This is a genomic window from Halomonas sp. 328, from assembly GCF_015645095.1.
GTDB lineage: Bacteria > Pseudomonadota > Gammaproteobacteria > Pseudomonadales > Halomonadaceae > Bisbaumannia.
Genome location: NZ_JADOTW010000006.1, coordinates 1 through 109991, shown reverse-complemented (window position 1 = coordinate 109991; position 109991 = coordinate 1). Strand labels below are relative to the sequence as shown.

General features: G+C 67.4%; 104 protein-coding genes and 6 tRNA genes (1 of these 110 running past the window's edge). 59 read left to right on the top strand and 51 right to left on the bottom strand.

What is annotated here, in order from left to right:
* On the top strand, nt 1-1404 hold the 3' portion of the coding sequence (pdxR, locus tag IHD13_RS04395; protein ID WP_195859817.1) for a MocR-like pyridoxine biosynthesis transcription factor PdxR. Its footprint begins 129 nt before the window's first position; the window shows 1404 of its 1533 coding nt (coding positions 130-1533); the start codon falls outside the window, past its left edge; it ends in the stop codon at nt 1402-1404.
* A gap of 25 nt (nt 1405-1429) precedes the next feature.
* Here the strand turns inward: pdxR and IHD13_RS04390 are convergent, their stop codons facing one another.
* The 6 genes from IHD13_RS04390 to IHD13_RS04365 form a co-directional block, all read right to left on the bottom strand.
* Nucleotides 1430-1966, bottom strand: a complete 537-nt coding sequence (locus IHD13_RS04390; RefSeq protein ID WP_195859816.1) for a GrpB family protein — start codon at nt 1964-1966, stop codon at nt 1430-1432.
* 32 nt (nt 1967-1998) lie between these two features.
* Complete coding sequence (locus IHD13_RS04385) at nt 1999-2856, bottom strand: formate/nitrite transporter family protein (protein ID WP_195859815.1); 858 nt, start codon at nt 2854-2856, stop codon at nt 1999-2001.
* Nucleotides 2850-3281, bottom strand: coding sequence for a VOC family protein (locus IHD13_RS04380; protein ID WP_195859814.1), 432 nt, complete (start codon nt 3279-3281; stop codon nt 2850-2852). Before IHD13_RS04380 ends, IHD13_RS04385 begins: the two co-directional genes overlap by 7 nt.
* Before the next feature lie 96 nt (nt 3282-3377).
* Nucleotides 3378-4079 (bottom strand): DUF899 domain-containing protein, encoded by a 702-nt coding sequence (locus tag IHD13_RS04375; protein WP_195859813.1) that lies wholly within the window; start codon nt 4077-4079, stop codon nt 3378-3380.
* A complete protein-coding gene (locus IHD13_RS04370; RefSeq protein ID WP_195859812.1) occupies nt 4076-4489 on the bottom strand; it encodes a VOC family protein in 414 nt (137 codons plus the stop codon). Before IHD13_RS04370 ends, IHD13_RS04375 begins: the two co-directional genes overlap by 4 nt.
* 33 nt (nt 4490-4522) lie before the next feature.
* Nucleotides 4523-5482: a DMT family transporter gene (locus IHD13_RS04365; RefSeq protein WP_195859811.1), complete on the bottom strand. Its 960-nt coding sequence runs from the start codon at nt 5480-5482 to the stop codon at nt 4523-4525.
* A gap of 106 nt (nt 5483-5588) precedes the next feature.
* Here IHD13_RS04365 and IHD13_RS04360 point away from each other — a divergent pair, with 106 nt between their 5' ends.
* Nucleotides 5589-6077 carry a MarR family winged helix-turn-helix transcriptional regulator gene (locus IHD13_RS04360; RefSeq protein WP_195859810.1) on the top strand — a complete coding sequence of 163 codons (489 nt, stop codon included), beginning with the start codon at nt 5589-5591 and terminating at the stop codon, nt 6075-6077.
* A 39-nt stretch (nt 6078-6116) separates the two neighbouring features.
* A complete protein-coding gene (locus IHD13_RS18430) occupies nt 6117-7088 on the top strand; it encodes a GNAT family acetyltransferase (protein ID WP_268246212.1) in 972 nt (323 codons plus the stop codon).
* 31 nt (nt 7089-7119) lie between these two features.
* Here the strand turns inward: IHD13_RS18430 and IHD13_RS04345 are convergent, their stop codons facing one another.
* Together IHD13_RS04345 and IHD13_RS04340 are read right to left on the bottom strand one after the other, a co-directional pair.
* A complete protein-coding gene (locus IHD13_RS04345; RefSeq protein ID WP_195859809.1) occupies nt 7120-7989 on the bottom strand; it encodes a hypothetical protein in 870 nt (289 codons plus the stop codon).
* A 34-nt stretch (nt 7990-8023) separates the two neighbouring features.
* Nucleotides 8024-8515, bottom strand: coding sequence for a hypothetical protein (locus tag IHD13_RS04340; protein WP_195859808.1), 492 nt, complete (start codon nt 8513-8515; stop codon nt 8024-8026).
* A gap of 245 nt (nt 8516-8760) precedes the next feature.
* Between IHD13_RS04340 and IHD13_RS04335 the strand changes: the two genes are divergently transcribed.
* Nucleotides 8761-9660, top strand: coding sequence for an arylamine N-acetyltransferase family protein (locus IHD13_RS04335; protein ID WP_195859807.1), 900 nt, complete (start codon nt 8761-8763; stop codon nt 9658-9660).
* Between the two features lie 7 nt (nt 9661-9667).
* On the opposite strand, the gene IHD13_RS04330 is transcribed toward IHD13_RS04335, so the two are convergent.
* A complete protein-coding gene (locus tag IHD13_RS04330; RefSeq protein WP_195859806.1) occupies nt 9668-10129 on the bottom strand; it encodes a carboxymuconolactone decarboxylase family protein in 462 nt (153 codons plus the stop codon).
* Between the two features lie 66 nt (nt 10130-10195).
* Here IHD13_RS04330 and IHD13_RS04325 point away from each other — a divergent pair, with 66 nt between their 5' ends.
* The gene (locus tag IHD13_RS04325) at nt 10196-11062 is read left to right on the top strand and encodes a helix-turn-helix transcriptional regulator (protein ID WP_195859805.1); all 867 of its coding nucleotides are present in this window, start codon (nt 10196-10198) and stop codon (nt 11060-11062) included.
* Here the strand turns inward: IHD13_RS04325 and IHD13_RS04320 are convergent.
* The 3 genes from IHD13_RS04320 to IHD13_RS04310 all read right to left on the bottom strand — a co-directional run bounded on the left by IHD13_RS04320 (nt 11053) and on the right by IHD13_RS04310 (nt 13303).
* Nucleotides 11053-11778 carry a DUF899 domain-containing protein gene (locus IHD13_RS04320; protein WP_195859804.1) on the bottom strand — a complete coding sequence of 242 codons (726 nt, stop codon included), beginning with the start codon at nt 11776-11778 and terminating at the stop codon, nt 11053-11055. The two genes, IHD13_RS04325 and IHD13_RS04320, sit on opposite strands and share 10 nt — an antisense overlap.
* The gene (locus tag IHD13_RS04315) at nt 11775-12203 is read right to left on the bottom strand and encodes a VOC family protein (protein ID WP_195859803.1); all 429 of its coding nucleotides are present in this window, start codon (nt 12201-12203) and stop codon (nt 11775-11777) included. Before IHD13_RS04315 ends, IHD13_RS04320 begins: the two co-directional genes overlap by 4 nt.
* 146 nt (nt 12204-12349) lie before the next feature.
* The gene (locus IHD13_RS04310; protein ID WP_195859802.1) at nt 12350-13303 is read right to left on the bottom strand and encodes a helix-turn-helix transcriptional regulator; all 954 of its coding nucleotides are present in this window, start codon (nt 13301-13303) and stop codon (nt 12350-12352) included.
* 107 nt (nt 13304-13410) lie between these two features.
* Here IHD13_RS04310 and IHD13_RS04305 point away from each other — a divergent pair, with 107 nt between their 5' ends.
* Complete coding sequence (locus IHD13_RS04305) at nt 13411-14118, top strand: glutathione S-transferase family protein (RefSeq protein ID WP_195859801.1); 708 nt, start codon at nt 13411-13413, stop codon at nt 14116-14118.
* A 43-nt stretch (nt 14119-14161) separates the two neighbouring features.
* Here the strand turns inward: IHD13_RS04305 and IHD13_RS04300 are convergent, their stop codons facing one another.
* Nucleotides 14162-14800 carry an NAD(P)-dependent oxidoreductase gene (locus IHD13_RS04300; RefSeq protein ID WP_195859800.1) on the bottom strand — a complete coding sequence of 213 codons (639 nt, stop codon included), beginning with the start codon at nt 14798-14800 and terminating at the stop codon, nt 14162-14164.
* Nucleotides 14801-14912: 112 nt separating this feature from the next.
* On the opposite strand from IHD13_RS04300, the gene IHD13_RS04295 reads away from it, so the two are divergent.
* From IHD13_RS04295 to IHD13_RS04285, 3 genes are all read left to right on the top strand, one after another.
* Nucleotides 14913-15833 carry a LysR family transcriptional regulator gene (locus IHD13_RS04295; protein WP_195859799.1) on the top strand — a complete coding sequence of 307 codons (921 nt, stop codon included), beginning with the start codon at nt 14913-14915 and terminating at the stop codon, nt 15831-15833.
* Nucleotides 15834-16123: 290 nt separating this feature from the next.
* On the top strand, nt 16124-17437 hold the full coding sequence (locus IHD13_RS04290) for a sulfite oxidase (RefSeq protein ID WP_195859798.1): 1314 nt from the start codon (nt 16124-16126) through the stop codon (nt 17435-17437).
* Nucleotides 17438-17450: 13 nt separating this feature from the next.
* A complete protein-coding gene (locus IHD13_RS04285; protein ID WP_195859797.1) occupies nt 17451-17735 on the top strand; it encodes an aldehyde dehydrogenase in 285 nt (94 codons plus the stop codon).
* Between the two features lie 117 nt (nt 17736-17852).
* Here the strand turns inward: IHD13_RS04285 and IHD13_RS04280 are convergent, their stop codons facing one another.
* Both IHD13_RS04280 and IHD13_RS04275 read right to left on the bottom strand, forming a co-directional pair.
* Nucleotides 17853-18401, bottom strand: a complete 549-nt coding sequence (locus tag IHD13_RS04280; protein ID WP_195859796.1) for an AAA family ATPase — start codon at nt 18399-18401, stop codon at nt 17853-17855.
* A gap of 246 nt (nt 18402-18647) precedes the next feature.
* On the bottom strand, nt 18648-19442 hold the full coding sequence (locus IHD13_RS04275) for a helix-turn-helix transcriptional regulator (protein WP_195859795.1): 795 nt from the start codon (nt 19440-19442) through the stop codon (nt 18648-18650).
* Nucleotides 19443-19550: 108 nt separating this feature from the next.
* On the opposite strand from IHD13_RS04275, the gene IHD13_RS04270 reads away from it, so the two are divergent.
* The gene (locus IHD13_RS04270) at nt 19551-21128 is read left to right on the top strand and encodes an MFS transporter (protein ID WP_195859794.1); all 1578 of its coding nucleotides are present in this window, start codon (nt 19551-19553) and stop codon (nt 21126-21128) included.
* Between the two features lie 25 nt (nt 21129-21153).
* Here the strand turns inward: IHD13_RS04270 and IHD13_RS04265 are convergent, their stop codons facing one another.
* Nucleotides 21154-21843 carry an FMN-dependent NADH-azoreductase gene (locus IHD13_RS04265; protein WP_195859793.1) on the bottom strand — a complete coding sequence of 230 codons (690 nt, stop codon included), beginning with the start codon at nt 21841-21843 and terminating at the stop codon, nt 21154-21156.
* A 130-nt stretch (nt 21844-21973) separates the two neighbouring features.
* Between IHD13_RS04265 and IHD13_RS04260 the strand changes: the two genes are divergently transcribed.
* Nucleotides 21974-22891, top strand: a complete 918-nt coding sequence (locus IHD13_RS04260) for a LysR substrate-binding domain-containing protein (RefSeq protein ID WP_195859792.1) — start codon at nt 21974-21976, stop codon at nt 22889-22891.
* A gap of 188 nt (nt 22892-23079) precedes the next feature.
* Here the strand turns inward: IHD13_RS04260 and IHD13_RS04255 are convergent, their stop codons facing one another.
* A complete protein-coding gene (locus IHD13_RS04255) occupies nt 23080-23427 on the bottom strand; it encodes an antibiotic biosynthesis monooxygenase family protein (RefSeq protein ID WP_195859791.1) in 348 nt (115 codons plus the stop codon).
* 97 nt (nt 23428-23524) lie between these two features.
* Here IHD13_RS04255 and IHD13_RS04250 point away from each other — a divergent pair, with 97 nt between their 5' ends.
* Complete coding sequence (locus tag IHD13_RS04250; protein ID WP_195859790.1) at nt 23525-24229, top strand: ArsR/SmtB family transcription factor; 705 nt, start codon at nt 23525-23527, stop codon at nt 24227-24229.
* A gap of 52 nt (nt 24230-24281) precedes the next feature.
* Here the strand turns inward: IHD13_RS04250 and IHD13_RS04245 are convergent, their stop codons facing one another.
* The gene (locus tag IHD13_RS04245; protein ID WP_195859789.1) at nt 24282-25160 is read right to left on the bottom strand and encodes a helix-turn-helix domain-containing protein; all 879 of its coding nucleotides are present in this window, start codon (nt 25158-25160) and stop codon (nt 24282-24284) included.
* Nucleotides 25161-25333: 173 nt separating this feature from the next.
* Here IHD13_RS04245 and IHD13_RS04240 point away from each other — a divergent pair, with 173 nt between their 5' ends.
* Nucleotides 25334-26251 carry a DMT family transporter gene (locus IHD13_RS04240; protein ID WP_195859788.1) on the top strand — a complete coding sequence of 306 codons (918 nt, stop codon included), beginning with the start codon at nt 25334-25336 and terminating at the stop codon, nt 26249-26251.
* A gap of 3 nt (nt 26252-26254) precedes the next feature.
* Here the strand turns inward: IHD13_RS04240 and IHD13_RS04235 are convergent, their stop codons facing one another.
* On the bottom strand, nt 26255-26593 hold the full coding sequence (locus IHD13_RS04235) for an MmcQ/YjbR family DNA-binding protein (protein WP_195859787.1): 339 nt from the start codon (nt 26591-26593) through the stop codon (nt 26255-26257).
* A 35-nt stretch (nt 26594-26628) separates the two neighbouring features.
* A complete protein-coding gene (locus tag IHD13_RS04230; protein WP_195859786.1) occupies nt 26629-27528 on the bottom strand; it encodes a LysR family transcriptional regulator in 900 nt (299 codons plus the stop codon).
* Nucleotides 27529-27632: 104 nt separating this feature from the next.
* Here IHD13_RS04230 and IHD13_RS04225 point away from each other — a divergent pair, with 104 nt between their 5' ends.
* The 3 genes from IHD13_RS04225 to IHD13_RS04215 all read left to right on the top strand — a co-directional run bounded on the left by IHD13_RS04225 (nt 27633) and on the right by IHD13_RS04215 (nt 30062).
* Nucleotides 27633-28382, top strand: coding sequence for an NAD(P)H-dependent oxidoreductase (locus IHD13_RS04225; protein ID WP_195859785.1), 750 nt, complete (start codon nt 27633-27635; stop codon nt 28380-28382).
* A gap of 103 nt (nt 28383-28485) precedes the next feature.
* Complete coding sequence (locus IHD13_RS04220) at nt 28486-28845, top strand: YciI family protein (protein WP_195859784.1); 360 nt, start codon at nt 28486-28488, stop codon at nt 28843-28845.
* Between the two features lie 11 nt (nt 28846-28856).
* Entirely contained in the window at nt 28857-30062 is a 1206-nt protein-coding gene (locus tag IHD13_RS04215; RefSeq protein WP_195859783.1) for an RNA polymerase sigma factor, read from the top strand.
* On the opposite strand, the gene IHD13_RS04210 is transcribed toward IHD13_RS04215, so the two are convergent.
* Nucleotides 30059-30208, bottom strand: a complete 150-nt coding sequence (locus tag IHD13_RS04210) for a hypothetical protein (protein WP_195859782.1) — start codon at nt 30206-30208, stop codon at nt 30059-30061. The two genes, IHD13_RS04215 and IHD13_RS04210, sit on opposite strands and share 4 nt — an antisense overlap.
* A 220-nt stretch (nt 30209-30428) precedes the next feature.
* On the opposite strand from IHD13_RS04210, the gene IHD13_RS04205 reads away from it, so the two are divergent.
* The 3 genes from IHD13_RS04205 to fnr (IHD13_RS04195) all read left to right on the top strand — a co-directional run bounded on the left by IHD13_RS04205 (nt 30429) and on the right by fnr (IHD13_RS04195) (nt 33292).
* Nucleotides 30429-30869 carry a LexA family protein gene (locus IHD13_RS04205; RefSeq protein ID WP_195859781.1) on the top strand — a complete coding sequence of 147 codons (441 nt, stop codon included), beginning with the start codon at nt 30429-30431 and terminating at the stop codon, nt 30867-30869.
* Nucleotides 30835-32184, top strand: a complete 1350-nt coding sequence (locus IHD13_RS04200; RefSeq protein ID WP_326838311.1) for a Y-family DNA polymerase — start codon at nt 30835-30837, stop codon at nt 32182-32184. Before IHD13_RS04205 ends, IHD13_RS04200 begins: the two co-directional genes overlap by 35 nt.
* 328 nt (nt 32185-32512) lie before the next feature.
* Complete coding sequence (fnr, locus tag IHD13_RS04195; protein ID WP_195859780.1) at nt 32513-33292, top strand: fumarate/nitrate reduction transcriptional regulator Fnr; 780 nt, start codon at nt 32513-32515, stop codon at nt 33290-33292.
* 149 nt (nt 33293-33441) lie between these two features.
* Here fnr (IHD13_RS04195) and IHD13_RS04190 read toward each other — a convergent pair whose 3' ends face one another.
* Both IHD13_RS04190 and IHD13_RS04185 read right to left on the bottom strand, forming a co-directional pair.
* On the bottom strand, nt 33442-33924 hold the full coding sequence (locus IHD13_RS04190) for a hypothetical protein (RefSeq protein WP_195859779.1): 483 nt from the start codon (nt 33922-33924) through the stop codon (nt 33442-33444).
* Between the two features lie 147 nt (nt 33925-34071).
* Nucleotides 34072-34884 carry a PAS domain S-box protein gene (locus IHD13_RS04185; RefSeq protein WP_195859778.1) on the bottom strand — a complete coding sequence of 271 codons (813 nt, stop codon included), beginning with the start codon at nt 34882-34884 and terminating at the stop codon, nt 34072-34074.
* Nucleotides 34885-35454: 570 nt separating this feature from the next.
* Between IHD13_RS04185 and IHD13_RS18535 the strand changes: the two genes are divergently transcribed.
* Nucleotides 35455-36096, top strand: coding sequence for a DUF1722 domain-containing protein (locus tag IHD13_RS18535; protein WP_195859777.1), 642 nt, complete (start codon nt 35455-35457; stop codon nt 36094-36096).
* A 228-nt stretch (nt 36097-36324) separates the two neighbouring features.
* Here the strand turns inward: IHD13_RS18535 and IHD13_RS04175 are convergent, their stop codons facing one another.
* Nucleotides 36325-37152 (bottom strand): acyl-CoA thioesterase, encoded by an 828-nt coding sequence (locus IHD13_RS04175; protein ID WP_195859776.1) that lies wholly within the window; start codon nt 37150-37152, stop codon nt 36325-36327.
* A 74-nt stretch (nt 37153-37226) separates the two neighbouring features.
* Here IHD13_RS04175 and tadA point away from each other — a divergent pair, with 74 nt between their 5' ends.
* A complete protein-coding gene (gene tadA / locus IHD13_RS04170) occupies nt 37227-37682 on the top strand; it encodes a tRNA adenosine(34) deaminase TadA (protein ID WP_195859848.1) in 456 nt (151 codons plus the stop codon).
* A 6-nt stretch (nt 37683-37688) separates the two neighbouring features.
* On the opposite strand, the gene mltF is transcribed toward tadA, so the two are convergent.
* The gene (gene mltF / locus IHD13_RS04165; protein ID WP_195859775.1) at nt 37689-39158 is read right to left on the bottom strand and encodes a membrane-bound lytic murein transglycosylase MltF; all 1470 of its coding nucleotides are present in this window, start codon (nt 39156-39158) and stop codon (nt 37689-37691) included.
* A 169-nt stretch (nt 39159-39327) separates the two neighbouring features.
* Here mltF and purL point away from each other — a divergent pair, with 169 nt between their 5' ends.
* A complete protein-coding gene (gene purL, locus IHD13_RS04160; RefSeq protein WP_195859774.1) occupies nt 39328-43245 on the top strand; it encodes a phosphoribosylformylglycinamidine synthase in 3918 nt (1305 codons plus the stop codon).
* Nucleotides 43246-43408: 163 nt separating this feature from the next.
* Here the strand turns inward: purL and IHD13_RS04155 are convergent, their stop codons facing one another.
* The gene (locus IHD13_RS04155; RefSeq protein ID WP_195859773.1) at nt 43409-43618 is read right to left on the bottom strand and encodes a hypothetical protein; all 210 of its coding nucleotides are present in this window, start codon (nt 43616-43618) and stop codon (nt 43409-43411) included.
* Nucleotides 43619-43887: 269 nt separating this feature from the next.
* Here IHD13_RS04155 and IHD13_RS04150 point away from each other — a divergent pair, with 269 nt between their 5' ends.
* From IHD13_RS04150 to IHD13_RS04110, 9 genes are all read left to right on the top strand, one after another.
* Nucleotides 43888-44406: an AmiS/UreI family transporter gene (locus IHD13_RS04150; protein WP_195859772.1), complete on the top strand. Its 519-nt coding sequence runs from the start codon at nt 43888-43890 to the stop codon at nt 44404-44406.
* Between the two features lie 67 nt (nt 44407-44473).
* Nucleotides 44474-45292, top strand: coding sequence for an enoyl-CoA hydratase-related protein (locus IHD13_RS04145; protein WP_195859771.1), 819 nt, complete (start codon nt 44474-44476; stop codon nt 45290-45292).
* A 223-nt stretch (nt 45293-45515) separates the two neighbouring features.
* Nucleotides 45516-47321 (top strand): DEAD/DEAH box helicase, encoded by a 1806-nt coding sequence (locus IHD13_RS04140; RefSeq protein WP_195859770.1) that lies wholly within the window; start codon nt 45516-45518, stop codon nt 47319-47321.
* Nucleotides 47322-47406: 85 nt separating this feature from the next.
* A complete protein-coding gene (locus IHD13_RS04135; RefSeq protein WP_195859769.1) occupies nt 47407-48339 on the top strand; it encodes a segregation and condensation protein A in 933 nt (310 codons plus the stop codon).
* Nucleotides 48336-49193, top strand: a complete 858-nt coding sequence (gene scpB, locus IHD13_RS04130; RefSeq protein ID WP_195859768.1) for an SMC-Scp complex subunit ScpB — start codon at nt 48336-48338, stop codon at nt 49191-49193. Before IHD13_RS04135 ends, scpB begins: the two co-directional genes overlap by 4 nt.
* Nucleotides 49190-50041: a 23S rRNA pseudouridine(2605) synthase RluB gene (gene rluB / locus IHD13_RS04125; protein ID WP_195859767.1), complete on the top strand. Its 852-nt coding sequence runs from the start codon at nt 49190-49192 to the stop codon at nt 50039-50041. The genes scpB and rluB overlap by 4 nt, the downstream gene beginning before the upstream one ends.
* Before the next feature lie 62 nt (nt 50042-50103).
* Nucleotides 50104-50179, top strand: a tRNA-Lys gene (locus IHD13_RS04120).
* 42 nt (nt 50180-50221) lie between these two features.
* Nucleotides 50222-50297 (top strand) — tRNA-Lys (locus tag IHD13_RS04115).
* 34 nt (nt 50298-50331) lie between these two features.
* A tRNA-Lys gene (locus tag IHD13_RS04110) sits at nt 50332-50407 on the top strand.
* A gap of 69 nt (nt 50408-50476) precedes the next feature.
* On the opposite strand, the gene IHD13_RS04105 is transcribed toward IHD13_RS04110, so the two are convergent.
* Nucleotides 50477-51808: a peptidoglycan-binding protein gene (locus IHD13_RS04105; protein ID WP_195859766.1), complete on the bottom strand. Its 1332-nt coding sequence runs from the start codon at nt 51806-51808 to the stop codon at nt 50477-50479.
* Nucleotides 51809-52477: 669 nt separating this feature from the next.
* Between IHD13_RS04105 and IHD13_RS04100 the strand changes: the two genes are divergently transcribed.
* Together IHD13_RS04100 and IHD13_RS04095 are read left to right on the top strand one after the other, a co-directional pair.
* Complete coding sequence (locus IHD13_RS04100) at nt 52478-53197, top strand: Crp/Fnr family transcriptional regulator (RefSeq protein ID WP_195859765.1); 720 nt, start codon at nt 52478-52480, stop codon at nt 53195-53197.
* 216 nt (nt 53198-53413) lie between these two features.
* Nucleotides 53414-54136 (top strand): Crp/Fnr family transcriptional regulator, encoded by a 723-nt coding sequence (locus tag IHD13_RS04095; protein ID WP_195859764.1) that lies wholly within the window; start codon nt 53414-53416, stop codon nt 54134-54136.
* 3 nt (nt 54137-54139) lie between these two features.
* Here IHD13_RS04095 and IHD13_RS04090 read toward each other — a convergent pair whose 3' ends face one another.
* Nucleotides 54140-56044 carry an OmpA family protein gene (locus IHD13_RS04090; RefSeq protein ID WP_195859763.1) on the bottom strand — a complete coding sequence of 635 codons (1905 nt, stop codon included), beginning with the start codon at nt 56042-56044 and terminating at the stop codon, nt 54140-54142.
* A 597-nt stretch (nt 56045-56641) separates the two neighbouring features.
* On the opposite strand from IHD13_RS04090, the gene IHD13_RS04085 reads away from it, so the two are divergent.
* Nucleotides 56642-56854: a hypothetical protein gene (locus IHD13_RS04085; protein ID WP_195859762.1), complete on the top strand. Its 213-nt coding sequence runs from the start codon at nt 56642-56644 to the stop codon at nt 56852-56854.
* Here IHD13_RS04085 and IHD13_RS04080 read toward each other — a convergent pair.
* Both IHD13_RS04080 and IHD13_RS04075 read right to left on the bottom strand, forming a co-directional pair.
* The gene (locus IHD13_RS04080; RefSeq protein WP_195859761.1) at nt 56845-58008 is read right to left on the bottom strand and encodes an AI-2E family transporter; all 1164 of its coding nucleotides are present in this window, start codon (nt 58006-58008) and stop codon (nt 56845-56847) included. The two genes, IHD13_RS04085 and IHD13_RS04080, sit on opposite strands and share 10 nt — an antisense overlap.
* A gap of 143 nt (nt 58009-58151) precedes the next feature.
* Nucleotides 58152-58598: a PRC-barrel domain-containing protein gene (locus IHD13_RS04075; protein WP_195859760.1), complete on the bottom strand. Its 447-nt coding sequence runs from the start codon at nt 58596-58598 to the stop codon at nt 58152-58154.
* 365 nt (nt 58599-58963) lie between these two features.
* Here IHD13_RS04075 and IHD13_RS04070 point away from each other — a divergent pair, with 365 nt between their 5' ends.
* Nucleotides 58964-59191, top strand: coding sequence for a CsbD family protein (locus IHD13_RS04070; RefSeq protein WP_195859759.1), 228 nt, complete (start codon nt 58964-58966; stop codon nt 59189-59191).
* A gap of 552 nt (nt 59192-59743) precedes the next feature.
* Nucleotides 59744-60772 carry a quinolinate synthase NadA gene (gene nadA / locus IHD13_RS04065; protein ID WP_195859758.1) on the top strand — a complete coding sequence of 343 codons (1029 nt, stop codon included), beginning with the start codon at nt 59744-59746 and terminating at the stop codon, nt 60770-60772.
* Between the two features lie 107 nt (nt 60773-60879).
* On the opposite strand, the gene IHD13_RS04060 is transcribed toward nadA, so the two are convergent.
* A complete protein-coding gene (locus IHD13_RS04060; protein WP_195859757.1) occupies nt 60880-62325 on the bottom strand; it encodes a M48 family metalloprotease in 1446 nt (481 codons plus the stop codon).
* 126 nt (nt 62326-62451) lie between these two features.
* On the opposite strand from IHD13_RS04060, the gene IHD13_RS04055 reads away from it, so the two are divergent.
* A complete protein-coding gene (locus IHD13_RS04055; RefSeq protein WP_195859756.1) occupies nt 62452-62703 on the top strand; it encodes a sulfurtransferase TusA family protein in 252 nt (83 codons plus the stop codon).
* Complete coding sequence (locus tag IHD13_RS04050; RefSeq protein WP_195859755.1) at nt 62700-63803, top strand: AI-2E family transporter; 1104 nt, start codon at nt 62700-62702, stop codon at nt 63801-63803. The genes IHD13_RS04055 and IHD13_RS04050 overlap by 4 nt, the downstream gene beginning before the upstream one ends.
* A gap of 36 nt (nt 63804-63839) precedes the next feature.
* On the opposite strand, the gene IHD13_RS04045 is transcribed toward IHD13_RS04050, so the two are convergent.
* A complete protein-coding gene (locus tag IHD13_RS04045) occupies nt 63840-64316 on the bottom strand; it encodes a peroxiredoxin (protein ID WP_195859754.1) in 477 nt (158 codons plus the stop codon).
* 224 nt (nt 64317-64540) lie between these two features.
* On the opposite strand from IHD13_RS04045, the gene dapA reads away from it, so the two are divergent.
* The 4 genes from dapA (at nt 64541) to purC (ending at nt 67983) form a co-directional block, all read left to right on the top strand.
* A complete protein-coding gene (dapA, locus tag IHD13_RS04040) occupies nt 64541-65425 on the top strand; it encodes a 4-hydroxy-tetrahydrodipicolinate synthase (protein ID WP_195859753.1) in 885 nt (294 codons plus the stop codon).
* A 38-nt stretch (nt 65426-65463) separates the two neighbouring features.
* The gene (locus IHD13_RS04035) at nt 65464-66414 is read left to right on the top strand and encodes a lipoprotein, NlpB (protein ID WP_195859752.1); all 951 of its coding nucleotides are present in this window, start codon (nt 65464-65466) and stop codon (nt 66412-66414) included.
* The gene (locus IHD13_RS04030) at nt 66414-67208 is read left to right on the top strand and encodes an MBL fold metallo-hydrolase (RefSeq protein ID WP_195859751.1); all 795 of its coding nucleotides are present in this window, start codon (nt 66414-66416) and stop codon (nt 67206-67208) included. The genes IHD13_RS04035 and IHD13_RS04030 overlap by 1 nt, the downstream gene beginning before the upstream one ends.
* Nucleotides 67209-67269: 61 nt before the next feature.
* A complete protein-coding gene (gene purC, locus IHD13_RS04025; protein WP_195859750.1) occupies nt 67270-67983 on the top strand; it encodes a phosphoribosylaminoimidazolesuccinocarboxamide synthase in 714 nt (237 codons plus the stop codon).
* A 237-nt stretch (nt 67984-68220) separates the two neighbouring features.
* Here the strand turns inward: purC and tsaA are convergent, their stop codons facing one another.
* Both tsaA and nadC read right to left on the bottom strand, forming a co-directional pair.
* Nucleotides 68221-68937, bottom strand: a complete 717-nt coding sequence (gene tsaA / locus IHD13_RS04020; RefSeq protein ID WP_195859749.1) for a tRNA (N6-threonylcarbamoyladenosine(37)-N6)-methyltransferase TrmO — start codon at nt 68935-68937, stop codon at nt 68221-68223.
* 3 nt (nt 68938-68940) lie between these two features.
* A complete protein-coding gene (nadC, locus tag IHD13_RS04015) occupies nt 68941-69798 on the bottom strand; it encodes a carboxylating nicotinate-nucleotide diphosphorylase (RefSeq protein ID WP_195859748.1) in 858 nt (285 codons plus the stop codon).
* Nucleotides 69799-69875: 77 nt separating this feature from the next.
* On the opposite strand from nadC, the gene ampD reads away from it, so the two are divergent.
* The 6 genes from ampD (at nt 69876) to IHD13_RS03985 (ending at nt 78023) form a co-directional block, all read left to right on the top strand.
* Entirely contained in the window at nt 69876-70436 is a 561-nt protein-coding gene (ampD, locus tag IHD13_RS04010; protein ID WP_195859747.1) for a 1,6-anhydro-N-acetylmuramyl-L-alanine amidase AmpD, read from the top strand.
* A 306-nt stretch (nt 70437-70742) separates the two neighbouring features.
* Nucleotides 70743-73415 (top strand): pyruvate dehydrogenase (acetyl-transferring), homodimeric type, encoded by a 2673-nt coding sequence (gene aceE / locus IHD13_RS04005; RefSeq protein WP_195859746.1) that lies wholly within the window; start codon nt 70743-70745, stop codon nt 73413-73415.
* Between the two features lie 100 nt (nt 73416-73515).
* Nucleotides 73516-75504 (top strand): dihydrolipoyllysine-residue acetyltransferase, encoded by a 1989-nt coding sequence (aceF, locus tag IHD13_RS04000; protein ID WP_195859745.1) that lies wholly within the window; start codon nt 73516-73518, stop codon nt 75502-75504.
* Nucleotides 75505-75764: 260 nt separating this feature from the next.
* Complete coding sequence (adk, locus tag IHD13_RS03995; RefSeq protein ID WP_195859744.1) at nt 75765-76421, top strand: adenylate kinase; 657 nt, start codon at nt 75765-75767, stop codon at nt 76419-76421.
* Between the two features lie 154 nt (nt 76422-76575).
* Nucleotides 76576-77265 carry a tRNA (adenosine(37)-N6)-threonylcarbamoyltransferase complex dimerization subunit type 1 TsaB gene (gene tsaB, locus IHD13_RS03990; protein WP_195859743.1) on the top strand — a complete coding sequence of 230 codons (690 nt, stop codon included), beginning with the start codon at nt 76576-76578 and terminating at the stop codon, nt 77263-77265.
* The gene (locus IHD13_RS03985; protein ID WP_195859742.1) at nt 77262-78023 is read left to right on the top strand and encodes a class I SAM-dependent methyltransferase; all 762 of its coding nucleotides are present in this window, start codon (nt 77262-77264) and stop codon (nt 78021-78023) included. Before tsaB ends, IHD13_RS03985 begins: the two co-directional genes overlap by 4 nt.
* A 181-nt stretch (nt 78024-78204) precedes the next feature.
* On the opposite strand, the gene plsB is transcribed toward IHD13_RS03985, so the two are convergent.
* On the bottom strand, nt 78205-80628 hold the full coding sequence (gene plsB / locus IHD13_RS03980) for a glycerol-3-phosphate 1-O-acyltransferase PlsB (protein ID WP_195859741.1): 2424 nt from the start codon (nt 80626-80628) through the stop codon (nt 78205-78207).
* Nucleotides 80629-80695: 67 nt separating this feature from the next.
* Here plsB and IHD13_RS03975 point away from each other — a divergent pair, with 67 nt between their 5' ends.
* Nucleotides 80696-81820 (top strand): phospholipase D-like domain-containing protein, encoded by a 1125-nt coding sequence (locus IHD13_RS03975; protein ID WP_195859740.1) that lies wholly within the window; start codon nt 80696-80698, stop codon nt 81818-81820.
* Nucleotides 81821-82090: 270 nt separating this feature from the next.
* Here the strand turns inward: IHD13_RS03975 and IHD13_RS03970 are convergent, their stop codons facing one another.
* Nucleotides 82091-82762: a YecA/YgfB family protein gene (locus IHD13_RS03970; protein WP_195859739.1), complete on the bottom strand. Its 672-nt coding sequence runs from the start codon at nt 82760-82762 to the stop codon at nt 82091-82093.
* A 94-nt stretch (nt 82763-82856) separates the two neighbouring features.
* Here IHD13_RS03970 and IHD13_RS03965 point away from each other — a divergent pair, with 94 nt between their 5' ends.
* From IHD13_RS03965 to IHD13_RS03955, 3 genes are all read left to right on the top strand, one after another.
* Entirely contained in the window at nt 82857-83411 is a 555-nt protein-coding gene (locus IHD13_RS03965) for a SprT family zinc-dependent metalloprotease (protein ID WP_195859738.1), read from the top strand.
* Between the two features lie 165 nt (nt 83412-83576).
* A complete protein-coding gene (gene acs, locus IHD13_RS03960) occupies nt 83577-85523 on the top strand; it encodes an acetate--CoA ligase (protein ID WP_195859737.1) in 1947 nt (648 codons plus the stop codon).
* Nucleotides 85524-85720: 197 nt separating this feature from the next.
* A complete protein-coding gene (locus tag IHD13_RS03955; protein WP_195859736.1) occupies nt 85721-86383 on the top strand; it encodes a response regulator in 663 nt (220 codons plus the stop codon).
* Between the two features lie 154 nt (nt 86384-86537).
* Here IHD13_RS03955 and IHD13_RS03950 read toward each other — a convergent pair whose 3' ends face one another.
* The 4 genes from IHD13_RS03950 to IHD13_RS03935 form a co-directional block, all read right to left on the bottom strand.
* On the bottom strand, nt 86538-90482 hold the full coding sequence (locus tag IHD13_RS03950; protein ID WP_195859735.1) for a hybrid sensor histidine kinase/response regulator: 3945 nt from the start codon (nt 90480-90482) through the stop codon (nt 86538-86540).
* Nucleotides 90483-90520: 38 nt separating this feature from the next.
* A complete protein-coding gene (locus tag IHD13_RS03945) occupies nt 90521-91024 on the bottom strand; it encodes a hypothetical protein (RefSeq protein ID WP_195859734.1) in 504 nt (167 codons plus the stop codon).
* 95 nt (nt 91025-91119) lie between these two features.
* A complete protein-coding gene (locus IHD13_RS03940; RefSeq protein WP_195859733.1) occupies nt 91120-92916 on the bottom strand; it encodes a sodium:solute symporter family protein in 1797 nt (598 codons plus the stop codon).
* Between the two features lie 6 nt (nt 92917-92922).
* Complete coding sequence (locus IHD13_RS03935) at nt 92923-93183, bottom strand: DUF4212 domain-containing protein (RefSeq protein ID WP_195859732.1); 261 nt, start codon at nt 93181-93183, stop codon at nt 92923-92925.
* 523 nt (nt 93184-93706) lie between these two features.
* Between IHD13_RS03935 and IHD13_RS03930 the strand changes: the two genes are divergently transcribed.
* From IHD13_RS03930 to ttcA, 3 genes are all read left to right on the top strand, one after another.
* Entirely contained in the window at nt 93707-95527 is a 1821-nt protein-coding gene (locus IHD13_RS03930; RefSeq protein WP_195859731.1) for a putative nucleotidyltransferase substrate binding domain-containing protein, read from the top strand.
* 25 nt (nt 95528-95552) lie between these two features.
* Nucleotides 95553-96164, top strand: coding sequence for a 3'-5' exonuclease (locus IHD13_RS03925; RefSeq protein ID WP_195859730.1), 612 nt, complete (start codon nt 95553-95555; stop codon nt 96162-96164).
* 250 nt (nt 96165-96414) lie between these two features.
* On the top strand, nt 96415-97305 hold the full coding sequence (gene ttcA / locus IHD13_RS03920) for a tRNA 2-thiocytidine(32) synthetase TtcA (protein WP_230086131.1): 891 nt from the start codon (nt 96415-96417) through the stop codon (nt 97303-97305).
* A gap of 115 nt (nt 97306-97420) precedes the next feature.
* Here the strand turns inward: ttcA and fnr (IHD13_RS03915) are convergent, their stop codons facing one another.
* From fnr (IHD13_RS03915) to ccoN, 11 genes are all read right to left on the bottom strand, one after another.
* Entirely contained in the window at nt 97421-98161 is a 741-nt protein-coding gene (gene fnr, locus IHD13_RS03915) for a fumarate/nitrate reduction transcriptional regulator Fnr (RefSeq protein WP_195859729.1), read from the bottom strand.
* A 199-nt stretch (nt 98162-98360) separates the two neighbouring features.
* The gene (hemN, locus tag IHD13_RS03910) at nt 98361-99764 is read right to left on the bottom strand and encodes an oxygen-independent coproporphyrinogen III oxidase (protein ID WP_195859728.1); all 1404 of its coding nucleotides are present in this window, start codon (nt 99762-99764) and stop codon (nt 98361-98363) included.
* Nucleotides 99765-99848: 84 nt separating this feature from the next.
* Nucleotides 99849-100613 carry a sulfite exporter TauE/SafE family protein gene (locus tag IHD13_RS03905; protein WP_195859727.1) on the bottom strand — a complete coding sequence of 255 codons (765 nt, stop codon included), beginning with the start codon at nt 100611-100613 and terminating at the stop codon, nt 99849-99851.
* Nucleotides 100613-100864 (bottom strand): cbb3-type cytochrome oxidase assembly protein CcoS, encoded by a 252-nt coding sequence (ccoS, locus tag IHD13_RS03900; protein ID WP_195859726.1) that lies wholly within the window; start codon nt 100862-100864, stop codon nt 100613-100615. The genes IHD13_RS03905 and ccoS overlap by 1 nt, the downstream gene beginning before the upstream one ends.
* A complete protein-coding gene (locus IHD13_RS03895) occupies nt 100861-103329 on the bottom strand; it encodes a heavy metal translocating P-type ATPase (protein ID WP_195859725.1) in 2469 nt (822 codons plus the stop codon). Before IHD13_RS03895 ends, ccoS begins: the two co-directional genes overlap by 4 nt.
* A 4-nt stretch (nt 103330-103333) precedes the next feature.
* Nucleotides 103334-103846 (bottom strand): FixH family protein, encoded by a 513-nt coding sequence (locus IHD13_RS03890; RefSeq protein ID WP_195859724.1) that lies wholly within the window; start codon nt 103844-103846, stop codon nt 103334-103336.
* Nucleotides 103847-103848: 2 nt separating this feature from the next.
* Nucleotides 103849-105291, bottom strand: coding sequence for a cytochrome c oxidase accessory protein CcoG (gene ccoG, locus IHD13_RS03885; protein WP_230086130.1), 1443 nt, complete (start codon nt 105289-105291; stop codon nt 103849-103851).
* Between the two features lie 118 nt (nt 105292-105409).
* Nucleotides 105410-106333 (bottom strand): cytochrome-c oxidase, cbb3-type subunit III, encoded by a 924-nt coding sequence (ccoP, locus tag IHD13_RS03880; RefSeq protein ID WP_195859723.1) that lies wholly within the window; start codon nt 106331-106333, stop codon nt 105410-105412.
* Nucleotides 106330-106542 carry a cbb3-type cytochrome oxidase subunit 3 gene (locus IHD13_RS03875; RefSeq protein WP_195859722.1) on the bottom strand — a complete coding sequence of 71 codons (213 nt, stop codon included), beginning with the start codon at nt 106540-106542 and terminating at the stop codon, nt 106330-106332. The genes ccoP and IHD13_RS03875 overlap by 4 nt, the downstream gene beginning before the upstream one ends.
* A gap of 2 nt (nt 106543-106544) precedes the next feature.
* A complete protein-coding gene (gene ccoO, locus IHD13_RS03870) occupies nt 106545-107153 on the bottom strand; it encodes a cytochrome-c oxidase, cbb3-type subunit II (RefSeq protein WP_195859721.1) in 609 nt (202 codons plus the stop codon).
* A 22-nt stretch (nt 107154-107175) separates the two neighbouring features.
* Nucleotides 107176-108600, bottom strand: coding sequence for a cytochrome-c oxidase, cbb3-type subunit I (gene ccoN / locus IHD13_RS03865; RefSeq protein WP_195859720.1), 1425 nt, complete (start codon nt 108598-108600; stop codon nt 107176-107178).
* 178 nt (nt 108601-108778) lie between these two features.
* Here ccoN and IHD13_RS03860 point away from each other — a divergent pair, with 178 nt between their 5' ends.
* The 4 genes from IHD13_RS03860 to IHD13_RS03845 all read left to right on the top strand — a co-directional run bounded on the left by IHD13_RS03860 (nt 108779) and on the right by IHD13_RS03845 (nt 109991).
* Nucleotides 108779-109516: an alpha/beta family hydrolase gene (locus IHD13_RS03860; protein WP_326838310.1), complete on the top strand. Its 738-nt coding sequence runs from the start codon at nt 108779-108781 to the stop codon at nt 109514-109516.
* Between the two features lie 148 nt (nt 109517-109664).
* Nucleotides 109665-109740 (top strand) — tRNA-Val (locus tag IHD13_RS03855).
* Nucleotides 109741-109784: 44 nt separating this feature from the next.
* A tRNA-Asp gene (locus IHD13_RS03850) sits at nt 109785-109861 on the top strand.
* Between the two features lie 53 nt (nt 109862-109914).
* A tRNA-Asp gene (locus IHD13_RS03845) sits at nt 109915-109991 on the top strand.

Below are 109991 nucleotides of genomic sequence, written 5' to 3'. Positions count from 1 at the left end.
TCGGGGCGCCTGGCCAGCGGCAGTCGGTTGCCGTCGTCGCGGCGCCTGGCCCGTGACCTGGGGGTGGGGCGCAACACCCTGCTGGAGGCCATCGAGCAGCTGGTCGCCGAGGGCTTCCTCGAGACTCGCCCCGGCGCCGGCACCTTCGTCGCCGACCTGCCGTTCGGCACTGGCGAGGCACCATTCGAGCCATCCGGAACGCCCCCGGTCGAGGCGCCGGAGGCGGCGTTGTCGCGGCGTGGCGAGCGGGTGCTGAGCTTCTGTGGCCCGTCGGAGGCGTCGCATGGCGCCTTCACCCCGGGGGTGCCGGCCCTCGATCGCTTTCCCCGCGAGCTCTGGCAGCGGCTGCTCAAGCACCACCAGCGGGATGCCCCCGAGGCGTGGCTGGCTTACCGCACCCAGGGTGGGGTGCCGGCGCTGCGCGAGGCACTGTGCGACTACCTGCGGCTGTCGCGCTCGGTGCGCTGTCGCCCGGAGCAGGTGCTGGTGGTGCAGGGGGCCCAGCAGGGCTTCGAGCTGATCGCGCGGATGCTGAGCGACCCGGGCGATACCGTCTGGCTGGAGGAGCCGGGCTATGGCGGGGCCCAGGCCTGCTTCGCCGCCGCCGGCCTGGCGTCGGTACCGGTGCCGGTGGATGGCGAGGGGCTGGACCTCGCGCGAGTGCCGCCCGGGCAGGCCGCGCCCCGGCTGATCTATGTGACGCCCTCTCACCAGTACCCCAGCGGCGTGACCATGAGCCTGCCCCGACGCCTGGCGCTGCTCGAGGCGGCCGAGGCCCACGGCGCCTGGATCGTCGAGGACGACTACGACAGCGAGTTCCGCTATGGCCAGCGCCCCATCGCCGCCCTCCAGGGCCTCACCGAGGCGGCCCGGGTGATCTATGTCGGCACCCTCAGCAAGGTGCTCTACCCGGGGCTGCGGCTCGGTTACCTGGTGCTCCCCGAGGCGCTGGTGGCGCCCTTCCGGCGCGCCAATGCCCGCCTGCATCGGGAGGGGCAGTACGCGGTGCAGGCGGCGCTGGCCGAGTTCATTACCGCGGGGCACTTCTCGCGGCATGTGCGGCGCATGCGTGACTGCTACCGGGCGCGCCAGGCGCTGTTGCGCCGGGCCCTGGCGCCGGCGGTGGCCCGGGGCCTCGTCCTGTCGGAGGGGCAAGCCGGCATGCACCTGGTGGCCTGGCTCGACGACCGGGACATCGAACGAGCGCTGGTGGTCCGGGCGACCGAGCAGGGCATCAGCCTGTCGCCGCTATCGGGCTATTACCTGCGCCAGCCGGGCCGTCCGGGGCTGGTGCTGGGCTATGCCGGGGCCCGCGATGAGGAGATCGTCCGGGCCGGGGAGTGGCTGGCGCGGGAATGGCTGGCGCGGGTCGAGGAGGGGGCGGCGATGGCCGCCGATCGATAGCGCCACTCCCTTGGGTGGGGCCGGCTCAGGTTCGCGCCAGCACCGCCTGCACGAACTCGCCCTTGGCCCGGGTATAGGCCTCCCGGTCGTCGGGGTGGCGGGCGGCCAGCTCGGCCTTGAGCAGGGCGTAGCGCTCGGCCAGGGCCGGGTCGCCGCGCAGGGCGTCGCGGAAGGCCAGGCGCTCCCGCCACAGGCGCCCGTCGTGAACCACCAGATGCAGGTGGTGGGTGCGTCGCCCCGCGGCATGGCGCATCAGCCAGCGGCGGTCGGTGAGGGCGGCGTTGAACTCGGCAGAGGTGACGTAGCCGGCCGCGAGCAGCGGCGCCATCAGCGCATCGGCCACCGCCAGGGACTCGACCCCGGCCATGACGTCGATGATCGGCTTGGCCGGCAGGCCCGGCACCGCGGTGCTGCCGATATGCTCCACCCCGCATAGGGCGTCGGCAAACTGGTCTAGCAGGCGCCTTCGCTCGGTGGCGAAGCGGCTCGGCCAGGCCGGGTCGTAGGGTTCCAGCATCACCCGCTCGTGGATGGCCCGCTCGAGGGACTCGGCTTCGGTCATCGGGACTCCTTGGGTGAGGGAGCGTCCGGCGCTCATGTCGGGTCATCTCCTGTCGGACGGTTCGGGGGGCGCAGGTAGGCGAGCCAGTAGACACCGGCGACCAGCAGGGTGCCGCCGACGACATTGCCGGCGCTGACCACCGCCAGGTTGTGCAGGGCGGCGCCAAGCGTCGGGCCTTCCGGCCCACCCAGGGCGAGGCCCAGTGGCAGGAAGAACCAGTTGGCGATCGAATGCTCGAAGCCAAGCGTGACGAAGGCGCTGATCGGCAGGACGATGGCCAGGATTCGGTCGGTGACGCTGTGCCCTCCCATGGCCAGCCAGATCGCCAGGCAGACCAAGACGTTGCACAGGATGCCCCGAGCGAAGGCCTCGAGCGGTGCGAGCTCGGCCTTGGCCTGGGCGATCCGTAGCGCCGTGATGCCCACGCTGCCATCCCCCAGGTTGCCGACATTGGCCAGCATGACCAGCAGGACCGTGCCGAGGCAGCCGATGATGTTGCCAAGGTAGACCAGCCCCCAGTTGCGTAGCACTTCGCGGGTGGTGACCAGGCGACTCGCCCAGGCCATGGCCAGGAGGTTGTTGCCGGTGAACAGCTCGGCGCCGCCGACCACCACCAGGATCAGGCCCAGGCAGAACCCCAGGCCACCGAGCAGTCGGGTCACGCCGAAGCCGAGACTCGAGTCGGTGATGATAACGGTGAACAGCAGGGCCCCCAGGGAAATGAAGGCGCCGGCGAGGATGGCCAGTACCAGCAGGGTCGGGCCATCGGCCCGAGCCTTGGCCACTCCCATGTTCGCCACGCGTTGTGCGATCTGTTGCGGCTGATAGGCGTCACCGAACAGGGAGCCTGGGTCCCGGACTGGCGTTGAGGGTCGCGGTTTCGTCACCATTCCTCGAGCTCCCAGGCCGGGTTCCAGGCCACTTCCCAGAGGTGGCCGTCGGGGTCCTGGAAGTAGCCGGCATAGCCGCCCCAGAAGGTCTCGTGGGCGACCTTGGCGATCGTGGCGCCGGCACGTTCCGCCTGGGCCATCACCGCATCGACCTCCTCCCGGGAGGCGACGTTATGGGCGAGGCTGAACTCGGTGGCGCTCGGCGGCCCCACCGACAGGTTGGCGTCATTGGCGAGGCAGCGCCGCGGCCAGAGGCCCAACTTCAGCCCGCCCTGCAATTCGAAGAAGGCCACGGCGCCGTCCCCCTCCTCGAACTCCTCGCCGACGATGCCGGGCGTCGCCAGCCCGAGGCCATCGCGATAGAAGTGCAACGCCCGCTCCAGGTCGTCGACGCCCAAGGTGATCAGGGTGAGATGCGGTTGCATGGGTAGCTACCCCCCGTTCGTGGCAACTCATGACCGGGGAAATCCGGCCAGGGTGCCGTTCAGGGTAGACCAGGTCGACCTGTCCGGGAGACTCGCTCACGTCTCGTACTCGTCGTGACGGCGGTTCCAGACGTAGGGCGGCGTCTGGGGCCAGCCCTCCGGGGAGTCCTCCCAGCTCTCCTGGCGGCCGTAGGGCGTCAGGTCCAGGTAGCTCCACAGGCTGCCCAGGTACTCGACGCCGCGCTTGCCGGTGAAATAGCTGCGAAAGACCCGCTGGCCGTCGCGCAGGAAGACGCTGACCCCGTGGCGCTCGCCGCGATCGGTGTCCGGGGCGCAGCACTCCTCGCTGGTCACGCCCATATCGACGTTGAAGTCGCTGCCCAGGGAGGAGACCCAGGGCGGGTGCTGCCATCCCATGCGGGCCCGGTAGCGCTCGAGCTTCTCCAGGGGCGCCCGGGAGACCAGTACCAGGCTGGTGTCCCGGGCGTGCAGGTGGGCGGGGTGGGTCATGGCATCCACCACCCAGGAGCAGCCATCGCAGCCCGCCTCCCAGTCGGGGCCGAACATGAAGTGGTAGACGATCAGCTGACGGCGTCCTTCGAAGAGGTCGAGCAGGGTCAGGGAGCCATCGGGGCCCTCGAAGACGTAGTCGCCGCGTACCTCGACCATCGGCAGGCGACGGCGGGCGGCATTGAGCCGATCGCGCTCCCGGGTATGGGCCTTCTCCTTGGCGATCTGGGCGTCGAGGGCGATTTGCCACTCCGCCATGGAGACGCTGGGGGGCAGGGGGGAAGTCATGGGGTCTCCTCCTCATGGGCCAGGTTGAGCTGCCAGGAGACGCCGAAACGGTCGTTGAGCCAGGCGAAGCGGGCGCCGAAGCCGTAGTCGTCGGGGGGCATCAGCGTCTCGCCGCCCTCGGCGAGGGCGGCGTGGAGCCGCTCGAACTCCGCCGGGCTCTCGCACTCGACGCATAGCGAGAGCGAGGGCGTAAAGGTGAAGGCGTGGGCCACCGGGCTATCGATGCACTGGTAGCGGCGCCCGGCCAGGGTGAATTCGGCGTATCGGACGCTGCCCTCCGCCCCGGCCTCGCCGGGGCCGTAGCGCTCCAGGCGAGTGATCTCGGCATCCTCGAAGAGCGCCACATAGCAGCGCATGGCCGCCTCGGCGTCGCCCTCGAACATCAGGTGCGGGGTGATGTGATGGGCCATGGGGCCTCCCAGGCCGGTGTATGGGGTTCTCTTCTAGGTAGACGCTGGATGAGCGTTTGTCGACCGCACGTCGTGAGTCGCGGCCCGGCCGCCCCGCTGGAACAGCAGGCTGCCGGCGATCACCAGCAGGGCGGCCAGGCCCAGGTTGGGGGGCGGGGCCTCGCCGAGTGCCAGCACCGCGATCAGGGTGCCCACTACCGCCGCCACCGCACCGATCTGGCTCAGGTAGACGGGGCCGGCGAGCTTCTGGAGCACGAAATAGAAGAGGTAGAGCACCGTGAAGACCGTGATCTCCACCGCCAGCAGCCGCAGCACGGCCTCGCGGCTGAACAGCTCTGGCAGCTGGCCGGGCTCGAGGGCCAGCGACAGGGGCAGCAGGGTGACGGCGCCGCCGAGCAGCATCAGCGCCGCCAGGAAGAGCGGCGAGCCGCCCTCGGGCCAGCGCAGGGTGCGGTAGATATTGCCGAGGGCGATCACCAGTGGCATGGCCATCACCAGCAGGGCCCAGCCCGGGGCGGCCTGCATTCCACCGAACTTGGCGGCGGCCAGCACCAGGCCGCCGCCGAGCCCCAGGATCACTCCCGTGAGGCGCAGCGGCCGCAGGCGCTCGAGCTTCAGGCCGACGGCCAGCACCCAGGTGATCAGGATCGGGAAGGCGAAGCTCAGCGAGATAAAGCCCGCGCCCACATGGCGGATGGCCACGAAGGCCAAGGCATTGGGCAGGGCCAGCAGGGCGCCGGCCACCAGGGCATACTCCAGGGTGCGGCGGTTGAAGGCCAGGGGCCGCTGGCGTAGCGCGGCGAGGCCCATCAGCACCAGGCCGGCGCCGGCCATGGCGACCATCAGGAAGCTGACCCGCGGGGCGCCGGCATCGTCGGCCAGCTTGGCGACCGTCAGCGACAGGGCGAGGAAGCTGCCCACCAGCAGCAGGCAGCCGAGCGCCCGGAGGCCGGGGCGGGGGGATCCCTTGCGCGGGGCGGTAACCTTGGTCATCATTCGGCTCCTATAGCTCATGATAAAGTATCTCGATATCGAGTGACTTTGTTAAAAGTATCTTAGTGTAGAGATTAATAGTTGGCAATGGTGGCGAGGCCGATCGATGAACCGAGTGAAACAGGCGGTGAGCCAGTGGCAGCGGGAGCTGCCCGAGCTGGACCTCTTGCCCATGGAGGTGGTGGGCTATCTGAAGACCAGCCAGTTGATCACCCAGGGGCGGCTGAACGCCTTCTTCAAGGCGCATGACCTGCAGGCGGGGGAGTTCGATGTGCTGGCCTCGCTGCGCCGCGCCGGGGCTCCCTATGCGCTGACGCCCACCCAGCTGTTCGAGGCGCTGATGATCTCCTCGGGGGGCATGACCAATCGCCTGGACCGCCTGGAGCGGGCGGGCTGGATTCGGCGCTCGCCCAACCCCGAGGACCGGCGCGGCGTACTGGTCTCGCTGACGGAGGAGGGGCTCGCGCTGATGAATCGGCTGATTCCCCGGCATGTGGAGAACGAGGCGCATCTGCTCGCTGCCCTGAGCCGCGAGGAGCAGGAGACCCTGAGCCGGTTGCTCGGCAAGCTGCTCGACGGCCTGGAAGCGGAGTAACCGGGTCGGGGATTCCCCCACCGACGCAAGGAGAGCGTGATGGAGATAGCACAGACACCGCGGCTACGGCTGCGCGAGCTCGATAACGGCGATGTACCGGCCCTGGCGGCGATCCTCGCCGACCCCGAGGTGATGCGCTATTCGCTGGGGGGCGTCCATGACGAGGCGCAGACGCGGCGTTTTATCGCCTGGTGCCGGGCCTCCTATGCCGAGCACGGCCTGGGCCCCTGGGCGCTGGTCGACAAGGCCAGCGGGGAACTGGCGGGCTTCTGTGGCCTGAGCCATGACACCATCGATGGCCGTCGGGAGGTGCAGCTCGGCTACCGCCTGGCGACCCGTTTCTGGGGGCACGGCCTGGCCACGGAGGCGGCGCGGCAGGCGGTGGCGCTGGGTTTTACCGCGCATCGACTGGCCTCGTTGGTGGCCATTGTCGAGCCGGCGCACGGGGCCTCGCGGCGGGTCGTCGAGAAGGCCGGTTTCCGGGACTGCGTAGCGACCTCTTTTCATGATCGAGAAGTACGGCTCTATCGTCTGACGGCGGCGGCCTGGTGCGGGACGGCAAGCCCCTCGGGGGCAGGAGGCAGGCGCATGACGATTCGCGGCTATCGTCCCGAGGACGAGGCGGCGGTGATCCGCCTCTGGGAAGCCTGTGGCCTGATCCGGCCCTGGAACGATCCGCGCCGGGATATCGCTCGCAAGCTGGCGGAACAGCCGGAACTGTTCCTGGTGGGCGAGTGCGATGGGGCGGTGATGGCCAGCGTCATGGCGGGCTACGACGGCCACCGGGGCTGGGTCTACTACCTGGCGGTGGCGCCCGAACATCGTGGTGCCGGCCATGGCCGGCGGCTGATGGCGGAGGTCGAGGCCCGCCTGGCGGCGCGGGGCTGCGCCAAGCTGAACCTCCAGGTGCGTGCCGGCAACGCCGAGGTATTGGCCTTCTACCGGGCCCTGGGCTATGTCCAGGACGAGGTGGTCAGCCTGGGGCGGCGCCTGATCCCGGATCGGGAGTGAGCCGTCCCATGCCCAGCTCGCGAGTGCATGGCTAGGAATGGTTTGTCGTCGCTTTGGCCCGGATCAGCTCGCGTACCCAGGGCCAGGCCTGCGGGTACTCGTTTCCATCGAGCACGAATTCCTGACCGCGGGCCGCCGCCTTCAGCTCGACATGGTCGGCGTGTTTTCGCCAGCGCTGTCGGTTGGCGTGGTAGCTCAGCGGCGTGCGGTTGCCTTGCGGATAGCACCAGGCGGGCAGTCGCCATTGGGATACCTTGTCCGCCTCCGGGGCGCTCAACTGCCGCTCCGGTGCGAAGCGCGGAAAGATCCCGGCGCCGGGGAGCTCTGCGTCGAGCCCTGGTAGGGCGAGGCGCTGGCGGGCCAGGTAGAGCACATTGTTGGGCTCGCCTTGCCGCTGGAAGTGGGGGTGATAATGGGCCCAGGCGTACTCCGGAGAGCGTGCTTCGTCGACCGGCAGGATCGAGTCGACCTGCAACCAGCCCCAGATGATATGGCGGGGGCGGGCGTCGGGTGCCCAGCGCCAGGTGCCGGCATGGCGCTCGACGCGCCTGAAGAGCCCGAAGAACAGGAACAGATCCCCCGGCCCGACGCCCTGGTTGCGCAGATGACCCTGGGCCGGGCCGGCCTGCCCGAAGATCGGTCGCCAGCCCGGGCGGCGGGGCAGCATTTTGTCGATCAGGTCGGGATCGAGATGGGCGCCATCGTCTTGAGTGATTTTGCCCCGGGTGAGGGGCGCGACCAGGTCGACGAGGGAGCCCCCGTCATAGGCGATATCCCGGTAGCGAATGCGCGACCGGCCATCCGGAATGGGCAGGGCGAGCAGCCGGCCATCGGGGAAGAGGGGATTGGGCACGCCCCCGGCGGAGGAGTCGAAGCCCTTGCGGCTGAGGATCAGCTTCATGCCATTCTCTCCGGTGATAAGGGACAGCGAGTCGCTAGATGGGAGGCGTCCCGAGTGACACCGAAGCACTCCTTATGGCGCGAATATCCTCGAGATCCACCGGCCTGGAGAGCGCGGACTTGTAGCGAATCAAGTCTTCATCGAGCATCAGGGGAAGCTCCATCCCCAGCAGCCTGACCGTCCGATAGCGAGAGAAATCGATCTCGAGCGCGACCCACTCCTGCCGGTGAGTATCGAAGATGCGTGGGTCATGGGCACTGCCGACCTCGATCTTGATTCCCGAATGCTTGAACTGAACGTAGGTCAGATCCCAGCCCGCTTCCCGATAATGCCTGGCCGGCTTGGAGATGAATGCCTGACCGGCCTCGACCACGGCATCGAAGTGTTCTCCCGGTACGAAAAGGTCGATATCGTTCAGGGCGCGAGTGGCACCATACCCCCTCGCCGCGAGTCCCCCACAGACCAGAAAGGGGATCTGCCTTTTCTTCAATAGGCTGACGATCCATTGAGTCGCTTCTCGGTGCACCTGCTCTCCTCTCGCGCATGATGCACGCACGGAATGGCCCGTGTCGTGATGCCAGTGTCGATCACTCAATATGTCACCACCGACGATTACGTCGCAAGGAGACATCGGCGGTGGCTATGGGGTCGATAGGGGAGTTCCTTCTTTACCTGAAGTTGGCTTGAGCTATTAGCCTGCGCTGCAAGGTTGCCCTCGGAGGGCATCACGCACACCGCGGCCAGGGGCCGCTCGGCCAAGGAGTCCAGCCCATGAACGTCACCCTATCCTCGCATCCCCCCCATGAGTCGACTTCCTGGGAAGCGTCGCCTCTCGATCTCGCGGCCTATCTGGCACGCATCGACTACCAAGGGCCACTGACGCCCAGCCTGGAGACGCTGCGCGCCCTGCAGCGGGCGCATCTCGCGGCGGTGCCCTTCGAGAACCTGGAGATCGTCACCGGTGGCGAGATCCGGCTCGACATCGACAGCCTGCAGGACAAGCTGGTGCGGCGCCGGCGTGGCGGCTACTGCCACGAGCAGAACACCCTGTTCGCCACGGTACTGGATCGGCTCGGCTTCCGGGTCGAGGGGCGCAGCGCGTGGATGCTGATGGGCGATGACGAGCGCAAGATGACCGCCGTCGGCCATACCATGCTGGTGGTGAGCCTGGCGGGACGCGACTGGCTGGTCGATGTCGGGGTCGGCAATGTCGGGCCGCGCGAGCCGGTGCCGCTGGCGGCGGGTAGCGAGGTGCGCCATGGCCCCTGGCAGTACCGGATGGAGCGCTCGCCGCTGGGGCTCTGGCTGCTGCGCTACAAGCGCCACGATGGTTGGTTCAACCTCTACCAGTTCAGTGACGAGCCCTATTACCGGGTCGATTACGCGGATCACAACTATCATGTCTCCCATCATCCGGCCTCGCCCTTCGTTCGGCGTATCGTGGCCCAGTACAACGGGCCGGAGGAGCGCCTGGCGCTCACCGACCTGGAACTGAAGACCTTCCGCCCCGGCGAGGCGCCGGAAGTGCGTCGGATCGAGGCCGCCGAACTGCCCGGCGTGCTGCGCGAGCGCTTCGGGCTGGTGTTGGCACCGGAGCAGGAGGTCGTCCTGCGTCGGCGCGCCGAGTCGCTCGCCGGGACCTCGTCGGAAGGCGAGCAACTCGGTACCTGAGAGGCGATCAGTCGGGCCGGTAGCTGCCGACCTCGGCCGCGAAGCCGATCGCTAGGCGGTTCCAGGCGTTGATGGCGCAGATCGCCAGTGTCAGGTCGACCAGCGCCGCCTCCGAGAAGTGGGTGCGGGTGGCGTCGAACAGGGCATCGTCGATACCGCGTCCGGCGATCAGGGTATGGGCCTCGGCCCAGGTCAGGGCGGCGCGTTCCCGGGGCGTGAAGAAGGGCGTCTCGCGCCAGGCGCTTAGGGCATAGAGGCGCTGTTCGCTTTCGCCGGCGCGTCGGGCATCCTGGGTGTGCCTGTCGATGCAGTAGGCGCAGCCGTTGATCTGGGAGACGCGGGTCTTGACCAGCTCCAGCAGGCCGCCGCCGAGCTCGTCGCGGCGCCGGGCCGCCCGGGCGAGATGGGTCTCGATAGCGATCAGGGGCTGGAGGGCGTCCGGGTTGGCGGCGAAGTAGTCCATTCTCATGATGAGGCTCCGGTAATGAGTGACAGGCCTTACCCTAGCCCGCCGCCGGTGGGCGATATTGTAGTTTTGCGACGCCCGGCCACCGGGCTGACGCTGCATCAGGTCAGGCCGCGGGGGCCCTTGCGGGTGGTCGTGCAGAGCTTCTGGTGGGCGAGGGGCGAGGCCGCCGGGCGAGGGGAGCCCCTGGAGCTGCTGCATCCCGACGGTGGCCTGGGGATGGTCTTCGACTTCGCTACGCCGCCGCGGCGGGAGGCTCGGCACGGGGCTGGCCCGGCCTGGGTCGACGGCCCCTCGCTGCGTACCGCCGGGCTTGCGGTCACCGCCGACCTGGCCCTGCTGGGTGTGCGTTTCCTGCCGGGCCGGGGGGCTGCCCTGCTGGGCGAAGCGCCGGAGCGCCTGGCCGAGGCCGGGCTGCTTCCGGCGGCAGCGCTGCGGCGGCGTGCCCTGGCCACCCTGCATGAACGCTTGCGAGAGATCGATGACGGCATGGCCCGGGTTGCCCTGCTGGAGCGCGAGCTGCTCGGCTGGCTGCGACAGAGCGAGGCGCCATCGCCGTTACTGGGCGCGGCGCTCGAGTGGCAGCGACGGCGCCGGGGACAGGGGAGTGTCGCCGAGCTGGCGGAGGCGCTGTCGGTGAGCCAGCGTCAGTTGCAACGGCAGTTCCGGCGTCACCTGGGGCTGTCGCCCAAGCAGTATGCCCGGACGCTGCGTGTCGCCCACGGGCGAGAGTTGATCAAGCGGACGGCGGGGCCCGGGGCGCTCGCCGAGGTGGCCTATGACGCGGGCTATTTCGATCAGGCACATTTCGTCCACGACTTCACGGCGGTGACCGGCCTCACGCCGGGCGAATATCGCCGCCATGTACGGTGGCGCGAAGACGAGCGGGGCCCTGTGGCTCCGCTCCCTCGTGTTCTGTTATCCCATCAGCCATAGGTTGGCCGTTGCGGCCAGCCCGGTGGCGAGTCCTCGAAGTCCTCCTGACGCCCGTAGGGCGTGGTATCGAGCAGCGCATAGGCATCGGTGAGGCGCTCGCAGCCGCGGGCGTAGGCGGAGTAGGTATGGAAGATCGCTTCGCCGAGGCGGAAGAAGACGCTCAGGCCGTGGCACTCGCCGCTCTGGAAATGGGGCTCGTCGCCGCGTGCCTCGAGCTCGGCCTGGCGGCGGTAGTTGTACTCGGGCGGGGCGATCGCGGCGTCCAGGGTGACATGGAAGTCGTAGTTGAAGTCGCTGCCATGGGACGAGACCCAGGGCCAGTGCCAGCCGCGTTCGGCCCGGTAGGCCTGGAGCCTGGCCAGCGGCGCCCGGGAGACCAGCACGAAGCGGGTATCGCGCTCGCCGAGCAGGGAGAGATCGCCCAGCGCATCGACGAAGCCGGTGCAGCCCGGACAGCCCCGCTCCCAGGCCGGATCGAACATGAAGTGGTAGACGATCAGTTGGCGCCGCCCGTCGAAGAGATCGAGCAGGCTCGTCTCGCCGTCCGGCCCCTCGAAGGCGTAGGCCTTGTCGAGCCTGACCATCGGCAGCCGGCGGCGCTCGGCATTCACCCCGTCGTACTGACGGGTCAGGGCCTTCTCGTGTTCGAGCAGCGCCAGGCGCTCGGCGAGCCACGCCTCGCGCTCGACGATGGGGGGATGGGGCACGTCGTTCATGATGGTGGCGCCTCCTTCTCGCAGTTGATCATCCAGGCCACGCCGAAGCGGTCGACCAGCATGCCGAAGCGCCTGGCCCAGAAGGTCTCCTCCAGGGGCATCTGGACCGTGCCGTCGTCGGCCAGGGCCGCGAAGAGCCGCTCGGCCTCCTCGGGGGTGTCGACGCCGAGGGTCAGGGAGATCCCCTTGATGCCCTCGTAGGGGGCGGGGCAGTCGGGCATGGTGTCGGAGCCCATCAGCACCTGGCCGTCCACCACCAGGCGGGCGTGCATGATCTTGTCGTGGGCCGTGGCGGGCATCGCCATCTCCGCCGGGGCCTCGCCGTAGGTGTGCATGGCGACGATCTCTCCGCCGAGGCAGCGCTGGTAGCACTCGAAGGCGGCGCGGCAGTCGCCGTCGAAGGTCAGATAGGCATTGAGCAACATGAGAGGGCCCTCTTCATGGTGATAGTGAAGGTGATTGGGATGGGGACAGGGAGGAGTCGAACGGGGCCGGGGAGTTTCGACAGCCTAGTTCCTGTGCAGCGTGAGCGCGATCCGTGACAGGCCCCGGGGGAGGAGCCCGGGGCCTGTCACTCCGCCCTGGCCAGGCGTTGCAGGCGGGCCGCCTGGCGACTCAGCTCGTCGCGCAGGGCGGTGGGCTCGACGACCCGGAAGTCGAAGGGCAGGCGGATCAACTGGCGGGCGAACCAGGCCAGGCTATCGGTGCGGCCGTGCAGTACCACGCCGCGTTCCGCGGGGGTCAGCAGGCCGATATGGGGGCCGAGCTCGGCGACGGCGCGCTCCAGGTCGGTATCGAGCCATAGCTCCACGGCGATGGCGCGGGGCAGGGTGGCGAGGCTGCGGGCCAGGTGGGCGGCGGCGTCGAACTCCCGTGGTCGGTCGAAGCCGGCCGCGAGCGGGGTGGCCTCGCCGATGCGGTCGAGACGGAAGCTGCGCAGGTCGCGGCGCAGGTGACACCAGCCGCTGACGTACCAGTGGCCGCCGTGGAAGACCAGGCCATAGGGGTTGAGCACCCGCCGGCTGGCCTGGCCTCGGTCGTCTTCATAGTCGAGCCGCACCCGTCGACGCGCCTGGGTGGCCGTGGCGAACAGCCCCAGCAGGCGCTCGTCGCCCGGGGTGCGCGCCGCCGGCAACGTCAGCCGCGCGTTCTCGCTCAGGGCTTGCGCCTGCTGCCTCAGATCGGCGGGCAAGACCCGCTCGAGCTTGGCCCGGGCGGTGTCCAGGGCGGGAGTCGTTTCAGCCATGCCCAAGGCCTCGGCGGCAAGCAGCCCCAGTGAAACGGCCAGCGCCTCCTCGCTGCTGAGCATCAAGGGGGGCAGCTTGAAGCCGGGCATCAACCGATAGCCGCCATGGCGGCCCCGCTCGGTGGTCACCGGGATGCCGAGCTCCTCCAGGGTGCGGATATAGCGCCGCAGGGTACGACGGTCCACGCCGAGCCGCTCCGCCAGCTCGCCGCCACTGAGGTGGCGGTGGGTCTGCAGCAGCTCCAGCAGGGCCAGCACGCGGGCGGTGGGGTTGAGCATTTTTCCGCTTTTAATAGGACGGGTTCTGCCCTATTTAGCCACTACCTTGCCTGCATGGCCAGACGCATGGGGCGTCGGCCGTTATCGACCCACGCAAGGAGTGAAAGATGGAACCCGTCCTCTTCTATGGCGTTCCCCAAGGCTGCTCATTCGGCTCGATCGTGGCCCTGGAGTGGCTGGGCCAGCCCTACCGGCTGTGTCGTATCGAGATGCTGGAACACCCCTGGGATCCCCTCTATGCCAAGATCAACCCGCGGCTAAAGACGCCGGCGCTGCTGCTGGAGGAGGGCGAGCCCCTGACCGAGAGCCAGGCGATCCTGCAGCACCTGGCGGCCCGTGGCCGGGAGGCCGGATTGGGCTTTGCCCAGGGCAGTCGCGAGTTTGATCGGCTGAGCGAGATGCTCGCTTACCTGAACACCGACTTCTTCGGCGCCTTCGGCCCCCTGTGGACGCTATATGACAGCCAAGGAATGAGCGGCGTGGAGCAGGAATTGCTGCGTCGGTTGGGACGTCAGCAGGTCGCAGAGTGTTGTGCTCATCTCGATGCTCTGCTGGCCGAGCGAACGTGGCTGCTGGGCGAGCGCCGCAGCCTGGCGGATGCCTATTTCGTCGGTATCGCCCGCTGGGCCGAGTACCATCGGCTGTTCGATCTCGAGCATGACTACCCGCACCTGGCCCGACACCTGGCGACACTCAAGGCCGATGCGGCCGTGCGCTTCGCCGAGGCCATCGAGCGTGGCGAGAGTCCCGACGGCGCCGGTGGCTTCCGGGGCCACGTCACCCTGGAAACGCTGCGTCCGCGGCTGGCGGCCTGAAGGTCGTGCCCCGGCCCGCCGATGGCGGGCCGGGGCTCCGGGCTCAGTAGGCGACGCTGAAGCGCCGGTTGGGGTGGCGGGGCGTCTCCAGCTCGTCGAGCATGGCCACGGCGTAGTCCTGCACCGAGATACGGCTCTGGCCCTCGGCGTCGCCGAGCAGGCCGTCGCCGCCCAGGCGGAATGTCCCGGTGCGCTCGCCGGGGAAGATCTCGGCGGCCGGCGAGAGCATCGTCCAGGCCTGGGCCTGCTGGGCACGCAACCGCTCCAGGGCGGTCTTGGCACCCTCGGCGGTGGCGCGATAGGCGTCGGGGAAGCCCGGGGCGTCGAGCAGCAACTGACCCGGGGCCACCTCCAGGGAGGCGGCGCCGCCGACCACCATCAGGCGCGGCACGCCGGCGGCCTGGGTGGCGGCGAGGATGGCGTCGAAGCCCTTCACGTAGTAGCCGTAGACGTCCTCCTGGGCGTGGCCGCTGAAGGCGCTGAGCACCACCTCGGCACCGCGCAGCTGCTCGGTGAGGGCGGCGCTGTCCAGGACATCGCTCTTCTCGACGCCGAGGTCGTCGCGGGTGGCGAGGCGTTCCGGGCGGGTGACCAGGGCCTTGACCTCGTGGCCGCGGGCGAGTGCCTCGTCGAGCAGGGCCGAGCCGATAAAACCGCTGGCGCCGATCAATGCAATCTTCATCTTGTGTCTCCTGTTTCAGGGGGAAGATGAGCGCATTGTGGGCGGGTTGATTGATTTGAAAAATAGCCGCTCTGATATTTTACTGTTATCTATTTGATAACAGTGAGGCCCCATGTCCCGTCCCGACGAACTCGACCTCAATGGCCTGCCGCTCTTCCTGGCGCTGGTGGAGGCGGGCAGCTTCACCGCCGCGGCGGAGCGGCTGGGCTGCACCAAGACCAAGGTCAGCCTGCAGATCTGCCAGCTGGAGGAACGCCTGGGGGTGACGCTGTTCCAGCGCACCACCCGACGAGTCCAGCCGACCCAGGCCGGCGAGACCCTCTATCGCGAGTGCCGGCCGTTGCTGGCGGGGTTGCAGGAGGCCCTGGCCGCCGCCGAGGGCGATGACCAGCGGTTGCGTGGCGCGCTGCGCCTGACCGCCCCGGAAGACTACGCGACCCGGGTACTGGGGCCGGCGGTGGTCGAGTTCGGGCGGCGGCATCCGGAGCTGCGCATCGAGCTGCGCAGTGGCGACCGGATCAGCGACATGCTGGAAGAGGGCATCGACCTGGCCTTTCGCCTGGGTTGGCTGAAGGATTCCACGCTGCGGTCGCGATCCCTGGGGGCGTTCCAGCAGTACCTGGTGGCCTCACCCGATTACCTGGCGCGGCATGGCACGCCGGACGATCCCGAGGCACTGGCCGAGCATGCCTGGGTGGCCTTCACGCCGCTGGCCTCGCCCCTGACCTGGACCTTCCGGCGCGGCGAGGAGAGCCGCCGGGTGCAGATGAAGGCGCGGCTCGCCGCCAACTCCACCGCGGCGCTGAGCGCCCTGCTGGTGGCGGGGGGCGGCATTTCGGTGATGGCCGATATCTCGGCCGAGGCGGAGCTGCGTGCCGGGCGGCTGGTGCGGGTGTTGCCGGCGTGGTCGCTGCCCAGTGGCGGCGTGCATGCCGTCTATCCGCCAGGACGCCACCTGCCGGCACGGGTGCGGGCCTTTATGACGTTCTTCCAGGTGTGGCTGGCGGACGAGACTGGGGAAGCTTCGTCGTAGGTGGGCATGACGACGACTTGCCGCCGAGGCAGCGTCGGTAGCTCTCGAAGGCGGTATGGCAGTCACCGTGAGGTCAGGCAGGCATCGTGCAACACGGGAGCAGCCGCCTCGGGGTGGTGGGGACGTCCTGGGGGCGAGCGGGCCGATGGCCGGCCCTGGCGTATCCGGTGGAAATGCGGCGGCTGGGCTAATCTGAGATGGCGACATGGCAAGGCAGGATTAGCCAAGCCGACGAGCACACAGGGATGTCTTATCCACCGATATGGCAACGACCGGGTCGGGAGGCTGAGATGTCAGACAAGAATGAGCGGGGCCTGCGTGAGCTCTATGATCAGGACCCCGAGCGCGCCGACTGGCTGGTGTTCGGGCGTATTACCGACACCAACCGGCGCGGTTTCCTCAAGGGCGCGGGATTGGCCGCCATGACCGCGGCGGTGGGTGCCGCCTCCATCCCCTTCGCCCGGCACATGCCCGGTGGGCTGATTCCGGCGGCCCTGGCCGAGGAGGTGGGCGATTTCGAGATCCTCGGCAAGGAGGGCATCATCATCCGCAACGACCGGCCGATCAATCTCGAGACGCCGGTGCATCTGCTCGATGATGAGGTCACCCCCATACGCCACTTCTTCGTGCGTAACAACGGGGGCCTGCCCGAGGCGAGCGAGGATCCCGACGGCTGGAGGCTGACGATCGACGGTGAGGTCGAAAGCCCCCTGGAGTTTAGCCTGGGCGAGCTCAAGACCCGCTTCGAGACGATCACCCGTCAGGCGCAACTGGAGTGTGGCGGCAATGGTCGGGCCGGTTTCAACCCCTCGCCACGGGGCAACCAGTGGGTCATCGGGGCCGTCGGCAACGGCGAATGGACCGGGTGCCGGCTCAAGGACGTGCTGGAAGCCGCCGGTGTCGGGGCCTCGGCCGTCTACACCGCGCATTACGGTGCCGATCCACACCTCTCCGGCGACCCGGGGCGCGATGCGCTCAGCCGTGGGGTACCGATCGACAAGGCGCTGGAAGAACAGAACATGCTGGTCTGGGGGATGAACGGGGAGCCGTTGCCGCTGGCCCATGGCGGGCCGCTGCGACTCTTGATTCCCGGCTGGGCCGGCTCCTGCTCCCAGAAGTGGGTGACACGGATCTGGCTGCGCGATCAGGAGCATGACGGTCAGGGCATGACCGGCCTCTCCTATCGCGTGCCCCGCTACCCGGTGGAGCCTGGTGCCGAGGTGCCCGACGAGGACATGGTGGTCATGGCATCGATGCCGGTGAAGTCGGTGATCACCTATCCGCAGAGCCCCGTGGCGGTGTCCCGGGACGAGCCCCTGAGGGTGCGGGGACACGCCTGGGCGGGCGATCACCGGGTGGCCGCCATGCATGTTTCCATCGATTTCGGTGCGACCTGGCAAGAGGCGGCACTGGACGAGCCGGTCAACCCCTATGCCTGGCAGCACTGGCGGGCCGAGATCGAGCTACCCTCGCCGGGCTACTTCGAGGTCTGGGCGCGGGCCACCGACGACCAGGGCGTGATGCAGCCGGCGGTGGTCCCCGGGTGGAACCCGCGCGGCTACCTCAACAACTCGCAGCACCGCATCGCGGTCCGCGCCGTCTGAGTCGGAGGTGAACATGGCACGCGGGTTGTGCGTGGTATGGCTCGGGCTGGCCTGCGGCCTGCCGCTGCAGGCCAGCGACGACTTCGGTGGCCTGCCCGAGGGTGACGGCCGGCTGGAAACCTACCAGAACTGCCTGGCCTGCCACTCCTCGGCGATCATCCGCCAGCAGCGCCTGTCGCGGGAGACCTGGGACGAGGTGCTCGACTGGATGGTCGAGCAGCATGGCATGTGGCAGATGGCCCCGGAGGTACGCGGGCAGGTGCTGGATTACCTGGCCGAACAATTCGGCCGTGATTAGGTGGAGCCCTCCACAACCACGAGGGACCCAGCCTCTGACGTGCGAGGACGAACGGCGAGAAGGCGCCTGGCGGCGATGCCGTGGCGGGCGCCTTGCTCGGCCTGATCGTCACGGCTATCACCCTGGTTGGGACAGGCGGGCCAGCACCACCTCACAGAGGGTCTCTACCGGTTGCTGCGAGTCGAGCCGCATGACGGGGCACGCGAGTCGACGTAGCCAGCGCTCGTGAAGGTCGCGGCTGCGCAGTGGTGCCTTGCCGGTGTCGTAGCGCCTGGCCCACTCCATGAACTCCCGATGGGCATCATGCCTATCACCGCCCGGCTCGATGTGATCCCCGTAGCGTGACCGCTCGCGGTCGAGCAGTCGCCGCATGCGCAGCTCATGGGGAAGCGAGAGAAAGATCGCCAGGGTGAAATGGGGGAGCAAGGGATCGCCCCAGCTGCATAAGGAGCCGGCCAGAACCCAGGAATCGTGGGCCGCGATCTCGCGCTCGATCAGGGCGATTCGCTCGGCAGGCGCGCGTTTGGTGGTGAACGGAGGGTCGGTGGGCTGCCAATAGTAGGCGTCGGTATCCAGAAAGGGGATATCCAGATGCCTGGCCAGCGCCGCGCCCAGGGTCGTCGTTCCGGAGCCCGAGGCACCGAAGAGATGCAGTCGTACCGTCATGCGTTGTTTGTCCCTGACATGGAGAGGAGCGATCCGTCGCCCCGCTTGGCAATGGCCCGATGGCCATTGGCGCGGGCGGCGCATTATAGCCATCTTGCGCCATGGGGCAAGAGGCGCGGCAGGGGCGCGTCCGGGCAGCGGCATTCGGATCAGCGACATGCTGGAAGGAGGCATCGACCCGGCATTTCACCTGGGCTGGCTGAAGGGTTCCACGCTGCGGTCTTCGAGTCTCTCGTCCGGCGGGTCTCAGGCCGAGGTCGCGAAATAGACGACCATCCGCAGGTGGCGGTGCTCGTCGACGATCAGCGTCTCGTGATCGAAGTCGCGCGGCATGCCCTCGGCATCGAGCAGGTGGCCGATGCCGTAGCGGTAGGTCTCATGATTGGGTTGCTCCCACCAGCGGCGAAAATCCGGTGACAGCTTGGCGAGCGACTCGATCAGTTCCTGCATGGCGGGGTCCCTGGGGGCGGCCGCCAGGTCACAGCGAAACTGGGCGAGTAGGCGAGGGGCGTCCTGTTGCCAGTCGGGGAGGCGCTGGCGCAGTGCCGGGTCGGCGAATGCCAGGCGTATCATATTGCGCTCACCGGCTTCCCTGCTGCTGAAGCCGAACAGGTCGTCGGCCGTGGCGTTCCAGGCGATCACGTCCCAGCGCAGGTTGATCACATAGGCGGGCCTTGGCATGTCGTCCATCAGCGCCTGTACCAGGGGCGGGATCGCTTGCCACTGATAGGCCTCCACCGGTGGCGGACGGCGGTGGGCGAGCAGAAAGAGGTGGCAGCACTCGGCGTCGTCCAGCTTCAGGGCCTTGGATACGCGCAGCAGAAAACTCTCCGAGACGTTGATGTCGCGCCCCTGTTCGAACCAGGTGTACCAGGTCAGCCCCACGCCGGCGAGGGTGGCCACCTCCTCGCGGCGCAGCCCGGGCGTGCGTCGGCGGCCGGTGGAGGGCAGGCCGACGTCGGCCGGCGTCAGCTTGTGGCGATGATGGACCAGGAAGTCAGTGAGTTCGCCTCTGGTCCTGTCGAGGCTGCGCCCGGCCATGGCAATGCTCCAGGTAGTTACCAGTAGTAATAGGATAACTGGCTATATTGTAACCCTATTAATGTAGGCCAAGACTACCATGCCAACCCTAAGGAAAGGAGGCATGGCATGGTTTCCCTCAACGAAGGATTAGATACGTGCGTCGCCCGGCGGCGGGCGGGCATCAAGGCGTGGGCCGGCCTGGCGGTGTTGGCACTGCCCACCGTGCTGCTCGGCCTCGACGTCACCATTCTCTATCTGGCGCTGCCGGCCCTGGCGGCGGATCTGCAACCGAGCAGCACCCAGGCGCTGTGGATCATGGATGCCTACGGTTTCATGATCGCCGGCTTCCTGATCACCATGGGCACCCTGGGCGATCGCATCGGCCGACGCCGGCTGCTGATGATCGGCGCCGTGGCCTTCGGCATCACCTCGGTAATCGCCGCCTATGCCACCAGCGCCGCCATGTTGATCGCCGCCCGCGCGGTGCTCGGCGTGGCCGGCGCGACCCTGATGCCCTCGACCCTGGCGCTGATCAGCAACCTGTTCGGCGACGTGCGTCAGCGCGCCCTGGCCATCGGCGTCTGGGCCACCATGTTCGCCCTGGGCATGGCGCTGGGCCCGGTGGTGGGTGGTGTGCTGCTGGCGCATTTCTGGTGGGGCGCGGCCTTCCTGGTGGCGGTGCCGGTGGTGGCCGTGCTGCTCCTGGCCGCGCCGCTGCTGCTGCCGGAGTACCGTGCTCCCCGGGCCGGTCGCCTGGATCTGCCTAGCGTGCTGCTGTCGCTGGTGGCCATCCTGCCGGCGATCTATGGGGTGAAGGAGCTCGCCAAGGCGGGGTTCGCCCCGGAGGCGCTGCTGGCCATGGCCGTGGGCCTCCTCGGTGCGCTGCTCTTCGTGCGTCGCCAGCGGCGCCTGGCCAGCCCGCTGCTCGATATGCGGCTGTTCGGTAGCCGCACCTTCAGCGCCGCGCTGGTGGTGCTGCTGGTGGGGCTGGTCGGCGTATCCGGCGTGATGCTGCTGGTGACCCAGTATCTGCAGCTGGTGGCGGGGCTCACGCCGTTGGTGGCGGGGCTGTGGATGGGGCCGCCGGCGCTGATGATGGTGCTGGCGGGCATCATGGCGCCGCTGCTCGCTCGCCGCATACGGCCGGGCTATGTGGTGGGGGCCGCCCTGGCGCTCTCGACGCTGGGCTACTGGCTGCTGGCTGCCGTGGAAGTGAATGCCAGCGGGGTGGGCATGGCGATCGCCGGATTCTCGCTGGCCTATCTCGGCCTGGGCACCATCGCCGCCCTGGGGACGGACCTGGTGGTGGGGGCCGCACCGGCGGACAAGGCCGGCTCCGCCTCGGCGATGTCCGAGATGGTCCAGGAGCTGGGCCTGGCGCTGGGCGTGGCCCTGCTGGGCAGCCTGGCGACCCTGGTCTACCGCCTGCAGATCGCCGATCGGATCCCGGAGCAGATGACGGTCGAGGTGGCCGAGGCGCTCGGCGACAGCCTATGGGCGGCCTTGTCCGTCGCCGAGCGGCTGCCTGCGGACCTGCTGGTGGAGGCGCAGGTAGCGTTCGTCGCGGGGTTGAGCGTCACGGCCCTGGTGGGCGGGATCGGCGCCCTCGGCCTGGCGCTACTGGCCACCCTGGCGCTGCGACACGTGGGGGCGATCGGCGAGGAGGAATCTGGCGCCGTGGCGAGCGAACCCTGCTCGCCCTGATCGTCACGGTGGCGATGCGGCCCCGCTACTGGGCCGGGTGGGCCAGCTCCGCCGCCAGGCGATCCACCAGCGCCTCGATGCGTCGCTCGGCCTGGGCCAGGGATGCCTGCAAGCGTGCGTCGGCGAACTCGTCGTACTCCGCGGCGATGCCATGCAGCTCCTCGATGCCCAGGTAGCCGAACACGGTGCGCAGGTGCGGTTCGACGTGGTTGGTGTGGGCCATGCGCTCGCCCGGCTCGTAGCCGTAGTCGCCGCGAGCGCCGAGTACCACCAGGCGCTTGTTCATCTCGGTCAGCAGCGGCCAGTAGGGCAGCCCGGGGCGGGCGCGATCGAAGCCGAAGGTGCGCCCGACCCGCACGATATTGTCGATATAAGCCTTGAAGCCGGCCGGGACGCCGAAGTTGTACATCGGCACGCCGGCCACGATCAGCTCCGCCTCGAGCAGCTCGTCGATCAGCGCATCGCTCTCGGCGAGGGCCTCGTGCATCCAGGGCTCGCGCGCCTCCGGCTGGGTGAAGGCGGCATGGATCCAGTCGCCGGTGACGGGGCGCGGCGGGTGCTGGCCGACGTCTCGGTAGACGATGCGGTCGTCGGGGCGGGCCCGCCGCCACTGGGCAATAAAGTGGGCGCTCAGGCGCCGCGAGTGGGAGCCGTGGGGCTGGGCGCCGGAGCGGCCGGGGCGGGCACTGGCGTCGAGGTGCAGGATGGTGGCCATGGGGCTCTCCTTTATGGTCAAGATCAATTCATGTATTGAGGGTCGGTTGGCAGCATCGTCCCTTGGTTAGTGGCTGACAAACGATCTATTCTTGGTCGATACATGAGTTGAACTTGTCCATGGGGATCCGATGCAGCGACGCCGGCTACCGCTCTCGCAGCTGCGTGCCTTCGAGGCCGCGGCACGTCATCGCAGCTTCAAGGCCGCCGCCGAGGAGCTGGCGGTGACGCCGGCGGCGATCAGCCACCAGGTCCGTGAGCTGGAGGGCTGGCTGGGGGTGGCGCTGTTCGAGCGTCGGACCCGCCGGGTGGCGCCCACCGAGGCGGCGACGACCCTCTACCCGGTGTTGCGCCAGGGCTTCGATGCCTTCGCCGAGGCCCTGGAGCGGTTGCGCGGGCGCACGGAGACGGCCAGCGTCACCCTCTCCTGCACCCCGGCCTTCGCCAGCCGGTGGTTGCTGCCGCGGCTGGCCGACTTCCATGCGGCGCATCCCGATATCGACCTGCGTATCCATGCCAGCGAGGCGGTCCTCGACCTGTCGCGGGGCGCCTGCCTGGCGATTCGCTACGGCATGGGCCCTTACCCGGAATACGAGGCCGTGAAGCTGGCGACCGACCGCATCGCCCCGGTCGCCAACCCGAGCCTGGCGCTGGGCGGCATCGAGGATCTCCAGGGCGTGCGCCATATCGATTTCGACTGGTACTGCCCGAGCCTCGGCCTGCCCACCTGGGCGTCCTGGTGCCGGGCAGCGGGATGCGTGCCGTCCGCGCTGGGGCCCCGGCTCGCCTTCTCCGACGAGAGCCATGCCATCCAGGCCACCATCGCCGGCCAGGGCGTGGCCCTGCTGGGGCTGACCCTGGTCCAGGACGAGCTCGAGCGCGGTGTGCTGGCGGTCCCCTTCGGCCCGAGCTTGCCGGGGTTGCGCTACCATTTGCTCCGGAGCCCGGCGACCCGGGGCGACGCCACCCTCGATCGGGTGGCGGCGTGGCTGCAGACGGCCTTCGCGGCCTCCGCGTCGGCTTGCCGCCAGGCCGTAGCGGAAGGCTGAGGAGGGGGCAGGGCCGTTCGGGAGGCAAGTCGGGGCTCTTCGTGCTGGCCTTTATTCCGCAGTTCGTCGATCCCGCAGCGGGGCCCGTGGCGGCGCAGATGCTCATCTACGGTGGCTGGTTCGCCGTCCTGACCACGGTCGGCTTCTTGCTGATGGGGGCGTTCGCGGCGCGTCAATCACCCCTTGAATCACCCGCCGTGCTGCTTGCGGCTGTCGGCGGGGGCCTGCTCGCGTTCATGCATGCCGTAGTCGCGCAGCACCGTGGCCACCCGCAGCCGGTAGTCGGCGAAGACCACCTGGCGGCCCTGGGCCTGAGCGGCGCGGTGGCGCTCCAGTTGGCGCCAGGCCTCGATGGCTCGCTCGTCGCGCCAGAAGGAGAGCGACAGGACCTTGCCCGGCTGGGTCAAACTCTCGAAGCGTTCGATGGAGAGGAAGCCGTCGATCTCGTCCAGTAGCGGGCGCAGCTCGGCGGCGATGTCCAGGTAGTGGTCGCGGTGGCCGGGCTTGGGCTCGGCCTCGAAGATAACGGCGATCATGAGGGCTCCTCGGGTGGGTAGAGGCAGTGAACTACCGCTCAGTGTGTCGTCTTGGACTAGGCTTGTCAGACGTTAATGGTTAGGTGGTGGACGAACTATGGATGAGGAGCCGGATCTGGCACGGCTGGCGCGGACCCTCGGCGATCCCACGCGGCTGGGCATGCTGGCATTGCTGATGGAGGGGCGGGCGCTGACTGCCAAGGAGCTTGCTTATGGCACCGGGGTGCAGCCAGGAACGGCTACGGCTCATCTCCGGCGGTTGCAGGAAGACGCCCTGCTTGGCGTCGCCCGACAGGGTCGGCACAAGTATTACCGACTCGCCACCCCGGCGGTGGCACGGGCCGTAGAGTCACTGATGGTGGTGGCCAGGCCGGTACGGGTGGTGCCGCCGCGTCGTCAGCCGCAGGGGGCCCTGGCCGAGGCACGCTACTGCTACGATCACCTGGCCGGTCGCCTGGGCACCGGGATCAGCGAGGCACTGTTCATACGCGGGTGGCTGCGGGTCGAGGGAGAGCGCTGGGAACTGACCGCCGATGGCGAACGCTGGTGCGTCGACTTCGGGCTCGATCCGGCCGCTCTGCGTCGCCGGCGGCGGCGCTTCGCCTACCCCTGCCTCGACTGGAGCGAGCGCTGTGATCACCTGGGCGGTGCCCTGGGGGCGGCCCTGGCCGAGCGCCTGGAGGCGCTGGGCTGGGTGGCGCGTCAGAAGGGCACCCGGGTGGTGACGATAAGCGCCGAGGGCCGGGAGGGCCTGGCCCGGGAATTCGCCCTGACGCTGAGCGGGTCGGAGGAGACGCTATGAATCGACGACGGCGTCGTAGCCGAGGAGCTGAACCAGATGAGACAGTCCGTGATCAGGGCGCCTGGCTCGTTGCTTGCCTCAACTGTGAGGGGGCCAGGCCCCTGGCCTGACGAAAGCGGCTGGCCAGGTGGCTCGAGGAGCTGAAGCCACAGGCCAGGGCGATCTCGGCCAGTGGCCGGGTGGTTTCGCGCAGCAGTGCCTCGGCCCGGGCCAGGCGCCGCTGCAGGACGTACTGGTGGGGCGTGAGGCCCTGACTGCGCTTGAACATGCGTGCGAAGTGGTACTCGCTGAGCTGGACCCGGGCGGCCAGCTCCTTGAGCGGCAGCGGTCGGTCCAGGTGGGCCTCGATATAGTCGCGCACCTGGCGCAGGCGGTAGGGGGCCAGGCCGCCCCGGGGGTGGGGCGGCGGCCGGTGGCGCTGGCCGTAGGCGCCGGCCAGATGCACCAGCAGCAGGGTGATGGCGCTGTCCAGGGCCAGGCGGTCGGCTGGCTCCTGCCAGTCGAGGGCGAGCAGCCACTGGCGATACAGGCTGGCGATGCGCGGGTCCTCGGCGAAGGTCCGCTCGTCCAGCAACAGGCCGGAGGCCTCCTGGTCCCAAACCCTCTCGGTCAGCCCTTTCAGGTGCGCGTCGGTGAAGTAGAGGTGCGCGAACTCCAGGGGACCACGGATATCCCAGCGGGATTCATGCTGGGCCGGCATCAGGCAGAATCGGTCCGGGGCACCCCCATTGCGCCAGCCGCCGGACGTCTGGCGGTAGGACTCATAGCCGTCGGCCACATAGAGGCTGAGGGTGTGGTGGCCGGGCCTGTCCAGGGCGAGGTGGTCGTTGTCGTTGCGCCACTGGGCCAGGCCGATGCCGCCGTCGAGCCGGGCGGCTCGCGTCAAGTGGGCCCGGTGCTGGCTCAGGTGCTCGAATACGTGGTAGGGCATGGCTTTCTTCTCCCCGGAGGCTTCGATGGTAGCCAGGCCGGCGTGGCGAGCCAAGCGGATGACGGGGGACGGTGCGAAAAAGCGCAAGAAACGAAGGCTCGGCGCAAGAAGCTGAATGCCCAGCGCGCCGTTATCGCCCAGAGTCGGTGGCTCCGAGCCGAGGAGCTGCCATCATGAACCTGATCCTGTATGCCGTCACCGTGCTGATCTGGGGCACCACCTGGATCGCCATCGCCTTCCAGGTGGGGGAGGTGCCGGTGATGCTGTCGGTCTTCTACCGCTTCGCCCTGGCCGCCGGCCTGCTGCTGCTGTGGCTGGCGCTCCGCGGGCGCCTGCGTCGGCTCGATGCGCGGGATCACCTGCTCTGCGCCCTGCAGGGGCTGTGCGTCTTCTGCCTCAATTTCTATCTCTTCTATACCGCCGCCGCTTATATCACCAGCGGGCTGATCGCCGTGGTGTTCTCCATGGCGGTGCTGTTCAATGCCGCCAATGGCGTGCTCTTCTTCCGCCAGGCGATCACGCCGCGGTTGCTGGTGGCGGCCGCCCTGGGCCTGGCCGGCATGGTCTGCCTGTTCTGGCCGGAACTGCGTCGCGAGGCGCTGGGCTCGGGGGTACTGCTGGGCCTGGGCTGCGCGCTCTTGGGCACCTATGGCTTCTCCCTGGGCAATATGCTCAGCCTGCGCCATCAGCGCCAAGGCCTGGACCTGCTCTCCACCAACGCCTATGCCATGGCCTACGGTGCCCTGATCATGCTGGCGCTGGTGCTGGCCAGTGGCACGCCCTTCACGCTGGATACCTCGCCGACCTACCTGGGCGCCCTGGCCTATCTGGCCGTGTTCGGTTCGGTGATCGGCTTCGGCACCTATTTTGCCCTGGTGGGGCGGATCGGGGCCGGGCCGGCGGCTTATGCCACTCTGCTGTTCCCGCTGGTGGCCCTGGGCATCTCCACCCTGGTCGAGGGCTACCGCTGGACGCCGCTGGCCCTGATCGGCCTGGTGACGATCCTGGTGGGCAACGCCGTGATGTTCTACCGGCCGCGGGCGAAGGGGCCGAAACCGGAAGCCGTGCCCGGTCGCCGCCCGGCCGTCTGACGCTCAGGGCGTATCGCGGAAGTGATCGCGAATGCGCCGTGGGGCCTTGTCCCGCCAGGCGGCGATCAGGGCCGCGCGGACCCGGGGATGGGGCGCTTCGCTCAGGTGGACCTGGGTATGGCCGGGCGCCCCGCCGGGAGCCGGGCGAAAGGCCCCGGGACAGGCCGCGATGATCTCTTCCTGGGCCTCGGGGGCAAGCCACAGCGTAGCCCAGGTCACCTCGGGGTAACCCAATTGGGCGAACACCTTGCCACCGACTCGGTAGTCGGGGTGGTCCTGCTCGGCATGCTCCACCACCCCGGGAAGACCCAGGGCCAGGGCACGAAATTCGGCTTCCGTCATCAGCGTCTCCCGGCCGCCCCGGAGGGGGCTCGTTCTCAGGATAGATCGTGCCTCGGGCCTTGTCCGCGGTGAGTGGGGGCCAGGCCCCGATGCGCCAGGGCCGTGGCGACGAAGTCCATGAAGGTGCGAATTCGTGCTACCCGCCGCAGGTCGGGGTGGGTCAGCAGCCAGAGCTCGGTGGCCAGTGCCGGAATGGGGGCGCCGAGCCGGCTCAACGACGGTTCGGCATCGGCCAGGTAACAGGGCAGCACCGCACAGCCAAGCCCGTCGCAGGCCGCCGCCAGCATGCCCAGCAGGGTGTCGATGCGGTAGTGGCAACGTGCCTCCAGGCCGGCGTCGGCCAGCCAGGTCGCCAGGTCGTCGTACTCCAGGTGGCGACCCGGGCCGATCCAGTCGGCCGTGCCGGGATCGTCGCCGGGACGGCCATAGATCGCCTGCTCGATCAGGGCGACCCGACGCCCCACCAGATGCTGTGGCGGCGATGAGGAGGGGCGCAGCGCCACATCGGCGTCGCGCCGGGCGAGATCGAAGCGCTGATTGGAGACGGCGACCTCTAGCTGGATCTGCGGATGGGTGTGCCGGAAGTCGGCGAAGATCGGCGAGAGCAGGCCCATCAGCAGGGTATCGGTGGTGGTCACCCGCAGGGTGCCGGAGAGCTGCAGGTCGCGGCCCGCCAGGCGCCGCTCGATCTCCTGGACCTCCGTGGCGATGCGTTCGGCCACCTCGGCCAGCTCGGCCCCGGCCGCCGTAGGGGCGTAACCCTGCCGGGAGCGCTCGAAGAGGCGCACGCCCAGGCGTGCCTCGATGGTGTTGAGGCGACGAAACAGGGTCGCATGGCTGGCCCCCAGGCGGCGGGCGGCGCCGGCCAGGGAGCCTGCCGTGGTGATGGCCAGGACCACGCGCAGGTCGTCCCAGGGAATTAGCTGTTCATTCATGCAAAGTTCGTTGTTATCGATAGGGAATGTTCGATCATTAGTGAACAGCCTAGCCTGTGGGGGACCGGCGCGACAGGCGTGCCGCCGAGACCGGGAGCCCGATCATGCAGGTGCTTATCGTTTTCTGTCACCCCGAACCCCACTCCTTCAACGCCGCCCTCAAGACGACGGCGGTCGCTCATCTGGAAAGCCAGGGCCATGCGGTGGAGGTCTCCGACCTCTATGCCGAGGGCTTCGATCCGGTGGAGGGGCCCGGGCACTTCCCGCGGCGCGCCGATCCGGCGGCCTTCTCGGCGCTGAGCGAGCAGCGCCGGGCCCATGAGGCCGGGGAGCTTCCCGCCGAGGTGGCCCGGGAGATCGCACGGCTGGAACGCGCCGACCTGATCATCCTGCAGTTTCCCCTGTGGTGGCATGCCCAGCCGGCCATGCTCAAGGGCTGGTTCGACCGGGTCATGGTCTATGGTGGGCTCTATTCCGGCAGCCGCCGTTACGATCGCGGACGGCTGCGTGGCAAGCGAGCCTTCTGCTCGGTGACCACCGGCTCACCGGAGGCGGCCTTCACTCGGCAGGGCCGCGGTGGTGAAATGGCCAGCCTGCTCTGGCCCATCCACCGCTCGCTGGCGTACCTGGGCCTGGCGGTCCTGCCGCCCTTCGTGGTCTATGGCGTCCAGGGGGGCGGCCTGCAATACGAGCAGGAAACCCTCTTCCGCGAGCGCCTGGAGGGCGAAAAGCATGCCTGGCGAGACCGCCTCGACCGGCTCGAGAGCCTGTCACCGATTCCCTTCGCCGGCTGGGACGACTGGGACGAGCAGGGGGTGCTGCGGCCCGAGCATCCGCTGGCCTGGCGGCCCTGACTGCGTCCATCTCCCGGGCTGTCGAAGCCGCGCCGTCCCGCACGATACAGGGCAGGGCCCATGGGGGCCGACTACCCTTGCTGAGTGGGCGGGAGAGACGACCATGCAATACATGCTGATGTGCGGTATCGACGAGGCGCTCTGGCAGGCCCTGCCGGAGGCGGAGCGGGAGGCGGTGATGACGGACTACCATGGGTTGCTCCAGGAGTGGGTGACCCGGCATCACTACCGCGGCGGGGCCCGGCTGCAGCCGGCGGCCACCGCCACCACCCTGCGCGAGGCCGGAGGCCGGTTGGTGCTGCATGACGGCCCCTTCGCCGAGAGTCGCGAGCAACTGGGTGGCTTCCATGTGCTGGAGTGCGGCAACCTGGACGAGGCCCTGGGCCAGGCGCGACGCCTGCCCACGTTGCGGGTGGGAGGCGTGGTGGAAGTACGGCCGGTGGACCCGGCCTATCGCCTGTGAGCGGCGCGGCCATGGACCTGGCGGCCCTCTATCGGCGCGACTACGGGCGCCTGCTGGCGGCGCTGATTCGCCGCTTCGGCGACTTCGCCCTGGCCGAGGATGCCCTGCAGGCGGCCTTCGAGGCGGCCATGCAGCAGTGGCCCGAGGAGGGCGTGCCGGCCAGTCCGGTGGCCTGGCTCTCCGCCACTGCCCGCCATAAGGCGATCGACCAGTTGCGTCATCGCCAGTTGGGAGAGCGCAAGCAGGATCAACTGGCGCTGCACCTCAGCCTGCAGCAGCCGGCGCCGAACCCCGAGGATCCCGAGCCCCTGGACAGCCTGCGGCTGATCTTCACCTGCTGCCATCCGGCCCTGAATCGTGCCGCCCAGGTGGCCCTGACCCTGCGTACCCTGGGTGGCCTCACCACCGAGGAGATCGCCCGGGCCTTCATGCTGCCGGTGCCGACCCTGGCCCAGCGGCTGGTGCGCGCCAAGGCCAAGATCCGCGACGCCGGCATCCCCTTCGAGGTGCCCGAGGCGACGGCCCTGGACGAGCGGCTGGCGGCGGTGCTGGCGGTGATCTACCTGATCTTCAACGAAGGCTACGCCGCCAGCGGCGGCGAGCGGTTGGTGCGCGAGCCCCTGTGTCGCGAGGCGATTCGCCTGGGACGCCTGCTGGTCGGGCTATTGCCCGCCCAGGGCGAGGCGCGGGGGCTGCTGGGCCTGATGCTGCTGCACGACGCGCGCCGCGAGACTCGCACCGATGCCCGGGGCGACCTCGTGCTGCTGGAGGAACAGGAGCGCTCGCGCTGGGATCGCGAGGCGATCGAGGAGGGACTGGCCCAGGCGACCCTGGCCCTGCGTCAGGCGCCGGGCCCCTATGCCCTGCAGGCCAATATCGTCGCCCTGCATGCCCAGGCCGCCTCGGCGGCCGAGACCGACTGGCCGCGTATCGTGGCCCTCTATGGGTTGCTCTATCGCCGGGAGCCGAGCCCGGTGGTGGCCCTCAATCGCGCCGTGGCGGTGGCCATGGTCGAGGGGCCCGAGCGGGGGCTGGCGCTACTGGAGGAGATTCATCTGCCCGGCTACCACCTGCTGCCGGCGGCCCGGGCCGACCTCCTGCGGCGCCTGGGGCGCGATGAGGAAGCCGCCGACCACTATCGCCAGGCCCTAGCGCTGGTCAAGCAGGCACCGGAGCGGCGCTTCCTGGAACGGCGGCTGGCCGAGGTGGGAGGTTAACGCCGCGGACGCCGGGGTTGGGGGCGTGGCGTCTGGAGTCGCACCGCCTGGCGTGCCGAGCGCGGCCGATGGTTATGGGCATGGGCGACCATGGCGAGAATGCCGGCCGCGGCCAATCCGATCGCGAAATACTCTAGGGGTGCCATGAGCGTCTCCTTCCTGAGTTGGGGCCCTGGGTGGCGCCCTAAGGGCAGTGGCGGTCAGCGCTCCCTGTGTGGGCGATGACGATGCTCTCTCTGACAGCGTAGCCGCGAGGAGGTGCCCTTGGCGACTCCTTCGTGAACGGAGCTTGGACGGTGGAGAGTTGCTCCGCCCGGCCGAAGGTAGAATACTGTCTATAATTACAGTATTCATGTCGGAGGCGCCATGTCCCTGTCTACCCCCTGGCCAGCCCGCCATCACTCCGCCACGCCGCCGCTGCCCCTGCTGGGCTGCCGGGTGCGAGCCGGCTTCCCCAGTCCCGCCGATGACCACCTCGACACCGAGCTCGACCTGCATGCCCATGTGGTGAAACGTCCCGCCGCCACCTACTTCGTGCGCGCCGAGGGTGACTCCATGCGCGGCGATGGCATCCATGATGGCGACCTGCTAGTGGTGGATCGCAGCCTGGAGGCGCGCCCCGGCCGAGTCGTGATCGTCGCCCTGGAGGGGGAGCTCACCGTCAAGCGGCTGGAGCAGCAGGCCGCCGGCCCCTGCCTGGTGGCCAGCCATCCCGACTATCCGCCGATTCCTCTGGCCGGACGCGAGTGCCGTGTCTGGGGTGTGGTGACCCATGTGGTGCATGCCCTGCCCGGAGGCCAGCGATGAGCGCCTGGAAGCGAGCCGCTCTCCGGCGAGCGCCGATGCCCTGGGGAGCCTGAGGATGATCGCCCTGGTGGATTGCAACAACTTCTACGTCAGCTGCGAGCGCGCCTTCGCCCCGGCCCTGGAAGGGCAGCCGGTGGGGGTGCTCTCCAACAATGATGGCTGTGTGGTGGCCCGCTCCGAGGAGCTCAAGGCGCTGGGCATCGCCATGGGGGCCCCGGTGCACCTGATCCCGCCGTCACTGCGCCGTCGCTGTGTGCTGCTCTCCAGCAACTATGCCCTCTATGGCGACATGTCCCGGCGGGTCAACGAGGTGCTGGAGTCGCTGGCCCCGCATGTAGAGCCCTACTCCATCGACGAGAGCTTCCTTCATCTGGATGGCCTGGATGTTGCCGCGTCCGAGGTTCTGGCTCGGGAGCTCCGCGGGCGAGTGCACCGCGAGACCGGTATTCCGGTGAGCGTGGGGCTGGCGCCGACCCGGGTGCTGGCCAAGCTGGCCAACCGGTTCGCCAAGCGTGGCGACGGGGTCTGTTACCTGGCAGCCGATGCCGCCACCACGCAAGCCCAGCTGGAGCAACTGCCGGTAGCCGAATTATGGGGCGTGGCCCGGCGCAGCGCCGAGCGCCTGGCCGCCCTGGGCATCGATACCGCCTGGGCCCTGCGCCAGACCGAGCCGGCGCGGGTTCGCCGGGCCCTGTCGGTGGTGATGGAGCGCATCGTCTGGGAGCTGCGTGGCCATGGCGCCATCCTGATGGACGACCTGGAGGCGCCCCGCCACCACCTGCTGGTCTCGCGTTCCCTGGGGCGGCCCACCACGGCGCTCCACGAACTTCGCGAGGCGTTGCGCCAGCATGTGGCCCGGGCCGGCGAGAAGCTGCGTCGTCAGGGCAGCCTGGCCCAGGTCGTTCGGGTCGTCCTGCGTACCGGCCCCTTTCAGGTGGGACGGGGGGCCTACCGCAACGCCGCCCAGGTGACCCTGGCGGCGCCCAGCGACGACACCCGCGAGCTGTTGCGGGCTGCCCAGCAGGCCCTGGCGATCATCTACCGAGAAGGCTATCGCTATCAGAAGTGCGGGGTCATGCTGATGGGCTTGGTGGAGGCGGGGGCGGCCCAGGGACGGCTGCTGGCGGAGGATAGCGCCGAGGCGCTGCGGCGTCGCCGGCTGATGGCGACCCTCGACCGAGTCAATCGGGAGCTGGGCCGTGATACGGTGCGCCTGGGCCTACCGCGGCGCGACAGCGGCTGGAAGTTGCGCTGCGCCAATCGCAGCGACCGCTACACCACCCGCTGGGATGAGCTCCCCCGGGTGCGCACCTGAGAACCTTGGTGCCGCAAGGCGGAGTCGACCCCTCGACCTTGTCTCCCCGGGGGCTCCATCGGCGGGCCCGCTGCATCGCCGCGCAAATCTCCATCCCGTGAACCACCCGCCGCTTGGCGAGGCCCCGAATGGGCCAGGCAGCATGGCCTGCTTATATAGGCTATCCGCAGGGGAATAGCACCATCTAAGCTAACGAAGCCTGGGGTAAGGCCCGCCCGGTGGACGATAATATATTACCTATACTTAGATATTATCCTGCATCGAAACGGGGCGGACCATGACTGCCGTATCCACTTAGATATTATCCTGCATCGAAACGGGGCGGACCATGACTGCCGTATCCGGAAGTGCAAAGTATCCTAAAATTCGACTATTCGATATTCGTAAAGCATGCAGTACCTGCAGCCTGCGCGAACTTTGCCTTCCCGTCGGCCTGGGGCGGGAAGACACCGAAGCGCTGGAACGGATCATCGAACAGAGTCGTCCGCTGAGGAAAGGCGATAGGCTCTGTTCCCTGGGCCAGCCGTTCACCACCCTGCATGTCGTCTATAGCGGCAGCCTGAAGAGCATCACTGTGGATCATAATGGCAAGGATCAGGTCATCGCGTTTCACCTGCCGGGGGAGCTGGTCGGCCTGGACGCCATCGGTGCCGACAGGCACCCATCGACCATCGAGGCATTGGAAACCACCAGTGTGTGCAAGCTCCCTTTCGTCCATCTCGAGGAGCTGGCCCGGCAGATACCCGGGTTGCAGCGCCAGCTGCTGCGCATCATGAGCAAGGAGATCTTCGACGACCACGAGCTGCTCCAGGTGGTGGCGCGGCGCAAGGCGGAACAACGACTGGCCATCCTGTTGCTCAGCCTGAGCCAGCGCTTCGCTCGACGGGGCCTGTCGCGGACCCGCTTCCGCCTGTCCATGTCGCGTCATGATCTGGGCAACTTCCTGGGGCTCGCTCCGGAAACCACCAGCCGGGTATTCAAGCGCTTCATGGAGCTCGGCTGGCTGAAAGTCAGCGGTAAGGAAATCGAGCTGTTGGACCTGGCGGCCCTGCAAGGCATGACCGCGAAACCCGAGACAACGCCGCTTGAGGCAGGCGGAGGTCGCTGAAGACGTACGACAGCCAGCTTTCTACAGGGCTTGAGTTCAAGGTACCTCAAGCGCTCGGGGGAGATGGTATCCAGAAAGCCGCGAACCTTGATTCGCGTCATGGGCGGGCGTCGCGAGCAGCGGCGCCCGCCCGTTGCCTGTCGGGGACTTCAGCTGAGCTGCTGGTGGGCGGCGTAGCAGTGCATCAGGACGCCGGACTCGAGCTGCTTATGATAGGTATAGTCGCGCAGTGGTCGCTCCAGCTCCGGCGTACCGTTGGCCCCCAGCAACCGTCGAGCCAGGCGGTGCGTCTCCAGGCTCGCGGCCAGGGCCTGCTGCAGTGCCTGGTCGATCAACTCCCCGTCGACGATAAAGAAACTGCCCCGGGAGTCGACGAGCGTCGGCCGGGCCCGGGGGTGTTCGGGACCGTCCACGCAGGCACCGAGGCCCAAGTCGTTGGCCGCCTCCCGCAGGGTCTCGAGACGTTGCTCGCAGGCGATGCCGAGCTCTGCCATCTGACGGCTCAGGGCCGTACTGTAGGTCAGGAAGCTAAGGGCCAGCCGGCGATAACGGTGCAAGGCTCGGCTTTCGGCCGTGCTGGCCAGCATCAGCTGGTCCTGGGGAAGCAGGGTGAGTGTCTGGATATCGATCATGCGGTCAATCTCGGGATGCGGGGCATGCCCCGGTGAGGGGGCATCGGCCCGATGTCGTGTCGTTGTTCGTTGTGTATTGCCTGCCTGGCATCGCTTTGCCGAGGGGGCTCCTTCCCGCTCCCGCAGCATGTCCTCGAGACAGTGAGACTAGTGGAGCGGCGACAGCCTGTCCTTGACCATCATCAAGATGTCGGCGAAGTGCTGCCCTGTGCGGCAGGGGCTCTCGCCGCGCTCCAAGCGATTCAGCAGTTGCTCCATCAGAGCAAGCCGATTGGGAAGGCCGGTCAATGAGTCTTGATAGGCCAGCTGCTGAATACGGCTCTGCGCGGCCCGTTGGGCACGAATATCGGTGACGGTGGCGACATAATGACGCTTTCCGCTGAGGCTATAGCGGACCCGGCGCAGCGCCATTCTGACCGGATAGGTATTGCCATCACGGTGACGGATGCTGACTTCAAGCGAGCATTGGGCGTGGTCGTCGGCTTGATTCAGGCATCGCCGTAACTCGGCCTGACTGGAGCCTATCCAGTGGTTGGCGGGGTGTCCGACCAACGCCCGCCGAGGGAGCCCGGCAAGGTCGGCAAAGGTGTCATTGCACATCAGGATGGTCGCTTCGTGGTCGAGCAGGACGATGCCATCGCCCAGTGAAGCGACAATATGGCGCAAGCGCTCGCTGGACATGAGGTGCAGGGACTCCTTGCCGAGCAGGTGCCTTTCTAGGCGCAACATCAGGAGGCTCAATAGCGCCACGCCACCTAGCCCTAGGGCGATGATAAGCAGCGGCAGGGGGGCAGAGGGAGGCGGTGACGGTTTCGTCAGGGCGAGACCCAGGCTCGGCTGAAGGGCGAGCAGGAGCAATGCGAGCCCTCCCAACTGCAGACGCTCCTTGAAGACGGCACCTCGGGCCAGTAGCAGGGTGTAGCCGGTCAGGCTGCCCAGCAGCAGGGTCAGGAGCGCCAACAGGAGTACCAGCCAGGGCGAGGCGGTACTCCAGGGCGTGAACCACCACTGCATCAGGAGATGAGCGCTGCCAAGCAGGGCGCCGGCCAGTAGGCATGAAGGGGGGGGAGACGCGGGGGCGCCCGAACAGTACCAGGAGCAGGGTGGCGGTCGCCATCAGGGGCAAGAAAGCGACGGGCAGTGTTGCTATCGGCGGTGGCATGGCTAGCCAGGAACGCCCCGCCAAGTACAGGCCCAGGCTGCCCAGGGCCAGCAGCGTGCCGCCGCCGATCAGCCATAGTGGTCGATGACGAGATAGGGCCAGTGATGGCAAGGCAGCGGAGATACGCAGGCTGGTGTGCAGGCTCAGCAGGGCCGCAAGGCCAAGCAACAGGGCGCCCAGCAAAGAACTATCCAGGTTCGAGAGCATGTCACTGATCCTTCAGTGCACTCGTGAAGCGCCGTCGGCTCCTGAGCCGTCGGGATGGATGCATGACATTAGGTTATATCTAATTTCAGTACAGTAGCATATGTAGCTTTCATCGATGCTTCGTTAAATTGACGTAGTGTCTTGTCAGTCGGAGATGGCATGTGGGTATCTGGAGGGTCGAGGCCTGGGACCTGAGTCCGGCCTATCTCAACCGGCGAGAGCTGCTCTGGGCCTGGCATGCCCATCGCAGGGAACCGGGAGCGCGTGCGCGGCTGGCGGCGGAGCTCTGGGGGCGCGGCGAGCGGGTGGCGTTACTGCCAGGCGGGAGGGTCGCCCCCGCGGAGGCGCGTCTCGATCCGCAACGGATCGCCGAACAGCTGGCCTGGCTGGTCGCCGCCAGGCGCTGGCGTACTCCGGGACGCTTGTCGCCGCCCCTTCAGGCCCAGACACTCTGGCGCCAGCACAAGTATTCGGTGATGGCACGCAGCCCCCGGCGCTATCGGCAGATCGGTCGCGAGGTGGCGGCCCTGCCGCGTGGCGCCGAGCTGTTGCCCCTGGCGCTGGAGCTCTCGGAGTGGCTCTTGACGGCGCCGACCCCGGGCGGGTGGCGCAATGCCGTGCAGCACCTGTGGGGCTATGTGGCCGAGGTGGCGCCGCCGGCCAGGGGCGAGGTCGATGGCTGGTCATCGGCTCGCTTGCTACGGGAGACCCGGGACCGGGCCCTGCAGAGCCGCCAGCCCTATCTGCTGGAGTCCACGGCCCTGGGCGAGCTGGCGGCCTGGCTGCCGGAGAGGGATCGCTAGCCTGGCCGGCGAAGTCGCGTCAGGTTTTCCTGAGCGTATCCAGCAAGGCTATTGGGCCTTGGGTTGGCGAATTCTGGTTAGGCCTTCCTGAGCGCGGGGTGGCAAGAGGGCCGCCGCCCCGGGGCGTATCCAGCAAGGCTATTGGGCCTTGGGTTGGCGAGTCCTCGTTAGGCCTTCCTGAACGCGGGGTGGCAAGAGGGCCGCCGCCCCGGGGCGTATCCAGCAAGGCTATTGGGCCTTGGGTTGGCGAATCCTCGTTAAGCCTTCCTGAGCGCTGGAGGCCACTAGGCGCCCCTGGCGATCGAACAGGTTGCCCCGGGCGAAGCCGCGGGCGCCGCCGGCCCAGGGGCTGTCCATGTCGTAGAGCAGCCAGTCGTTGACCTTGAGATCGTGGTGGAACCAGAGGGCGTGATCGAGGCTGGCGATCTGCAGCTGGGGGTCGCCGAACTGGATGCCGTGAGGCACCAGGCTGGTGGTCAGCAGATTGAAGTCGCTGCTGTAGGCCAGCAGGTAGCGGTGCAGGGCGGTGTCGTCCGGCAGTTCGCCGGCCAGGCGGAACCAGACCCGCTTGCGGGCCGGGCGCGAGGCGTCTGCATCGCCGTCCGGCAGGTGCAGAAACTCGATGGGGTGACCCTCGAAGTCGAGGAGCCGGGCGCCCCGGGCCAGCAGGGTATCCGGGTCGTCCACCTCGGGCATGGCGAACTGGTGATGGTGGCCCGGCTCCTCGCCATGGAAGGAGGCGCTGCAGAAGAAGATCGGCTGGCCCTTCTGGATGGCGGTGACCCGGCGGGTGGTGAAGCTGCCGCCGTCACGTACCGCGTCCACCTGATAGACCACCGGGCGCTTGGCGTCCCCGGGGCGCAGGAAGTAGCCGTGCAGGGAGTGCGCCAGGCGCTCGCCGGGTACCGTCCGGGTGGCGGCGGAGAGGGCCTGGCCGAGCACCTGGCCGCCGAACAGCTGGGGGAAGCCGAGGTCCTGGCTCTGGCCCCGGAAGAGGTTTTCCTCGATCATCTCCAGGCCGAGCAGGGCGACCAGATCGTCCAGTGCCTTGGTCATGGCGCTATCCTCTGCGGTAGGGTGGTTCGTCATACGACTGTTTTATGTTGCTAAGGATACCCGAGAGCCCCGCCATGCGCAGCGACGACTTTTATATGCACCGGGCCCTGGATCAGGCCCGCCAGGCCCTGGCCGCAGGGGAGGTGCCGGTGGGCGCCGTGGTGGTGGATGCCGAAGGCGAGATCATCGGCGCCGGCTACAACGCCCCCTGCGGCTGCCATGACCCCAGTGCCCATGCCGAGATCCAGGCGCTGCGGGCGGCGGCGGCCCGCCTCGAGAACTATCGCCTCGATGGCTGCACCCTCTACGTGACCCTGGAGCCCTGCCTGATGTGCACCGGGGCGATCATCCATGCGCGGCTGGCGCGGGTGGTCTACGGCGCTGCCGAGCCCAAGACCGGCATGGTGGAATCCCGGGCCAATCTCTTCGCCCAGCCCTGGCATAACCATCGGGTGGTGGTGGAGGGGGGACTGCTGGCCACCCAGGCCCGGCGCCTGCTCCAGGCCTTCTTCGCCGAGCGGCGTGGTTAGGCGAGCCTAGAGAACCGGCGGTACCGTATCGAACAGCAGATCGTCGTCGACGCCGTCCGGGCGCCGGGCGTTGAGCCGGAAGAACTGCTGCTGGCTACGGTCCACGTAGTCGAGGATCTCGTAGTAGCGGCGGATATTGCGCACATAGATCACCGGCTCGCCGCCCCGGGCATAGCCGTAGCGAGTCTGGCTGTACCACTCGCGCTTCTGCAGCAGCGGCAGCGCCTCGCGCACATCGGCCCAGCGGTCCGGGTCGCCGCCGCGCTGCTCGGCGATGCGCCGGGCGTCATAGAGATGCCCCAGGCCCACGTTGTAGGCGGCCAGGGCCATCCACAGGCGGTCGGGGTCCTCGATGCTCTCCGGCAGGCGCTCCTTGATGCTACGCAGGTAGCGGGCGCCGCCGTCGATGCTCTGGACCGGGTCGAGGCGATCCTCGACGCCCATCTCCCCGGCGGTGGGGAGGGTCAGCATCATCAGGCCGCGCACCCCGGTGGGTGAGGTGGCCTCCGGGTCCCAGTGGGATTCCTGGTAGCCGAGCGCTGCCAGCAGCTTCCAGTCGAAACCGGTGTCCCGGGCCGCCTCGCGAAACAGTGGCGCATAGTCGGGCAGCACCTCCCGCACCTGGCGGATAAAGCGCCGCGCCCCCACGTATTCCAGGTAGTCATCGTGGCCGAAGTAGCGCTCGAGCAGGGCGTCCAGCTCGCCGTTGGCCTGCTGGGTCGTCAGGAAGGCATTGGCCGCCTGCTGCAGGGCCAGGCCGCCCTGGGCGGGAAAGGCCCAGGCCATGGAGAGCGGCTCGCCGAGGGGGAAGCCGCGCTCCACCCCGGGGAAGAAGAGGCGGTTGAGGCGGAACTGGTGGGCGTAGACCACGGCGGCGTCGAGGCTGCCGGACTCGACCCGCTGCAGCAGGTCGGCCACCTCCAGGCCGCCGCTCTCCAGCCAGCTCAACTCGGGCAGCTCGGCCTGCAGCTCGCGCAGCACCAGGCCGGTGCCCGAGCCGCGCAGGGTGGCGATCGACAGGCGTCGCAGGTCGTCGATATCGCGCACCGGGGGCAGGCCACGGCGGTAGACCACCAGCGGCTGCAGGGTGAGGATGGGGCGACTGAAGATGACCCCCTCCTGCTCCGGGGCCAGGGGCAGGGCGGCGGCGCCCATATCGGCGGCGCCCGCGCGCACGCCGGCCAGTACTTCCTGGAGGCTGTGGTCGGCATCCATGTCCAGGCTGACCCCCAGGTGATCGGCGAAGCGCCGGGCCAGCTCGTACTCGAAGCCGGCGGGGCCGTGGCTGCCCTGGTAATAGGTGGTGGGGGTGTTGCGGGTCAGCACGCTAAGGAAGGCCCGCTCGCGAATCGCCGTCAGTGGCGAGTCGGGGCGCGGCGACTGGCGCGCCGGCCACAGGGCCAGCAGCAGGCCGCAGCAGAGCAGCAGGTAACCCCGCCAGTGGCGGTAGAGATGGAGAGCCAGGGATCGGTGCATGGGGGTCAGCGGTCGCCTCGGAACGCCCCACCATAACGGCGCCGGCCGAGGCTGTCATCCCGCGGATTTCGTCCAGGCCTCGCTTTCCAGTATCATGTGCGCCAGATTGCCGCCAGCCGCGGCTCCACTCCTGCCATTTCTTCGCTATCTCTTCAGAGGCTCGATCGACATGCTCGAACTGCGCGGTGCGCCTGCCCTTTCCGCTTTCCGTCATGCCAAGTTGCTGGCCACCCTGCGTGCACAGGTGCCCGAGGTCGAATCCCTGCATGCCGACTATGTGCACTTCGTCGACCACGATGGCGACCTCGGCGCCGAGGCGTTGGCGGTGCTGGAGCGGCTGCTCGACTATGGCGCGCCCCGGGGCGCGGGCGGTCGCGAGGGCCATCTCTTCCTGGTGGTGCCGCGCATCGGCACCCAGTCGCCCTGGTCCTCCAAGGCCACCGATATCGCCCGCAACTGCGGCCTGGGGCAGGTGCGTCGCCTGGAGCGTGGCGTTGCCTACCGGGTCAGGCTGGGGGGCACCCTCTCCGAGGCCGCCTTCGAGGCCATCCAGGCGGCGCTCCACGACCGCATGACCGAGACTGTGCTGGCCAATGCCTCCGATGCCGCCAAGCTCTTCTCCCATCATGAGCCGGCGCCCCTGGGCAGCGTGGATATTCTCAGCGGCGGCCGGGCGGCCCTGGCCACCGCCAACGGCGAGCTGGGTCTGGCCCTGGCCGATGACGAGATCGATTACCTGCTGTCGGCCTTCAGAGAGCTTTCGCGCAACCCCACCGACGTCGAACTGATGATGTTCGCCCAGGCCAACTCCGAGCACTGCCGCCACAAGATCTTCAACGCCGACTGGCTGATCGACGGCGAGGCCCAGAGCCACTCGCTGTTCAAGATGATCAAGAACACCCACCAGGCCTCGCCGGGCAAGGTGCTCTCCGCCTACAGCGACAACGCCGCGGTGATCGAGGGCACCACGGCGCCGCGCTTCTTCGCCGCGCCGCTGACCGGTGCCGAGGGCGAGCGGGCCCGCTACGCCGCCGTCGAGGAGCCGATCCAGATCCTGATGAAGGTGGAGACCCACAACCACCCCACCGCCATCGCCCCCTATCCCGGCGCAGCCACCGGCGCCGGCGGCGAGATCCGCGACGAGGGCGCCACCGGCATCGGCGGCAAGCCCAAGGCGGGCCTCACCGGCTTCACCGTCTCCAACCTGCGCATCCCCGAGTTCGTGCAGCCCTGGGAGGCCTTCGACTACGGCAAGCCGGAGCGCATCGTCAACGCCCTGGAGATCATGCTGGAAGGGCCCATCGGCGGCGCCGCCTTCAACAACGAGTTCGGGCGTCCCAACCTCACCGGCTACTTCCGTACCTATGAGCAGGACGCCCTGGGCGCCAACGGCATCGAGCGCCGCGGCTACCACAAGCCGATCATGATCGCCGGCGGCTACGGCAATATCCGCGACCAGCACGTCCAGAAGGGCGAGATTCCGGTGGGCGGCAAGCTGATCGTGATGGGCGGGCCGGCGATGCTGATCGGCCTGGGCGGCGGTGCCGCCTCCTCCATGGCCTCCGGTGCCTCCAGCGCCGACCTGGACTTCGCCTCGGTGCAGCGCGACAACGCCGAGATCGAGCGTCGCGCCCAGGAGGTGATCGACCGCTGCTGGGCCCTGGGCGACAAGAACCCCATTCGCTTCTTCCACGACGTGGGCGCCGGCGGCCTCTCCAATGCCTTGCCGGAGCTGGTCAAGGATGGCGAGCGCGGCGGCCTCTTCGACCTGCGCGCCGTGCCCAATGCCGAGCCGGGCATGAGCCCGCTGGAGATCTGGTGCAACGAGGCCCAGGAGCGCTACGTGCTGGCGGTGGCCCCGGAGGAGCTCGACACCTTCGATGCCCTGTGCCGCCGCGAGCGCTGCCCCTATGCGGTGGTCGGCGAGGCCACCGAGCCCCACCACCTGGAAGTGCGCGATGGCCACTTCGAGAGCAAGCCCGTCGACCTGCCGATGAGCGTGCTGTTCGGCAAGCCGCCGAAGATGACCCGCGAGTTCTCCCGCGAGGCCCGCGAGCTGCCCGGCGTGATGCTCGACAACCTGGACCTGCGCGAGGCGATGGATCGGGTGCTGCGCCTGCCCACCGTGGCCTCCAAGGGCTTCCTGATCACCATCGGCGACCGCTCCATCACCGGCCAGGTGGCCCGCGACCAGATGGTCGGCCCCTGGCAGGTGCCGGTGGCGGACGTCGCCGTGACCACGGCGAGCTTCGACACCCATGCCGGCGAGGCCATGGCCATGGGCGAGCGGCCCCCGGTGGCGCTGATCGATCCCGCCGCCAGCGCCCGCCTGGCGGTGGCCGAGGCGATCACCAACCTGGCCGCCGCGCCCATCGCCGAACTCTCCGATATCAAGCTCTCCGCCAACTGGATGAGCGCCGCCGACCACCCCGGCGAGAACCAGGCGCTGTACGACGCCGTCCACGCCGTGGGCATGGAGCTCTGCCCGGCGCTCGGCATCGCCGTGCCGGTGGGCAAGGACTCCATGTCCATGCGCACCGCCTGGCAGGAGGACGGGGAGGAGAAGAGCATCACCTCGCCGCTGTCGCTGGTGATCACCGGCTTCGCCCCGGTCACCGATGCGCTGAAGACCCTGACCCCGCAGATCAACCTGGAGCAGGACGAGTCCGACCTGCTGTTGATCGACCTGGGCGGCGGCAAGAACCGCCTGGGCGGTTCGGCCCTGGCCCAGGTCTATGGCCAGGTGGGCGACGACTGCCCCGACCTGGACGACGCCGAGGACCTCAAGGCCTTCTTCGCGGTGATCCAGGGCCTCAACGCCGAGGGCAAGCTGCTCGCCTACCACGACCGCAGCGACGGCGGCCTGCTGGTGACCCTGCTGGAGATGGCCTTCGCCGCCCACGCCGGCCTGGAGATCAAGCTCGACTGGCTGATCGACGAGCCCCACGAGGCGGTCAATGCCCTCTTCGCCGAGGAGCTCGGCGCGGTGATCCAGGTCAACCGTGCCCACACCGAGGAAGTGCTGGCCCAGTTCGCCGCCGCCGGCATCGAGACCTGCGGCGTCATCGCCCGGCCCCGCTACGACGACCAGGTGCGGGTCACCCTCTTCGAGGAGCCGCTGCTCGAGACCACCCGGCTGCTGGCCCAGCGCACCTGGGCCGAGACCAGCTACCAGCTGCAGGCCCTGCGCGACAACCCGGAGTGCGCTAAGAGCGAGTTCGATGGCCTGCTGGACGACCGCGACCCGGGGCTGTCCGCCGAGCCGAGCTTCGCCATCGACGAGGATATCGCCGCGCCCTTTATCAACACCGCCCGTCCCGCCATGGCGATCCTGCGCGAGCAGGGCGTCAACGGTCACCTGGAGATGGCCTGGGCCTTCGACAAGGCCGGCTTCGAGGCGGTCGACGTGCATATGAGCGATATCCTCGAGGGGCGGGTCACCCTCGAGCAGTTCAAGGGCCTGGTGGCCTGCGGCGGCTTCTCCTACGGTGACGTCCTGGGCGCCGGCGGCGGCTGGGCCAAGTCGGTGCTCTTCAATGCCCAGGCCCGCGAGCAGTTCGCCGGTTTCTTCCAGCGCGACGACAGCTTCGCCCTGGGTGTCTGCAACGGCTGCCAGATGCTCTCCCAGCTCAAGGAACTGATCCCCGGTGCCGAGGCCTGGCCGCGCTTCGTGCGCAACGAGTCGGAGCAGTTCGAGGCCCGGGTGGCCATGGTCCAGGTGGAGAAGAGCCCGTCGATCCTGCTGGCCGGCATGGAAGGCTCGCGACTGCCCATCGCCGTGGCCCACGGTGAGGGCCGTGCCGAGTTCCGCGACAGCGGTCACCTGCGCACCATGCAGAGCGGCGGCCAGGTGGCGCTGCGCTACGTGGACAACTACGGCCAGGTCACCAGCCGCTACCCGGCCAACCCCAACGGTTCCCCCGCCGGCATCACCGGCCTGACCACCCCGGACGGTCGGGTCACCATCATGATGCCCCACCCGGAGCGGGTGGTGCGGGCGGTCACCAACTCCTGGCGGCCTAGTGACTGGACCCAGGACGGTGCCTGGCTGCGGCTGTTCCGCAACGCCCGAGTCTGGGTGGGCTAAGGCCAAGGTTGAGGCGCTCTCCCGGGGGCGCCCCGACGCCTGGCTGCGGCTGTTCCGCCGTTTCACCACAGCCTGTCCGAGTCCGGGTGGGCTAAGGCCCGCTCCCCACGTCGACAAGGCGGCCCTCGGGCCGCCTTGTCGCGTTCTGGCTATGCGCCGCGTTCTAGGGGGCCGCGGGCGGTGCCGGCGGCAACCCCAGTCGCGCCTCCAGGGTGTCCAGCTCCTGGCGGAAGCGTGCCGCCAGGGCCTCGTAGCGGCCGAAGTCATGGCCGCACTCCAGGCAGTAGACATGGCCGTGGCCGTGCCGGGTGGGGGGCAGCCGCTTCAGGCGGGCGCCGCAGTCGGGACAGTCGGGGCTCAGGGTGACTTGCATGGCGGATCTCCTTCTTGGGTGATGAAACCGCCTCGCAAGGGGCCTGGTGATGGTGATCACCGAGCGCCTTGCGGGGCTTGCCTCATGGAATGAGATGGCGGTCAGTGGCGTCTAGTTCAATAGTTGGCGAACTAAATTTCTTCCGTGCCTTCCCAGTATGTGGAATATATTTCCATAGGGCTTGTCGAGAGTGGGGCTTCCGGCTATAAGAGCGGCTGTAAATGGGGCTCCGGCATGGGGTTGGCGCCCCGAGCCGGGAGAGTGCAACGGTGCATGAGGGACTGAGTCTGCTCTATGTGGGCGCGGTACTGGTGCTCAATGGCCTGTGGATGCTGGGGCGCATCGAGGACCGCGAGATCCAGGTGATCAACTTCTTCGCCGGCGGCGTCAGCCTGGCGGTGGCGGCCTATGCCGCCTTCGGCCCGGGAGCCGATGCGGCCAGCGTGCGCACCGCGGCCATGACGCTGCTGTTCGCCTTCACCTACCTCTGGGTGGCCATCAATCGCCGCAACGGCAGCTCCGGCCATGGCCTGGGCTATTTCTGTCTCTTCGTGGCGCTCACCGCCCTGCCCACCGGGCTGTTGCAGCTGGCGGTGGCCGAGGGGCTCTGGGGCTGGTGGTCGGGGCTCAACTGGCTGGCCTGGGCCCTGCTCTGGTTCGGCTTCTACCTGATGCTCTGCCATCGCCCCCAGCTGCAGCCGCTGATGGCGCGCACCGCCCTGGCCCAGGGGCTGGTGACCGCCTGGCTGCCCGGTTACCTATTGCTGCAGGGGCTGTTGCTGGCCTGAAACAACTGTTTGAAATCAGCCTCGACAGGGGGCAGACTCGGGGGATAGCCCACCGAGGAGAGCCCCCATGTCGGACGCTTTCGCGCAGGAACATTTCGCATCACGGGTGACCCTGACGGTCACCGACTTCGTGGCCCGGGTCGCCCTGGCCCGCCCGGAGGCGCTCAATGGCCTGGACTGGGCCATGATCGAGGGCCTGCTGGCGGCGCAGCGACGGCTCGAGGCGTTGGCCGAGGCCGGGCGGGTGCGCACCGTGCTGCTGGTGGGGGAGGGCGAGAGCTTCTGCGCCGGCCTGGACATGGCATCCATCATGGGGGCGCCCGAGCGGCTGCCCGGGTTGCTGGAGGCGGCCCCCGAGGATGGCATCAACCCGGTGCAGCGCCTGGCCCTGGGCTGGCGTGACGCCGGGGTGCCGGTGATCGCCGCCCTCCACGGCCATGTCTATGGCGGCGGCCTGCAGATCGCCCTGGGCGCGGATATCCGCGTGGCGCACCCCGAGGTGCGGCTGGGGTTGCTGGAGATCGACTGGGGCATCATCCCCGACATGGCCATCAGCGTCACCGGCGCCGGGCTGCGCCGGGACGTGATTCAGGAGCTGGCCTGGAGCGGGCGCAAGGTCAGCGGCGACGAGGCCCATGCCCTGGGCCTGGTCACCCGCCTGAGCGAGACCCCGGAGGCGACGGCCCGGGAAGTCTCCCGAGCCATCGCCGCCCGCTCCCCCAGGGCGGTGGCGGCGGCGCGTACCCTCTTCGAAACCGCCCCCTTGCTCTCTCAGCGTGAGCGCCTGGCCCTGGAGGCCCGATTGCAGGGTGAGCTGCTGGGCAGCGCCGAGCAGCAGGAAGCGGTGGCCGCCCGCCTGGAACAGCGTCCGGCCCGCTTCGACTAGCGTTTGTTTCTCTTCCATGGAGGCTCGGGGCTACCCTGAGGGCAGGCCATCGCGGGGCGCGGTGAACCCCTCCCTGGGCGCTACCGATGCCATCCCTGGCATAGGACCCCCGCTCCGACCTGCCCCCAGCGCCCCTGCGCCATTCCAGCGCTGATAGTCCTGCGGCTTGGGTCGGCCCATGGCGAGCCGCTAGAATGGCGGCTTCGCTTGCCAGGGCCCTGCCATGACCGCGCCCCTTTCCCCCGACGCTCTCGCCACGCCGCCCAGCCTGCGCCCCTATCAACGGGAGGCAGTCTCGCGGGTGGTCGGCCATTTTCGCGCCAGCGACGACCCCGCCGTGGTGGTGCTGCCCACCGGCAGCGGCAAGTCCCTGGTGATCGCCGAGCTGGCGCGTCTGGCCCGGGGGCGGGTGCTGGTGCTGGCCCATGTGCGCGAGCTGGTCGAGCAGAACCACGCCAAGTTCCTCGCCTATGGTCGCCAGGCGGATATCTTCAGCGCCGGCCTGGGTCGCAAGGAGAGCGGCCGCCAGGTGGTCTTCGGCTCGGTGCAGTCGGTGGTCAGGAACCTGGATGCCTTCGCCGCACCGGCGTCGGGGCAGGGCGCCTTTACCCTGCTGGTGATCGACGAGTGCCACCGGGTGGCGGAGGAGAAGGCCTCCAGCTACCGGCGGGTGATCGATCACCTGCGCGCCCAGAACCCCGGCCTCAAGGTGCTGGGGCTGACCGCCACCCCCTACCGGCTGGGCCAGGGGTTTATCTATCATCGCCACCACCACGGCATGGTGCGCGGCGAGGCGGACTGCCTGTTCCGCGACTGCGTCTTCGAGCAGCCCCTGCGGCTGATGGTCAAGCAGGGCTACCTGGCCGAGCCGAGGCGGGTGGATGCCGCCGTCGAGCGCTATGACTTCTCGCGCCTGGTGCCCTCGTCGAGCGGGCTGTTCCGCGAGGAGGAGCTCAATCGGGTGGCGGCGGGAAACCGTGCCACCCCGGGGATCATCGCCGAGGTCGTGGCGCGCGCCCGCGACCGCCAGGGGGTGATGCTGTTCGCCGCCAGCGTGGCCCATGCCGAGGAGGTGCTCGGCTACCTGCCCCGGGGCGAGGCGGCGCTGATCACCGGGGCGACCCCCTCCGCCGAGCGCGAGGCGATCATCGCCGCCTTCAAGGCCCGGGAGCTCAAGTACCTGGTCAACGTGGCGGTGCTCACCACCGGCTTCGATGCGCCCCATGTGGACCTGATCGCCATCCTGCGCCCCACCGAATCGGTGAGCCTCTATCAGCAGATCGTCGGGCGCGGCCTGCGCCTGTCGCCGGGCAAGACGGATTGCCTGATCCTCGACTATGCCGGCAATCCCTGGGACCTCTATGCCCCCGAGGTGGGCTCGCCGAAGCCGGATGCCGACAGCGAACCGGTGCAGGTCGAGTGCCCCGCCTGCGGTCACGCCAACCTCTTCTGGGGCAAGCGCGACGGCGACCTGGTGATCGAGCACTTCGGGCGCCGTTGTCAGGGACTGGTCGAGGACGAGTCAGGCAAGCGCCAGCAGTGCGACTTCCGCTTTCGCTTCAAAGTGTGCGGCGACTGTGGTGCCGAGAACGATATCGCCGCCCGCCGCTGCCATGGCTGCGAGACCCTGCTGGTGGATGCCGACGACAAGCTCAAGGCGGCGCTGCGGCTCAAGGATGCCAGGGTGCTCAGGGTCAGCGGCATGCAGCTCGAGTCCACCGTCAATGGTCGCGGGCTGCCGCGCCTCAAGGTGACCTACCACGATGAGGACGGCGCCACGCTCAGCGAATGGTTCGCCCTGGAGACTCCGGCTCAGCGCGGCGCCTTCGCCGCAGCCTTCCTGCGCCACCATCTGCGTGCCCCGGGCAGCGACTGGCGCCCCACCACCCCGGAGGCGGTGATCGAAGAGCGGCGGCGGCTGCGTCACCCGGACTTCGTGGTGGGGCGCAAGGTGGGCCGCCACTGGCAGGTGCGCGAGAAGCTGTTCGACTATGTCGGGCGTTATCGCAAGGCCGAAACGGCGGAATAGCTCGAGTCTCCGATAGGTCCCTCGCTATCTCCCGCGCGGCTCTCTTGGTAGACTGGCCGGCTGAACGCAACCGGACGGGCAGGGCGTGAGCGAGACAGTCGGCGCGGAGCAGGCGACCAGCCAGGAACCAGCGGCCGCCGCACAGGCGGAGGTGTTGGCGCGGCTGTTCGACGAGCCGATCACCCAGCTCCCCGAGGACCTCTATATTCCCCCCGAGGCGCTGCGGGTCTTCCTGGAGACCTTCGAGGGGCCGCTGGACCTGCTGCTCTACCTGATCCGTCGCCAGAACCTGGATATCCTCGCCATCGATGTGGCCGCCATCACCCGCCAGTACATCGAGTACGTGGAGCTGATGAAGGCCCTGGAGATCGAGCTGGCCGGGGAGTACCTGCTGATGGCGGCGATGCTGGCGGAGATCAAGTCGCGGACCCTGCTGCCGCGCCCCCCCAAGGCGGAGGGCGAGGAGGAGGAAGAGGATCCCCGGGCGGCGCTGATTCGCCGCCTCCAGGAGTACGAGCGCCTCAAGCAGGCCGCCGAGTCCCTGGACGAGGTGCCGCGCCAGGGCCGCGACTGGTTCCCGGCCCATGCCGAGCTGCCGAGCCTCGAGACCCGGGTGATCCACCCCGAGGTGGAGCTCGACGAGCTGCTCGGCGCCCTGGCCGGTATCCTCAGGCGCGCCGAGCTGACCCAGTCGCACCAGATCAGCCGCGAGGTGCTCTCCACCCGGGAGCGCATGATGCGCATCATGGAGCGGCTCGAACACGAGCATTACACCCCCTTCGAGGCCCTGTTCACCCTGGAAGAGGGCAAGGCCGGGGTGGTGGTGACCTTTATGGCGATCCTCGAGCTGGCCAAGGAGGCGCTGATCGAGATCGTGCAGAATGCCCCCCTGTCGCCGATTCATGTGCGCGCCAGGGCGGCCATGACCGAGGAGGCGGAGGAAGCGGCCTTCGCCGAAGACCCCCCAGACCCGGAGGACGAAGGCGAGAGCGCCTTCGAGGATGAGTCGACGCCATGACCGCCATGGAATTCCCCGATGCCCTGGACGAGATCCTCGAGGCGGCCCTGCTGGCGGCGGGGGAGCCGCTGGCCCTGGAGCGCCTCGAGGGCTTGTTCGATGACCATGAACGCCCGCCGCGACGGGCCCTGCGCGAGGCCCTGGAGCGCCTCGACCGGCGCCATGCGCGGGGTGCCCTGGAACTGATCGAGACCGCCTCCGGCTATCGGCTGCGGATTCGCTCTCGGCTCTCGCCCTGGGTCTCGCGACTCTGGGACGAGCGTCCCCAGCGCTACTCCCGGGCGCTGATGGAGACCCTGGCGCTGATCGCCTATCGTCAACCGGTGACCCGGGGCGATATCGAGGAGGTGCGCGGCGTGGCGGTGAGCAGTTCGATCATGCGTACCCTCACCGAGCGGGGCTGGATCCGTGTGGTGGGGCATCGTGACGTGCCGGGGCGCCCGGCGGTCTATGCCACCACCCGGGCCTTCCTCGATGACTTCGGCCTCAAGACCCTGGATAGCCTGCCGCCCATGCACGAGCTGGCCGATAGCGACGCTTGGGGCGAGGAAACGCGGCCGGAAGACGAGGCGCCGGCCCCGGCGGTGGGTGAGGCCGACGCCACCGCAGTGGAAGACAACGAGATCGAGAAGCCGGAGGCCAGCGCCTCTGGCGAACACCACGAGCAGGAAGAGAACGACGCGACGGCCGGGATGGCCGACGCCAGACACGCCGAGACGGCGTCCCATGGGCAAGGCCTGAGCTTCAGCGATCTGCAGGCTCGCCTTGCCGAACGCGCCCGCCAGCGAGCGACCGTCGAGGATGACGAGCGCCCGGGTGCGTCTCACTCAACCGATGAGACCGATGACTCATGAGTAGCGAAAAACTGCAGAAGGTACTGGCCCGGGCCGGGCTGGGTTCGCGTCGCGAGATGGAGGCCGCCATCGCCGATGGCCGGGTCACCGTCAATGGCAAGGTGGCCACCCTGGGCGACCGCATCGAACTGCGTGACAAGGTCACCTTCGACCAGCGCCCCCTGACCCTGCGTGGCGCCGACGAGACCCCGCGTCGGGTGCTGATGTACAACAAGCCGGAAGGCGAGCTGTGCACCCGCAAGGACCCCGAGGGGCGGCGCACCGTCTTCGAGCGGCTGCCGCGGCTCAAAGGGGAGCGCTGGATCGCCATCGGCCGCCTGGATATCAACACCAGCGGCCTGCTGCTGTTTACCACCGACGGCGAGCTGGCCAACCGCCTGATGCACCCCTCCACCGAGGTGGAGCGGGAGTATGCGGTGCGGGTCATGGGGGAGGTGACCAAGGCCCAGATCAAGCAGATGGTCGAGGGCGTGATGCTCGAGGATGGGCCGGCGCGCTTCACCGACGTCCAGGAGTTCGGCGGCGAGGGCATCAATACCTGGTTCCATGTGGTGATCATGGAGGGGCGCAACCGCGAGGTGCGGCGCCTGTGGGAGTCCCAGGGGCTCACCGTGAGTCGCCTCAAGCGGGTGCGCTACGGCAATATCTTCCTCGACAAGCGGGCCAAGGCCGGCGAGTGGACCGAGCTGACCCAGGCCGAAGTGGATGACCTGGCTACCCTGGCCGGGCTGGAAGCGCGCAAGGTGCCGGAGCTGACCCCGGACGAGAAGAACCGCTGGAGTCGTGACAAGAACAAGCGGCGCCCGGTGCAGGGCGTGCGGCGTCCGCGCTCCGCCCCCAAGCGCTGAAAAATTTCATCAAAACCCTTGCCTTGGGCGTGGTGACTCAGTAATATCTGCGCCCTGTCGGCGGGTCGTTAGCTCAGTTGGTAGAGCAGTTGGCTTTTAACCAATTGGTCGTAGGTTCGAATCCTACACGACCCACCATCGACTCCCCTGAGCAGGGTCGATGGCCGACGGTCCGGCGGCGGGTCGTTAGCTCAGTTGGTAGAGCAGTTGGCTTTTAACCAATTGGTCGTAGGTTCGAATCCTACACGACCCACCACACCGCCACTTCACCTGCTTCGGCATGGTGACTGGGGTCGTTAGCTCAGTTGGTAGAGCAGTTGGCTTTTAACCAATTGGTCGTAGGTTCGAATCCTACACGACCCACCAGATTGCCAACAAAGCGCCCTCGCTTCCCGAAAGCGAGGGCGCTTTGTCATTATGGGGACGACTGGCCCCCTAATGCTCCAGCCGTACCCGGCGAAGGTTGTAATCGCCGCCATGATTCACCAGCGTGAAGCCCTGGAAGCCTTGGCGCAGGCGTTGATCATGCGCCTGCAGTACGCGCCGGCCATCCACCCAGACCTGCATGTTCCCACTCTCGTCGCGGGCCCAGCTCAGCAGATGGAAGCGGCCATCCTCCAGGTCGAGCGTGCCCTCGCTGCTGGCGATCACCTCGCCCCCAGCGGTCGTCATCCGTACCAGGCTGAGCCCGGGCCGTGAGCCGGGATTGTAGATCAGACGGTAACCGCCACCGGGCTGGTTACCCTGGAACAGCCCCATCTCCAGGCTGCCCGGCCGCTGGTGAGAGGCCAGTTCCATCTCCAGCCTGAAGGCATTGTCGACCGGTGCATGGACGAAAATCCGCGCCGCGTCCCCGAACTCGACCTCCGTTGCCACCGGCGATGCCGTCTCTGGTGCTCGTCCCCCTGCCTGTTCGAGGATCAACTGGAGCATCACCAGACCGATCTCCTCCGGTCGATCCGGGCGGAGCATGGGTAAGGTGGGCGTGACCACCTGCGGTTTCTCCACGATGCTGCGTAATCCGTTTTCATCGATGTCGAAGCGTCCGCTGAGCACGGTCCAGGCGGGGTTGCGCCGGTAATCGCCGTCGCGGAAGTCGTCGTCCAGGGCGACCCGCCTTGCCGGTGTCGGCTCCGGCACGGGGGAGGCCGTAGCCGCTGGCTCCCGGCCCGTCTGGCGTAACCGGGCCAACAGGGCCGGCGTCGCTTGACCGTCCTGGGCCAGGCCCACCGTGCCCTGGAAATCGCGAATCGCATTCCGGCTGCGAGTTCCCATCAGGCCGTCCACCGGGCCGGCCTGGTAGCCGAGCCGGTTGAGCTCACGCTGGACTTCGGCCACCAGCTGTCGGCCGGACAGGGTCTCGACGGGAGGCAGCGGTTCGGGGGCTGCCCGTAGCGGGGCCGCCCTCGGTTGCCAGGCGCGGGCCGCCTGGTGGGCCTCGCTGATCTGTTGCGCGGTCATCCGCGTCGCCACGGCATCGCGTGCAGCGGTGGCATGGCGGTGGCCACGAGCCGCGGCCAGGTTGTACCACTTGTGCGCCTCCACGAAGTCCTGGAGTGTCCCTTGGCCGGACTCGTGCATCTGCCCCAGCATGTACAAGGCCTCGGGATCGCCGCGAGTGGCTAGCCGGTCGAACATCTGCAAGGCCTGGCGGTGCTCCTGGCGCTCGTAGCTCCGCAGGGCATCGGTGTAGGTGTCATCGGCACTGGTCAGTGCGATGTGACCGAGCAGGAAGAGGAGGAACACGACTCCTTTGATGATGATCACGGCGGTGTCTCCAGTGAACGGGGGGATCTTCGACCTGCGGCCTCTGGGTCGCACCGTGTGGCCTTGCTATTCAACGCGACTCTCGCTGCCTCAACGAAAACCGAGGAAGGAGAGAATCACCAGCACGATGACGACGGCGCCGACGATATAAACGATGTTGTTCATGAGGCTTTCCTCTGCGGCGCAGTTTCCTGTGTCCAGGATGCGGCGGAATGGTTCGTGTCAGGATGGCGTCGCGGTCCCTGCGACGCGTGGTGCAACTCCCTGTACAGCAGTTCCCTTGGTTCCCTTGCTACACCCATGTTGAGGGTAGGTCATGGGGGGCCTCTCTTCTGTGCGCTGGCGTACATGGCGCCTCACGGGCGGTTGCCTGGGGGCGTGACGTTGTCGCTTCCGTGCGCTAGCGTACATAACAGGTATTTCGATTCCTGCGCGTAGGCGAGAGGGGGCGTGTAGCGAAGTCCGCATAAGTCGGCGTTTGTCTCGTCAATTCAACGGATTATTGGTGCCTGCTGCGGCGGGGCGGGCGCTAGTCTGTCTCGTGACGTGATCCGGGGGAAGTTCGGCAAGGTCACCCGCGGCTGTCTCGTATCGTCAACCATCATCGGACGAGTCCGCTCTCATGCCCCCAGTGGCCGGGAGGGCTTGCTCGATACAGGAGTGTTCGTCATGGCCCTGCAACATGACCCCCGTCAGAATCACCTGCTGGCGGCCCTGTCGAGGGATGAATATCAGCGCCTGGCGCCCCATCTCGAGCGGGTTGAGCTGGCGCTGGGGGATTCGCTGGTCGAGTCGGGAAAGTTGATACGCCATGTCTATTTCCCGACGGATTCCATCGTATCGCTACTGTGCGTCATGGAAGATGGTGATTCGGCAGAAATTGCCGTCGTCGGTGCCGAGGGCATCGTTGGCATCTCGTTGTTCATGGGGGGCGAGACCACGCCGAGCCGTGCCATCGTGCAGAGTGCCGGCAGCGCCTATCGCCTCAAGGGACAGCGGCTGAAGGACGAGTTCGATCGTGCGTCAACGCTTCAGCATCTGTTATTGCGTTACACCCAGGCCCTGATCACCCAGATGGCACAGACGGCGGTATGCAACCGGCATCACAGCCTGGATCAGCAGCTGTGTCGCTGGCTGTTGCTGAGCCTCGACCGCCTGCCCACCAACGAGCTGGTCATGACCCAGGAATTGATCGCCAACATGCTTGGCGTTCGTCGAGAGGGCGTCACCGAGTCGGCCGGCAAGCTGCAGCGGGCCGGCCTGATTTCCTACCATCGCGGGCATATCAGCATCCTGGACAGGCCAGGCCTGGAAGCGCGGGTCTGCGAATGTTACGCGGTCGTCAAGAAGGAGTACGATCGCCTGCTGAGCTACCACCGCCCGGGGTGACGGGGTCGTTTTCCGTGTGGACCGGGCGGCGTCTCGCGCAGGCTGTCCCCTGCGTATGTATCCTGGCGCACCGACGGGATGATGAAGGACGTGCCAGTGTTCGCTTAGCGGCTTACCGGTGATCGCTTGATCACTCACTGCTGGCTGCCGTCGACAACGGAGCCCAGTCATTTCTTGCCATGTGCCGATTGCCGGTTTTCCACCAGGAGCGTGCACATGAAGCCTTCTCCCCCCAGCCCGCTGACCAACCACCTTATCGATCATTTGCCGTGTCAGGACAGGGTATCTTTCCTCGACGGTTGTGAGGCCATCGAGCTGGTGTTCGGTGAGGTGATTGCCGAACCCGGCGGACGAATCTCGCATGTCTATTTTCCTCTCAACAGCTTTATTTCCCTGATTGCCAACCTGAGTGACAGTGAGCGGCTGGAAGTGGCGATGATCGGTAGTGAAGGCCTGTACGGGATGCCCTTGATCCTGGGGATCGAGGAGTCGCCCTGGCGCGCCCTGGTGCAGGGCGCCGGACCGGCACTGCGCATGCCGGCGGCGGTCTTCGGCCGTCACCTGGCGCAGAGCCCCGCGCTTCAGGCGCTGCTGAGGCGCTACCTCTATGTGCTCATGCACCAGCTATCCCGGGTGGCGGTATGTACCCACTTCCATCAGCTCGAGGGCCGTCTGGCGCGCTGGCTGTTGATGACCCAGGATCGGGCGCACTCGGATCGGCTGCATCTCACCCACGAGTTCCTGGCCATGATGCTGGGAGTGCGTCGTGCCGGCATCACCCAGGCCGCCATGGCGCTTCAGGCGCGCCGGTTGATCCGCTATCACCGTGGGGACATCACGGTGCTGGACCGGGCGGGGCTGATCGAGGCCTCTTGTGGTTGCTATGTCACCGATCGACGCCTCTACCACCAGGTCATCACCACAGGGGAGGCACCATGATTCTCAGAGGCTGACCAGCCGTGCATCGATCAGCGGGGTGATTCGTCGGACGCTAGCGCGTCGGTTTTCCTGGCTGGGCCCCTGCGTATCCACTTTCAGATAGCGCTCACCATAGCCCTGGACGATCAGGTTTTCCGGGGGAATGGCGAAGTATTCGATCAGTGCCAGGGCGACGGCTTCTGCTCGCCGGTCGGACAGCCCGAGGTTCATCAGGTCCGAACCCACGGCATCGGTATGGCCTTCGACCAGGAAAATCTCATTCGGGTGCTGTTCGATGATGTTGGCCATGGTGTTGCCGATCAGCCTCAGCGCTTCGGCCTCGGAGGGCTGAATGGCCGACGAGCCGGTCGCGAATTGGATAACGTCGAGATCGATACGCGGCATGATGGCGCGGACTCGGGAGTTTTCGCGTACCTGGCGGAGCGTGAAGACTCGATCGAGCTCCTGTACCGGCGGTGCTAGCAGTGCCTGGCGCAGGATGTCCTCATCGGCACGACGGTAGTCGACCACGTAGCGATCTTCCGGCAGGTCGTAGCGCAGGGGCGGCAGGGACTCCTCGAGGTGGGCGGAAGACACCCAGCTATCGGGCTTGCGCGTTTCGTCGATCAACATGATGGCGGTGTTATCGGGGAGATAGCGAGTGCGCTGGAGGACGAAGCCGCCGGAATCACGAATGGTCACGATCCGACTGCCATCCTCGCGAGTGACGGTGGAGCGGGTGATGCCATCAGCAAACGCTTCGGTCGTCTCGGTTACCCCTGGACGACGCAACAGGAGATTCTCGTCCTTGCGCACATGCAACTCGCCGTCGCGCTCAACGATCATGCGGTCGCCTTGATTCTCGACGACCCGTCCACCGAGTTGGGGAATCAAGGCACCGACGACGGCACCCGCCGCGGCGGCTCCCAGGTATTTCCATATCTGGCTATCGTCATCATCGGCTTCTGACGCCGTCGTGGCCTGGACTTCCTGGTTGCTGGTCCGGGTGGTATCCGAGGTCACGACCGTTTCGGATGTTGTGCTGGCTTCCTGGGTATCGAGGTCGGCGACAGCGGCCAGGGCCTCGGCCTCGGCCTGCTCGATGGCCTCCTGCTCGGCGAGGGCCTCCTGCTCGGCGAGGGCCTCGGCTTCGGCCTGCTCGATGGCCTCCTGTTCGGCGAGGGCCTCGGCTTCGGCCTGCTCGATGGCCTCTTGTTCGGCGAGGGCGTCTGCCTCGGCCTGCTCGAGGGCTTGCTGCTCGGCGAGGGCGTCGGCCTCGGCCTGCTCGATGGCCTCTTGTTCGGCGAGGGCGTCGGCCTCGGCCTGCTCGATGGCCTCTTGTTCGGCGAGGGCGTCGGCCTCGGCCTGCTCGATGGCCTGCTGTTCGGCGAGGGCGTCGGCCTCGGCCTGCTCGAGGGCCTCTTGTTCGGCGAGGGCCTCGGCTTCGGCCTGCTCGAGGGCCTCTTGTTCGGCGAGGGCCTCGGCTTCGGCCTGCTCGAGGGCCTCTTGTTCGGCGAGGGCGTCGGCCTCGGCCTGCTCGAGGGCCTCTTGTTCGGCGAGGGCGTCGGCCTCGGCCTGCTCGATGGCCTCGGCGAGGGCGTCGGCTTCGGCCTGGTCGAGGGCCTCTTGTTCGGCGAGGGCCTCGGCCTCGGCCTGCTCGAGGGCCTCCTGCTCGGCGAGGGCCTCGGCTTCGGCCTGCTCGAGGGCCTCTTGTTCGGCGAGGGCGTCGGCTTCGGCCTGCTCGAGGGCCTCCTGCTCGGCCAGAAGCTCTTCCTCTGTTTTATCAGCAGACTCAGTGAGTTGAGTGAGTGTGATGACCTCTTTGTCAGTAGCCGACGATAGGGTCGTCTGGGCAAAGGCTGGCGTCATCAATGACAGCGAGGCCAAAATGACCGCGGGCTTCCTCAAAAGGCGCATGCGATGTTTCATATCGGTTCTCCTGATTCAGCACTGCCCGGGCATGATTCGGTTATCTGAAATCAACGGTTCCGGCGCGGCTTTCTTCACGATACTGGTGACTGAGGAGCTCCCGGCGAGCTAGGGCAGGTTGAGTGCCAGTACTTCCTCTTCAGTAGCTCCAGCGACATGGATGGCGCCTCAGGATGATGGGGCCTGGGCGACTTCCGGCGTATGGGCCACAACATCGGAGCGTGGTGTTTAGGCATCGGGGCATGATGTGCTCTCCGTGGTTCCAGTTCCGGAGCTAGAATGCCGCTCCCGAGCCATGGGGATGTCACTTCATCTTGGGCCTAAGCAAACGATTTGTCGGTGCGGTAGCGAACACCTGGTCGTCGGCCTGTGACGCAGTCCCGTTGTCTTCTATTTTCCCCATCGCCGCAGCCGTGTTCCGGTGGTGCGGTCGCCTCGGGTCACCGGCTTCGGCGTCCTGCATGCCGTGCGTTAGCGGCGACGCGTCAGCGACGAGTACAGTGCGCCAGCGACAAAGGCGATGCCAATGGACATCAGTGGGTTCTCGCGGACGTAGCAGCTTACGCGATCTAGCACGCTATCGGCCCGCTGGCACCCATGGGTTACCGCCTGACGAACGCGCTCATCGGCGTGGGATGCGTGCTGCCGAGCGGACTCCTCGGCCTTGCCCGCGCGCTCGGCGGCCTTGTCCACGGCCTCATGAACCTTGCCTGCCACCTGATCGTGGTTGCGTGTCCGCTTGCTGTGGTCGCCATGATCGTATCCTCCTTGTCACTGTGTAGACGGGTGGAGATGGCTCGTCAGGTGTGACGATCATCGTCACCAATGGTGTTGCTGAGTACCTGCCCGTCGGGTTCATCGGGCCGTATTTCGGTGCATAGCCGGCTTTTCACGTGCTCTCCGAGGGTGACGAGGAAGGCTGTCAGGGGGACGGCGAGAATCATGCCGACGACCCCATTCAGCGCAGCCCCCCAGAACAGGATCGAGATCACGACCAGGGCCGGGTGCAGACCCGAGCGATCGGCCATGATCTTGGGCGTGAGTAGCACGCTCTCCAGCAGCTGCGTGGCAGCGATGACCGCCAGCACCAGCATGACGAGCTGGGTGCTTCCGTCGGGCTGGAAATAGGCGATGGGTAGTACGGTGACAACGCCGATAATGAAGCCCAGGTAGGGCACGATGTTCATCAGCCCCAGGGCAAGGCCGAAGTAAATCGCGGCCTCGAGCCCGATGACGGTAAAACCGACCGCCATCATGACGCCCATGATCAGTGCGATGGTCAGCTGTCCTCGGAAGAACGCGGTGACGTAATCGATAAAGAGCTGACCCAGGTACATCACTTCGTTCTGCCGCTTCTGTGTAAACAGGAATAGCATGCCCTTGACGTACTCCTTCATGCGGTTGCCGGAGAGCAGCGCGAAGAAGAGGTACAGGGGGACGAAGCCGAGGCCCACCAGGAAGCCGAGGTATGTCATGGTGCGGTCAGCGGCTTCCTCCGCATCCGGGAGCATCGACCGGACCTCCATTTCGGTGATGGCGTCTTCCAGCATCGGCAATGCTATCGGGAACCGGGCCGACAGGCTGGCGTACCCGCGCTCGGCGATCTCCGGCACAGACTGGAAGAACTGGCTGCCCTGATAGATGGCCGTGGGCAGAACCAGCACCATCACCGTGAGAAACAGGCCGAACAGGATCACAAACAGGGAGACCACGGCGCCGAGCCGGTTCATGCGCAAGCGGCGCTGGAACAGGTCCACGACCGGGAACAGGACCAGGGCCAGCACGCCCGCGATGGCCAGGGGGAAGACCAGGGCGTGGAGGATGCCGATGATTTTTCCGAGAACCCAGATGACGAACACGATGGTGCCCACCAGGGTGACGGCGCTGAGGGCGACAATGGTGTAGCGGAGCAGCCGTCGCTCGCCGGGGGCAAAGTCGATGTGCGTTCTTTTCTCGGAGCTCATGGGTTTCCGCTACCCTCTATGGGTCGTCCTGATAGCCCTGAGCGGGCGGGCATGGACGCGAGCTGCCGGCGAGCACGGCAAACGTCTCATCGTGGTGTTCAGCCACCGGGGACGCGGTGTGCCTCCGGTGGCTGTCGGTGGGATCAGTCGCGCTCGTGCTCGGGGGCATTGCGCAGCATCTCCTCGTCCATGTCCACGTAGAACATGGATTCGTCATCTCCCATGGTGTGCTCCAGGTGATCCCAGCCCAGGCTGACGTCCTGTCCGCCGAGCCCGAGGAAGCCACCCGTCTTCACCACGGCGCCAAGGATGCGGCCGTCTTCGCCGATGATCAGGTCCTGGATCTCGCCGATGTCATCGCCTGATTGGCGGTGCCTGACGGTCTTGCCGATGACGTCGGCGGCATAGAGCGCCCCCACGGGGGTGCGGTCCATGAACTGATCGTCGGCCCGCTGCTTATCGGCGCGCTGCTCGCTGACATCCTGCCGCTCGGCTTGCGTTCCGCCGTACTCCTCTGCCAATGCGACCGTACCCAGGGCCAACGCCGGGGCAAGAGTGGCGGAAAGGATCAGCGCGGTTAGTTTCTTCATGGTTTACATCTCCTCTGACAGGTCGGCAGTCTGCCGCACCCTGTTGGGTCGTGAGTGCAGTTCCCGAGTCGGGGAATGCCATTTCAGAGTGGGCAGAAGAAAACGCTCTGTCGGTGCGGTGGCGAACACATGGGCGTTGTCTTGTGATGCGCCTCCCATAAGCCGTCAAGGCGCTCTTGCAGGGGCGCACTTCCGGGGATGTCTGTTCGGAGGCTCGTCGGAAAAATGATGCGGCATATGTTGGGCGCCGCACAGATCATGCCTCGAGCTTCAACTATATAGATATTGGGCGTCTTATCCTGCCTCTATATGAGTGCATGGTGATAGGAATAACCCAGGCGAAACAATCATCTGGAGATCGGGTCATGAACAAGAATCAGGTTAAAGGTCATACCAACGAGGCGAAGGGAAAAGTCAAGGAGACTGCGGGCAAGGTGACCGGCGATAAAGGCATGGAGTACCAGGGTAAGGCGGAGAAGCATGCTGGCAAGGCCGAAGCAAAGTATGGAGATATCAAGAGCGATCTCAGGAAAAACAAGGAGGAAACCAGGAAGGCCAGGGATGAACCATTAAACGACCCAATCGACAAGTAGATGCGGCTACGAAGGTGAGGTGTAGTCCGGGGTCACGTTGCAGAGTGTCGTCACCATTACCGGCGGCAAAGTCTGTCGTATGAAGGATGAACGGCTCGGTAAACTTCAGGACGTGAGGTGGTCGACAATCTACCCTTGGGCTCTGGGTCGGACAGTCGCGAGAATCGCTCGAATGCCGTCTTGGAAGGGGGCGTGCTGGATGGCTTGGCGACCCCGTGTCACTGTCCGGCTTTCACGATGTCGTGAAGCATCGATAGATGGCGGAACAGTTGGCCGCCGTAGGTGGCGGTGCGCCGAGACACCGACGGCATCGATGCCGTCACCTCGGGTGCCCTCGATCCTGCCGGGTAGGTGCCCTCTCAGGCGCGTATGGTGTTTTTCCGGCGGGGGCTGGTCAATACCCCACCTTTCTAGTCTAGAATAGGGATTCGGGTCGACCATGGCGAGAGACGCAAGGGTTGACCCTCTGGCGTATCGTCCTGCGCGGAGCGCGCAAGCACGGTACCTGGTGAAACGCAGGGGGAGCCCCTGCCAGTCACAGTGGTAGACACGATGACGATCATGACTTCCCGGGCCGAGGTGCGTGAGCATCTGGCTCGAGCCTATTGCCCCACGCGGATTCCCGCCGAGGACGAGGCGCGGGTCGAAGAGATCAAGCGCCTGCTGAAAGCCAATAACGCCGTCCTGGTGGCACACTATTACACCGATGATGCCATCCAGCAGCTCGCCGAAGAGACCGGCGGCTGCGTGGCCGACTCCCTGGAGATGGCGCGCTTCGGCGCCCGCCACGAGGCCGATACCCTGGTGGTGGCCGGGGTGCGCTTCATGGGCGAGACCGCCAAGATCCTCTCCCCGGAGAAGCGCGTGCTGATGCCCACCCTGGAGGCCACCTGCTCCCTGGACGTGGGCTGCCCAGCGGATGAGTTCAGCGCCTTCTGCGACCAGCATCCCGACCGCACCGTGGTGGTCTATGCCAACACCTCGGCGGCGGTCAAGGCGCGTGCCGACTGGGTGGTGACCTCCGCCATCGCCGTGGACGTGATCGAACACCTGCACGCCAAGGGCGAGAAGATCCTCTGGGCCCCGGACAAGCACCTGGGGGGCTATATCCAGAAGCAGACCGGCGCCGATATGCTGCTCTGGGACGGTGCCTGCATCGTCCACGAGGAGTTCAAGGCCAAGGGCATCGAGGACCTCAAGGCCCTCTACCCGGAGGCGGCGGTGCTGGTGCACCCGGAGTCGCCGGAGGCGGTGGTGCAGCTAGCCGATGTGGCGGGCTCCACCTCCCAGCTGATCAAGGCCGCGCAAGCGCTGCCCCAGGACAAGCTGATCGTGGCCACCGACCGGGGCATCTTCTTCAAGATGCAGCAGGCGGTGCCGGAGAAGACCCTCTTCGAGGCGCCCACCGCCGGCAAGGGCGCCACCTGCAAGAGCTGCGCCCACTGCCCCTGGATGGCCATGAACGCCCTGGATAACCTGGTCGGCGCCCTGCGCGACGGTGGCGGCGAGATCCATGTCGATGACGCCCTGCGCCACGCCGCCCTCAAGCCCCTGGAGCGGATGCTCAACTTCCAGCGCTAGCGCTCAGCTGGAAGAGCGGCGCTTCGCGCCTGGAAGCCTGAAGCTGGAAGAAAAACCGCCTCCGAGGTCTTGCCTCGGAGGCGGTGTCATTTAGGCAGCTTCCAGCTTTATTGAAACTTCTCCAGCGTTTCCCGGTAGCCGAGAAAGTCGTCGCGGCGCTGCTGGATGCGTGCCGTGGCGCCGGGGTCGCCGGCGATGCCGGCCACTCGCTCGGCGATCTCCAACTGACGAATGGCGCGATCGATCTCGCCGCTGAGCTGCAGGTGTTCGGCCCGGGCCAGGTGGCCCCAGGCCTCGCGACCGCTGCGCCCGGCGGCTTCCGCCAGCAGGGCGAAGGCCTGGGGATCCTCGGGGTACTGCTCGGTGAGCCGGCGCAGGGCGTGATAGGCCTGGTCGGCGTCCTGCTGCAGCAGGGCCTCGGCCTGCAGGCGCTGGGTGGGCAGGTAGTCGGGCATCAGGCGCAGCAGCCGCCGGCTGCGCTCCAGGGCCTCCTCGGTGCGACCCGCGGCGAAGGCCACCTCGGCGGCGCTGGCCGGCAGCAGGGGCAGGTCGGGGAGCTCCCGGGCCAGGGCGTCCAGCTGCGACAGGGCCTCGCTCACCCGGCCCGCCTCGGCGGCGACCAGCGCCTCCAGGTAGCGGCGGGCCTGGGTGTCGCCGCCCTCCAGTCGGGTCAGGGCGCGAGCCGGCTCCTGCCGATGAATGGCCAGCAGGGCCCGGGCGCGGATCATGGCGTAGAGCGGGCCTTCGTCCCGGGGCGTATCGACGCTCAGCTGGCCGGCCCGGGCCTCCACGTCGCTGAGCCGCGATTCGGTGAGGGGGTGGGTCAGCAGGAACTCCGGCGGCATGCCGCCCTGCAGGCTGACCAGGCGGTGCATGGCACGCAGCATGCGCACCATGGCTTGGGGGTCGATGCCGGCCCGGGCCATGGCTTGCAGGCCGATGCGGTCGGCCTCCTGCTCGAAGCGCCGGGAGTAGGCGAGCTGGTCCTGGATAAAGGCCGCCTGGGAGCCCATGGCCACGCCCATGCCGGCATCGCCGCCACCGCTGGCGGCGATCAGCATGCCGGCGAGGAAGGCGGCCATGGCCGGCACCTGGGTCTGCTCGGCCCGCTCCATGCGCCGTGCATGGTGGCGCTGGGAGAGGTGGCCCAGCTCGTGGGCGATCACCGAGGCGAAGGCATCGCCATCCTCGGCGAAGGCGAAGAGGCCGGCATTGACGCCGATCACGCCACCGGGCACGGCGAAGGCGTTGAGCTGGTGGCTATCCACCAGGACCACCAGGGTACGAGTGTCGGGCAGGTCGCTATGGGGAGCCAGGCGAGCCAGCTGGCGCTCGACATAGGCCTGGGCGTGGGCATCGTGCCAGAGCGGCGCCCGGGCCCGGAACTGGCGCAGCCAGGCACGCCCCAGGCGATGCTCCTCGCCCAATGACAGGCTGGCATGGGCCCCGCCCAGGCTGGGCAGGCCGGCGTCGCTGGCCTGGGTCTGGGCGGTGGCGCCGCTGCCCAGCAGCAGGCTGGTAGCGAGAAGCAGGGGGGCGAGGGTGCGTGGCATGGCGAATCCCGAACGGCGTTTGGAGTGGCAGGGGCCTTGTTCTGACATTGCTTCCTCCGGCAAAGTGCCTTTAAATCCTTGGGGCCCTGCCCCTGCCTGTCTTTATCCAATGTTCCGGGAGAACCCATGGCGCTGCAACCCGATGATCTTCTCGATGCCTGTGGCCTGCCTTGCCCCCTGCCATTGCTCAAGGCCAAGCAGGCGCTATCCCGTCTGCAGCCCGGCCAGTTGCTGGAGGTGCGAGCCACCGACGCCGGTTCCTGGGCCGACTTCGAGACCTTCGTGGCCCATAGCGGGCATAGCATGCCGGCGCGGGAGGAGCGCGACGGCGTCTACTATTACTGGCTGCGTAAGGCCGACGGAGTGACTGCCTCATGACCCTCAGGTCCGTCTTCAAGGGCTGGATGGAGCGTTACTTCTCCGACGAGGAGGCGGTGATTCTGCTGGTGGTGCTGGTGCTCGGCTTCGCCGCGGTGATCTGGCTGGGCAAGATGCTGGCGCCCTTCTTCACCTCTCTGGTGATCGCCTTCCTCTTGCAGGGAGCGGTGAACTGGCTGGAGCGTCGTGGGGCCCCGCATCTGCTGGCGGTGAGCGTGGTCTTCCTGGGCTTTATCGGCCTGTTGCTGGCCCTGGCCCTGATCCTGATGCCGCTGATCTGGAACCAGTTGGTGGGCCTGGTGCAGGAGGCGCCACGCATGTTCGCCAGCGGCCAGTTGCTGCTGGATGACCTTCAGGAGCGTTACCCGCAGCTGATCACCCCGGACCAGATCCAGAACTGGATCGCCGTGGCCGGGCGCGAGATGACCCAGTTCGGACAGCGAGCCCTGACCCTGTCGCTGGCGTCGCTGGGCAATGTCCTGTCGCTGATCATCTACCTGGTGCTGGTGCCGATCCTGGTCTTCTTCCTGCTCAAGGATCGCCAGCGGCTGGTGGACTTCAGCCTCTCGCTGCTGCCCCAGAAGCGCACGCTGATGACGCGCATCTGGAACGAGATGGACGATCAGATCGCCAACTATGTGCGTGGCAAGTTCATCGAGATCATCATCGTCGGCACCGTCTCCTTCCTCACCTTCGCCTTCTTCGGCCTGCCCTATTCGGCCCTGCTGGCGGTGCTGGTGGGCTTCTCGGTGCTGGTGCCCTATATCGGTGCCGCCGTGGCGACCCTGCCGGTGGCGGCGGTGGCCGGCTTCCATTTCGGCATGACCAGCGAATTTGCCTATGTGCTGATCGCCTATGGGGTGATCCAGGCCCTGGATGGCAATGTGCTGGTGCCGATTCTCTTCTCCGAGGCGGTCAACCTGCACCCGGTGTCGATCATCGTGGCGGTGCTCTTCTTCGGTGGCATCTGGGGCTTCTGGGGGATCTTCTTCGCCATTCCCCTGGCGACCCTGCTCAAGGCCCTCGTGCAGGCCTGGCCACGCAGCATTCGTCAGCGGGATGCTTCGTCCCAGGCGGTGGAGGAGTCGCTGGAGAAGTGATGGCGCCGCCGCCCGCGGCGGCGCCTTGGGACTGGCTCAGTCGCCGGCGTGCAGGCCCTGGGCCGCCTCCAGCACCTCCTGGGCATGGCCGGCCACCTTGACCTTGCGCCACTCCCGGGCCAGCTTGCCGTCGGCATCGATCAGGAAGGTGCTGCGCTCTATCCCCAGGTGCTCCTTGCCGTAGAGCTTCTTCAGCTTGATGACATCGAAGAGCCGGCACACCGCCTCGTCCTTGTCGGAGATCAGTTCGAAGTTGAAGGCCTGCTTGGCCTTGAAGTTCTCCTGGGCGCGGATGCCGTCCCGGGAGACGCCGAGGATCACCGTGTTGGCGGCCTCGAATGCCGCCTTGCGGTCACGGAAGTCGCCGCCTTCGGTGGTGCAGCCCGGGGTGCTGGCCTTGGGATAGAAGTAGATCACCACCTGCTTGCCCCTGAGGTCGGCGAGATTGACGGTGGTGTCGCCGGTGGCCTGGGCGGTGAAGTCGGGAACCGGTTGATCGATGCTGACGCTCATGTGACGAGACTCCTGAGTCGGTGAAATCCATGCGAAGGCCTCGATTACACGCAAGGCGGTCGGCGCTGTAAAGGGCCAATCCCGTGGAAGCCCGCCTTCGGTTCTGTACAGACTTTCGTCGCCTGAGTACCATCTAGGCCTATTGGGCGCCCTGCGCCAAGCCGGGTCGTGCCGCCGCGTTGCGGCCAGGGGCCGAGGCGGTTGTCGATTTGAGAGGAAAGATCATGATCACAGGCAGTATCGTCGCCCTGGCGACGCCCATGAAGGTGGATGGCGAGATCGACTGGGAGGCGCTGCGTCGCCTGGTCAATTTCCACCTGGAGAATGGTACCGACGGCATCGTCGCCGCCGGCACCACCGGCGAGCCCACCACCATGTCCTTCGCCGAGCACTTCGACGTGATTCGCACCGTGGTGGAGGAGGTCAATGGCCGCATCCCGGTGATCGCCGGGACCGGGGCCAATGCCACCTCCGAGGCGGTGGAGCTGGCTCGCTACGCCAGCGAGGTCGGCGCCGACTACTGCCTGTCGGTCTGCCCCTACTACAACAAGCCCACCCAGGAAGGGCTCTATCGCCACTTCAAGGCGGTGGCCGAGGGCAGCCAACTGCCGGTGATCCTCTACAACGTGCCGGGGCGGACCTGTTCCGATCTCTATAACGAGACGGTGCTGCGCCTGGCCGAGGTGGACAATATCGTCGGCCTCAAGGATGCCACCGGCAACCTGGAGCGCGCCCAGGAGCTGATCAGCCGCCTCAAGGGCAGCGACTTCATGCTCTACTCCGGCGACGACGGCACCGCCTGTGACTACATGCTGATGGGCGGCCACGGCGATATCTCGGTGACCGCCAATGTGGCACCCCGGGCCATGCACGACCTCTGTGTCACCGCCATGGCCGGCGATGCCGAGCGGGCCCACCAGATCAACACCCGACTGATGCCGCTGCATACCGTGCTGGGCGTCGAGTCCAACCCGATCCCGGTCAAGTGGGCCCTGCACCGCATGGGCCTGGCCGAGGCCGGTATCCGTCTGCCCCTGACCTGGCTCTCCGAGAAGTACCACTCCACGGTGAGCGAGGCCCTGCAACTGGCGGGCCTGATCGAATCCTGAACCCGGGCGACACCGGCAAGACAACTCAAGGTGGATGCATGAACCCTGCGCTGAAATGGACCCCGCTGGTCGTGGCTCTGGCCCTGGCGACCGCCGGTTGCGCCCGCGATGGTTACTATCACGATCGCAATATCGACTATGCCGAGGCGGAGATCGCCGAGCCGCTGCGCCTGCCGGGTGGCCTAGATACCCATGCCGGCGCCATGCCCGTGCCTCAGGGGCGCATCGCCGCCACGACGGAGGCGGCCCCCCGCCCGGTGCCGGGTAGCGCGGTGCGTCGCACCCCCGAGGCCTTCGTCGAGTCCCGCGAACGCGGCGACAGTCGCTGGCTGGTGGTCGCCGCGGCGCCGGCGGCGGTGTGGTCGATGCTGGAGGAGTTCGTCGAGCGCCAGGGCCTGACCGTCACCGGTCGTGACGCCCGCCAGGGGGCGATCGACACCCCCCAGGCACGCTTCTCGGTGCAGGGGGCCCTGCGCGGCGGTGCCAGCGAGGTGCGTTGCGAGGTCGCCGGTGGGAATCATGCCGCCTGCCTGAGCGCCCTGAGCGGCTATTTCGAGATGCAGGGACAGAGTGCCAGCGCCTCGGCCCTGGCCACCCGTGCCGAGGCCGCGGCGCCGACCCTGGCGGTGGAGCCCGCCGGCGAGGGTTGGGCACTGAGCGTGCCGGCGGAGGCCGAGCGGGTCTGGGGCGAGCTGAGCCACCTGCTCGAGGCCAATTTCGACGAAGAGAACCGCCAGCTATTGCTGGAGCGCGACCCCAATGGTCGTGCCTTCCTGGTCGACTACATGACCGAGAGCGAGCGGGGCCGCGGCTTCGTGGCCATCGTGCTGAGCCCGGACGTGCGCCAGATGAGCCAGGAGATCCGCCTGGTGGTGGAGGAGGCTGGTCCCGGGCAGAGCCGGGTGCGGGCCATCAACGCCAGCGAGCGGCGCTTCACCGGTGACGATCAGCGCGAGCTGCTGGAGCGCCTCGCCGACCTGCTGCGCTGATGGACGAGGCGAGCCTTCCCGAGGCGGGGCGCTTGAGCTTCGCCTCCCTGGGTAGCGGCAGCAAGGGCAATGCCACCCTGGTCAGCGACGGCGAGACGCGGCTGCTGATCGACTGCGGCTTTACCATGCGCGAGGCCGAGCGGCGCTTGGCCGTCCTGGGGCTACACCCCGGGCAGCTCGACGCCATCCTGGTCACCCACGAGCATGGCGATCATATCGGTGGCGTCGGGCCCCTGGCCCGGCGCCACGATATTCCGGTCTACCTGACCCCGGGCACCTGGCGTGCCGGCCGCCTGGGGCGGGTGCCGCGTCACCACTGGATCACCCCTCAGGCGCGCTTCGCCATCAAGGGCCTGGAAATCGAGCCGGTGACCGTACCCCATGACGCCCGAGAACCGGTACAATTCTGCCTCTCGGGGGCCGGTCGCCGGCTCGGGGTGCTCACCGACCTGGGCCACCCCAGTGCTCATGTGGTGGAGGCCTTTCGCGGTTGCGATGCGCTGATCCTGGAGTGCAACCACGATCGCCGGCTGCTCGCCGAGGGGCCCTATCCGCCGCGGCTCAAGCGCCGCGTCGGTGGCGACTGGGGGCACCTGGCCAATGTCCAGGCGGCCCGATTGCTCCAGGGGCTGGGGCTGGATCGCCTGCAGCGCATTATCTGCTCCCACTTGTCGGAGCATAACAACCGCCCCGAGCTGGCCCTGGCGGCCCTGGTGCCACTGCTCGACGGTGACGACTCCCGGCTGAAGGTGGCCGCCCAGGACGAGGGCCTGGGCTGGCAGACCATCGCCTGATCCTTAATTACCGCTGCCGATGCCGGTCAGCACCCATCCGTGTCCATCTTCGGAGATTCCCATGGAAAAGCGTCAAGAACTCTACGCCGGCAAGGCCAAGTCGGTTTACCTCACCGATGACCCGGATCGCCTGGTGCTCACCTTCCGCGATGACACCAGCGCCTTCGATGGCAAGAAGAAGGAGGCCCTGGAGCGCAAGGGCATGGTCAACAACCGCTTCAATGCCTTCATCATGGAGAAGCTCCAGGCGGCGGGCATTCCCACCCACTTCGAGACCCTGCTCTCCGACACCGAGTGCGTGGTCAAGAAGCTGGAGATGATTCCGGTGGAGTGCGTGGTGCGCAATATCGCCGCCGGCAGCCTGGTCAAGCGCCTGGGCGTAGAGGAGGGTCAGGCCCTGACGCCGCCCACCTTCGAGCTGTTCCTCAAGAACGACGAGAAGGGCGACCCCATGATCAACGAGTCCCTGGCCGAGACCTTCGGCTGGGCGACCCCCGAGCAGCTGGCCGAGATGAAGGCGCTGACCTTCAAGGTCAACGCGGTGCTCCAGCAGCTGTTCGCCGACGGCGGCATGCTGCTGGTGGACTACAAGCTGGAATTCGGCCTCTTCCACGGCGCGATCGTGCTGGGCGATGAGTTCTCCCCGGACGGTTGCCGCCTGTGGGACGCCGAGACCCGCGAGAAGCTCGACAAGGACCGCTTCCGCCAGGGCCTGGGCGGGGTGATCGAGGCCTACGAGGAAGTGGGCCGTCGGATCGGCGTCGAATTCAGCTGATCCCTGCGCCGCAGCTCAAGATGACGCCCTCCTCGTGAGGGCGTTGTCGTATCTGTGTCCCCCGTATGACCAGCGCAGTCGAATGGCGCAGGGGCGCTGGGGGCAGGGCGGAGCGGGGTTTTTTTGCCAGGGATGGCAAAAGTAGCGCCCAGGGAGGGGTTTACAGCGCCCCGCGACGGCCTGTCCCCAGGGTAGCCCCGGGCCACCGTGCAGAATCCGTGGCGAGGGCATGGTCATTTAGGCGGGGACGATCGCCACCACCTGGAAGCCGTGCCCCGCGGCGCGAAAGCGCACGTCGATATCGCGCAGGCGAACGCCATAGAGGCGCTCGGTGTCGCCCTTGTCGCGGTGGTAGGCGGGGCGCGGGTCCTGGGCCAGCACCTGGCATATCAGCGCGCTCAGCTCGTCGCCGTCGGGGCGGCGGGCCAGCGCCGCCCGGGCCGCCGTATCGAAGTCGACGGCAACCCGGGGCGGCGCCTCGGGGGCGAAGCCGGCGCGGGCCTCGGGGCGCGCCTCGGCCCAGGGCAGGTAGGGCTTGATATCCAGCACCGGGGTGCCGCTGACCAGGTCGCAGCCGGCCAGGCGCAGGCGCACCCCATTCCGGGTCTCGATGCCCGTGAGCTCCACCAGGGAGAGCCCCAGACGGTTGGGGCGATGGGTGCTGCGGCTGGCGAAGACCCCCACCTTGGCATTGCCCCCCAGGCGCGGCGGACGCACCAGGGGCGTCCAGCGCTCGGGGCTCTGGTGGAAGACGAAGGTCAGCCAGAGGTGGCTGAAGGCGTCCAGGCCCCTCACCGCCAGGGGGTCGGCATAGGCGCCCGCCAGCACCAGCTCGGCGCGGGCCGCCGGGGCCAGGCCCGGCTGGCGCGGAATGCCGAACTTGTCCGGGTAGTCGCTCTCAATATGGCCGATGGCTTCCAGGGCAAAGGCCTCGTTCGCCGGCACGGTGGTCATGCCCTAACGGGCCTCCCAGGTCTCGGTCAGGCGCATCGACAGGTCGATGGCCTCCACGCCCTTGGTCAGGGCGCCGCTGGAGATGCAGTCGACGCCGGTTTCGGCGATGGCGCGCAGGGTGGTTTCGTCTACATTGCCCGAGGCCTCCAGGGTGGCACGGCCGGCGGTGCGGGTCACCGCCTCGCGCAGGTCATCGAGGCCGAAGTTGTCGAGCATGACGATATCGGCGCCCGCCGCCAGGGCCTGGTCCAGCTCGTCGAAGGTCTCCACCTCCACCTCCACCGGCAGGTCACTGGCGATATCCCGGGCCTCCCTGACCGCCGCGGCGATCCCGCCGCAGGCGGCAATATGGTTCTCCTTGATCAGGAAGGCATCATAGAGGCCGATGCGATGGTTATGGCCGCCGCCGCAGGTCACCGCGTATTTCTGGGCCAGGCGCAGTCCCGGCAGGGTCTTGCGGGTATCCAGCAGACGAACCCCGGTGCCCTGCAACAGGTCCACATAGTGGCGGGTGCGGGTGGCGGTGGCGGAGAGGGTCTGCAGCAGGTTGAGCGCCGCCCGCTCGCCGGTGAGCAGGACGCGGGCCGGGCCTTCCAGTTCAAGGAAGACGCTGTCCGCCGCCAGGCGATCGCCGTCGGCGGCGTGCCAGGTCAGGCGGACCCGCGCATCGAGGCGGCGGAAGATCTCGTCGACCCAGGCCACGCCACACAGCACGCAGGCCTCCCGGGTCAGTACCCGGGCCTTGGCCCACTGCTGGGCGGGGATCAGCTCGGCGGTGATATCGCCGGGGCCGACGTCCTCCGCCAGCAGCCGGGCGGCGGCGTCGCGGATCTCTTCGGCGAGGGCGTGATGGTAATGCATGGGGCCTGGCTCCGGGCTGGTGAGGGGATATGCCATACTGGCCGCCATTATAGGGAATCGAGGACGGGGGAGGCGAGATGATCGAACAGGGCTGGTGGCAAGCGGCGCGGCGGGTGGCCTCGCCCAACCACAATGCACGGCCGTCGGAGGAGGTCTCGGCGGTGGTGCTGCACTCCATCAGCCTGCCGCCGGGGGAATTCGGTGGCGAGCACATAGAGCGCCTCTTCACCAACCGCCTGGACCCGGAGGCCCACCCCTTCTTCGCCGAGATCGCCCACCTGCGGGTTTCGGCGCACCTGCTGATCCGCCGCGACGGCGAGGCGGTGCAGTTCGTGCCCTTCGAGCGGCGTGCCTGGCATGCCGGCCGCTCGTGCTGGTTCGACGGGCGGCGCTGGCGGGGCGAGCTCAACGACTTCACGGTGGGCATCGAGCTGGAGGGGGATGAGGTCTCTCCCTATCGGGAGGCCCAGTATCGCACCCTGGCCCGGGTACTCGCCGACCTCCGCCGTGCCTATCCCGAGATCACTTCGCGGCGCCTGACCAGTCATGCGCGCATCGCGCCCCTGCGCAAGACCGACCCGGGCCCGGCCTTCGACTGGGCCTACCTGCGACGCTGTCTGAGCGAGACGATCCTGTAGCTCGGCTACATGGCATTGCGCCTTGGTCTAGGCTGTCCGGGAGGGGGCGTAACGCCTTGTGCTGCAGTGCGATAACGTATGTGGAAAAAATTTCCATGTTCGTTGTCATTGGCAGAAGCCAGCGTTTGCGGTATCTTCATGCCGGAATTCATGCGTCATCGACGCCGGTCTGTAAAAAACCTACAGCCTACCTTTTCCGGAGATGCGGCCCACCAGAAGGCCGCGCCCGCACTGAAGAGCGCCACACGCCCCTCGACCCCCGGGTGAGGGCAGACTGACAAAAAATCTTCATTTGGAGAGACGTCTATGAGTCTGGAGGCAAGAGAAGATCTTGATCCGGTCGAAACCCAGGAGTGGTTGGAATCCCTGGAGTCCGTACTGGATCGCGAGGGCGAAGATCGCGCCCAATACCTGCTGAGCAACCTGGCCGACCGCCTGCGTCGCGATGGCATGCAGGTACCCTTCTCGGTGACGACCCCCCACCGCAACAGCATCCCGGTGCACCGCGAGGCGCGCATGCCCGGCGATCTGTTCATGGAGCGGCGTATTCGCTCTTTGATCCGCTACAACGCCATCGCCCAGGTGATCCGCAACAACCGGGCGAACCCGGGCGTGGGCGGCCATATCGCCAGCTTCATGTCGGCGGCGACCCTCTATGATGTGGGCTTCAACCACTTCTTCCGCGCCCCCAACGGCGACTTCGAAGGCGACCTGATCTACATCCAGGGTCACGTGGCGCCGGGCATCTATGCCCGTGCCTTCCTGGAGGGGCGCCTCTCCGAGGCGCAGATGGACAAGTTCCGCCAGGAAGTGGATGGCGATGGCCTCTCCTCCTATCCGCACCCCTGGCTGATGCCGGACTTCTGGCAGTTCCCCACCGTCTCCATGGGCCTGGGGCCGATTCAGGCCATTTATCAGGCCCACGTCATGAAGTACCTGCACTCCCGCGAAATGAAGGACATGCATGATCGCAAGATCTGGTGCTTCATGGGCGACGGCGAGTGTGACGAGCCGGAATCCCTGGGCGCCATCCACCTGGCGAGCCGCGAGAAGCTCGACAACCTGATCTTCGTCATCAACTGCAACCTGCAGCGTCTCGACGGTCCGGTGCGCGGCAACTCGCGGATCATGGACGAGCTGGAAGGCGTCTTCCGCGGCGCCGGCTGGAACGTCCAGAAGGTCGTCTGGGGCCGCTTCTGGGATCCGCTCTTCGAGCAGGACAAGAAGGGCATGCTGCAGAAGCGCATGGACGAGGCGGTCGACGGCGACTACCAGAACTACAAGGCCAACGGCGGTGCCTATACCCGCGAGCACTTCTTCGGCAAGTACCCGGAGACCGCGGAGCTGGTCAAGGACATGTCCGACGAGGACATCTGGCGCCTCAACCGCGGCGGCCACGACCCCTACAAGGTCTATGCGGCCTACCACGAGGCGGTCAACAACGCCAACGGGCGCCCCACCGTGATCCTGGCCCACACCGTCAAGGGCTACGGCATGGGCGGCGGCGATGGCGAGGCGGCCAACGAGTCCCACCAGCTCAAGAGCATGGAGTACGAGGCCCTCAAGCGTTTCCGCGACCGCTTCGGCATCCCCATCTCCGACGAGCAGCTCAAGGACGTGCCGTACTACAAGCCGGCGGATGACTCCCCGGAGATGAAGTACATGCACCTGCAGCGCGAGCGCCTGGGCGGCTACCTGCCCCAGCGGCGCAGCGACTTCCAGGCACTGGAGATCCCGTCCCTGGAGGACAAGACCTTCGCCTCCCAGACCGGCGGCTCCAAGGGCCGCGAGGTCTCCACCACCATGGCCTTCGTGCGTATCCTCAACGGCCTGGTGAAGGACAAGAAGATCGGCAAGCAGGTGGTGCCGATCATCCCCGACGAGGCGCGCACCTTCGGCATGGAGGGCATGTTCCGCCAGCTCGGTATCTACACCTCCGAGGGGCAGAAGTACGAGCCGGTGGACAAGGGACAGATCATGTTCTACCGGGAGGACAAGAAGGGCCAGATCCTCGAGGAGGGCATCTCCGAGGCCGGCGCCATGTCCGCCTGGATCGCCGCCGCCACCTCCTACTCGAACAACAACCTGACGCTGCTGCCGTTCTACGTCTACTACTCGATGTTCGGCTTCCAGCGCATCGGCGACCTGGCCTGGGCCGCCGGTGACCTCCAGGCCCGCGGTTTCCTGGTCGGCGGCACCGCCGGTCGCACCACCCTCAACGGCGAGGGCCTGCAGCACCAGGATGGTCACGGTCATATCCTGGCCTCCACCATCCCCAACTGCCGCAGCTACGACCCCACCTATGCCCACGAGGTGGCGGTGATCGTCCAGGATGGCCTGAAGCGCATGTTCGCCGACAAGGAGAACTGCTTCTACTACCTGGCGGTGATGAACGAGAACTACGAGCATCCGGAGCTTGAGACCGTCCCGGCCGAGGACATCATCAAGGGCATGTACCTGCTGCGCGAGACCGAAGGCAAGAAGGGTCGCGTTCAGCTGCTGGGGTCCGGCACCATCCTCCGCGAGGTCGAGGCCGCCGCCGAGATGCTCGCCGAGGAGTGGGGCATCGGCGCCGACATCTGGAGCGTCACCAGCTTCAACGAGCTGCGTCGTGAGGCCCTGGAAGTGGACCGTCAGGCCTTCCTGCACCCGGAAGACGAGCCCGGCAAGCCGCATGTCACGCGCTGCCTGGAAGGTCGCGAGGGCCCGGCCATCGCCTCCACCGACTACATGAAGCTGTTCGCCGACCAGGTGCGTGCCTGGGTGCCCACCGACTACACCGTGCTGGGGACCGACGGCTACGGGCGTTCCGATACCCGCGAGAAGCTGCGTCACTTCTTCGAGGTCGACCGCTACTTCGTTACCGTGGCCGCGCTCAAGGCGCTGGCCGACCGGGGCGAGCTGGACCGCAAGGTGGTCAGCGAAGCGATCAAGAAGTACGGCATCGACCCGAGCAAGCCCAACCCCTTGTCGGTGTGAGCCGTTGACCAGCTAGCAGCAGGCGCCGGCCGGTGCGTCCGGCGCCTCCCCAGACGGGAGGCGGCGCCTGCGGCACGCAAGATTCGAGAGGAGCGCGACCTTGAGTAGCGAAATCATCAAAGTCCCCGACATCGGCGGAAGCGAAGGTGTCGAAATCATCGAGATCGCGGTGTCCGAAGGTGATGTGATCGAGGCCGAAGACACCCTGATTACCCTGGAATCCGACAAGGCCAGCATGGACGTGCCGTCCCCCAAGGGCGGCAAGGTCGTGAAGGTCCTGGTCAAGGAGGGCGACAGCGTCTCCGAGGGCGATGCGATCCTCGAGCTGGAAGCCGAGGGTGGCGGCGACGCCGAGCCCGCGCCGGCCCCGGCCGAGCCGCAGGCATCCGCCCCCGAGGTGCCGGCCGCCGAGGAGACCCCGCCCGCGGCCAAGCCGGCCGGTGGCAAGCAGGTCGTGGAGATCCGGGTCCCTGACCTGGGCGGTTCCGCGGATGTGGAAATCATCGAGGTGGCGGTGGCCGAAGGCGAGGAGATCGCCGAAGAAGATACCCTGATCACCCTGGAGTCCGACAAGGCCTCCATGGACGTGCCCAGTCCCCATGGCGGCAAGCTGGTCAGCCTGGCCGTCAAGGTCGGCGACAGCGTCTCCGAGGGCGACCTGATCGGTAGCATCGAGATCGAAGGCGCCGCCGAGGAGGCCGCTCCGGCTCCCCAGCAGCAGGCTGCCCCGGCCCAGGAGAGCGCCCCGGCGCCCGCCGAGCCGGCCCCGGCCGCCAGCGGCGAGCCCCAGCGCAAGGAGATCCGGGTCCCCGACCTGTCCGGCTCCAGCGATGTGCCGGTGATCGAGGTCGCCGTGGCGGTGGGTGACGAGGTGGACGAGGAAGATCCCCTGGTCACCCTGGAGTCCGACAAGGCCTCCATGGACGTGCCGAGCCCCTACAAGGGCAAGCTCGTCGAGCTGTCGGTGAAGGAGGGTGACACCCTCAGCGAAGGCGACCTGATCGGCATCATCGAGACCGCCGGCGCTCCCGCCGCCGAGCCTGCCAAGCCGGCCGCCCCGGCACCGCAGGCCGCCGCCGAGCCCGCCAAGGCGGCGTCCGCCGAGAAGCCCGCGGCCCCCGCGGCGGGTCTGGCCGCCGGCCAGCCCGCCACCGGCCAGGCCCGCGACGGCAAGCGCGTGCATGCCGGCCCGGCGGTACGCCTGCTGGCCCGTGAGCTGGGCGTCGACCTGACCCAGGTGACCCCCAGCGGGCCCAAGGGGCGGATCCTCAAGGAGGATCTCCACGGCTACGTCAAGCAGGTGATCGCCAACCAGGGCAAGGCCCAGGCCGCGGCCCCCGCCGCTGCGGGTGCCGGCATTCCGCCGATCCCCGATCAGGACTTCAGCCAGTTCGGCGAGATCGAAGAGAAGCCGATGGGTCGCCTGATGAAGATGGGCGCCACCAACCTGCATCGCAGCTGGCTCAACGTGCCCCACGTCACTCAGTTCGACGAGGCGGACATCAGCGAGCTGGAGGCCTTCCGCAAGTCCATGAAGGCCGAGGCGGAGGCCCAGGGCGCCAAGCTCACGCCGCTGCCCTTCCTGATCAAGGCCTGTGCCTTCGCGCTGCGCAAGTACCCGCAGTTCAACGTCAGCCTGAAGAGCGACGGCGAGACCCTGGTGCACAAGAAGTACGTGCATATCGGCATCGCCGTGGACACCCCGGATGGCCTGATGGTGCCGGTGGTCCGCGACGCCGACAAGAAGTCGCTGATCGAGCTGGCCAAGGAGACCGTGGAGCTGGCCGGCAAGGCCCAGTCGAAGAAGCTCAAGCGCGAGGAGATGACCGGTGGCTGCTTCACCATCTCCAGCCTGGGCTCCATCGGCGGCACCGCCTTCACGCCCATCGTCAACGCCCCGGAGGTCGCCATCCTCGGTGTCTCCAAGGCGCAGATGAAGCCGGTGTGGAATGGTAGCGAGTTCGCGCCGCGGCTGATGATGCCGCTGTCGCTCTCCTACGACCACCGGGCGGTCAATGGCGCCGATGCGGCGCGCTTCACCGCCTTCCTCGGTCAGCTGCTGACGGATATCCGTCGCCTGCTGCTCTGAGGTCGGACGCGAGTCCCGACAACGGCGCCCGGCGGGCGCCGTTGTCGTTTGTGGTCATGCAAAAGCGACATGGACGATGCCATGGCGTCCAGACCAAAGTGCTATATGGTGCCCAACATCTTGCCATCAAAGGAAAAAATGATTTCTTGACGAGGGGATGCGACGGCTTGCCAGCTTGTGTCGCCGCCGCCGCCCGGGTATCGTCTCCGAATTCCATTTTTTCGATAAAATTTCTCAACTCGTCTCAAGGAGCATGATCGATGCGTCTTATCCTCTTGGGTGCCCCCGGGGCCGGTAAGGGAACCCAGGCTCAGTTCATCTGCGAGCGCTTCAAGATTCCCCAGATCTCGACTGGCGATATGCTGCGCGCCGCGGTCAAGGAAGGCAGCGAGCTGGGCCTCAAGGTCAAGGAGATCATGACCAGCGGTGGCCTGGTCTCCGATGAGATCATCATCGCCCTGGTCAAGGAGCGCATCGCTCAGCCCGACTGCGAGAACGGTTTCCTGTTCGATGGCTTCCCGCGCACCATTCCCCAGGCCGAGGCCATGAAGGAAGCGGCGGTGAAGATCGATCATGTGCTGGAGATCGCCGTCGACGACGAGGAGATCGTCAAGCGCCTGGCGGGTCGCCGTGTGCACCCGGGGTCCGGCCGCGTCTATCACGTGGAGTACAATCCGCCCAAGGAGACCGGCAAGGACGACGTCACCGGCGAGGCGCTGATCCAGCGTGATGACGACCAGGAGTCCACGGTGCGCAACCGCCTGGCGGTCTACCATGACCAGACCGCGCCCCTGGTCGACTACTACCAGCAGTGGGCCAAGCAGGACGCCGCCGCGGCCCCGGCCTACCATCGGGTCGAAGGCGTGGGCAGCGTCGACGATATCACCCGTCAGGTGATCGAGGCCCTGGAGGGCTAACTGGAAGGCTAAGTAAGCCGCCTCCGCGCAGTATTTCACGGGCTCGCCAATGGCGGGCCCGTGTCGTTTTCCCTGCTCCCTTTCCGTGTCGTTTTCCCCATGGATAGGGCGGCGTATAATGCCGCCTCCACCCTTCACCGCCCGTGACCGCCCTATGTCGACCCTGCTGGCCCTGGATGCCTCCTCGAGCGCCTGTTCCGCCGCCCTCTGGCATGATGGCGAGGTGACCGCCCGTTTCGTGGTGGCGCCCCGCGAACACACCCGTCGGCTGCTGCCCATGGCTCGGGAGCTGCTGGCCGAGGCGGGACTGCCGCTGAGCGGCCTGGACGCCGTGGCCTATGGCCGGGGGCCCGGCTCCTTCACCGGGCTGCGTATCGCCGCCGGTGCCGCCCAGGGCCTGGCCTATGGGCTGGAGCGGCCCCTGCTGGGGGTCTCGACCCTGGCGGCCCTGGCTCTGGCCGCCCATCGACGCCTGCATCTGCGCCACGTGCTGCCGGCCCTGGACGCGCGCATGGGCGAGGTCTATGCGGCGGCCTACCACTGTGAGGCGGGGCGGGTCACCCTGATCGGCGAGGAGGCGGTCCTGCCCCCCGAGCGCCTGACCCTGCCGGCGGGGCAGGAGGAGCGCGATTGGGTCGGTGTGGGGTCCGGCTGGGCGCTATGGGAGACCATGCCGGCCACCCTGCAGGCCGGGGTGGGCCAGTGTCTGGTGGACGAGGAGCCCAGTGCCGAGGCCATGGCGCGCCTGGCCGCCGAGGCCTTCGCCGCCGGTGAGGGCGAGGCCCCCCATCGGGTGCAGCCGGTCTATCTGCGCGATCAGGTGGCCTGGAAGAAGAGTCGATGAGCCCGGCCGAGGCCTTGCCGAGCCTGGCGGTGGAAGAGGCCGCCCTGGCCGAACGCCTGGGCTTGCCCCAGGGTGAACGGGCGGCCCTGGTGCTGCGCCGGGAGGCGGGGCGGCTGGTGCTGGCCGGCGACCCCAGGGCCTATGGCAAGCCGCTGGCGGTGGACTTCCTGGCCGGCAAGGCGGCCCATCGCCGCCAGTTCGGCGGCGGTCGCGGGCAGCTGGTGGCCAAGGCCTGCGGCCTCGGCAAGGGGGTGACCCCGCATATCGTCGATGCCACCGCGGGGCTCGGCCGTGACGCCTTCGTCCTGGCGAGCCTCGGCGCCGAGGTGCTGCTGATCGAGCGGGTGGCGGCCATCGCCGCCCTGCTCGAGGATGGCCTGGCCCGGGCCGCCGGCGACCCGGAGGTGGGCGAGATCGTCGCGCGGATGCGCCTGGCCCGGGCCGATGCCGGCCGGGAGCTGGCGGCGATCCTGGCGGCGGCGAACTTCCCTCCCCAGGTGATTCACCTGGATCCGATGTTTCCCCATCGCGACAAGTCGGCGCTGGTCAAGAAGGAGATGCGGCTGTTTCGCGAGCTCGCCGGCGACGACGCGGACGCGCCGCGACTACTGGAGGCGGCCCTGGATACGGCCACCCACCGGGTGGTGGTGAAGCGGCCGCGCAAGGCGCCGCCCATCGCCGGCCCGGCCCCCCAGCATGTACTGGAGGGCAAGACCAGTCGCTATGATCTGTATGTCCATCGGGCCCTGAAGCCCTAGTCGTAACCAACGACGGTACATAGCTTCACGAATTCCGGGGCTACTCTGGCGGCAGGCACTCCACAAAGACGCTGTGAACCCCTCCCTGGGCGCTCGACTTTTTCATCCCTGAAAAAGACGCTTTGCTTCGGCCTGCCCCCAGCGCCCCTCGCCATTTCAGTTAAGCCAGTTTAGCGTTCCTCTACGAGACTTCCTCCCCAGCCTCGGCCAGCAGCATCAGCCGCTGGCGCAGGGCCGGGTCGAAGAGCTCCTGGGCGTGTCGGGCGGCCTCCTGCAGGGTGGCGCCATAGTGGACCCGGTCGTCGTCGCGCCATACCCAGCCCTCCGCCTCCAGCCCCTCGAGCAGGGCGGCGAAGAGGCTGGCGTCGAAGAATTCCGGGGCCGGCAGGCCGGAGAGCAGCGCCAGGCGCTCGGCGAGCTGACGCCCCTGGTCGGCCAGGGCCTGGGGGGTGGCCTGGCCACTGGGTTGGCGCAACAGCACCGTCAGTAGCAGGAAACCCCGGGCCAGGAAGGGCTCCACCAGGGCGCCGAGCTGATCCAGGGCGGCCTGGTCGGGCAGTGCCCGGGGGCGTCGCCAGCCAGCGTCCGTCGCCTCCAGTAGCCCCAACGCCGTCAGCTGGCCCAGTTGCTCGGTGATCGCCGTCGTCAGGTCCTCGGGGGGCGTGATGGCCAGCTCCCGGACCAGCAGCGGCCAGATCGGGCTCAAGCCCCGCGCAAGGCTGGAGGCGTCGTGGCGTGAGGTGTTGCGAAAGGCGAAGGCCACCAGGCCCGGCAGGGCGAAGCCGTGCAGCACATTGTTGCGATACCAGCCCAGGAGCGTGGCCTGATCGGCATCGGCCACCACCAGCTCGCCGAGCGCCTGGGGCCGCCGCTGGATCAGGCCCAGCCGCTCGGTGTGATCGATCCAGTCGGCGGGGCTGCCCTCGGGAGGCGCCAGGGGCTCACCGGGACGTCCCTGACCGAGGCGGGCCAGCAGGCGTAGCTGGTGTTCCAGCTGGGGCGTCTCGATGACCCGCTGCGGCGTGGCCAGCATGGCCAGGGCCACCAGGTTGCTGGCATTGAGACGGACGGCGGCATTGATGCGGCGGGAGAGCGCCTGTCCCAGGGTCGGCAAGACCTGCTTCAGCCAGGCCGGGCGTCCCTGGGGGACGGCCCGGCGCCATTCGGGGGCGTGCTCGTCCAGCCAGGCATCGAGGATCAGCGGCTCACCGAAGGCCACCGTCACCTGGCCGAAGGGCTCGCGCAGGCGCTTGAGAGTGCCGAGCAGGGCCAGCGGTGATTCCTTGCGCTTCTTCTCCCCGGCCAGCTCGCGGCGGTAGCTGGCATTCTCCATCACCCGCTCATAGCCGAAGTAGACCGGTACGAAGGCCAGTGGCCGGGGGCGCCGTTGTTCGTGGATCAGCCGTGCCTGGGAGCGCAGGCTCATGGCCAGCATGCCGGGGCGTGGCGCGAGCTGCCGGCCGCTACGCGAGCGGCCGCCCTCGATGAAGTATTCCAGGGCGTGGCCATGGGCGAGCAGGCGATGCAGGTAGGCATCGAAGACCGCCGCATAGAGTCGGTTGTCGCGGAAGCTGCGGCGCATGAAGAAGGCGCCGCCACGACGCAGCAGGGGGCCCACGACCGGCATGTCGAGGTTGCGACCGGCGGCAATATGGGGCGGCATCAGCCCCTGGTGGTAGAGCACATAGGAGAGCAGCAGGTAGTCGATATGGCTGCGGTGGCAGGGCACATAGACCAGGGTGTGGTCGCCGGCCAGGGCCTTGACCGATTCGATGCCGGTGATCTCGACGCCATCGTATAGCCGCGTCCAGAGGCGCTTGAGCAGCTGGTCCATGAAGCGCAGCACCGGATAGGACATATTGGAGGCGATCTCGCGACCATAGCGCTGGGCCCGGCGGGTCAGTCGTGAGCGGGACTGTTCCTGGGCGCCGGCCGCCTCGTCGATGGCCCGGCGCACCTCGGGGCTGGCCACCACGCTCTCGATCAGGGTGCGGCGGTGGGAGAGGTCGGGACCCAGCACCCGGGTTCGCACCCGGCGAAAGTGGACCCGCAGCAGCCGACCCGCCTTGCGGGAGGTCAGTTCGGGGCGGGTCGGGTCATGCAGCTCGTCGAGGCGCAGGGGGGCGCCGAAGACCACCTCGACGCTCCTGCCGTTGACCCCTACCGCCAACAGGCGCCGCAACCGCCCGGTCAGGGCCCAGCTATCCGCCGCCAGCAGCTTCCAGAAGCCGAAGCGCTTGCCGGGGGCGCGGCCCCAGAAGATGCTGACCGGCACGAGCTGAGGGGCGGCCCCTGGCGACGCTTCCAGGCGTTGTGCCAGGGCCACCAGGGGCGAGGGCGAGCGACGGCGTCGCCACGGCCGGCGGCGCGCCTCGGGAAGCGTCAGGATGGCCGGGGAGCCCAGGGAGGCATCGAGGGGCAACCCATGGCGGCGACACAGGCTCTCCAGCAGCAGGCGGTCGCTCAGGGCCCGGTGTGGCAGCACATAGAGGGTAGGACGCTCGGGGTCGAGGGCCAGGGTATCGGGAGCCGGGTCGCAATGACGAACCTCGACCCAGGCGTCGAGCAGACGACGTAGTAGCGCGTGGAGGGGACGCCAGGCCATTCCATTGCCTTCGAGTTCGGGGGTGCCGCACTATTATACGCAGGCGGATCGGAGAAAGGAGAGGCGCATGCGGGGAGTCTGGCGGGACGGCAATCGCTTTACCCTGCTTCCGGAGGCGAGCCAGTTCCTGCCGGCGATGTTGGAGGCCCTGGAGACGGCCGAGTCCTGGGTACTGGTGGAGCTCTATCTGATGGAGTCGGGGCGCCTCAGCGATGCGGTGATCGAGGCCCTGGGGCGTGCCGCGGGTCGCGGCGTCAGGGTGCTGTTGATGCTCGACGGCTACGGTGCCATGGGGTTGGCCGAGGCGGATCGGCGGCGCCTCGTCGGGCTCGGCGTGGCGCTGCGCTTCTTCAATCCCCTGGGGTTTCACCTGCCGTTGGCGCGCAACCTGACCCGGGATCATCGCAAGCTGGTGGTCGTGGACGGCCGCGTCGCCTTTACCGGTGGCTTCGGCGCCGTGGATGACTTCCTCCAGGCCTGGTACGAGGTGGCGGTGCGTATCGAGGGACCGGTGGTGGCAGACTGGGTGCGACTCTTCTCGCGTCTCTGGGATTCTTCCCTGACCCGTGGGCCGGGGGAGGCGGCCCTGGTGCGCGGCCTGCGCCTGGCCCTGGCGGATGATGACGGCTACCAGGGCATGCGTGGTCGGGTGGTCTGGGGCCAGGGGTATCGCTACCAGGCGATTCGTCGCTCCCTGCATCAGCGGGTGCGGCGGGCGCGCCGGCGGCTATGGATCTGCACCCCCTATTTCGTGCCCACCCTGGGGTTGCGGATTCGCCTCGCCCTGGCCGCCCGGCGCGGCGTGGACGTGCGCCTGCTGCTGCCCGGCGAGGCCCATGATCATCCCGGGGTGCGCTATGCCGGCCAGCGTTTCTATGGTCGCCTGTTGCGGGCGGGCATCCGCATCTTCGAGTTCCAGCCCTCCTTTATCCATGCCAAGTTCTGCCTGGTGGACGACTGGAGCTCCATCGGCTCCTGCAACTTCGATCACTGGAGCCTGCACTGGAACCTGGAGGCGAATCAGGAGATCGACGATCCGCGTTTCGCGCGGGAGGTGGCGGCGCTGTTCGAGCGCAACTTCGATGCCAGTCACGAGATTCACGCCGCTGCCTGGCGGCGGCGCCCCCGTTGGCAGCGTCTCAAGGAGTGGCTCTTCGGCACCCTGGATGGCTGGCTAACCCGGTTGCGTTAACCCGGCTTTGCCGGGAGCCGACTGGACTTCGTCCGGAGCAGGACAGAGCCATCGGGCAAGGCGGGCGAGCGATTTCGCCGGGCTGCCGACGCGCAGCGAGCCGGGTAGCGCAAATCGACAGGGATGTCGATTTTGGGCCGGCGAGAGGGACCTCGGTCCGGCCCGTGCGCGTCAGCCGGCTAGCGTAGCGTCGGGGTTTCGGCCCGGAGGTGAGCGAGCCGCCTTGCCCGATGGCTCCCCGGCTTAGCGCTTGCCCGATGGCTCCCCGGCTTAGCGCTTGCGCTTTGCGCCCTTGCCCTGGCTTTTGCCGCCCTTGGCGCCGGCGGGGCGCTTGCGTTGGGGGCTGGGCTTGGGCTTCTCCGGTGGCACCCGATAGAGCAGGTAGAGGTCCAGCACCAGCTCCGGCAACTGGGCCACCAGCTCTTCCAGCTGGCTGGGGCTGCCGGCCAGCTCGGCCATGTCCGGCTCGTCGTCGAAGAGCCCGGAGAGCGCCATGAACGGCAGCAGCAGGGCCGCGGCGCTCTCCTCGTCGCCCTCGAACCAGGCCGTCTCGTCGAGGAACACCGCCTCCATGAAACCGGCGCACCAGTCGCCGATGGGGGTCTCCTCCGGGGGCATGCCGTCCAGGGTCAGCTCGAACAGCAGCTCCGGCAGCAGGCCCTGCTCCAGGGCCTCGATGGCGTTATGGCGCAGCTGCTCCAGCAGGGCCAGGACCCGCTCCCGCTCGGCGTCATCGGCGAAGTCGGGCTCGCCCTGGAACAGCTCGGCCACCCAGGTGGCGGCGGGCACCTCCCGCGGCGCCACCGCCAGGGCCACCAGGTAGCCATGGGTGCCGATCAGGTCCAGGGCGTCGGGCCCGACCCGCTCCGAGTCGAAGAAATCGTCCAGGTAGTCCAGGGCATCGTCGTCGAGCAGGGGCTGGGGCAGGGGAGTCTCGGACATGGGGCTCTCGCTTGAGAAAGTCGCTGGGGGCCGGGGCAGTGGTCAGGTCTGGGCGCGCTGGACGCCGTTCATCTGGCCCGGCATTCTAGCACCCATGCTTACCCCCGCGCTGCCCACGCCCTCCGCCGATTGCCTCGCCACCCTGGATGCCGGCGAACTCGAGGCCTGCCTGTACCGCCAGGTGGAGGCGGCCTGGCGGCTCTGTCGCGAGGTCCATCCGCACTTGCCTCGCCCCCGAATCTGGTGCGACCTGCGCGGCAAGAGCGCGGGCCAGGCCCACTTCGGTCGCGGCGGCCTGCGCTTCAATCCCGTCCTGCTGGACGAGAATCGCCACCCCTTCCTGGCCGAAGTGGTGCCCCACGAGATGGCCCATTGGCTGGTCTGGCATCTCGACGAGGGACCCAGACTGCGTCCCCATGGCCGGGAGTGGCGTCAGGTGATGCGCGAGCTTTTCGGCCTGGAACCCCACACCACCCACCGCTTCGATGTGGGGCGCGCCAGCCCCATGCCCTTCGCCTATCGCTGTGCCTGCCGGGCGCACTATTTTTCCCCACGGCGCCATGCCCTGGCGCGTCGCGGACAGCGCTATCGTTGTCGACATTGTGCTCAGACCTTGGTCTATACGCCCGATGAAGTGGCAAAAAAATAAAAATAAGCTATTGTTATTTAAAAGGAAATTGTTGCTACCAATGTCTAAAGGGCGGCCCGCCATCACGCGGTATATGCTGGGCCTGTCTTTCAGGGTCGGCCAGCATCAATAACAACCGGGCCGGCAGAATGAATTCGGATCACTCTCCGGGATAGGGGTAATACCATGACCGAACAGCACGTCTATCCGGTGCGCGAGGAGATCGCCGCCAACGCCTGGGCCGACAAGGAAAAATACCTGGCCATGTACCAGCAGTCGGTGGACGACCCCGAAGGCTTCTGGGCCGAGCAGGCCAAGCGCCTCGACTGGTTCAAGTCACCGACCAAGATCAAGCACACCTCCTTCGACCCTCATAACGTGGATATTCGCTGGTTCGAGGACGGGACCCTCAACGCTAGCGTCAACTGCCTCGACCGTCACCTGGAGACCCGCGGTGACCAGACCGCCATCATCTGGGAGGGCGACGACCCCAACGACGCCAAGCGCCTGACCTACCGCGAGGTCTATGAGCGCACCAACCAGCTGGCCAATGCCCTCAGGGCGCTGGGCGTCGGCAAGGGCGATGTGGTCACCCTCTATATGCCGATGATCCCCGAGGCGGCCATGGCCATGCTGGCCTGTGCGCGTATCGGTGCCGTCCACTCGGTGGTCTTCGGCGGCTTCTCCCCGGACGCCCTGGCCCAACGGGTCATTGGCGCCGACTCCAAGCTGGTGATCACCGCCGATGAATCGGTGCGCGGCGGCAAGCAGGTACCCCTGAAGGACAACGTCGACGCGGCCCTGACCCGGGCCGGCGCCGAGGTGTGCGAGAAGGTGCTGGTGGTCAAGCGCACCGGCGGTGATATCGATTGGCACGAGGGCCGCGACGTCTGGTTCCACGAGGCCGTGGATGGCCAGTCCATCGAGTGCGTCGCCGAGGAGATGAACGCCGAGGATCCGCTGTTCATCCTCTACACCTCCGGCTCCACCGGGGCGCCCAAGGGCCTCAAGCACACCACCGGCGGTTACCTCACCTATGCCAGCCTGACCCATCAGTACGTTTTCGATTACCGGGACGGCGAGGTCTACTGGTGCACCGCCGACGTGGGCTGGGTCACCGGCCACAGCTATATCGTCTACGGGCCCCTGGCCAATGGCGCCATCACCCTGATGTTCGAGGGGGTGCCCAGCTACCCGACCCATGGTCGCATGGGCGAGATCGTCGACAAGCACCAGGTCAATATCCTCTATACCGCCCCCACCGCGGTGCGCGCCCTGATGGCCCATGGCGACCACGTCATGGACTCCAGCAAGCGCGACAGCCTGCGCCTGCTGGGGTCGGTGGGCGAGCCCATCAACCCCGAGGCCTGGGAGTGGTTCTACCGGGTGATCGGCAATTCGAAGTGCCCCATCGTCGATACCTGGTGGCAGACCGAGACCGGCGGCATCATGATCGCCCCGTTGCCCGGTGCCATCGACCTCAAGCCGGGCTCGGCGACGCGCCCCTTCTTCGGCGTGCAGCCGGTGCTGCTCGACAGCGAGGGCCAGGTCCTGGAAGGCGCCGTGGATGGCAATCTGGCGATCGCCGACTCCTGGCCGGGCCAGGCGCGCTCCATCTGGGGCGATCATGAGCGCTTCGTGCAGACCTACTTCTCCACCTACCAGGGCTACTATTTCACCGGCGACGGCTGCCGCCGCGATGAGGATGGCTACTACTGGATCACCGGTCGGGTCGACGACGTGCTCAACGTCTCCGGGCACCGCATGGGCACCGCCGAGATCGAGTCGGCCCTGGTGGCCCACGAGGCCGTGGCCGAGGCCGCCGTGGTGGGCTTCCCCCACGATATCAAGGGGCAGGGCATCTATATCTACGTGACCCTGGGAGATGGTGTGGAGGCCACCGACGCACTCAAGAAGGAGCTGACCCAGTGGGTGCGCAAGGAGATCGGCCCGATCGCGTCTCCCGACGTCATCCAGTGGGCGCCGGGCCTGCCCAAGACCCGCTCCGGCAAGATCATGCGGCGTATCCTGCGCAAGATCGCCGCCAACGAGTGCGATGGCCTGGGCGATACCAGCACCCTGGCCGACCCCTCGGTGGTGGATGAGCTGATCGAGCATCGCGCCAATCGCTAAGTCGGATCCCGGGCCAGGCCCGGGATTCCCTTGTCATGACACCGGCCCGATGGCCGGTGTTCTTGTGCCGGTGGCGGCTATGCTAAGGCGTGAAAGGCGCGGGCTTGGGAATCTCAGGCGCCTTGGGGTAACATGCCAGTCAGCCTTGGCGAAAGCGCCCCGCCGCTACGGCCGGCCCAAGATCCGGAGGAGATTCAATGGCCTTTGCCCAGAAATTCATCGTCGCCGATGACCATCCGCTGTTTCGTGCCGCCTTGACCCAGGCGCTGAGACAGCTGGCGCCCCAGGCCGAGATCGTCGAAGCCGATACCATGGAGGCTACCACCGAGGTGGTGACCCGCCATCCGGACGCCGACCTGATCCTCCTCGACCTGCATATGCCCGGGGCCCATGGCTTCTCGGGGTTGATTCAGTTGCGTGGCCAGTCCCCGGACATCCCGGTGGCGGTGGTCTCGGGGAGCGATGAACCCCATGTGGTGCGGCGCGCCATCGACTACGGCGCCTCCGGCTTCATTCCCAAGTCGTCGTCCCTGCAGGCCATCGCCGAGGCGGTGGGCGAGATCCTCGAGGGAGAGGTCTGGCTGCCCGCGGAGCTGGCCGACACCCTGGGCGAATCCGATGAGGAGGAGGCCAAGTTCGCCGAGGCGATCGCCTCCCTGACGCCGCAGCAGTTCCGGGTCCTCAATATGCTCACCGAGGGCCTGCTCAACAAGCAGATCGCCTACGAGCTCAATGTCTCCGAGGCCACCATCAAGGCCCACGTCACCGCCATCCTGCGCAAGCTCGGCGTGCACTCCCGCACCCAGGCGGTGATCGCCGCTCAGAAGCTCGAGGTGGAGCCGCCCAAGGTCGAGTCCTGACCGGGCTTCGCCCGGGAGCGCCAAGGAACAAGCTGCAAGGATACGCAAACAACCCACCAGACGGTGGGTTGTTTGCGTTATGGACCGGCGCTTTATTGGCTTGGCCGCTTGGCCGCTTGGCCGCTTGGCCGCTTGGCCGCTTGGCCGCTTGGCGCTATTGCGCCGCGCGGCTGGCCTGGAGGGTGCGGGTCAGCAGGGCGCGCAGGGCGGCGGGGCGCACCGGCTTGTGGAGCAGCTGGTAGCCGGCCCGCTTGATCTCCTCGGCGACCTCTTCGGTGCGGTCGGCGGTGATCACGATGCCCGGTACCGCTCCCGCCAGGCGCTCGCCGAGGGCCTCCAGGGCCATCAGGCCGGTGACCTCGTTATCCAGGTGGTAGTCGGCGAGGATCGCATCCGGGTCGCCGTCGAGATGGCGCAGGATCGACTTGGCGCCACCGATGGAGGTGGCGGTAAACACCTCGCAGCCCCAGCCGGAGAGCATCGCCTTCATGCCCTCCAGGATCAGCGTCTCGTTGTCGATGCACAGGATGCGGGTGCCGGTGAGCTTGCCGGCACTGCGCCTTGGGGTGGCCTCCTCGTCGCCCGTCTCGGCGCCGGCGGCCACCACCGGCACGCTCACCGAGAAGACGGTACCGACCCCCTCCCAGGAGCGCACCTTGATGGGGTGATCGAGGACCCGGCTCATGCGGTCGGCGATGGAGAGCCCCAGCCCCAGCCCCTTCTCGCTCTCCTTGTGGCGTGAGGCCTGGTCGAGGCGGCGGAACTCCTGGAAGATCTCGGCCTGCTTGGACTCGGGGATCCCCGGGCCCGAATCCCACACCTCGATGCTCAGGCGACCGGCCTGGCGGCGGCAGCCCAGCAGCACCCGGCCCTGCTGGGTATAGCGGATGGCATTCGACAGGAAGTTCTGCACGATGCGCCGCAGCATCTGGGCGTCGCTATCGACCCAGGCCCGGGTGGGGACGACCACCAGGTCGAGGCCCCGGTCTTCCGCCATCACCTCGAACTCGGCGCGCAGCGGGCGAATGATCTCGGCCAGGGCGAAGTGGCTGCGCCGCGGGGTCAGGGCGCCGGCGTCCAGCTTGGAGATATCCAGCAGGGTGCCGAGCAGTTCCTCGGCGGCCTGCAGGGAGTTGTCGATATGGCCGATGGTGCGCTTGAGCTCCTCGGCATCCACTTGCTGGGAGAGTGCCGAGGTGAAGAGCCGGGCGGCATTCAGCGGCTGCAGCAGGTCGTGGCTGGCGGCGGCCAGGAAGCGGGTCTTGGAGGCGTTGGCGTCCTCGGCGACCTGCTTGGCCTGGCGCAGGGCCTGCTCCGCCTCGGCACGCACCCGGTTCTCCTGGCGCAGGGCGGCGTTGGCCTCGGAGAGCGCCTGGGTGCGTTCGCGGACCCGCTCCTCCAGGGTCTCGTTGGTCTCCTTGAGGGCCATCTCCGCCAGGCGTCGCTCGGTGATGTCCTGGTAGAGGGCGAAGAAGCCGAGGATGGCGCCGCTGTCGCCGAAGTGGGGCGTATAGGTGACCAGCATATAGCGGGTACCGCCCTCGCCGTCGTCCAGGGAGATCTCGAAGCTGACCCGTTCGCCGCCCAGGGCGCGCTCGATCCAGGGACTGCGTTCGCGGCTGATCTGCGGCGGCATCACCTCGCCCAGGCGTTTGCCGATCACCGCGTTGCGATCCACGCCGAAGGCCTGTTCGTAGGCGCGGTTGGTGAAGAGGTAGCGGCACTCCTTGTCGAAATAGGCGATCAGCGCCGGCACGTTATCCGTGTAGATGCGGATATTGCTCTCCGAGCGGATCAGCGCCTCTTCGGTGCGCTTCTGCTGGGTGATGTCCTGGTAGGTGTAGACGAAACCGCCGCCGGGCATGGGCGTGCCCTGCACCTCCAGGACACTGCCGTCCTGGCGGTAGCGCACGTAGCGGTGAGGCTGGCCCTGGCGAATATTGTCGAGCAGCAGCTCCACGTGCTCCTCCGGGTCGCCCGGGCCGTACTCGCCGTTATGGGCGTTGTAGCGGAAGATCTTGTCCACCGGGGCGCCGACCCGGATCAGGTGATCGGGGAAGCGGAACAGCTCCAGGTAGCGCTGGTTCCACACCACCAGGCGCAGGTTCTGGTCCACCACGCTGATGCCCTGGTTGATGTTCTCGATGGTGGCCTGCAGCAGGGCGCGGTTGAACTCCAGCACCTGGGAGGCCTCGTCGACGATGGAGATGACGTCCGAGATACCGATGCCGCGCCCCTGCAGGGCCGAGTTGACCACGATGCGCGCCGAAGAGGCCCCCAGCACCGAGGCCAGGAAGCGCTCGGTGAACTGGATCACGTCGATGGAGGCCCGGGCGCCGTCGTCCAGGGGGGTGCCGCTGCGCTTGGCGTAATCCTCGAAGGCGCGATGCACCTGATTGGCCCCCAGGAAGCGCTCGCACAGCACCTTGAGGTCGCCCACCGTGGTAGCGCCGGTCCAGGGGCGGTTCACCGAGGTCTGGCGGGTCTCGACGCTGTCGACGAACAGCGAGGCCTGGATGCGTTCCACCACCCGCTGGGGGGTCATCTGGGAGACGAAGATATAGAAGAACAGGTTGAGGCCCAGGGAGAGCATGACCCCATGGGTGAAACTGTCGCCGATATTGAGGCCGAACAGCTGGGTGGGGGCCAGCCAGCCGATGCCCAGGGGGCCGCCGGCCAGCCAGGCCTGGGGCAGCACTCCGCCGGTGATCAGCGCCGGCATCAGCAGGGTGTAGGCCCAGACCGCGAAGCCGATGTTCATGCCGGCGATCACCCCCAGGCGGTTGCCGCGCTTCCAGTAGAGCCCGCCGAGCAGGGCCGGGGCGAACTGGGCGGCGGCGGCGAACGACAGCATGCCGGTGGAGGCCAGGGAGTTGAAGTCGCCGATCAACTGGTAGAAGCCGTAGGCCAGGGCCAGGATCACCAGGATGGTCAGGCGCCGGGCGCGCAGCACCAGGCGGCCATAGTCGCGTGCCTTGGTATCGAACCAGCGCATCCGGAACAGCGCCGGAATCACGATCTCGTTGGAGATCATGATGGAGACCGCCACCGCGGCGACGATCACCATGCCGGTGGCCGCCGAGAAGCCGCCGATAAAGGTCAGCAGGGTCAGCCAGACGCTGTCCGCGGCCATGGGCAGGGCCAGCACATAGGTGTCCGGGCGCACCGTGGGGTCGTTACCGAACAGGGTCAGGCCGGCGGCCGCCAGCGGCAGCACGAAGAAGCCGATGGCCACCAGGTAGAGGGGGAAGAGCCAGCGTGCCTTGCGGGCATCGTCCCGGTGGGTGTTTTCCACCACCGCCACATGGAACTGTCGCGGCAGGCAGAAGATCGCCAGCATGGCCAGCAGGGTCTGGGCCCAGAAGCTGCGCCCGAAGTCCTGCTCCGCCAGCTGGCGCTGCAGCTCCAGCTGGGTATCGGCCTGGGCCAGCAGGCCGCCCAGGCCATCGAACATGCCCCAGGTGACGTAGGCGCCGAGGATCAGGAAGGCCGCCAGCTTGACCAGGGACTCGAAGGCGATGGCGTGGACCAGCCCCTCGTGGTGCTCGGTGGCATCGGTATGGCGGGTGCCGAAGAGGATGGCGAAGAGCGCCATCACCACCGCCACATAGAAGCCGGTATCGGCGAAGAGCGGCGCCCGGGTCAGGTCAGAGGCCTCGGTCAGCACCTGGAAGGAGGAGGAGACCGCCTTCAGCTGCAACGCGATATAGGGCAGGGTACCGATCAGCGCCACCAGGCTGGCGAAGGCCGCCAGGGACTGGGTCTTGCCGTAGCGGGAGGCGATGAAGTCGGCGATGGAGGTGACGTTCTGGTGCTTGGCGACGCGGATCATCTTGGCCAGCACCGGCCAGAACAGCAGGAAGGTGAGGATGGGACCGACGAAGATGCTGGCGAAGGACCAGCCGGAGGTGGCCGCCTCGCCCACGGCGCCGTAGAAGGTCCAGGAGGTGCAGTAGATGGCCAGGGCCAGGCTGTAGATCACCGGACGGCGCTGACTGGGGCCCTGGCGCTTGGCGCGCCGGTCGCCGCGCCAGGCGATGGCGAAGAGCACGGCGATATAGGCGAGTGAAACGGCGATCAGCAGCCAGCCGGAAAACATGGGCTTCCTCCCTCGGTGACGGCGATCATTCTACCCGATTAGCGGGGGCAGACGGCCCGGAGCAATGGGGCATCCTCGCGGAGGCGGCGAAGTCGCTCCAACTGGGGCCCATCGTCCAGGGGGACCAGCTCGCGGCTGTCGCAGTTGATCAGCAGTGCCTGGGGAGTGACGCTGTCCATGGGCTGGCGCTCGAAGCGATAGAGCATGAACTCCACCACCCGCTGGTCGTCGATCTCGGCGACCCGGACGCTGTCGTGATCCACCACCCGGAAGGCGCTGGTCAGCGGGAAGAGGTAAGTCCAGGGGCGCCAGAAGGCCTGGCCCCGTTCGCTGTCCACCACCTCCGCGGAGGGCGGCAGCTGACCGCGCTTGTGGTCGAACCAGCTGTACTCGGTGTAGACCTGGTAGCCCAGCATTCCCAGGCCGGCGAATACCGGCACCAGCCAGCGGGGCAGGCGGCGACCGCTGGCCAGGCGCAGCAGCTGGCCGATGCCCGCGGCCCCCAGGCCGGCGAAGATGGCGGCGATCAAGTGCCAAATCATCGGAGTTCCTTGCGTAAAGCGCTCGGGCTTCCCATGGGAAGCCCGAGCGGTGGGAGTCGACTGGCCCGGCGCACCGGGCCAGGGGCCATTATGGCTTAGTGGTCGAGGGCGGTACCAGCACCCTTGGGATAGCGGACGCTCTCCACCAGGTCCTGGATCTCCTGGGGCGGTTCCTCGGTGGCCTTGGAGACCGCGAAGGCCACGGCGAAGTTGATGATGGCCCCGATGGCCCCGAAGGAGAGCGGCGAGATGCCGAGGATCCAGTTATCCGGGGTGTTGGCCAGCATGTTGGTGCCGGGGATAAAGAACCAGCCCAGGTAGGTGAAGATATACACCAGGGTGGCGCCCAGGCCGGCCAGCATGCCGGTGACCGCGCCCTTGCTGTTCACCCGCTTGGAGAAGATGCCCATCATCAGCGCCGGGAAGATGGAGGCGCCGGCGATCCCGAAGGCCAGGGCCACCACCTGGGCGGCGAAGCCCGGCGGATTGAGGCCCAGGTAGGTGGCCAGCAGGATGGCGCCGGCCATGGAGATCCGCGCCGCCAGCATCTCGCCCTTCTCGGTGATGTTGGGATTGATGGTCTTCTTGATCAGGTCATGGCTGATGGCAGAGGAGATGGCCAGCAGCAGGCCGGCGGCGGTGGAGAGCGCCGCGGCGATGCCCCCGGCGGCGATCAGGCCGATGACCCAGGGCGGCAGGTTGGCGATCTCCGGGTTGGCCAGCACCAGGATGTCGTTGTTGACCTCCAGCTCGTTGCCGGCCCAGCCCCGTTCGGCGGCGGTCTCGGCGAAGGCCTCGTTGCCGTCGTTGTAGAACTGGATCATGCCGTCACCGTTGCGGTCGGTGAAGGTGATCAGGCCGGTGTTCTCCCAGGTACGGAACCACTCGGGGCGATCCTCGTAGCGGATCGGGTTGGTCATGGCCTCTTCGTAGTTCTCCACCTGGCCGGCGGCCTCCGGGTAGACGGTGGTCATCAGATTGAGGCGTGCCATGGAGGCCACGGCCGGGGCGGTGAGATAGAGCAGGGCGATGAACACCAGGGCCCAGCCGGCGGACCAGCGGGCATCGGCCACCCGGGGCACGGTGAAGAAGCGGATGATGACGTGGGGCAGGCCCGCGGTACCGACCATCAGCGAGAGGGTGAAGAGCACCATGTTGAGCTTGTTGGAGACGTCGGCGGCGTAGTCCCGGAAGCCCAGCTCCACCAGCACCTCGCTCAGCTTGGCCAGCAGCGGCATGCCGGATTCGCTGTGGGTGCTGAACATCCCGAACATGGGGATGGGGTTGCCGGTCAACTGGAAGGCGATAAAGACCGCCGGAATGGTGTAGGCGATGATCAGCACCACGTACTGGGCCACCTGGGTGTAGGTGATGCCCTTCATGCCGCCGAAGACGGCGTAGAGGAAAACGATCACGGCGGCGATCCAGATGCCTGCGGTGTTACTGACCTCCAGGAAGCGCGAGAAGGCCACGCCGGCACCGGTCATCTGGCCGATGACGTAGGTGACCGAGGCGACGATCAGGCAGACCACGGCCACGGTACGGGCGGTGGTGCTGTAGAAGCGGTCACCGATGAAGTCCGGCACGGTGAACTTGCCGAACTTGCGCAGGTAGGGGGCCAGCAGCAGGGCCAGGATCACATAGCCGCCGGTCCAGCCCATCAGGAAGGAGGAGTTGGCGTAGCCCCCGGAGGCCAGCAGGCCGGCCATGGAGATAAAGGAGGCGGCGGACATCCAGTCGGCGGCGGTGGCCATGCCGTTGGTGATCGGATGGACGCCGCCACCGGCCACATAGAAGTCCTTGGTGGAACCGGCTCTCGCCCAGATGGCGATGCCGATATAGAGGGCGAAGGAGGCCCCCACGAACAGCAGGTTGATGGCAAATTGGCTCATATCGGCTTACTCCCCCAGGCCAAACTTCTCGTCGAGTTTGTTCATCTTCCAGGCGTAGAAGAAGATGATGCCGATAAAGGTCAGGATCGATCCCTGCTGGGCGAACCAGAACCCCAGGTCGGTGCCGCCGACGGGAATGCCGGACAGCAGCGGTCGCAGCAGGATGGCGAAGCCATAGGAGACCAGGGCCCAGACGATCAGGCAGCCGGTGATCAGTCGAACATTGGCCGACCAGTAGGCCGCGGCATTGGATTTTTCATCTGCCATAATGGCGCTCTCCGTTTGTTCTTGGGTTGAGGTGGTGGAGTCTTGTGCCGTTGAGTCTGATGGTTCGGGGCAATCGCACGACGACTAAGGGAGGAGGCCGCGTCCTGGTTCTGTCTCCTGCCATCCCCTTCGATGACGGCGTGAGATTGCCCCGATTTATGCCTGATTGATAGTGGTCAAAGACCGGGAAAAATAAATCCCAGACTTTGGTATCATGATTTATTGCTAATCAGAGTCTTATTTAACAAGTCTATACAAAACAATTGGTTATGATCTCGTTGTCGAGGCGTCTCAGGCGCGATGGCGAGGCTTATTGGACGATGGTATAGGCGGCGAGATAAGGCCAGGGGATAGGACAAAAGTCGATGCGTAAAAACGACTTTGACCATGGTCTAGTGTCCGGGCTTTAACTATGGTCTAAGAAGAAAAAGAAGCGTCCAGGCTAGGACGTTGGTCTAGGGGTGGATCGACCGGTGGCTTTGCTACTCTGGCTATTATTACCCGCTCCTTTCGAGGCCACTCCATGGTCGATATCGATCTCTCCCAGCTCCCCTTTACCCTGCTCGACGAGGCGGGTCGGGAGCGCGTACGTAGTGGTGTCGATCTGGCCTACTTCGACCGGGAGGAGGTGATCCTCGATGCGGGCCAGGCCGGTGAATATGTCTATCTGATTCACAAGGGCGAGGTGGCCGAGCTGGACCCGACCCTGCCCAGTGCCGCCGCGCGCATCGGCCACTACACCGCCGGTGACCTGTTCGGCGCCATCAGCATCCTCAATGGCAAGAGCCGCTACCGTTTCCAGGCCGAGCAGGAGAGCCTCTGCTACCTGCTGCCCAAGGCGCTGTTTCGTGAACTCTGCGAGCAGTCTTCCCCCTTCGCCGAATTCTTCCGCCAGAGCCTCTCGCACAAGGCGCGCCTGCTCACCGAGCGGCGTGCCGAGGGGGGCGTCACCATGGCCGGCTTCATGCTGGCGCGGATCGACGAGTGCATGCGCGAGCCGCTGCGGCTGGGAGGCGAGACCAGCATCGCGGAGGCGGTGGCGGCACTGAACGAGCGCCGCGTCGACAGCCTGCTGGTGGGCGAGGGCGAACGCTTCGGCATGTTGACCAAGACCGACCTGCTCAATGCCCTGGTGGAACAGGGCATGAGTGCCACCAGCCCGGTGGCCGGTATCGCCCACTTCGAGCTGGTCACCGCCCGGCCGGGGCAGTACCTCTTCCAGGCCCTGGTGGAGATGACCCGCCACGAGGTGGCGCGGGTGGTGGTGGTGGATGGCGGCCGGCCGGTGGGAGTGGTGGAGCTGACCGACGTGCTCAGCTACTTCTCCAGCCGCAGCTATGTGGTCAGCCTGCAGGTGGAGCAGGCCGACAGCCTGGAGGAGCTGGTGCGGGCCAGTGCCCGGACCCCGGAGCTGGTCCAGGCGCTGATGGCCCAGGGGGTCAAGCTGCGCTTCGCCATGGACCTGCTGGCGGCCCTCAACGGACGGATCATGAGCAAGGCCTGGGGGTTCATGGTCGACGAGCGCTACCACGCCGACAGCTGCCTGATGGTGATGGGCAGCGAGGGGCGGGGCGAGCAGATCCTCAAGACCGACCAGGACAACGGCCTGATCCTCGCCGATGACCTGGAGTGGCCCGAGCTCGCCGAGCAGATGTCGGCCTTTACCGAGACCCTGATTCGCCTCGGTTACCCTCCTTGCCCCGGCAATATCATGGTCTCCAACCCGGCCTGGGTGGCCAGCCTCTCGACCTGGAAGCAGCGCCTGGGGCGCTGGGCCGAGGCCCGGGACGGCGACAGCCTGATGAACCTGGCGATCCTGCTCGATGCCCATGGGGTGGCGGGCAATACCGGCCTGTTGGAGTCACTGCGCGACGAGCTGTTCGCGCGCTGCTCCCGAGACGAGATCCTGCTCTCCTACTTCGCCCGTACCGCCCTGCGTTTCTCCACGCCGCTGACCCTGTTCGGCTCCCTGAAGAAGCCCCAGCACGGCATCGATATCAAGAAGGGCGGCATCTTCCCCATCGTCCATGGGGTGCGCACCCTGGCCCTGGAGCGGGGTATCCGCCCTACCTCGACCCTGGCACGGCTGGAGGCGTTGGCGGCGGACGGGCGCCTGGAGGCCCGCTTCGCCGAGGACCTGGGCGAGGCCCTGTCGCTGTTCACCGAGCTGCGCCTCAAGCAGCAGCTGGCGCGGCTGCATGGCGAGCACGAGGGCGAGGACACCAATCGGGTGGTGGTGCAGCGGCTCTCCTCCCTGGAGCGGGACCTGCTGCGCGAGGCGCTGCATATGGTCAAGGACTTCAAGCAGCGGCTCTCCCAGCGCTACCACCTGGAGTATTCATGAGCATGACAAGAATAAGGACATTTTCATGTTGAGGGCCCTGCGTCGTGCCAGCGACCGCCGCCGCCAGGCGAATGGTGAGTATGGCTGGCTATTCACTCCCTATACCGGCGACGAGATGGTGGCCATCGATTGCGAGACCACCGGCCTGGATACCCGCGAGGCGGAGCTGGTCTCGCTGGCGGCGGTGCGCCTCAAGGGCGACCGGGTGCTGACCAGCCAATCCCTGGACCTGCGCCTGGCGCGCCCGGCCTCCCTGACCGGCGACTCGATCCGCATCCATGGCCTGCGTGGCGTCGACCTGGAGGGGGGCGACTCCATCGAGGCGGCCCTGGCCCAGTTCCTCGACTTCGTCGGCAACCGGCCCCTGGTGGGCTGGTACCTGGAGTTCGATCTGGCGATCCTCAACCGTTACCTGCGTGCCCACCTGGGCTTCGAGCTGCCCAATGCCCGGGTGGAAGTCTCCCGGGTCTATGCCAAGGCGCTGCGCCGCCGCCAGCCGGAGCTGATTCCCAACCTGCGCTTCGAGGCGGTGGCCAAGGCCCTGGAGGTCCCGGTGATGGGCCGCCATACCGCCCTGGGCGATGCGGTCACCACGGCACTGATGTATACCCGGGTGCAGCGGGGGCTGGTGGGGTAGTGAGGCACTCCGTTACGCCGGTGCCGGAGTCGCCAGCGAAGCGTCAGGGTTTCGTCCTGGTGAGGAGGGAGTCGGCGGCTCCGGCGCCCGCAGTTAGCTGAGGCCCGGGGTTATCCTGGAAGAGGCCGTCGCGGGGCGCTGTGAACCCCTCAGCCATTCCAACTGCAGATAGTGGCGCGATCGGCGGCATAGGCAGCCATGGGGCGGGGTGCTAGAATATTGCCCCATTTTCTCCAACCCCGGTGTGACCATGTCGACCCTGACGGATGCCCGCCCCCACGATGCCGAGCCGGCGTCGGAGGCCGCGACCCTGGCCAAGCAGAAGCGCGAGTTCAACAAGCTGCAGAAGCGGCTGCGTCGCCAGGTGGGCAACGCCATCATCGATTATGGGATGATCCAGGAAGGCGACAAGGTGATGGTCTGCCTCTCCGGTGGCAAGGACAGCTACACCATGCTGGAGATCCTGCGCAACCTGCAGCGCAACGCCCCGGTGAACTTCTCCCTGGTGGCCGTCAACCTGGATCAGAAGCAGCCCGGCTTCCCCGAGCATGTGCTGCCGGCGTACCTGGACCAGTTGGGCGTCGACTACCATATCCTCGAGAAGGACACCTACTCGGTGGTCAAGGAGAAGACCCCCGAGGGCAAGACCACCTGTGCGCTCTGCTCGCGGCTGCGGCGTGGCTCCCTCTACGGCTTCGCCGAGGAGATCGGCGCCACCAAGATCGCCCTGGGCCATCACCGCGAGGATATCCTCGAGACCCTCTTCCTCAACATGTTCTTCGGCGGCAGCCTCAAGGCGATGCCCCCCAAGCTGCTCTCCGATGACGGCAAGAATATCGTCATCCGTCCCCTGGCCTACTGCCGGGAGGCGGATATCGCCGAGTTCTCGCGGTTGATGGAGTTTCCCATCATTCCCTGCAACCTCTGCGGCTCCCAGCCCAACCTGCAGCGTCAGGTGGTCAAGGAGATGCTCGCCGAGTGGGAGGCCAAGCACCCGGGGCGCCTGGAGAACATGTTCAAGGCGGTGACCAATGTGGCGCCCTCCCAGTTGGCCGATCGGGAACTCTTCGACTTCGCCGGCCTGGAAGAGAAGCAGGCCAAGCTCCAGGCCGACCGTATCGACCTCTTCCAGGAGCTGTAAGCCACCCCGGCTGCGCCGGGAGCTTTAAGCCATCAGCTTGAAGCCGAAAGAAATATCGCCCCCATGGCTTTGCCATGGGGGCGATTCGCATCAGGCGGCTATCCCGCTTGCGGGGTTAGATGCAGCCTTCCCCTTCGGCCAGCTGGGCCAGGGTATCGAGGTCGAGGATATTGATCTCGCGGCCGGAGACCGCCACCAGGCCCTGACTCTGGAAACGACCCAGGATGCGGCTCACCGTCTCCACCGCCAGGCCCAGGTGGTTGCCGATATCGGCCCGGGACATGGAAAGGCGAAAACTGTAGGCGGAGTAGCCACGGCGGCGGAAGCGCTCGGAGAGGCCGGTGAGGAAACTGGCCAGCCGCTCGTCGGCGGTCTTGCGGGAGAGCAGGCGGATCATGCGGCGATCGTCACGCATCTCCTTGCTCATGCTGCGATAGAGCTGCAGGCGCAGCTCCGGCAGGTCCTCGGCCAGGTTGTTGAGGCGGTCGAAGGGGATCTCGCACACCGTGGTGGTCTCCAGGGCCACCATGCTGCCCGGGTAGCTCGACTCGTCGATGCCATCCAGGCCCACCAGCTCGCTGGGCAGGTAGAAGTTGGTCAGTTGCTCTTCGCCACCGACGCTGGTGACCTGCTTGAGGCTACCGGAGCGCACCGCGAAGACGCTGGTGAAGGCATCCCCCTGGCGAAACAGCGTCTCGCCCTTCTTGAGGGGCGCGCGGCGACGAATGATGGCATCGAACTGATCCAGGTCCTCGAGCTGCAGCGCCAGGGGCAGGCACAGCGACGCCAGGCTGCAGGTCTGGCAGTGGGGCTGCTGCAGGCGGGCGCGGCGGCGTTCCAGGGCGGTTTGCGGCATGGGTCTCTCCGTGACGGGACGTCTCCCCCCATTATGGAGAACCTGAGGCGGCTGGCAAAGCGAGTTCATCGGTTCCTTCATTGCACCTTGGCATAAGGGGCCCACTCCTGGGCGGCGGGCACCGGTGGGTGGTCGCACTCGAGAGGCGTGCCTCGGCTTCTGGCTGGGCTGAGGGCATCGGTTGTCCTGCTGGCACCCGCTATAGCACCTTGGAATAGCGCCCCGTTCCCTGGCCGGGCAGGTGAGCATCGAAGGCCATGGCCAGGTGGCGGACCAGCAGTCGCCCCACCGGGGTCACCTCCAGGCGCGAGCCCTGCCGGATGATCAGGCCATCGGCCATGGCCGGCGCCAGGCGTGCCAGGGCATCGCCCAGGTAGGCCTCGGCATCCACCTCGAAGGTCTCGCCCAGGGCCGTCAGGTCCAGGGTCATGTCGCACATCAGGCGTTCGATGGCATGGCGGCGCAGACGATCGTCGAAGCTCAGGCGCAGCCCCTTGACGGTAGCCAGGCGGCCGGCGTCCAGGGCCGCTTCATACTCGCCCAGGACGGTGGGGTTCTGGGCGTAGACGTCATCGACCCGGCTGATGGCGGAGACGCCGAGCCCCACCAGGTCGCTGTCGGCATGGCTGGAATAGCCCTGGAAGTTGCGCTGCAGGGTGCCCTGGCGCTGGGCCACGGCCAGGCTGTCGTCGGGGCGCGCGAAGTGATCCATGCCGATATGCACATAGCCGGCTTCCTGGAGGCGCTCGACGGTGTCCTGCAGGATGCCGAGCTTCTCTTCGGCACTGGGCAGGTCGGCGGTGGCGATGCGCCGCTGGGGCGCGAAGCGCTCCGGCAGGTGGGCATAGTTGAAGATGGAGAGCCGCGCCGGGGCCAGCTCGATCACCTGCTCCAGGGTGGCGGCGAAGCTCGCCCGGGTCTGCAGCGGCAGGCCATAGATCAGGTCCAGGTTGAGCGACTGGAAGCCGAGCCGTGCCGCCTCGTCGATCAGGCTCTCGGTCAGCACCCGGGGCTGGACCCGGTTGATCGCCTTCTGCACCCGGGGATCCAGGTCCTGGACCCCCAGGCTCAGGCGATTGAAGCCCAGTGCCTGGAGGTGGCGCAGGGTCAGCACGTCCGCCTCCCGAGGGTCGATCTCGATGGCATAGTCGCGATCGGGATCGCCGGAGAGGCCGAAGCGCGCATCCAGGCGATCGATCAGCCCGCTCATCTGGTCCAGGGTCAGGAAGGTGGGGGTACCGCCCCCCCAGTGCAGCTGACTGATCGGTCGCGAGGTGTCCAGGTGACGGCGGGTCAGCACCATCTCCCGGTCGAGCCGCGCCAGGTAAGGCTCCGCCAGGCGCACGTTCTTGGTGGCGATCTTGTTGCAGGCGCAGTAGAAGCAGATGCGCCGGCAGAAGGGGATATGCACATAGAGCGACAGTGGCCGCCGGGAGGCGTTGCTGCGCTCCAGGGCGGCGGTGAAGGCCTCGGGGCCGAACGCCGCGAAGGAGAGCGCCGTCGGGTAGGAGGTGTAGCGAGGGCCGCTGACGTCGTAGCGTCGGATCAGCGCCGCGTCCCAGACGGTGGCCGGGGAGGGCGCGATAGGGTGAGGAAACAGCATGGCAAGACTCTCCGGCCGAAGCGATGGTTCTATGCTAGCGGCTGGCGAGCCCGGCGCCCTTGAGCTGGGTCAAGGGCAGGGCGATCAATGTAAGTGCTCACTCTGCTTATTCTGTTCAGTGTGCTCGCTCGGCGCAGGGGCATGAGCGCCATGAGAGTCGGCCAGGGGCAGCAGGCTCCAGAGTTGCCAGAGGGCAAAGGCGATGATCGACAGCGCCGCCAGGCCACGGGTGGCCGGATGGCGAATCAGGTTGCCGAGGCTGCGTGCCGCCAGGCCGGTGGCCAGCAGTGCCGGCAGGGTGCCGAGGCCGAAGGCCAGCATCAGCAGGGCGCCCTGGAGGGGCTCGCCCATGGCCAGGCTCCAGGCCAGCATGGAGTAGACCAGGCCGCAGGGCAACCAGCCCCAGACCGCCCCCAAGGCGGTGGCCTGGGGCAGGCTGACCACCGGCATCAGGCGGCGGCCGAGCGGCTCCAGGTGGCGCCATAGGCGGCGCCCCAGGGCCTCGACCCGCAGCAGCCCCTTCCACCAGTCGGCGATGTAAAGCGCCATCAGGATCAGCATCACTGCCGCCAGCCCCTGGAGGGCCAGGCGTAGGCCGTCGTGGGCGGTACCGATCAGGGTGCCGAGGCCCGCCACCAGGGCGCCGGCCAGCATATAGCTGGCGACGCGGCCCAGGTTATAGCCCAGCAGCAGGCCGCCGAGCCGGGCCGGAGAGCGCATGCTGGGCGGCACGGCGAAGGTCAGGGCGCTCATGATGCCGCCGCACATGCCGATGCAGTGGGCGCCCCCCAGCAGGCCGAAGACGAAGGCCGCCGCCAGCGGTGGCAGCCCCAGGCCGGTGGGATCCATCAGCGGGGCGGTTCCGGGGCATCGTCGGAGGCCGCCTTGCCGTCCGAACGGCTGGCCTTGTCATCGCTCTCTGGCCTGCCCTGGTCGCGCTGCTCCCTGGGCAGGTCGTTCTCGTCCTCGTCGAAGAGGATGCGATAGGCGGGGCCTTCCAGATCCTCGAACTGATCGTTCTTGACCGCCCAGAAGAAGGCCCAGATGGCCAGGCTCAAGAGGATCAGGCTTAGCGGAATCAGCAGATAGAGAATCGTCATACGGGGTCCAGGCGGGAAATGGCGGGGCCGGGGGGCGGGGCCGCCAGGCGCAGGCGTCCCAGGCGCAGGGCGTTGAGGACCACCACCAGGGAGCTGGCCGACATGCCCAGGGCGGCGACCCAGGGGGGCACGATGCCGAAGGCGGCGATGGGTACGGCGGTGAAATTGTAGATCACCGAGAAGACCAGGTTCTGATGAATGATGCGCCGGGTGGACTGAGCGATGGTGATCGCCTCGGCGATACGCAGCAGGCGCGGGCTGAGCAGCACCGCGTCGGCGCTGGTACGGGCCAGGTCGGTGGCGCCATTCATGGCGATGGAGACATCGGCGCCGGCCAGCACCGGCACGTCATTGATGCCGTCGCCGACCATCACCACCCGCTCGCCCTGTGCCTGGAGGGCGCGCAGGTGCTCGAGTTTCTCCTCGGGACTGGCGGCGGCGCGCCAGGTGTCGATGCCCACCCGCGCCGCCAGTTCCGCCACCGCGCCGGGGGTGTCGCCGGAGAGCAGCTCCACCGTCAGGCCCTGGGCCTTGAGGGCCGCCACGGTCGCCTCGGCATCGTCACGCAGGCCGTCATGCAGGGCGAACCAGGCCAGGGGCTCGCCATCCCGGGTCAGCAGTAGCCACTGGCCCGGCTCCGGCGCCGCCGGGGCGGCGTCGCTGGCGAAGGCGGGAGTGCCGAGGCGATAGTGCACTCCGTCGATGCTGCCCTCCAGGCCCTGACCGGGGTGGCTGGTCACGTCTCGGGCGCGCACCGTGGCCTCCCGGTAGGGGCCGAAGGCCCGGGCGATGGGGTGTTCCGAGTGGGCCTCCAGGGCCGCCGCCAGGCGGCGCACGCCGGCCTCGTCCACCTCGGCCAGGGGGCGGGTGGCCACCAGCTGCATGGCGCCCTGGGTCAAGGTGCCGGTCTTGTCGAAGATCACCCGGGTCACCTGGGAGAGCCCCTCCACCGCATTGGCCCGGGTCATCAGCATGCCGCGCCGACGCAACTGGCCGTGGCCGGCGGTCAGCGCCGTGGGGGTGGCCAGGGCGAAGGAGCAGGGGCAGGCCACCACCAGCACCGAGAGGGCCACCCAGAGCATTCGGGAGGGGTCGATAAACCACCAGACGATGGCCACGGCCAGGGTGATCAGGAGGGTGCTGAGCACGAAGTCCTGGGCCATGCGCTGGGCCAGCAGGGCGATCCGTGGGCGGCTGGCGAAGGCCCGGTCGGTGAGGTCGAAGATGCGGGCCACCCGGGCCTCTTGGCCGGCATGGGTGACGCGCACCACCAGGGGGCTCTCGACGTTCTGGCTGCCGCCGGTGACGGTCTCGCCGACCCCGCGGGTCACCGGCTGGTACTCGCCGGTGAGCATCGATTCGTCGAGGCTCGACTGGCCCTGCTCGATGATGCCGTCGGCGGGCACTCCATGGCCCGGCTTGACCAGCACCCGGTCCCCCTCGGCTAGGCGGTTGGCGGGCAGGATGCGCTCGCTGCCGTCCGCCTCCAGGCGAATCGCCGACAGCGGCAGGGCCCCGGAGAGCTGGTTGCCGCCGTGGCCCATGCGGCGGCGTGCCCGGGTCTCCACATAGCGGCCGAACAGCAGGAAGAAGGTGAACATGGCCACCGAGTCGAAATAGACATCGCCGCGGTCGACGATCACCGCATAGCCGCTGGCCAGGTAGGCGCCACCGATGGCGAGGGAGACCGAGACGTCCATGCCGAGTGTGCGGTTGCGCAGGTCGCGCAGGGCATTGCGGAAGAAGGGCTGTGCCGAGAAGAACACCACCGGGGTGGTCAGGGCGAAGGAGAGCCAGTGGAAGAGGGCATGGAAGTCGGCGGAGATCTGCCCCGGCTCGGTGACATAGATGGGCACCGAGAACATCATCACCTGCATCATGGCCACGGCGGCAACGATCAGCCGGCGCACGTTCATGCGCTCCTCGTGGTGCAGGCGGCGCTGGGCCTCGTCGGGCTCGTAGGGCTGGGCGGCATAGCCGATGGCCGCCAGCTCGGCGAGGATCTGCGACAGCTTGAGGCGGCGGGGATCCCAGGTCACCCGCAGGCGATGGTGGCTGAGGTTGACCGCGCTCTCCGTGAGCCCCTCCAGGGCATTGAGGCGGTGCTCGATCAGCCAGGCACAGGCGGCGCAGGTGATGCCCTCCACCGAGAGGGTGGCGGCCAGGGCCCCGTCATCGCCCTGGGGGTGAACGAAGGTTCGCTGGAGTTCCGGGTCATCGAAGACCGCCCAGGTCTCGCTGGGGGTGAGCTGGCGCTCGTCGGGGCGTTCCGGCAGCTCGGTGCGATAGCGATAGTAGCTGGCCAGGCCGCCCTCGACGATGGCCTGGGCCACCGCCTCGCAGCCGGGACAGCAGAGCGCATGGCTCTGCTGCTCGACGCGAATCCGCCAGGGGGCGCCCTCGGGCACCCGGCTACCGCAGTGGTAGCAGTCGCCGGCGATGGCCTGGGCCTCGAGGTGACTCATGGCATCAACGCTGACGGAGGTTGGGGGTCAGCACGATCGCCCCGTCCTCAGGGAAGCGGGCCTCGCCGAGCAGGCGCCACTCCGGGGGCTCCACCGCCGGCTGCAGCTGCAGGTACCAGCGATATTGCAGCTGGCTGGGGGCCTGGCCCACATAGCGGCCATCCCGCTGGTGGTGCAGGGTCAGTTCCTGGTCACGGCCATCCTGGGTGGGGAAGATCAGCCGCAGCACCAGGGCCTCCGGCTGGCTTTCCCCCGCCAGGTCGAGGGTCACGTCACCGCTCAGGCGATCGACCTGCAACTGGCCCTCGAGGCCCAGTTCGGCGGCGCGCTGCTGCTTGGCCACCACCATATTGATGGAGCGGCCATGCTCGTAGTAGTCCTCCTGCACCATGCCGTCGGCGGTGCGGATCGACAGCACCAGGAAGGTGGTGCTGGAGATCATCGAGGCCCCCAGGATGATCAACAGGAACCAGGGCCAGAACTGCTTGTACCAGGGGGAAACGCTTTGACTCTCCACGACTATCTCCTGAGCTGTCCGATAAAGCGGGTATCACGGGTCTGCTGGATGCTCTCGTCGTCCAGCGACCGCAGGCGGATTTCGATGGGATGGCTGGGTAGCTCCAGGGCCTCGGCGTCGAGGCGCAGCTCCAGCACCAGGGTGCGGCTGCTGTTGGCGTCGACGGCGATCTCGTCGCTGCCCACCAGGATCAGCCCCGGCAGGCCATCCACCTCGACCCGGTAGCGATGCGCCTGGCCATCCAGATTGCGAATGTTGAGGGTGTAGCGGTTGCTGACCTGGCCCTCTCGGGTCAACTGGTAGAGCTGCTGGCGATCCCGCTCGATCTCGAACTCCAGGGGGATGCGCCCGGCCAGGGCCCAGACCAGCAGGCCGATCATCACCACCAGGGCCGCCAGGTAGCCCAGCAGGCGCGGCCGCAGCAGGTGGGTCTTGCCACCGGCCAACTGGTGGTCGGTGGTATAGCGTACCAGGCCTCGGGGGTAGCCCATCTTGTCCATGACGCTGTCGCAGGCGTCGATGCAGGCGGCGCAGGTGATGCATTCGTACTGCAGGCCGTCGCGGATGTCGATACCGGTGGGGCAGACCTGGACGCAGAGCTCGCAGTCGATGCAGTCGCCCAGGCCCGCCTCCTGGGCCTGGGCATGGCTCAGGCCACGCTTGCGGGCGCCCCGGGGCTCGCCCCGGGCCGCGTCATAGGAGACCACCAGGGTGTCCTGGTCGAACATTACCGACTGAAAGCGGGCATAGGGGCACATGTAGAGGCACACCTGTTCGCGCAGCCAGCCGGCGTTGAGGTAGGTGAAGACGGTGAAGAAACCGATCCAGAACAGCGCCCAGGGGCCGACGCTCAGGGCGAGGAACTCGCCGACGAGCTCGCGGATGGGCGTGAAGTAGCCGACGAAGGTGGCCCCGGTGGCGAAGGCGATGGCCAGCCAGGCGGCGTGCTTGGCGCCCTTGCGCCACAGCTTGTCGGGGCTCCAGGGGGCCTGGTCGAGCTTGATGCGGCGGTTGCGAGGCCCTTCGAGGCGGTGTTCCAGCCAGATATAGAGGAAGGTCCAGACGCTCTGGGGGCAGGTGTAGCCGCACCACACCCGCCCGGCGAAGACGGTAATCAGGAACAGGCCGAAGGCGCAGATAATCAGGATCCACGACAGCAGGATGAATTCCTGGGGATAGAAGGTGGCCGCGAAGAGGTGGAACTCCCGGGATGGCAGGTCGAACCAGATCGCCGGGCGGTCTCCCCAGGTGACCCAGGGCATGCCGAAGAAGAGCGCCATCAGCGCCCAGTTGGCCCCTCGTCGCAGGCGTTGGAAGAGCCCCTTGATCTCGCGCACATAAATATGGCGCCGCTTGGCGTACATCTCCTGCTGCACGACCTGTTTGGGATCATGCTGGCCCACCCCGGAGGGGGTGACATCACGCGTGGGTATCCGGTCTGACATGGGTTGTACCACAACTGGGGCGCGGGGCGCCGGGGGGAGGTATTACCGGGTAGTGTAATCGACCGCGGGGGAGAGTGAAGCGCGGGTGCGACGGCCAGCCGCACCCGCGGGAGTTGCCTCAGTTGCTGAGGCTGTAGACGTAGGCGGTGACCAGGTGCACCTTGTCTTCGCCGATATAGGCGGCCTGGGCCGGCATATGGCCGTTGCGGCCATTGCGCAGGGTCTGGCGTACCGAATCGGCGACGCTCTGCCCCGGCGCCAGGTAGAGCCAGGTGTCGTTGGTCAGGTTGGGCGCGCCGAGGGCGGTGTTGCCGGTGCCGCTGGGGCCGTGGCAAGCCGCGCAGCTGGCCGCGTAGACCGGCTGGCCCCGTTCGGCACGCTCGGCGTCATGCTCCAGGTCGGAGAGCGCCAGCACGTACTGGGTCAGGTTCTCGATGTTCTCCTCGCCGAGCTGCTGCCAGGAGGGCATCAGGCCGTTACGCCCGTTGGCGATGCTCTGGGCGATATTCTCCGGCTCCCCGCCATACAGCCAGTCGCCGTCGGTCAGGTTGGGGAAACCGTAGCCGCCCTGGGCGTTGGAACCGTGGCAGAGTGCACAGTTGTTGAGGAAGATGCGCTCGGCCACCCGCATGGCGTCGGCATCCTGGGCCAGCTCCGGTACCGGGATTTCGTTGTACTGGGCGAAGATCGGCGCGTAGCGCTCCTCCGCCTGAGCCATCTCCCGCTCCCACTGGTTGACCTGGCTCCAGCCCAGCACGCCCTTGAAGTTGCCCAGGCCCGGGTAGAGCACCAGGTAGCCCAGGGAGAAGATGATGGTGCCGACGAAGAGCATGAACCACCAGCGCGGCAGGGGGTTGTCATACTCCTCGATGCCATCGGCGGCGTGGCCCGTGGTCGATACATTGCCTTCGGCGTCGGGCAGCTTATCGGTCTTGCGATTGGCGAACAGCACCCAGGCGCTGAAGGCGATGGTGCCCAGAGTGATGACGATGATCCAGGCACTCCAGAAACCGGAGAGGGAGTCGTCCCAAAGGTTGCTCATCTGTTCTTGTCTCCCCTGTCGTGTCGGGAATCGGCCTCGGTCCTCGAGGCCTGGTCACGGTTAGGCATCTCATCATCATCGGCGAAGGGCAGGTTGGCGGCTTCGTCGAAGTCCTTCTTACGGCGCTTGGAGTAAGCCCAGGCCACGATGCCGATAAAGGCAATCAGGATCAGCAGGGTGGTGATGCCCCGAAAGGTCCCCATGTCCATGATCAACGCGTTCCTTCGAGGGTGGTGCCCAGCTGCTGCAGGTAGGCGACCAGGGCGGTGATCTCCTGCTGGCCACGCACTTCGCGGCCGGCGCCTTCGATCTGCTCGTCCGTGTAGGGCACGCCGAGGCGCTGCAGGGCGCGCATCTTGCTCTCGGTGTGGCGCCCATCCAGGGTGTTCTCGAAGAGCCACGGATAGGCCGGCATGATCGATTCCGGCACCACGTCACGGGGGTTGTACATGTGGGCACGGTGCCAGTCGTCGCTGTAGCGGCCGCCGACACGGGCCAGATCCGGACCGGTCCGCTTGGAGCCCCACAGGAAGTTGTGCTCGTAGACGAACTCGCCGGCCACGCTGTAGTGACCGTAGCGCTCGGTCTCGGCACGGAAGGGGCGGATCATCTGGGAGTGGCAGCCCACGCAGCCCTCGCGGATGTAGATGTCGCGGCCTTCCAGCTCCAGGGGAGAGAGGGGCTCCAGCCCCTCCACCGGTTGGGTGGTGTCCTTCTGGAAGAACAGCGGCACGATCTCGGCCAGGCCACCGAAGCTGATCACCACGAGGATCAGTACGGACAGCAGGCCAACGTTCTTTTCGACAATCTCGTGTTTCATCGGTGTCTCGTTCCCCGTTGGCTCAGGCGGCTTGCGGAATGGCGTTGCGCTCGGCTTCGCTGCGCTTGACGGTCATGTAGACGTTGTAGGCCATGATCAGCATGCCCACGACCCAGAACAGGCCGCCCACCCAGCGCACGATGTAGCCCGGGCCGCTGGCCTCGACGCTCTCGATAAAGGTGTACATCAGGGTGCCGTCCGGGTTGACCGCACGCCACATCAGGCCCTGCAGGATGCCGTTGACCCACATGGCGGCGATATAGAGCACGGTGCCGATGGTGGAGAGCCAGAAGTGCACGGCGATCAGTTTCACCGAGTACATTTCGGTGCCACCGAACAGGCGCGGAATCAGGTGATACATGGAGCCGATGGAGATCATCGCCACCCAGCCGAGGGCCCCGGAGTGAACGTGACCGATGGTCCAGTCGGTGTAGTGGGAGAGGGCGTTGACGGTCTTGATGGCCATCATCGGGCCTTCGAAGGTGGACATCCCGTAGAAGGAAAGGGCCACCACCAGAAAGCGCAGGGTCGGGTCGGTGCGCAGCTTATGCCAGGCGCCGGAGAGGGTCATCATGCCGTTGATCATGCCGCCCCAGGAGGGAGCCAGCAGGATGATCGACATCACCATGCCCAGGGACTGGGCCCAGTCGGGCAGGGCGGTGTAGTGCAGGTGGTGGGCGCCGGCCCACATGTAGATGGTGATCAGTGCCCAGAAGTGGACGATGGAGAGCCGGTAGGAGTAGACAGGACGTTCCGCCTGCTTGGGCACGAAGTAGTACATCATGCCGAGGAAGCCGGCCGTCAGGAAGAAGCCCACCGCGTTGTGACCCCACCACCACTGCACCATGGCATCGATGGCGCCGGCGTAGATGGAATAGGACTTGAAGGCGCTGACCGGAATCGCCAGGTTATTGACCACATGGAGCACCGCCACCGTGAGGATAAAGGCGGCGTAGAACCAGTTGGCGACGTAGATATGTGGTGTCTTGCGCTGCTTGACCGTACCCAGGAAGACGATGGCATAGCTGATCCAGACCACGGCGATCAGGATGTTGATCGGCCACTCCAGCTCGGCGTACTCCTTGGAGGTGGTCAGGCCCAGGGGCAGGGTGATGATCGCGGAGATGATCACCGCCTGCCAGCCCCAGAAGGTGAAGGCCGCCAGCTTGTCGGAGATCAGGCGCGTCTGACAGGTGCGCTGAACCACGTAGTAGGAGGTCGCCATCAACGCCGATCCCCCGAAGGCGAAGATCACGGCGTTGGTATGCAGGGGGCGCAGGCGGCCGAAGCTCGTCCATGGCAGTCCCAGGTTAAGTTGCGGCCAGACCAATTGCGCGGCAAGGATGACACCCAGGCTCATGCCCACGATGCCCCATACCACAGTCATGATCGCGAACTGCCGAACTACCTTGTAATTGTAGGTCGGGTGTTCAAATGCTGTGCTCATGTCAGGTTCCCATCGAACGCGGTGTAGGGGAGACGTCCCGGGTGCCAAGTGTGCCCGAGCGCGACCGCCCGCATGATGATACAGGTCAAGATTCCGGGCGCCGATTCTAGCTCAGCCGGCAGGCAAGCTAAATATGCAATAATCGCGTATGACCAAATAGCGCCCAGAAGAGGTCGCAATGACGATGGCAGAGGCAACGTCGCTTCGACTCAGCGTAGACGAGGTGATCGAAGGCTTGCAGGACGCGATGTCCGGGCACTGCGAGGTGGTCGGCGTCGGCCCCCTCTGGGTCGAAGGTACGCCTCGCCGAGGGCGGCTGCTGCTGGCCCACGGCGCGGGGGCCGGCCAGGACTCCGCCTTCATGGTAGGGCTGCGTCAGGCCCTGGCCGCGGCGGGGGTCCAGGCCCTGGGCATCGAGTTCGACTACATGCAGCGGATGCGTGCCGAGGGGCGTCGACGCCCGCCGCCCCGGGTGGAAAAACTGCTGGAGGAGCTGCGCCCCTGGTGCGACATCGTGTCACGCCTTTCCGGGCCGCCTTGCTGGCTGGGCGGCAAGTCCATGGGTGGTCGGGTGATGAGCCTGAGGGCCGCCCGGGAGGTCGTGCCCGGCCTGGTGCTGTGTGGCTATCCCTTCCACCCGCCCGGCAAGCCAGAGAAGACGCGGCTGGATCACTGGCCGGACCTTCGCTGCCCGACCCTGGTGCTGCAGGGAACGCGGGACCCCTTCGGTACTCGGGCAGAGGTGGAGGCCTATGACCTTCCCGCGGAGGCCCGAGTTCACTTCCTCGAGGACGGGGAGCATGACTGGAAGCCGCGCAAGGCCTCCGGCTTGACCCAGGCACGGCTGATCGAGGAGGCGGCTCGGGTGATCGCCGCGACCCTCGAGGCATCCGCTGGCAACGAGGGGGGCGACTGAGGCCCGGGCGCGATCCCAGGGATGGCGCGGCCTGCCGTCGTGGGAGGCGTGGGATGAGCCCCATGGCGGCACCGCTCAGGCGAAAAATTTGCGCTGAAGTCGTTGACTTCCCTCAGGGTCTCTGTAGAATGCGTCGCCACGAGTTCAGGGGTGGTTAGCTCAGTTGGAAGAGCACCAGCCTTACAAGCTGGGGGTCACTGGTTCGAGCCCAGTACCACCCACCATCTCGACAGGGAGATGGCTTGAAGTCGTCGTAGGAAATGCGAGTGGACCGGTAGTTCAGTTGGTTAGAATGCCGGCCTGTCACGCCGGAGGTCGCGGGTTCGAGTCCCGTCCGGTCCGCCAGTGTTTCCAGATAGCCCGGAAGGCGCTATCGCAATGCGTAGGTTTGCCCTTGTGGACCGGTAGTTCAGTTGGTTAGAATGCCGGCCTGTCACGCCGGAGGTCGCGGGTTCGAGTCCCGTCCGGTCCGCCA

Coding starts and splice junctions, on each gene's coding strand:
- fnr (WP_195859729.1), bottom strand. CDS start 98,161: ATGCCGCAAACCGCCCTGGAACGCCGCCGCGCCCGCCTGCAGCAGCCC.
- nadC (WP_195859748.1), bottom strand. CDS start 69,798: ATGCATTACCATCACGCCCTCGCCGAAGAGATCCGCGACGCCGCCGCC.
- IHD13_RS04140 (WP_195859770.1), top strand. CDS start 45,516: ATGACCGCGCCCCTTTCCCCCGACGCTCTCGCCACGCCGCCCAGCCTG.
- tsaA (WP_195859749.1), bottom strand. CDS start 68,937: ATGACCACCGTGCCGGCGAACGAGGCCTTTGCCCTGGAAGCCATCGGC.
- IHD13_RS04080 (WP_195859761.1), bottom strand. CDS start 58,008: ATGAGCTCCGAGAAAAGAACGCACATCGACTTTGCCCCCGGCGAGCGA.
- IHD13_RS04245 (WP_195859789.1), bottom strand. CDS start 25,160: ATGCCCTACCACGTATTCGAGCACCTGAGCCAGCACCGGGCCCACTTG.
- scpB (WP_195859768.1), top strand. CDS start 48,336: ATGACCGCCATGGAATTCCCCGATGCCCTGGACGAGATCCTCGAGGCG.
- IHD13_RS04090 (WP_195859763.1), bottom strand. CDS start 56,044: ATGAAACATCGCATGCGCCTTTTGAGGAAGCCCGCGGTCATTTTGGCC.
- nadA (WP_195859758.1), top strand. CDS start 59,744: ATGACGATCATGACTTCCCGGGCCGAGGTGCGTGAGCATCTGGCTCGA.
- acs (WP_195859737.1), top strand. CDS start 83,577: ATGACCGAACAGCACGTCTATCCGGTGCGCGAGGAGATCGCCGCCAAC.
- IHD13_RS03860 (WP_326838310.1), top strand. CDS start 108,779: ATGACGATGGCAGAGGCAACGTCGCTTCGACTCAGCGTAGACGAGGTG.
- IHD13_RS04300 (WP_195859800.1), bottom strand. CDS start 14,800: ATGAAGATTGCATTGATCGGCGCCAGCGGTTTTATCGGCTCGGCCCTG.
- IHD13_RS03950 (WP_195859735.1), bottom strand. CDS start 90,482: ATGTTTTCCGGCTGGCTGCTGATCGCCGTTTCACTCGCCTATATCGCC.
- IHD13_RS04265 (WP_195859793.1), bottom strand. CDS start 21,843: ATGGCCACCATCCTGCACCTCGACGCCAGTGCCCGCCCCGGCCGCTCC.
- ccoG (WP_230086130.1), bottom strand. CDS start 105,291: ATGTCAGACCGGATACCCACGCGTGATGTCACCCCCTCCGGGGTGGGC.
- IHD13_RS03970 (WP_195859739.1), bottom strand. CDS start 82,762: ATGTCCGAGACTCCCCTGCCCCAGCCCCTGCTCGACGACGATGCCCTG.
- fnr (WP_195859780.1), top strand. CDS start 32,513: ATGACTGCCGTATCCGGAAGTGCAAAGTATCCTAAAATTCGACTATTC.
- IHD13_RS04200 (WP_326838311.1), top strand. CDS start 30,835: ATGTGGTGCATGCCCTGCCCGGAGGCCAGCGATGAGCGCCTGGAAGCG.
- IHD13_RS04100 (WP_195859765.1), top strand. CDS start 52,478: ATGGCCCTGCAACATGACCCCCGTCAGAATCACCTGCTGGCGGCCCTG.
- IHD13_RS04205 (WP_195859781.1), top strand. CDS start 30,429: ATGTCCCTGTCTACCCCCTGGCCAGCCCGCCATCACTCCGCCACGCCG.
- IHD13_RS04050 (WP_195859755.1), top strand. CDS start 62,700: ATGACCCTCAGGTCCGTCTTCAAGGGCTGGATGGAGCGTTACTTCTCC.
- hemN (WP_195859728.1), bottom strand. CDS start 99,764: ATGCTGTTTCCTCACCCTATCGCGCCCTCCCCGGCCACCGTCTGGGAC.
- tsaB (WP_195859743.1), top strand. CDS start 76,576: ATGTCGACCCTGCTGGCCCTGGATGCCTCCTCGAGCGCCTGTTCCGCC.
- IHD13_RS03895 (WP_195859725.1), bottom strand. CDS start 103,329: ATGAGTCACCTCGAGGCCCAGGCCATCGCCGGCGACTGCTACCACTGC.
- IHD13_RS04145 (WP_195859771.1), top strand. CDS start 44,474: ATGTCGGACGCTTTCGCGCAGGAACATTTCGCATCACGGGTGACCCTG.
- IHD13_RS04075 (WP_195859760.1), bottom strand. CDS start 58,598: ATGAAGAAACTAACCGCGCTGATCCTTTCCGCCACTCTTGCCCCGGCG.
- IHD13_RS04270 (WP_195859794.1), top strand. CDS start 19,551: ATGGTTTCCCTCAACGAAGGATTAGATACGTGCGTCGCCCGGCGGCGG.
- ccoP (WP_195859723.1), bottom strand. CDS start 106,333: ATGAGCAACCTTTGGGACGACTCCCTCTCCGGTTTCTGGAGTGCCTGG.
- IHD13_RS04175 (WP_195859776.1), bottom strand. CDS start 37,152: ATGACCAAGGCACTGGACGATCTGGTCGCCCTGCTCGGCCTGGAGATG.
- IHD13_RS04220 (WP_195859784.1), top strand. CDS start 28,486: ATGCAATACATGCTGATGTGCGGTATCGACGAGGCGCTCTGGCAGGCC.
- IHD13_RS03965 (WP_195859738.1), top strand. CDS start 82,857: ATGCTTACCCCCGCGCTGCCCACGCCCTCCGCCGATTGCCTCGCCACC.
- IHD13_RS04390 (WP_195859816.1), bottom strand. CDS start 1,966: ATGACCGAAGCCGAGTCCCTCGAGCGGGCCATCCACGAGCGGGTGATG.
- IHD13_RS04260 (WP_195859792.1), top strand. CDS start 21,974: ATGCAGCGACGCCGGCTACCGCTCTCGCAGCTGCGTGCCTTCGAGGCC.
- IHD13_RS03925 (WP_195859730.1), top strand. CDS start 95,553: ATGTTGAGGGCCCTGCGTCGTGCCAGCGACCGCCGCCGCCAGGCGAAT.
- IHD13_RS04045 (WP_195859754.1), bottom strand. CDS start 64,316: ATGAGCGTCAGCATCGATCAACCGGTTCCCGACTTCACCGCCCAGGCC.
- IHD13_RS04290 (WP_195859798.1), top strand. CDS start 16,124: ATGTCAGACAAGAATGAGCGGGGCCTGCGTGAGCTCTATGATCAGGAC.
- IHD13_RS04240 (WP_195859788.1), top strand. CDS start 25,334: ATGAACCTGATCCTGTATGCCGTCACCGTGCTGATCTGGGGCACCACC.
- IHD13_RS04380 (WP_195859814.1), bottom strand. CDS start 3,281: ATGCAACCGCATCTCACCCTGATCACCTTGGGCGTCGACGACCTGGAG.
- purL (WP_195859774.1), top strand. CDS start 39,328: ATGCTCGAACTGCGCGGTGCGCCTGCCCTTTCCGCTTTCCGTCATGCC.
- IHD13_RS04360 (WP_195859810.1), top strand. CDS start 5,589: ATGAACCGAGTGAAACAGGCGGTGAGCCAGTGGCAGCGGGAGCTGCCC.
- IHD13_RS04070 (WP_195859759.1), top strand. CDS start 58,964: ATGAACAAGAATCAGGTTAAAGGTCATACCAACGAGGCGAAGGGAAAA.
- IHD13_RS04225 (WP_195859785.1), top strand. CDS start 27,633: ATGCAGGTGCTTATCGTTTTCTGTCACCCCGAACCCCACTCCTTCAAC.
- IHD13_RS03875 (WP_195859722.1), bottom strand. CDS start 106,542: ATGGACATGGGGACCTTTCGGGGCATCACCACCCTGCTGATCCTGATT.
- ampD (WP_195859747.1), top strand. CDS start 69,876: ATGATCGAACAGGGCTGGTGGCAAGCGGCGCGGCGGGTGGCCTCGCCC.
- IHD13_RS03975 (WP_195859740.1), top strand. CDS start 80,696: ATGCGGGGAGTCTGGCGGGACGGCAATCGCTTTACCCTGCTTCCGGAG.
- IHD13_RS04315 (WP_195859803.1), bottom strand. CDS start 12,203: ATGTTGCTCAATGCCTATCTGACCTTCGACGGCGACTGCCGCGCCGCC.
- tadA (WP_195859848.1), top strand. CDS start 37,227: ATGCGCAGCGACGACTTTTATATGCACCGGGCCCTGGATCAGGCCCGC.
- IHD13_RS04030 (WP_195859751.1), top strand. CDS start 66,414: ATGGACGAGGCGAGCCTTCCCGAGGCGGGGCGCTTGAGCTTCGCCTCC.
- IHD13_RS04060 (WP_195859757.1), bottom strand. CDS start 62,325: ATGCCACGCACCCTCGCCCCCCTGCTTCTCGCTACCAGCCTGCTGCTG.
- IHD13_RS04035 (WP_195859752.1), top strand. CDS start 65,464: ATGAACCCTGCGCTGAAATGGACCCCGCTGGTCGTGGCTCTGGCCCTG.
- IHD13_RS18430 (WP_268246212.1), top strand. CDS start 6,117: ATGGAGATAGCACAGACACCGCGGCTACGGCTGCGCGAGCTCGATAAC.
- aceE (WP_195859746.1), top strand. CDS start 70,743: ATGAGTCTGGAGGCAAGAGAAGATCTTGATCCGGTCGAAACCCAGGAG.
- IHD13_RS03905 (WP_195859727.1), bottom strand. CDS start 100,613: ATGGATCCCACCGGCCTGGGGCTGCCACCGCTGGCGGCGGCCTTCGTC.
- IHD13_RS04305 (WP_195859801.1), top strand. CDS start 13,411: ATGGAACCCGTCCTCTTCTATGGCGTTCCCCAAGGCTGCTCATTCGGC.
- IHD13_RS04295 (WP_195859799.1), top strand. CDS start 14,913: ATGTCCCGTCCCGACGAACTCGACCTCAATGGCCTGCCGCTCTTCCTG.
- ccoS (WP_195859726.1), bottom strand. CDS start 100,864: ATGACGATTCTCTATCTGCTGATTCCGCTAAGCCTGATCCTCTTGAGC.
- IHD13_RS04215 (WP_195859783.1), top strand. CDS start 28,857: ATGGACCTGGCGGCCCTCTATCGGCGCGACTACGGGCGCCTGCTGGCG.
- adk (WP_195859744.1), top strand. CDS start 75,765: ATGCGTCTTATCCTCTTGGGTGCCCCCGGGGCCGGTAAGGGAACCCAG.
- rluB (WP_195859767.1), top strand. CDS start 49,190: ATGAGTAGCGAAAAACTGCAGAAGGTACTGGCCCGGGCCGGGCTGGGT.
- IHD13_RS04370 (WP_195859812.1), bottom strand. CDS start 4,489: ATGGCCCATCACATCACCCCGCACCTGATGTTCGAGGGCGACGCCGAG.
- plsB (WP_195859741.1), bottom strand. CDS start 80,628: ATGGCCTGGCGTCCCCTCCACGCGCTACTACGTCGTCTGCTCGACGCC.
- ccoO (WP_195859721.1), bottom strand. CDS start 107,153: ATGAAACACGAGATTGTCGAAAAGAACGTTGGCCTGCTGTCCGTACTG.
- IHD13_RS04235 (WP_195859787.1), bottom strand. CDS start 26,593: ATGACGGAAGCCGAATTTCGTGCCCTGGCCCTGGGTCTTCCCGGGGTG.
- IHD13_RS04155 (WP_195859773.1), bottom strand. CDS start 43,618: ATGCAAGTCACCCTGAGCCCCGACTGTCCCGACTGCGGCGCCCGCCTG.
- IHD13_RS04230 (WP_195859786.1), bottom strand. CDS start 27,528: ATGAATGAACAGCTAATTCCCTGGGACGACCTGCGCGTGGTCCTGGCC.
- IHD13_RS04330 (WP_195859806.1), bottom strand. CDS start 10,129: ATGAGAATGGACTACTTCGCCGCCAACCCGGACGCCCTCCAGCCCCTG.
- IHD13_RS04275 (WP_195859795.1), bottom strand. CDS start 19,442: ATGGCCGGGCGCAGCCTCGACAGGACCAGAGGCGAACTCACTGACTTC.
- IHD13_RS04365 (WP_195859811.1), bottom strand. CDS start 5,482: ATGACCAAGGTTACCGCCCCGCGCAAGGGATCCCCCCGCCCCGGCCTC.
- IHD13_RS04285 (WP_195859797.1), top strand. CDS start 17,451: ATGGCACGCGGGTTGTGCGTGGTATGGCTCGGGCTGGCCTGCGGCCTG.
- IHD13_RS04055 (WP_195859756.1), top strand. CDS start 62,452: ATGGCGCTGCAACCCGATGATCTTCTCGATGCCTGTGGCCTGCCTTGC.
- ttcA (WP_230086131.1), top strand. CDS start 96,415: ATGTCGACCCTGACGGATGCCCGCCCCCACGATGCCGAGCCGGCGTCG.
- dapA (WP_195859753.1), top strand. CDS start 64,541: ATGATCACAGGCAGTATCGTCGCCCTGGCGACGCCCATGAAGGTGGAT.
- IHD13_RS04310 (WP_195859802.1), bottom strand. CDS start 13,303: ATGCTCAACCCCACCGCCCGCGTGCTGGCCCTGCTGGAGCTGCTGCAG.
- IHD13_RS04255 (WP_195859791.1), bottom strand. CDS start 23,427: ATGATCGCCGTTATCTTCGAGGCCGAGCCCAAGCCCGGCCACCGCGAC.
- IHD13_RS03955 (WP_195859736.1), top strand. CDS start 85,721: ATGGCCTTTGCCCAGAAATTCATCGTCGCCGATGACCATCCGCTGTTT.
- IHD13_RS04085 (WP_195859762.1), top strand. CDS start 56,642: ATGGGTTACCGCCTGACGAACGCGCTCATCGGCGTGGGATGCGTGCTG.
- IHD13_RS04190 (WP_195859779.1), bottom strand. CDS start 33,924: ATGATCGATATCCAGACACTCACCCTGCTTCCCCAGGACCAGCTGATG.
- purC (WP_195859750.1), top strand. CDS start 67,270: ATGGAAAAGCGTCAAGAACTCTACGCCGGCAAGGCCAAGTCGGTTTAC.
- IHD13_RS04345 (WP_195859809.1), bottom strand. CDS start 7,989: ATGAAGCTGATCCTCAGCCGCAAGGGCTTCGACTCCTCCGCCGGGGGC.
- IHD13_RS04375 (WP_195859813.1), bottom strand. CDS start 4,079: ATGACTTCCCCCCTGCCCCCCAGCGTCTCCATGGCGGAGTGGCAAATC.
- IHD13_RS04320 (WP_195859804.1), bottom strand. CDS start 11,778: ATGAACGACGTGCCCCATCCCCCCATCGTCGAGCGCGAGGCGTGGCTC.
- IHD13_RS03985 (WP_195859742.1), top strand. CDS start 77,262: ATGAGCCCGGCCGAGGCCTTGCCGAGCCTGGCGGTGGAAGAGGCCGCC.
- mltF (WP_195859775.1), bottom strand. CDS start 39,158: ATGCACCGATCCCTGGCTCTCCATCTCTACCGCCACTGGCGGGGTTAC.
- IHD13_RS04280 (WP_195859796.1), bottom strand. CDS start 18,401: ATGACGGTACGACTGCATCTCTTCGGTGCCTCGGGCTCCGGAACGACG.
- IHD13_RS04095 (WP_195859764.1), top strand. CDS start 53,414: ATGAAGCCTTCTCCCCCCAGCCCGCTGACCAACCACCTTATCGATCAT.
- IHD13_RS03945 (WP_195859734.1), bottom strand. CDS start 91,024: ATGATTTGGCACTTGATCGCCGCCATCTTCGCCGGCCTGGGGGCCGCG.
- IHD13_RS03940 (WP_195859733.1), bottom strand. CDS start 92,916: ATGAGCCAATTTGCCATCAACCTGCTGTTCGTGGGGGCCTCCTTCGCC.
- IHD13_RS04210 (WP_195859782.1), bottom strand. CDS start 30,208: ATGGCACCCCTAGAGTATTTCGCGATCGGATTGGCCGCGGCCGGCATT.
- IHD13_RS04335 (WP_195859807.1), top strand. CDS start 8,761: ATGAACGTCACCCTATCCTCGCATCCCCCCCATGAGTCGACTTCCTGG.
- IHD13_RS04385 (WP_195859815.1), bottom strand. CDS start 2,856: ATGGTGACGAAACCGCGACCCTCAACGCCAGTCCGGGACCCAGGCTCC.
- ccoN (WP_195859720.1), bottom strand. CDS start 108,600: ATGAGCACAGCATTTGAACACCCGACCTACAATTACAAGGTAGTTCGG.
- IHD13_RS03930 (WP_195859731.1), top strand. CDS start 93,707: ATGGTCGATATCGATCTCTCCCAGCTCCCCTTTACCCTGCTCGACGAG.
- IHD13_RS03935 (WP_195859732.1), bottom strand. CDS start 93,183: ATGGCAGATGAAAAATCCAATGCCGCGGCCTACTGGTCGGCCAATGTT.
- IHD13_RS04250 (WP_195859790.1), top strand. CDS start 23,525: ATGGATGAGGAGCCGGATCTGGCACGGCTGGCGCGGACCCTCGGCGAT.